Source organism: Streptomyces sp. NPDC039736 (assembly GCF_055596485.1).
In genome coordinates, this window is sequence record NZ_JBVIUQ010000008.1 from 228,465 (window position 1) to 342,217 (window position 113,753).

General features: G+C 72.6%; 104 protein-coding genes, 7 tRNA genes and 1 pseudogene (2 of these 112 cut by a window edge). 84 read left to right on the plus strand and 28 right to left on the minus strand.

The window, feature by feature from the left end:
- From ACZ56L_RS25280 to ACZ56L_RS25305, 6 genes are all read left to right on the plus strand, one after another.
- A protein-coding gene (locus ACZ56L_RS25280; protein ID WP_401761021.1) for a TrmH family RNA methyltransferase crosses the window boundary here: on the plus strand, nt 1-657 show its 3' portion. It extends 183 nt beyond the left edge of the window; only the last 657 of its 840 coding nucleotides appear in the window; its start codon lies beyond the left edge, outside the window; it ends in the stop codon at nt 655-657.
- A 72-nt stretch (nt 658-729) separates the two neighbouring features.
- Complete coding sequence (locus ACZ56L_RS25285; RefSeq protein ID WP_401760807.1) at nt 730-1,830, plus strand: sensor histidine kinase; 1,101 nt, start codon at nt 730-732, stop codon at nt 1,828-1,830.
- 115 nt (nt 1,831-1,945) lie between these two features.
- Nucleotides 1,946-3,076 (plus strand): phenylalanine--tRNA ligase subunit alpha, encoded by a 1,131-nt coding sequence (pheS, locus tag ACZ56L_RS25290; RefSeq protein ID WP_401760806.1) that lies wholly within the window; start codon nt 1,946-1,948, stop codon nt 3,074-3,076.
- On the plus strand, nt 3,076-5,604 hold the full coding sequence (gene pheT, locus ACZ56L_RS25295; protein WP_471066519.1) for a phenylalanine--tRNA ligase subunit beta: 2,529 nt from the start codon (nt 3,076-3,078) through the stop codon (nt 5,602-5,604). The genes pheS and pheT overlap by 1 nt, the downstream gene beginning before the upstream one ends.
- A 396-nt stretch (nt 5,605-6,000) precedes the next feature.
- Complete coding sequence (locus ACZ56L_RS25300) at nt 6,001-7,353, plus strand: transcriptional regulator (protein WP_345224764.1); 1,353 nt, start codon at nt 6,001-6,003, stop codon at nt 7,351-7,353.
- A gap of 98 nt (nt 7,354-7,451) precedes the next feature.
- The gene (locus ACZ56L_RS25305) at nt 7,452-8,012 is read left to right on the plus strand and encodes an NUDIX hydrolase (protein ID WP_401760802.1); all 561 of its coding nucleotides are present in this window, start codon (nt 7,452-7,454) and stop codon (nt 8,010-8,012) included.
- 72 nt (nt 8,013-8,084) lie between these two features.
- Here ACZ56L_RS25305 and ACZ56L_RS25310 read toward each other — a convergent pair whose 3' ends face one another.
- On the minus strand, nt 8,085-8,342 hold the full coding sequence (locus ACZ56L_RS25310; protein ID WP_345224769.1) for a hypothetical protein: 258 nt from the start codon (nt 8,340-8,342) through the stop codon (nt 8,085-8,087).
- A 189-nt stretch (nt 8,343-8,531) separates the two neighbouring features.
- Nucleotides 8,532-9,392, minus strand: a complete 861-nt coding sequence (locus ACZ56L_RS25315; RefSeq protein ID WP_345224771.1) for a 3-hydroxybutyryl-CoA dehydrogenase — start codon at nt 9,390-9,392, stop codon at nt 8,532-8,534.
- Nucleotides 9,393-9,620: 228 nt separating this feature from the next.
- On the opposite strand from ACZ56L_RS25315, the gene ACZ56L_RS25320 reads away from it, so the two are divergent.
- Entirely contained in the window at nt 9,621-10,769 is a 1,149-nt protein-coding gene (locus tag ACZ56L_RS25320) for a glycoside hydrolase family 10-like protein (protein ID WP_471066705.1), read from the plus strand.
- A 30-nt stretch (nt 10,770-10,799) separates the two neighbouring features.
- Here ACZ56L_RS25320 and ACZ56L_RS25325 read toward each other — a convergent pair whose 3' ends face one another.
- On the minus strand, nt 10,800-12,236 hold the full coding sequence (locus tag ACZ56L_RS25325) for an aminotransferase-like domain-containing protein (protein ID WP_471066522.1): 1,437 nt from the start codon (nt 12,234-12,236) through the stop codon (nt 10,800-10,802).
- Between ACZ56L_RS25325 and ACZ56L_RS25330 the strand changes: the two genes are divergently transcribed.
- From ACZ56L_RS25330 to ACZ56L_RS25345, 4 genes are all read left to right on the plus strand, one after another.
- A complete protein-coding gene (locus ACZ56L_RS25330; RefSeq protein WP_471066524.1) occupies nt 12,235-13,215 on the plus strand; it encodes a DMT family transporter in 981 nt (326 codons plus the stop codon). The two genes, ACZ56L_RS25325 and ACZ56L_RS25330, sit on opposite strands and share 2 nt — an antisense overlap.
- Nucleotides 13,216-13,346: 131 nt before the next feature.
- A complete protein-coding gene (locus ACZ56L_RS25335) occupies nt 13,347-14,861 on the plus strand; it encodes a carboxylesterase/lipase family protein (protein ID WP_471066526.1) in 1,515 nt (504 codons plus the stop codon).
- Nucleotides 14,862-15,085: 224 nt separating this feature from the next.
- Complete coding sequence (locus ACZ56L_RS25340; RefSeq protein ID WP_345224779.1) at nt 15,086-15,460, plus strand: nuclear transport factor 2 family protein; 375 nt, start codon at nt 15,086-15,088, stop codon at nt 15,458-15,460.
- A gap of 210 nt (nt 15,461-15,670) precedes the next feature.
- Entirely contained in the window at nt 15,671-17,890 is a 2,220-nt protein-coding gene (locus ACZ56L_RS25345) for an NADP-dependent isocitrate dehydrogenase (protein WP_471066528.1), read from the plus strand.
- Nucleotides 17,891-18,211: 321 nt separating this feature from the next.
- On the opposite strand, the gene ACZ56L_RS25350 is transcribed toward ACZ56L_RS25345, so the two are convergent.
- Nucleotides 18,212-18,811, minus strand: coding sequence for a MauE/DoxX family redox-associated membrane protein (locus tag ACZ56L_RS25350; protein ID WP_471066530.1), 600 nt, complete (start codon nt 18,809-18,811; stop codon nt 18,212-18,214).
- 233 nt (nt 18,812-19,044) lie between these two features.
- Here ACZ56L_RS25350 and ACZ56L_RS25355 point away from each other — a divergent pair, with 233 nt between their 5' ends.
- Nucleotides 19,045-19,854, plus strand: a complete 810-nt coding sequence (locus ACZ56L_RS25355) for a siderophore-interacting protein (RefSeq protein WP_345224787.1) — start codon at nt 19,045-19,047, stop codon at nt 19,852-19,854.
- 12 nt (nt 19,855-19,866) lie between these two features.
- On the opposite strand, the gene ACZ56L_RS25360 is transcribed toward ACZ56L_RS25355, so the two are convergent.
- Nucleotides 19,867-20,664, minus strand: a complete 798-nt coding sequence (locus ACZ56L_RS25360; protein WP_471066532.1) for a hypothetical protein — start codon at nt 20,662-20,664, stop codon at nt 19,867-19,869.
- A 70-nt stretch (nt 20,665-20,734) separates the two neighbouring features.
- On the opposite strand from ACZ56L_RS25360, the gene ACZ56L_RS25365 reads away from it, so the two are divergent.
- The 6 genes from ACZ56L_RS25365 (at nt 20,735) to ACZ56L_RS25390 (ending at nt 26,552) form a co-directional block, all read left to right on the plus strand.
- Nucleotides 20,735-21,505 carry a hypothetical protein gene (locus ACZ56L_RS25365; RefSeq protein ID WP_471066534.1) on the plus strand — a complete coding sequence of 257 codons (771 nt, stop codon included), beginning with the start codon at nt 20,735-20,737 and terminating at the stop codon, nt 21,503-21,505.
- A gap of 93 nt (nt 21,506-21,598) precedes the next feature.
- Nucleotides 21,599-22,627 (plus strand): N-acetyl-gamma-glutamyl-phosphate reductase, encoded by a 1,029-nt coding sequence (gene argC, locus ACZ56L_RS25370; protein WP_471066536.1) that lies wholly within the window; start codon nt 21,599-21,601, stop codon nt 22,625-22,627.
- Nucleotides 22,628-22,715: 88 nt separating this feature from the next.
- Complete coding sequence (gene argJ / locus ACZ56L_RS25375; protein ID WP_468688153.1) at nt 22,716-23,870, plus strand: bifunctional glutamate N-acetyltransferase/amino-acid acetyltransferase ArgJ; 1,155 nt, start codon at nt 22,716-22,718, stop codon at nt 23,868-23,870.
- Nucleotides 23,867-24,802, plus strand: a complete 936-nt coding sequence (gene argB / locus ACZ56L_RS25380; protein WP_345224795.1) for an acetylglutamate kinase — start codon at nt 23,867-23,869, stop codon at nt 24,800-24,802. Before argJ ends, argB begins: the two co-directional genes overlap by 4 nt.
- Entirely contained in the window at nt 24,799-25,995 is a 1,197-nt protein-coding gene (locus ACZ56L_RS25385) for an acetylornithine transaminase (protein WP_345224797.1), read from the plus strand. Before argB ends, ACZ56L_RS25385 begins: the two co-directional genes overlap by 4 nt.
- Nucleotides 25,996-26,000: 5 nt before the next feature.
- Entirely contained in the window at nt 26,001-26,552 is a 552-nt protein-coding gene (locus ACZ56L_RS25390; protein WP_345226648.1) for an arginine repressor, read from the plus strand.
- Here ACZ56L_RS25390 and ACZ56L_RS25395 read toward each other — a convergent pair whose 3' ends face one another.
- From ACZ56L_RS25395 to argH, 4 genes and pseudogenes are all read right to left on the minus strand, one after another.
- Nucleotides 26,553-27,527, minus strand: coding sequence for a bile acid:sodium symporter family protein (locus ACZ56L_RS25395; RefSeq protein ID WP_471066538.1), 975 nt, complete (start codon nt 27,525-27,527; stop codon nt 26,553-26,555).
- A gap of 70 nt (nt 27,528-27,597) precedes the next feature.
- Nucleotides 27,598-28,293, minus strand: coding sequence for a L,D-transpeptidase family protein (locus ACZ56L_RS25400; RefSeq protein ID WP_471066540.1), 696 nt, complete (start codon nt 28,291-28,293; stop codon nt 27,598-27,600).
- Nucleotides 28,294-28,302: 9 nt separating this feature from the next.
- Nucleotides 28,303-28,894 (minus strand): annotated as a pseudogene (locus ACZ56L_RS25405) (pyridoxamine 5'-phosphate oxidase family protein).
- A gap of 175 nt (nt 28,895-29,069) precedes the next feature.
- The gene (argH, locus tag ACZ56L_RS25410) at nt 29,070-30,497 is read right to left on the minus strand and encodes an argininosuccinate lyase (protein ID WP_345224807.1); all 1,428 of its coding nucleotides are present in this window, start codon (nt 30,495-30,497) and stop codon (nt 29,070-29,072) included.
- Between the two features lie 324 nt (nt 30,498-30,821).
- Between argH and ACZ56L_RS25415 the strand changes: the two genes are divergently transcribed.
- From ACZ56L_RS25415 to ACZ56L_RS25425, 3 genes are all read left to right on the plus strand, one after another.
- A complete protein-coding gene (locus ACZ56L_RS25415) occupies nt 30,822-32,180 on the plus strand; it encodes an NAD(P)/FAD-dependent oxidoreductase (RefSeq protein ID WP_471066543.1) in 1,359 nt (452 codons plus the stop codon).
- A 123-nt stretch (nt 32,181-32,303) separates the two neighbouring features.
- On the plus strand, nt 32,304-32,852 hold the full coding sequence (locus tag ACZ56L_RS25420; protein ID WP_401760775.1) for a TetR/AcrR family transcriptional regulator: 549 nt from the start codon (nt 32,304-32,306) through the stop codon (nt 32,850-32,852).
- Nucleotides 32,849-34,399 carry an MFS transporter gene (locus ACZ56L_RS25425; RefSeq protein ID WP_468688141.1) on the plus strand — a complete coding sequence of 517 codons (1,551 nt, stop codon included), beginning with the start codon at nt 32,849-32,851 and terminating at the stop codon, nt 34,397-34,399. Before ACZ56L_RS25420 ends, ACZ56L_RS25425 begins: the two co-directional genes overlap by 4 nt.
- A gap of 80 nt (nt 34,400-34,479) precedes the next feature.
- Here the strand turns inward: ACZ56L_RS25425 and ACZ56L_RS25430 are convergent, their stop codons facing one another.
- Nucleotides 34,480-35,151 (minus strand): lysophospholipid acyltransferase family protein, encoded by a 672-nt coding sequence (locus tag ACZ56L_RS25430; protein WP_189827421.1) that lies wholly within the window; start codon nt 35,149-35,151, stop codon nt 34,480-34,482.
- A 277-nt stretch (nt 35,152-35,428) separates the two neighbouring features.
- Between ACZ56L_RS25430 and ACZ56L_RS25435 the strand changes: the two genes are divergently transcribed.
- The 3 genes from ACZ56L_RS25435 (at nt 35,429) to ACZ56L_RS25445 (ending at nt 37,739) form a co-directional block, all read left to right on the plus strand.
- Nucleotides 35,429-36,592, plus strand: a complete 1,164-nt coding sequence (locus ACZ56L_RS25435) for a glycerophosphodiester phosphodiesterase (RefSeq protein WP_471066545.1) — start codon at nt 35,429-35,431, stop codon at nt 36,590-36,592.
- Nucleotides 36,593-36,683: 91 nt separating this feature from the next.
- On the plus strand, nt 36,684-37,202 hold the full coding sequence (locus ACZ56L_RS25440) for a sigma-70 family RNA polymerase sigma factor (RefSeq protein ID WP_345224821.1): 519 nt from the start codon (nt 36,684-36,686) through the stop codon (nt 37,200-37,202).
- A 36-nt stretch (nt 37,203-37,238) separates the two neighbouring features.
- A complete protein-coding gene (locus ACZ56L_RS25445) occupies nt 37,239-37,739 on the plus strand; it encodes a GNAT family N-acetyltransferase (RefSeq protein WP_345224822.1) in 501 nt (166 codons plus the stop codon).
- Between the two features lie 60 nt (nt 37,740-37,799).
- Here the strand turns inward: ACZ56L_RS25445 and ACZ56L_RS25450 are convergent, their stop codons facing one another.
- Nucleotides 37,800-38,213 (minus strand): hypothetical protein, encoded by a 414-nt coding sequence (locus ACZ56L_RS25450; RefSeq protein ID WP_471066547.1) that lies wholly within the window; start codon nt 38,211-38,213, stop codon nt 37,800-37,802.
- Nucleotide 38,214: 1 nt separating this feature from the next.
- Nucleotides 38,215-38,574, minus strand: a complete 360-nt coding sequence (locus ACZ56L_RS25455; RefSeq protein WP_345224826.1) for a hypothetical protein — start codon at nt 38,572-38,574, stop codon at nt 38,215-38,217.
- 509 nt (nt 38,575-39,083) lie between these two features.
- Between ACZ56L_RS25455 and ACZ56L_RS25460 the strand changes: the two genes are divergently transcribed.
- The 8 genes from ACZ56L_RS25460 (at nt 39,084) to ACZ56L_RS25495 (ending at nt 51,189) form a co-directional block, all read left to right on the plus strand.
- Nucleotides 39,084-40,154 carry a methionine ABC transporter ATP-binding protein gene (locus ACZ56L_RS25460; RefSeq protein ID WP_345224829.1) on the plus strand — a complete coding sequence of 357 codons (1,071 nt, stop codon included), beginning with the start codon at nt 39,084-39,086 and terminating at the stop codon, nt 40,152-40,154.
- A complete protein-coding gene (locus ACZ56L_RS25465; RefSeq protein WP_345224832.1) occupies nt 40,151-40,819 on the plus strand; it encodes a methionine ABC transporter permease in 669 nt (222 codons plus the stop codon). The genes ACZ56L_RS25460 and ACZ56L_RS25465 overlap by 4 nt, the downstream gene beginning before the upstream one ends.
- Nucleotides 40,820-40,893: 74 nt before the next feature.
- Entirely contained in the window at nt 40,894-41,751 is an 858-nt protein-coding gene (locus ACZ56L_RS25470) for a MetQ/NlpA family ABC transporter substrate-binding protein (protein ID WP_401760763.1), read from the plus strand.
- Between the two features lie 239 nt (nt 41,752-41,990).
- Complete coding sequence (locus ACZ56L_RS25475; RefSeq protein WP_345224838.1) at nt 41,991-42,641, plus strand: GNAT family N-acetyltransferase; 651 nt, start codon at nt 41,991-41,993, stop codon at nt 42,639-42,641.
- Between the two features lie 113 nt (nt 42,642-42,754).
- Nucleotides 42,755-43,990, plus strand: coding sequence for a precorrin-6y C5,15-methyltransferase (decarboxylating) subunit CbiE (gene cbiE, locus ACZ56L_RS25480; RefSeq protein WP_345224840.1), 1,236 nt, complete (start codon nt 42,755-42,757; stop codon nt 43,988-43,990).
- 483 nt (nt 43,991-44,473) lie between these two features.
- Nucleotides 44,474-48,670 (plus strand): nicotinate-nucleotide--dimethylbenzimidazole phosphoribosyltransferase, encoded by a 4,197-nt coding sequence (gene cobT, locus ACZ56L_RS25485; protein ID WP_471066551.1) that lies wholly within the window; start codon nt 44,474-44,476, stop codon nt 48,668-48,670.
- 365 nt (nt 48,671-49,035) lie between these two features.
- On the plus strand, nt 49,036-50,310 hold the full coding sequence (cobA, locus tag ACZ56L_RS25490; protein ID WP_380837871.1) for a uroporphyrinogen-III C-methyltransferase: 1,275 nt from the start codon (nt 49,036-49,038) through the stop codon (nt 50,308-50,310).
- Between the two features lie 63 nt (nt 50,311-50,373).
- Nucleotides 50,374-51,189: a TrmH family RNA methyltransferase gene (locus tag ACZ56L_RS25495; protein ID WP_471066554.1), complete on the plus strand. Its 816-nt coding sequence runs from the start codon at nt 50,374-50,376 to the stop codon at nt 51,187-51,189.
- Nucleotides 51,190-51,268: 79 nt separating this feature from the next.
- Here the strand turns inward: ACZ56L_RS25495 and ACZ56L_RS25500 are convergent, their stop codons facing one another.
- Nucleotides 51,269-52,570, minus strand: a complete 1,302-nt coding sequence (locus tag ACZ56L_RS25500) for a serine/threonine-protein kinase (RefSeq protein ID WP_471066556.1) — start codon at nt 52,568-52,570, stop codon at nt 51,269-51,271.
- Between the two features lie 231 nt (nt 52,571-52,801).
- On the opposite strand from ACZ56L_RS25500, the gene ACZ56L_RS25505 reads away from it, so the two are divergent.
- The 4 genes from ACZ56L_RS25505 (at nt 52,802) to ACZ56L_RS25520 (ending at nt 55,118) form a co-directional block, all read left to right on the plus strand.
- Nucleotides 52,802-53,050, plus strand: coding sequence for a hypothetical protein (locus ACZ56L_RS25505; RefSeq protein ID WP_471066558.1), 249 nt, complete (start codon nt 52,802-52,804; stop codon nt 53,048-53,050).
- A gap of 238 nt (nt 53,051-53,288) precedes the next feature.
- A complete protein-coding gene (locus ACZ56L_RS25510; protein WP_345224851.1) occupies nt 53,289-53,510 on the plus strand; it encodes a hypothetical protein in 222 nt (73 codons plus the stop codon).
- 326 nt (nt 53,511-53,836) lie between these two features.
- Nucleotides 53,837-54,733, plus strand: a complete 897-nt coding sequence (locus ACZ56L_RS25515) for a phosphotransferase family protein (RefSeq protein ID WP_471066560.1) — start codon at nt 53,837-53,839, stop codon at nt 54,731-54,733.
- A gap of 82 nt (nt 54,734-54,815) precedes the next feature.
- On the plus strand, nt 54,816-55,118 hold the full coding sequence (locus ACZ56L_RS25520) for a TFIIB-type zinc ribbon-containing protein (protein ID WP_345224853.1): 303 nt from the start codon (nt 54,816-54,818) through the stop codon (nt 55,116-55,118).
- Nucleotides 55,119-55,176: 58 nt separating this feature from the next.
- Here ACZ56L_RS25520 and ACZ56L_RS25525 read toward each other — a convergent pair.
- The 5 genes from ACZ56L_RS25525 to ACZ56L_RS25545 form a co-directional block, all read right to left on the minus strand.
- A tRNA-Val gene (locus ACZ56L_RS25525) sits at nt 55,177-55,248 on the minus strand.
- A gap of 49 nt (nt 55,249-55,297) precedes the next feature.
- A tRNA-Val gene (locus ACZ56L_RS25530) sits at nt 55,298-55,369 on the minus strand.
- Between the two features lie 41 nt (nt 55,370-55,410).
- Nucleotides 55,411-55,482: transfer RNA gene (locus ACZ56L_RS25535), tRNA-Val, on the minus strand.
- Nucleotide 55,483: 1 nt separating this feature from the next.
- Nucleotides 55,484-55,557 (minus strand) — tRNA-Cys (locus tag ACZ56L_RS25540).
- Nucleotides 55,558-55,600: 43 nt separating this feature from the next.
- Nucleotides 55,601-55,673: transfer RNA gene (locus ACZ56L_RS25545), tRNA-Gly, on the minus strand.
- 145 nt (nt 55,674-55,818) lie between these two features.
- Here ACZ56L_RS25545 and ACZ56L_RS25550 point away from each other — a divergent pair.
- From ACZ56L_RS25550 to ACZ56L_RS25560, 3 genes are all read left to right on the plus strand, one after another.
- Nucleotides 55,819-56,868 (plus strand): chorismate-binding protein, encoded by a 1,050-nt coding sequence (locus ACZ56L_RS25550; RefSeq protein ID WP_471066562.1) that lies wholly within the window; start codon nt 55,819-55,821, stop codon nt 56,866-56,868.
- Nucleotides 56,869-56,924: 56 nt separating this feature from the next.
- On the plus strand, nt 56,925-57,746 hold the full coding sequence (locus ACZ56L_RS25555) for an aminotransferase class IV (protein WP_401760750.1): 822 nt from the start codon (nt 56,925-56,927) through the stop codon (nt 57,744-57,746).
- Between the two features lie 63 nt (nt 57,747-57,809).
- Nucleotides 57,810-58,649, plus strand: coding sequence for a GNAT family N-acetyltransferase (locus ACZ56L_RS25560; RefSeq protein WP_471066564.1), 840 nt, complete (start codon nt 57,810-57,812; stop codon nt 58,647-58,649).
- 6 nt (nt 58,650-58,655) lie between these two features.
- Here ACZ56L_RS25560 and ACZ56L_RS25565 read toward each other — a convergent pair whose 3' ends face one another.
- A complete protein-coding gene (locus ACZ56L_RS25565) occupies nt 58,656-59,192 on the minus strand; it encodes a DsbA family protein (protein WP_471066566.1) in 537 nt (178 codons plus the stop codon).
- A 156-nt stretch (nt 59,193-59,348) separates the two neighbouring features.
- Here ACZ56L_RS25565 and ACZ56L_RS25570 point away from each other — a divergent pair, with 156 nt between their 5' ends.
- Together ACZ56L_RS25570 and ACZ56L_RS25575 are read left to right on the plus strand one after the other, a co-directional pair.
- Nucleotides 59,349-59,813 (plus strand): hypothetical protein, encoded by a 465-nt coding sequence (locus ACZ56L_RS25570; RefSeq protein ID WP_401760745.1) that lies wholly within the window; start codon nt 59,349-59,351, stop codon nt 59,811-59,813.
- 127 nt (nt 59,814-59,940) lie between these two features.
- Nucleotides 59,941-60,099, plus strand: a complete 159-nt coding sequence (locus ACZ56L_RS25575; RefSeq protein ID WP_189827397.1) for a hypothetical protein — start codon at nt 59,941-59,943, stop codon at nt 60,097-60,099.
- Nucleotides 60,100-60,126: 27 nt separating this feature from the next.
- On the opposite strand, the gene ACZ56L_RS25580 is transcribed toward ACZ56L_RS25575, so the two are convergent.
- Both ACZ56L_RS25580 and ACZ56L_RS25585 read right to left on the minus strand, forming a co-directional pair.
- Complete coding sequence (locus tag ACZ56L_RS25580; protein WP_345224863.1) at nt 60,127-60,684, minus strand: CGNR zinc finger domain-containing protein; 558 nt, start codon at nt 60,682-60,684, stop codon at nt 60,127-60,129.
- 253 nt (nt 60,685-60,937) lie between these two features.
- Nucleotides 60,938-61,351: an SsgA family sporulation/cell division regulator gene (locus ACZ56L_RS25585; protein WP_003959770.1), complete on the minus strand. Its 414-nt coding sequence runs from the start codon at nt 61,349-61,351 to the stop codon at nt 60,938-60,940.
- A gap of 190 nt (nt 61,352-61,541) precedes the next feature.
- Between ACZ56L_RS25585 and ACZ56L_RS25590 the strand changes: the two genes are divergently transcribed.
- Nucleotides 61,542-61,994, plus strand: a complete 453-nt coding sequence (locus tag ACZ56L_RS25590) for a TIGR02611 family protein (RefSeq protein WP_471066569.1) — start codon at nt 61,542-61,544, stop codon at nt 61,992-61,994.
- A 69-nt stretch (nt 61,995-62,063) separates the two neighbouring features.
- Nucleotides 62,064-62,135, plus strand: a tRNA-Val gene (locus tag ACZ56L_RS25595).
- An 89-nt stretch (nt 62,136-62,224) separates the two neighbouring features.
- Here ACZ56L_RS25595 and ACZ56L_RS25600 read toward each other — a convergent pair.
- On the minus strand, nt 62,225-64,753 hold the full coding sequence (locus ACZ56L_RS25600; protein ID WP_471066571.1) for an SCO7613 C-terminal domain-containing membrane protein: 2,529 nt from the start codon (nt 64,751-64,753) through the stop codon (nt 62,225-62,227).
- A gap of 142 nt (nt 64,754-64,895) precedes the next feature.
- Here ACZ56L_RS25600 and ACZ56L_RS25605 point away from each other — a divergent pair, with 142 nt between their 5' ends.
- The 3 genes from ACZ56L_RS25605 (at nt 64,896) to ACZ56L_RS25615 (ending at nt 65,841) form a co-directional block, all read left to right on the plus strand.
- The gene (locus ACZ56L_RS25605; protein WP_401760741.1) at nt 64,896-65,363 is read left to right on the plus strand and encodes an SRPBCC family protein; all 468 of its coding nucleotides are present in this window, start codon (nt 64,896-64,898) and stop codon (nt 65,361-65,363) included.
- Nucleotides 65,364-65,402: 39 nt separating this feature from the next.
- Nucleotides 65,403-65,474 (plus strand) — tRNA-Val (locus ACZ56L_RS25610).
- 184 nt (nt 65,475-65,658) lie between these two features.
- Nucleotides 65,659-65,841 carry a hypothetical protein gene (locus tag ACZ56L_RS25615; RefSeq protein ID WP_345224871.1) on the plus strand — a complete coding sequence of 61 codons (183 nt, stop codon included), beginning with the start codon at nt 65,659-65,661 and terminating at the stop codon, nt 65,839-65,841.
- A 6-nt stretch (nt 65,842-65,847) separates the two neighbouring features.
- Here the strand turns inward: ACZ56L_RS25615 and ACZ56L_RS25620 are convergent, their stop codons facing one another.
- Nucleotides 65,848-66,576: a 3'-5' exonuclease gene (locus tag ACZ56L_RS25620; RefSeq protein ID WP_345224873.1), complete on the minus strand. Its 729-nt coding sequence runs from the start codon at nt 66,574-66,576 to the stop codon at nt 65,848-65,850.
- Between the two features lie 229 nt (nt 66,577-66,805).
- Between ACZ56L_RS25620 and ACZ56L_RS25625 the strand changes: the two genes are divergently transcribed.
- The 4 genes from ACZ56L_RS25625 (at nt 66,806) to ACZ56L_RS25640 (ending at nt 71,349) form a co-directional block, all read left to right on the plus strand.
- On the plus strand, nt 66,806-67,372 hold the full coding sequence (locus ACZ56L_RS25625; RefSeq protein ID WP_345224874.1) for a DUF4365 domain-containing protein: 567 nt from the start codon (nt 66,806-66,808) through the stop codon (nt 67,370-67,372).
- Nucleotides 67,372-68,604: a hypothetical protein gene (locus tag ACZ56L_RS25630; RefSeq protein ID WP_471066574.1), complete on the plus strand. Its 1,233-nt coding sequence runs from the start codon at nt 67,372-67,374 to the stop codon at nt 68,602-68,604. The genes ACZ56L_RS25625 and ACZ56L_RS25630 overlap by 1 nt, the downstream gene beginning before the upstream one ends.
- 128 nt (nt 68,605-68,732) lie before the next feature.
- Nucleotides 68,733-70,709, plus strand: coding sequence for a threonine--tRNA ligase (thrS, locus tag ACZ56L_RS25635; RefSeq protein WP_401760736.1), 1,977 nt, complete (start codon nt 68,733-68,735; stop codon nt 70,707-70,709).
- An 85-nt stretch (nt 70,710-70,794) separates the two neighbouring features.
- On the plus strand, nt 70,795-71,349 hold the full coding sequence (locus ACZ56L_RS25640) for an HIT family protein (protein ID WP_401760734.1): 555 nt from the start codon (nt 70,795-70,797) through the stop codon (nt 71,347-71,349).
- 3 nt (nt 71,350-71,352) lie between these two features.
- Here the strand turns inward: ACZ56L_RS25640 and ACZ56L_RS25645 are convergent, their stop codons facing one another.
- A complete protein-coding gene (locus ACZ56L_RS25645) occupies nt 71,353-73,023 on the minus strand; it encodes a hypothetical protein (RefSeq protein WP_345224883.1) in 1,671 nt (556 codons plus the stop codon).
- Between the two features lie 196 nt (nt 73,024-73,219).
- A complete protein-coding gene (locus tag ACZ56L_RS25650) occupies nt 73,220-75,424 on the minus strand; it encodes an elongation factor G-like protein EF-G2 (protein WP_471066577.1) in 2,205 nt (734 codons plus the stop codon).
- A 297-nt stretch (nt 75,425-75,721) separates the two neighbouring features.
- On the opposite strand from ACZ56L_RS25650, the gene pgsA reads away from it, so the two are divergent.
- From pgsA to ACZ56L_RS25665, 3 genes are read left to right on the plus strand one after another with little or no spacing between them, the layout of a single operon-like run.
- A complete protein-coding gene (pgsA, locus tag ACZ56L_RS25655) occupies nt 75,722-76,378 on the plus strand; it encodes a phosphatidylinositol phosphate synthase (RefSeq protein WP_345224887.1) in 657 nt (218 codons plus the stop codon).
- Nucleotides 76,375-77,313: a phosphatidylinositol mannoside acyltransferase gene (locus ACZ56L_RS25660; protein WP_345224890.1), complete on the plus strand. Its 939-nt coding sequence runs from the start codon at nt 76,375-76,377 to the stop codon at nt 77,311-77,313. The genes pgsA and ACZ56L_RS25660 overlap by 4 nt, the downstream gene beginning before the upstream one ends.
- Entirely contained in the window at nt 77,310-78,485 is a 1,176-nt protein-coding gene (locus tag ACZ56L_RS25665) for a glycosyltransferase family 4 protein (protein ID WP_401760728.1), read from the plus strand. Before ACZ56L_RS25660 ends, ACZ56L_RS25665 begins: the two co-directional genes overlap by 4 nt.
- Before the next feature lie 45 nt (nt 78,486-78,530).
- Here the strand turns inward: ACZ56L_RS25665 and ACZ56L_RS25670 are convergent, their stop codons facing one another.
- Nucleotides 78,531-79,769, minus strand: coding sequence for a thioesterase domain-containing protein (locus ACZ56L_RS25670; RefSeq protein WP_471066580.1), 1,239 nt, complete (start codon nt 79,767-79,769; stop codon nt 78,531-78,533).
- Nucleotides 79,770-79,986: 217 nt separating this feature from the next.
- Between ACZ56L_RS25670 and ACZ56L_RS25675 the strand changes: the two genes are divergently transcribed.
- From ACZ56L_RS25675 to ACZ56L_RS25730, 12 genes are all read left to right on the plus strand, one after another.
- Nucleotides 79,987-80,529 carry a hypothetical protein gene (locus ACZ56L_RS25675; RefSeq protein ID WP_380837874.1) on the plus strand — a complete coding sequence of 181 codons (543 nt, stop codon included), beginning with the start codon at nt 79,987-79,989 and terminating at the stop codon, nt 80,527-80,529.
- 166 nt (nt 80,530-80,695) lie between these two features.
- Nucleotides 80,696-81,604, plus strand: coding sequence for a pyridoxal 5'-phosphate synthase lyase subunit PdxS (pdxS, locus tag ACZ56L_RS25680; RefSeq protein WP_189827381.1), 909 nt, complete (start codon nt 80,696-80,698; stop codon nt 81,602-81,604).
- A 5-nt stretch (nt 81,605-81,609) separates the two neighbouring features.
- Nucleotides 81,610-82,203 (plus strand): pyridoxal 5'-phosphate synthase glutaminase subunit PdxT, encoded by a 594-nt coding sequence (gene pdxT / locus ACZ56L_RS25685; RefSeq protein ID WP_345224898.1) that lies wholly within the window; start codon nt 81,610-81,612, stop codon nt 82,201-82,203.
- A 76-nt stretch (nt 82,204-82,279) separates the two neighbouring features.
- The gene (locus tag ACZ56L_RS25690; RefSeq protein WP_345224900.1) at nt 82,280-83,035 is read left to right on the plus strand and encodes a YebC/PmpR family DNA-binding transcriptional regulator; all 756 of its coding nucleotides are present in this window, start codon (nt 82,280-82,282) and stop codon (nt 83,033-83,035) included.
- A gap of 125 nt (nt 83,036-83,160) precedes the next feature.
- Complete coding sequence (gene ruvC, locus ACZ56L_RS25695; RefSeq protein ID WP_401760723.1) at nt 83,161-83,727, plus strand: crossover junction endodeoxyribonuclease RuvC; 567 nt, start codon at nt 83,161-83,163, stop codon at nt 83,725-83,727.
- On the plus strand, nt 83,724-84,353 hold the full coding sequence (ruvA, locus tag ACZ56L_RS25700) for a Holliday junction branch migration protein RuvA (protein WP_471066584.1): 630 nt from the start codon (nt 83,724-83,726) through the stop codon (nt 84,351-84,353). Before ruvC ends, ruvA begins: the two co-directional genes overlap by 4 nt.
- A gap of 48 nt (nt 84,354-84,401) precedes the next feature.
- Nucleotides 84,402-85,478: a Holliday junction branch migration DNA helicase RuvB gene (gene ruvB / locus ACZ56L_RS25705; protein WP_345224906.1), complete on the plus strand. Its 1,077-nt coding sequence runs from the start codon at nt 84,402-84,404 to the stop codon at nt 85,476-85,478.
- A 164-nt stretch (nt 85,479-85,642) separates the two neighbouring features.
- A complete protein-coding gene (gene yajC / locus ACZ56L_RS25710) occupies nt 85,643-86,119 on the plus strand; it encodes a preprotein translocase subunit YajC (RefSeq protein ID WP_471066586.1) in 477 nt (158 codons plus the stop codon).
- Nucleotides 86,120-86,266: 147 nt separating this feature from the next.
- On the plus strand, nt 86,267-88,069 hold the full coding sequence (gene secD, locus ACZ56L_RS25715) for a protein translocase subunit SecD (RefSeq protein ID WP_471066588.1): 1,803 nt from the start codon (nt 86,267-86,269) through the stop codon (nt 88,067-88,069).
- A gap of 1 nt (nt 88,070) precedes the next feature.
- Complete coding sequence (gene secF / locus ACZ56L_RS25720) at nt 88,071-89,150, plus strand: protein translocase subunit SecF (RefSeq protein WP_401760719.1); 1,080 nt, start codon at nt 88,071-88,073, stop codon at nt 89,148-89,150.
- Nucleotides 89,147-89,695 carry an adenine phosphoribosyltransferase gene (locus ACZ56L_RS25725; protein ID WP_345224915.1) on the plus strand — a complete coding sequence of 183 codons (549 nt, stop codon included), beginning with the start codon at nt 89,147-89,149 and terminating at the stop codon, nt 89,693-89,695. The genes secF and ACZ56L_RS25725 overlap by 4 nt, the downstream gene beginning before the upstream one ends.
- 219 nt (nt 89,696-89,914) lie before the next feature.
- On the plus strand, nt 89,915-92,389 hold the full coding sequence (locus tag ACZ56L_RS25730; RefSeq protein WP_345224917.1) for a RelA/SpoT family protein: 2,475 nt from the start codon (nt 89,915-89,917) through the stop codon (nt 92,387-92,389).
- Nucleotides 92,390-92,461: 72 nt separating this feature from the next.
- Here the strand turns inward: ACZ56L_RS25730 and ACZ56L_RS25735 are convergent, their stop codons facing one another.
- Together ACZ56L_RS25735 and ACZ56L_RS25740 are read right to left on the minus strand one after the other, a co-directional pair.
- Nucleotides 92,462-93,691, minus strand: coding sequence for a DUF349 domain-containing protein (locus ACZ56L_RS25735; protein WP_345224919.1), 1,230 nt, complete (start codon nt 93,689-93,691; stop codon nt 92,462-92,464).
- Between the two features lie 182 nt (nt 93,692-93,873).
- Entirely contained in the window at nt 93,874-94,674 is an 801-nt protein-coding gene (locus ACZ56L_RS25740) for a peptidylprolyl isomerase (RefSeq protein WP_345224921.1), read from the minus strand.
- A 167-nt stretch (nt 94,675-94,841) separates the two neighbouring features.
- Here ACZ56L_RS25740 and ACZ56L_RS25745 point away from each other — a divergent pair, with 167 nt between their 5' ends.
- The 19 genes from ACZ56L_RS25745 to efp form a co-directional block, all read left to right on the plus strand.
- Nucleotides 94,842-95,537: an MBL fold metallo-hydrolase gene (locus ACZ56L_RS25745; RefSeq protein WP_345224923.1), complete on the plus strand. Its 696-nt coding sequence runs from the start codon at nt 94,842-94,844 to the stop codon at nt 95,535-95,537.
- Nucleotides 95,538-95,547: 10 nt separating this feature from the next.
- Entirely contained in the window at nt 95,548-96,810 is a 1,263-nt protein-coding gene (hisS, locus tag ACZ56L_RS25750) for a histidine--tRNA ligase (protein ID WP_401760714.1), read from the plus strand.
- A gap of 232 nt (nt 96,811-97,042) precedes the next feature.
- Nucleotides 97,043-97,690: a vitamin K epoxide reductase family protein gene (locus tag ACZ56L_RS25755; protein ID WP_345224927.1), complete on the plus strand. Its 648-nt coding sequence runs from the start codon at nt 97,043-97,045 to the stop codon at nt 97,688-97,690.
- Between the two features lie 49 nt (nt 97,691-97,739).
- Complete coding sequence (locus tag ACZ56L_RS25760; RefSeq protein ID WP_345224929.1) at nt 97,740-99,110, plus strand: replication-associated recombination protein A; 1,371 nt, start codon at nt 97,740-97,742, stop codon at nt 99,108-99,110.
- A gap of 43 nt (nt 99,111-99,153) precedes the next feature.
- Nucleotides 99,154-99,837 carry a GmrSD restriction endonuclease domain-containing protein gene (locus tag ACZ56L_RS25765; RefSeq protein ID WP_471066592.1) on the plus strand — a complete coding sequence of 228 codons (684 nt, stop codon included), beginning with the start codon at nt 99,154-99,156 and terminating at the stop codon, nt 99,835-99,837.
- 340 nt (nt 99,838-100,177) lie between these two features.
- Nucleotides 100,178-100,792 carry a 30S ribosomal protein S4 gene (gene rpsD / locus ACZ56L_RS25770; RefSeq protein ID WP_345224933.1) on the plus strand — a complete coding sequence of 205 codons (615 nt, stop codon included), beginning with the start codon at nt 100,178-100,180 and terminating at the stop codon, nt 100,790-100,792.
- Nucleotides 100,793-100,994: 202 nt separating this feature from the next.
- Nucleotides 100,995-101,438: a DUF948 domain-containing protein gene (locus tag ACZ56L_RS25775; RefSeq protein ID WP_345224935.1), complete on the plus strand. Its 444-nt coding sequence runs from the start codon at nt 100,995-100,997 to the stop codon at nt 101,436-101,438.
- 7 nt (nt 101,439-101,445) lie between these two features.
- The gene (locus ACZ56L_RS25780; protein WP_345224937.1) at nt 101,446-101,781 is read left to right on the plus strand and encodes a DUF6167 family protein; all 336 of its coding nucleotides are present in this window, start codon (nt 101,446-101,448) and stop codon (nt 101,779-101,781) included.
- A complete protein-coding gene (gene alaS / locus ACZ56L_RS25785) occupies nt 101,781-104,450 on the plus strand; it encodes an alanine--tRNA ligase (protein ID WP_345224939.1) in 2,670 nt (889 codons plus the stop codon). The genes ACZ56L_RS25780 and alaS overlap by 1 nt, the downstream gene beginning before the upstream one ends.
- Nucleotides 104,450-104,914: a Holliday junction resolvase RuvX gene (ruvX, locus tag ACZ56L_RS25790; protein ID WP_345224941.1), complete on the plus strand. Its 465-nt coding sequence runs from the start codon at nt 104,450-104,452 to the stop codon at nt 104,912-104,914. The genes alaS and ruvX overlap by 1 nt, the downstream gene beginning before the upstream one ends.
- Before the next feature lie 123 nt (nt 104,915-105,037).
- Nucleotides 105,038-106,870 (plus strand): endolytic transglycosylase MltG, encoded by a 1,833-nt coding sequence (mltG, locus tag ACZ56L_RS25795; protein ID WP_471066596.1) that lies wholly within the window; start codon nt 105,038-105,040, stop codon nt 106,868-106,870.
- Entirely contained in the window at nt 106,867-107,697 is an 831-nt protein-coding gene (locus ACZ56L_RS25800; RefSeq protein WP_401760704.1) for a shikimate dehydrogenase, read from the plus strand. Before mltG ends, ACZ56L_RS25800 begins: the two co-directional genes overlap by 4 nt.
- Before the next feature lie 130 nt (nt 107,698-107,827).
- Complete coding sequence (gene aroC, locus ACZ56L_RS25805; protein ID WP_345224947.1) at nt 107,828-109,012, plus strand: chorismate synthase; 1,185 nt, start codon at nt 107,828-107,830, stop codon at nt 109,010-109,012.
- Nucleotides 109,013-109,041: 29 nt separating this feature from the next.
- Complete coding sequence (locus tag ACZ56L_RS25810) at nt 109,042-109,524, plus strand: shikimate kinase (RefSeq protein WP_345226652.1); 483 nt, start codon at nt 109,042-109,044, stop codon at nt 109,522-109,524.
- Nucleotides 109,521-110,621 carry a 3-dehydroquinate synthase gene (gene aroB, locus ACZ56L_RS25815; protein WP_345224949.1) on the plus strand — a complete coding sequence of 367 codons (1,101 nt, stop codon included), beginning with the start codon at nt 109,521-109,523 and terminating at the stop codon, nt 110,619-110,621. The genes ACZ56L_RS25810 and aroB overlap by 4 nt, the downstream gene beginning before the upstream one ends.
- Nucleotides 110,622-110,626: 5 nt before the next feature.
- The gene (gene aroQ / locus ACZ56L_RS25820; RefSeq protein ID WP_471066708.1) at nt 110,627-111,112 is read left to right on the plus strand and encodes a type II 3-dehydroquinate dehydratase; all 486 of its coding nucleotides are present in this window, start codon (nt 110,627-110,629) and stop codon (nt 111,110-111,112) included.
- Nucleotides 111,113-111,307: 195 nt separating this feature from the next.
- On the plus strand, nt 111,308-112,201 hold the full coding sequence (locus ACZ56L_RS25825) for a Pro-rich N-terminal domain-containing protein (RefSeq protein ID WP_471066599.1): 894 nt from the start codon (nt 111,308-111,310) through the stop codon (nt 112,199-112,201).
- A gap of 79 nt (nt 112,202-112,280) precedes the next feature.
- Complete coding sequence (locus ACZ56L_RS25830) at nt 112,281-113,396, plus strand: M24 family metallopeptidase (RefSeq protein ID WP_471066601.1); 1,116 nt, start codon at nt 112,281-112,283, stop codon at nt 113,394-113,396.
- A 49-nt stretch (nt 113,397-113,445) separates the two neighbouring features.
- On the plus strand, nt 113,446-113,753 hold the 5' portion of the coding sequence (efp, locus tag ACZ56L_RS25835; RefSeq protein WP_185030603.1) for an elongation factor P. 259 nt of this gene lie beyond the right edge of the window; the window shows 308 of its 567 coding nt (coding positions 1-308); its start codon is at nt 113,446-113,448; its stop codon lies off the right edge, out of view.

The window sequence follows — 113,753 nt, forward strand, 5'->3', positions numbered from 1 at the left end:
GTGGAGACCGCGGAGCGGTACGCCGACATCGTGGACGCCGCGCACGCCGCCGGGGCCCGGGTGCACCTGGCCGGGGACGAGGTCCTCGCCGAGATCTCGCAGACCATCACCCCGCAGGGCATCGTCGGCGTCTGCCACTTCCTGGACTCGCCGTTCGAGGACATCCTCGCCGCGCGGCCCAAGCTGGTGGCCGTCCTCGCGCACGTCCGCGACCCCGGGAACGCCGGCACGGTGCTGCGCTGCGCGGACGCGGCGGGCGCGGACGCGGTGGTCCTCACCGACGCCTCCGTGGACCTCTACAACCCCAAGTCCGTGCGCGCCTCGGTCGGCTCCCACTTCCACCTGCCGGTGGCCGTCGGGGTCCCCGTCGAGCAGGCCGTCGCCGAACTCCAGGCGGCGGGCGTACGCATCCTGGCCGCCGACGGCGCGGGCGACAACGACCTCGACGACGAGCTGGACGCCGGCACCATGGGCGTCCCCACCGCCTGGGTCTTCGGCAACGAGGCCTGGGGCCTGCCCGAGGAGACCCGGGCGCTCGCCGACGCCGTCGTCCGCGTCCCGATCCATGGCAGGGCCGAGAGCCTGAACCTCGCCACGGCCGCCGCCGTGTGCCTGTACGCATCCGCGCGGGCACAGCGGGTACGCACCACTGCCTGAGGAGCTTTCGGCCGGAGTAGGGTGACGGGCTCGGGGGCCCTGCTGCGCCACTCGGGAAGTGGGGGTACGGGAATGGTCGCGGAGATCACGGAACAGACCGCCGCGGTAAGGGAGTTGGGCGCGTCCGGGATCGGCGCGGACGACCTCCCCGACGGTCTCGTCGTCGCCGACGAGACCGGCCGGGTCGTCTGCTTCAACGCGGCCGCCGCCCGGATCACCGCCGTCCCGGCCCGCCGCGCGCTCGGGCGTCCGCTCGTCGACGTACTCCCGCTCGAAGACCTCAAGGGGCGTCGCTGGTGGACGCTCACCGATCCGTACGACGGGCTCGCCATCCGCGTCGGACAGCCCGAGCGGAACCTGCTGCTGCCGGACGGGCGCGAAGTGCTGGTGTCGGCGCGGTACGTACGGGAGCATCCGCGAGGGCCGGTGCGGCGGGTCGTGGTGTCGCTGCGCGGGACCGAGGCGCGGCGGCGCACCGAGCGCAGCCACGCCGAGCTGATCGCGACCGTCGCCCACGAGCTGCGTTCGCCGCTGACCTCGGTGAAGGGCTTCACCAGGACCCTGCTGAAGAAGTGGGAGCGCTTCACCGACGACCAGAAGCTGATGATGCTGGAGACCGTCGACAACGACGCCGACCGCATCGCCCGCCTGATCGCCGAACTGCTCGACATCGCCCGGATCGACACCGGACGGCTGGAGCTGCGCAGGCAGCCCGTCGACGTCGCCGCCGCCGTCGCCCGGCATGTCCACTCCCTTGTCTCCGCAGGTCAGAGTGCCGACCGCTTTCTCGTACGGATCGCCCACCCGCTGCCCGACCTGTGGGCCGACCCCGACAAGATCGACCAGGTGCTCGGCAACCTGCTGGAAAACGCGGTGCGCCACGGCGACGGAATGGTCACCATTGAGGTGGCGCCCGCCACCGCCAAGGACGACGAGAAGGGAACGGCCGTGACCGTCAGCGACGAGGGACCGGGAATTCCCGAGGAGTCGCTGAGCCGCGTCTTCACCCGCTTCTGGCGGGGCAGCAAGCGCGGCGGCACCGGCCTGGGCCTCTACATCGTCAAGGGCATCGTCTCGGCGCACGGCGGCACGATCACGGTCGGCCGCGGGCCCGGCGGCGGCGCCGAGTTCCGATTTGTTCTGCCCGTCGGGGCCCCGGCCCACCTGGCCTGAGCGCCCCACGGGCTTCTTCGCGTCCCACGGCCCTTTAGACTCGACTTTTGGCACCTTTGCGTCCTCACACGTGTCGAGCGGGGCCGCCCACCAGCCATCGGAAGTACGGGAAGAGATGTCCGCACCCAATAAGTCGTACGACCCTGTCGAGGTCGAGGCGCTGAAACCCGAAGAGATCGAGCGCATGCGCGACGAGGCGCTCGCCGCCTTCGAGGCCGCCGCCGACCTCGACGCGCTGACGCACGCCAAGACCGCGCACACCGGGCCCACCTCGCCGCTGTCGCTGGCCAACCGCGAGATCGGCGCGCTCCCGCCCCAGGCCAAGGCCGAGGCGGGCAAGCGCGTCGGCATGGCGCGCGGCGCGGTGAACAAGGCCCTGGCCGCCCGCCTCGCGGTCCTGGAGGCCGAGCGCGACGAGCGCGTGCTGGTCGAGGAGGCGGTGGACGTCACGCTGCCCCACGACCGCACCCCGGCCGGCGCCCGGCACCCGCTGACCACCTTCATGGAGCGCGTCGCCGACGTCTTCGTGGCGATGGGCTACGAGGTTGCCGAGGGCCCCGAGGTCGAGGCCGAGTGGTTCAACTTCGACGCCCTGAACTTCGTGCCGGACCACCCGGCGCGGCAGATGCAGGACACCTTCTTCGTACAGGGCGAGGACGGCGCGAAGAACGACGAATCCGGTGTCGTGCTGCGCACCCACACCTCCCCGGTGCAGGCCCGCGCGCTCCTCGAGCGCCGCGAGCCGCCGGTGTACGTGGTGTGCCCCGGCCGCGTCTACCGCACCGACGAGCTCGACGCCACGCACACCCCGGTCTTCCACCAGATCGAGCTGCTGGCCGTCGACGAGGGCCTGACGATGGCGGACCTCAAGGGCACCCTGGACCACATGGTCCAGGCGCTCTTCGGCGAGGGCATGAAGACCCGGCTGCGCCCCAACTACTTCCCCTTCACCGAGCCGTCCGCCGAGATGGACATGGTCTGCTACGTCTGCCGCGGCGAGTCCGTCGGCAACCCGGACCGGCCCTGCCGCACCTGCGGCAGCGAGGGCTGGATCGAGCTGGGCGGCTGCGGCATGGTCAACCCGAAGGTCCTGGTGGCCTGCGGCGTCGACCCGGAGAAGTACAGCGGGTTCGCCTTCGGCTTCGGCATCGAGCGGATGCTGATGTTCCGGCACAACGTGGAAGACATGCGAGACATGGTCGAGGGTGACGTGCGTTTCACTCGGCCCTTCGGGATGGAGATCTGATGCGGGTCCCGCTTTCCTGGCTGCGGGAGTACGTCGACCTCCCCGCCACCGAGACCGGCCGTGACGTGCAGGCCAAGCTGGTGTCCGCAGGACTTGAGGTCGAGACGGTCGAGCAGACCGGCGGCGGCATCAAGGGCCCGCTGGTCGTCGGCCAGGTCCTGACCGTCGAGGAGCTGGAGGGCTTCAAGAAGCCGATCCGCTTCTGCACGGTGGACGTCGGCTCCGCCAACGGCACCGGCGAGCCGCAGGAGATCGTCTGCGGCGCACGCAACTTCGCCGTCGGCGACAAGGTCGTCGTGGTCCTCCCGGGCGCCGTGCTGCCCGGCGACTTCGCGATCGCCGCGCGCAAGACGTACGGCAAGACCTCGCACGGCATGATCTGCTCCGGCGACGAGCTGGGCATGGGCGACGACGGCAGCGGCGGCATCATCGTGCTGCCGCCGGAGTACGAGCCGGGCACCGACGCCATCGAGCTGCTGGAGCTCGTGGACGAGGTGCTCGACATCGCGGTCACCCCCGACCGGGGCTACGCCCTGTCGATGCGCGGCATCGCCCGCGAGACCGCCACCGCGTACGGGCTGCCGCTGCGCGACCCGGCGCTGCTCGACGTCCCCGCGCCGAACTCGTACGGCTACCCGGTGAAGATCAGCGACCCGCAGGGCTGCGACCGCTTCACCGCGCGCACCGTCACCGGGCTCGACCCGGAGGCCCGCTCGCCGATCTGGCTGCAGCGCCGCCTCCAGAAGGCGGGCATGCGCCCGCTCTCGCTCGCCGTGGACATCGCCAACTACGTGATGCTGGAGCTGGGCCAGCCCCTGCACACGTACGACCGCTCCCGCATCCAGGGCACCATCGGCGTCCGCCGCGCCGAGCAGGGCGAGAAGTTCACGACGCTCGACGGGGCCCAGCGCGTCCTGGACGCCGAGGACCTCGTCATCACCGACGACCGCGGGCCGATCGGCCTGGCCGGCGTCATGGGCGGGGCCAACACCGAGGTCGCCGACGTCGAGATCGACGCCGAGACCGGCGAGGCCAAGGGGACGACCGAGATCGTCGTCGAGGCGGCGCACTTCGACGCGCTGACCATCGCGCGTGCCTCGCGCCGCCACAAGCTGACCTCCGAGGCCTCCAAGCGCTACGAGCGCGGGGTGGACCCGGAGGCCGGGCCGGCCGCCGCCCAGCGCTGCGTCGACCTGCTCGTGCTGCTCGCGGGCGGCACCGCCGAGGCCGGGGTCACCGAGGTCATCGCGCCCTCCGCGCCCCGCTCCATCGCCATGCGGGCGGACCACCCGGACCGGGTCGCGGGCGTGGCCTACGGCCGCGAGACCGTCGTGCGCCGCCTCCAGGAGGTCGGCTGCGACGTCTACGGCACCGACGAACTCGTCGTGACCGTGCCGTCCTGGCGGCCCGACCTGGCCTTCCCCAACGACCTGGCCGAAGAGGTCATCCGCCTGGAGGGCTACGAGAACCTGCCCTCCACGCTGCCGACCCCGCCGTCCGGCCGCGGCCTCACCGAGCGCCAGCGCCTGCACCGCCGCGTCGGCCGCGCGCTCGCGGGCGCCGGTTACGTCGAGGCGCTGAGCTACCCCTTCGTCGGGGACGCCGTCTTCGACCAGCTCCAACTGGCCGCCGACGACGCGCGCCGCACCACCGTCACGCTGGTCAACCCGCTCGCCGACACGGAGCCCGCGCTCCGTACGACGCTGCTGCCGGGCCTGCTCGGCGCGCTGCGCCGCAACGACGGACGCGGGTCGCACGATCTGGCGCTCTTCGAGACCGGGCTGGTCTTCCGGCCCACCGGCGAGGAGACGAAGGCCGTCCGGCCGCCCGTCGACCGCCGTCCCACCGACGAGGAGATCGCGCAGCTCAACGCCTCGCTGCCCGCCCAGCCCCGGCACGCCGCCGTCGTCCTCGCGGGCGCCCGCGAGCAGGCCGGCTGGTGGGGCAGGGGCCGCCCGGCGACCTGGGCCGACGCGGTCGAGGCCGGCCGTGTGCTGGCCCGCGAGGCCGGCGCCGACCTGGTCGTCGCCGCCGCGGCGAACGCCCCCTGGCACCCGGGCCGCTGCGCCGCGCTGTCGGTCGTCGTCGACGGCGAGGAGCAGGTCATCGGGTACGCGGGTGAGCTGCACCCGCGTGTCATCAAGGCGATGAACCTGCCCGAGCGCACCTGCGCGATGGAGCTGGACCTGGACGTGCTGGAGAAGGCGGGACAGGGCGTGCTGGTCGCGCCCCGGATCTCCACCTTCCCGGTCGCCACCCAGGACGTCGCCCTGGTCGTCGACGCCGCCGTGCCGAACGTCGAGGTCGAGCGGTGGCTGCGTGAGGGCGCGGGTGAACTCCTGGAGGACATCCGCCTGTTCGACGTCTACACCGGCGAGCAGCTCGGCGAGGGAAGCAAGTCCCTGGCGTACGCGCTGCGCTTCCGGGCCGCCGACCGCACGCTGACCGTCGAGGAGGCCTCGGCCGCCCGCGACGCGGCGGTGGCGCTCGCGGCCGAGCACACGGGAGCCGTGCTGCGCGGGGCGTAACACCCTGACGGGGAACCCCCGTCGAAGGGGTTGTCGAGGGGCACATCCGGGACACGGGTGTGCCCCTCACCCATGGGGTGAGCTCTGCGGACGATGTGCGCACAGCGGCACGAACGGCGGACGCGGTCGTTCCGGCCGCGTGACGCCGCCGCCCGCCCCGCCGCGGAGGTGCAGGTCGGCCGGGCGGGGCGGGCGGGGGGTGGGGAACGGGCCGCCGCACTGATGGAGGGGGGAGCCGACGGCCCGGCCGCCTCTTGCGAGGCAGTTCAGTCAACCGAGTTCACGGGGTGGGGCGGGAGTGGGTGAAGGGGGCGGATGCGGGTATTCCGTTCACCCCCCGTGTGAACGCCCCGGTACTACGCTGATGCACGACTGACGTCATCCGGAGGCGCTCCCATGCAGCCCAATGCACTCCTCGACGCCCTGCTCGACGAAGCGGGGATCTCCCAGGCGGGTCTCGCCGCCCATGTCAACCAGGCGGGGAAGAAACGGGGGTTGGCGCTCCGCTACGACCACACGGCGGTGCGCCGGTGGCTCAAGGGGCAGCGGCCGCGCGGCCAGGCCCCCGACCTGATCTGCGAGGTGCTCAGCACCCGCCTGCGCCGCCAGGTCGCGCTCGACGACATCGGCCTCGGCGGCGTGCGGGGCGACGCGACGCCGCCGGACAGCGGATCGCACTCGACCCTCTCGGGGTTCGTGGAGCGCGCCACCGCCCTGTGGCGCTCCGACGAACAGCAGCGCCCGCACGTCCTCGGCGCGCCCGCCGTCACCGGCACCCCGGCCGTGATGCCGGTCTGGGAGTGGGAGAACCCGCCCGAGGACTCCGACGTGTCCCGGTCCGGGCAGACGCATGTGAACCTCGCGGACATCGAGACCCTCAAGGCCGCCCGGGCGCACTACGAGCAGATGTACCGCAAGGCCGGCGGCATCGCCACCCGCACCCGCATCGTCGGCTTCCTCAACTCCGAGACCGCGCCCCTGCTGCGCGGCGGCTACAACGACACGACGGGCCGCCAACTGCACCGCGCCACCGGCGGGCTGGTGGCGATCGCGGGCATCTGCGCGTACGACTCGGACGCTCAGGGGCTCGCCCAGCGGTACTTCCACCAGGCCCTGCGGCTCGCCAAGGCGAGCTGCGACCGGGGGCTCGGCGCGTACGTCATCGCGCTGCTCGTCAACCAGTCGCTGTTCATGCGGGAGTACCGTCAGGCGGTCGCCTTCGCCGAGGCCGCGCTGCGGGCCGCCGGGCGTGAGATCACCCCGGCGCTGGCCGCCGACCTCTACGCGATGCAGGCCAAGTCCTACGCCCACCTCGGGGACGGGACGAGCGCGCTCGCCTGCATCCGGCGGGCCGAGAAGGCCGCCGACCGCATCCGCCCCGGCCGCGAGCCGGACGAGACCGGGTACGTCCAGCCGGGTCTGGTCAATGTGCAGGTGGCGGAGGCGCTGCTCAGCATGGGGGACCTCAGCACCGCGCGGGAGCACGCGGCGGCGGCGGTCGACACCCGCGCACACGACCGCGGCCGGGTGCACCGGCTCGCGATCCTCACCCATGTCGAGCTGCGGCAGGGCGAGGCCGACCGGGCGGTGGCCACCGCGGTCGAGATGGCCGAGCAGGCGCGGGGCATGGAGTCCCAGCGTTTGAGAGACCGGCTGCGGGCCGTGCGTGAACATCTGGCGGCCAGCGGCTGCGCCGAGGCCGACGAGGCGGCCGAAATGATCGACGGGGCGTTGCGCATTCCCCTGTAGGGCCGCTGCGAAGGTCCGTCGAGTGCTGGTTCCCCCAGCGCTGCGCTACTGCGATGTTGCCATCTACGTGCATCTACGTGCCGGAAGGTGGCAGAACTGTGCAGTGGACGAACCTAAACGAACAAACTGTGTATGAGAACCCGTGGTTCCGGGTGAATCTCGCGGACGTCGAACTCCCCAACGGCCGTCATCTGGACCACTTCCTCATCCGCCTGCGCGCCGTGGCCGTCGCGACGGCCGTCAACGAGGCGAACGAGGTGCTGATGCTCTGGCGCCACCGCTTCATCACCGACAGCTGGGGCTGGGAACTGGCCGCGGGCGTCGTCGAGGACGGGGAGGACGTCGAGGCGGCCGCGGCCCGCGAGATGGAGGAGGAGACGGGGTGGCGGCCGGGGCCGCTGCGCCACCTGCTCACCGTCGAGCCGTCCAACGGCCTCACCGACGCCCGGCACCACCTGTACTGGGCGGAGGGCGCCACGTACACCGGCTACCCCGAGGACGACTTCGAGTCCTCGCGCCGCGAGTGGATACCGCTGAGGCTCATCCCGGACATGATCGCCCGGGGTGAGGTCCCGGCCGCCAACATGGCGGCCGGGCTGCTGATGCTGTATCACCTCCGGCTGGGCCAGGGGGAGTTGGCCTCCGGCTCCAACAGGTAGTACGTACGGCCGGGCAGGCGGTACGTACGGTCGGGCAGGCAGTGCGCACGGTCGGGCCGATACGTACGGCGCCTAGCGCCCGATGGCCTGCCACAGGGTGACGGCGAGCGCGCCGAGTGCGGTGAGCGCCGCCACCGAGGGCAGCGGCCAGCGGGTGTGCTCCAGGGCGCTGACGCGGGCGACCAGATCGGCGAGGTCCTTGTCGTTCTGGTCGTCACGCAGCGTCTGCACGGCGAGCCGTCCCTCGATGTGGGCCAGTCCCACGTCGAGGCGGCGGCGCACCTCCGCGAGTTCGTCCACGACCACGCTCTGCTCGGGTTCGGTGGCCACGATGTACCGCTCCTTCACGGGAGAGTCGACTCGAATGGTGTGACGGTGAGTCAACTCCCTTTGCGCGCAGGGCGGGAGCGTGTGTTCGGGGCATATGCGAGCGCACCCCGCACACCGCGCGCGCCTCCGCACACTCCGTGCGAATCAGGAGTGCGGGGGGCGCTGACGTGGCGGGGTGACGCTGCGTGCCTAGCCGTACGGGTAGAAGCCCGAGCCCGTCTTGCGGCCGAGCCGGCCCGCGTCCACCATCCGCTGGAGCAGCGGCGGGGCGGCGTACAGCGGCTCCTTGAACTCGGCGTACATCGAGTCCGCCACCGAGGCGACCGTGTCCAGCCCGATCAGGTCCGCCAGCTTCAGCGGGCCCATCGGGTGGGCGCAGCCCAGCTCCATGCCGTTGTCGATGTCCTCGCGGGACGCGATGCCGGACTCGAACATCCGGATGGCCGAGAGCAGGTACGGGATCAGCAGCGCGTTCACCACGAAGCCGGAGCGGTCCTGGGCGCGGATGGCGTGCTTGCCGAGGATCTTCTCCACCATGGCGTGCGCCCGGCTGATCGTGCCCTCGGACGTGGTGAGCGCCGGGATCAGCTCGACGAGCTTCTGCACGGGTGCCGGGTTGAAGAAGTGGATGCCGATGACGGCGTCCGGGCGGGAGGTGGCGACGGCCAGCTTCACCAGCGGGATGGAGGAGGTGTTGGACGCCAGGATCGCGTCCGGGCGGGTCACCACCTGGTCCAGGACCTGGAAGATCTCCGTCTTGACCTGCTCGTTCTCCACGACGGCCTCGATCACGAGGTCGCGGTCGGCGAACTCGCCGAGGTCGGTGGTGAAGCTCAGGCGCGCCAGCGCCGCGTCGCGCTCCTCCTCGGAGATCTTGCCGCGCTCGGCGGCCTTCGAGAGGGAGTTGTAGAGGCGCGTACGGCCGATCTCCAGGGCCTCGCCCGTGGTCTCGGCGACCTTGACCTCAAGGCCGCTGCGGGCGCACACCTCCGCGATGCCGGCGCCCATCTGGCCGCAGCCCACCACTCCGACGCGTTCGATGTCGGTCACATCGTGCCTTTCGCTCTACGGTCACGCTCTGGGTGACGGGGGCCCTGCCGGTGTCGCCGGGGGCCCGCCGTGAACCCCCGACGTTACTCCGCGCCTGACGCGTTCCGGCCGGGAGGGCGGGCATGCTGTGCCGGACAGTGGGTCCGTACCGGAGCGGTGAGGTGTTGTTTGGTGGGACATGTCGCACGAAGGCGGCTTGTGGCCGCGGCGGTCGGCGCGCTCGGCGCGCTGTCCCTGACACAGAGCGCGGCGGGGCATCCGGCGCCGCGCCGCGAGCGGGAGATGCGGGGCATGTGGCTGGCCTCGGTCGCCAACCGGGACTGGCCGTCCCGCAAGGGCCTCACCGCTGATCAACAACGCGCTGAGCTGCTGGTTCACCTGGACACCGCGGTACGCAGAAAGCTCGGCGCGGTGGTGCTCCAGGTACGGCCGACCGCCGACGCGCTGTGGCCGTCGCCGTACGAGCCCTGGGCGGAGTGCCTCACCGGGAGGCAGGGCGGGGACCCCGGATGGGACCCGCTGGGCACGGCGGTCGAGGAGGCCCACCGCAGGGGGCTGGAACTGCACGCCTGGTTCAACCCGTACCGGGTGGCGAATCACACAGACCCCGGACGTCTCGTCGCGTCCCATCCGGCACGGGTGCACCCGGAGTGGGTGATCCGCTACGGCGGCAAGCTGTACTACCACCCCGGGCTCCCGGAGGTCCGCCGCTTCGTGCAGGACGCGATGCTCGACGCGGTGCGCCGGTACCCGGTGGACGCCGTGCACTTCGACGACTACTTCTACCCGTACCCGGTGGCCGGCGAGGTCTTCGACGACGCGGACGCCTTCGCGCGGTACGGGAGCGGCTTCGCCACGGTGGGGGACTGGCGGCGGCACACGACGGACGCGCTCGTACGGGAAATGGGGGAGCGGATCCGGCGGGTGCGGCCCGGGGTGCGCTTCGGGGTCAGCCCCTTCGGGGTGTGGCGCAACGCCGACAAGGACCCCGAGGGGTCACGGACCAGGGCGGGCGTGGGCACGTACGACGACCTGTACGCGGACACCCGGAAGTGGGTGCGGGAAGGGTGGCTCGACTACATCTGCCCGCAGTTGTACTGGCATGTCGGGTTCGCGGCGGCGGACTACGCGGAGCTGGTGGGGTGGTGGGCGCGGGCGGTGCGGGGGACGGGGGTCGACCTCTACGTCGGGGAGGCGCTGTACAAGGCGGGGGACCCGGCGCAGCCCGCCGCATGGCAGGACCCGGCCGAGCTGTCGCGGCACCTGACGCTGGCCCGGTCCCACCCGGAGGTCCGGGGGCATGTCTTCTTCTCCGGGCGGGAGGTGGCCGAGGACCGGATCGGGGCGATGCGCCGGGTGGTGGCGGACCACTACTGATCCGGGGGCCTCTCCGCGGCGCGGGACGCCTCAGCCGATCGCGTCGCAGGCCGTACGCAGTCTCCGCACGCCCTCCCCGAGTTCCGCGGTGCTCGCCACCGCCGCGAAGCTCAGCCTGAGGTGCGCCGCCGGCGGCTCCGCGCTGAAGTAGGGGCGGCCCGGCGCGACCGCCACGCCCGCGCGCAGGGCGGCGGAGACCACGGCCGGCTCGTCCACGCCGTCCGGCAGGCGCAGCCACAGGTGGTAGCCGCCCGAGGGCACGTGGGGGAGGGCCAGTTCCGGGAGGCGCAGGCGCAGGGCGGAGACCAGGGCGTCCCGGCGCTCGCGCAGCTCCGCCGAGACCGTGCGCAGGTGGCGCGGCCAGGCGGGGGAGCCGACCAGCTCGACCGCCGCCTCCTGGAGGGGCCGCGGCACGAAGAAGTTCTCCACCACCTGGATGGCGCGCAGCCGCTCCAGGACCGGCCCGCGCGCCGCCAGCGCGCACACCCGGAAGCTGGGGGAGGTGGCCTTGGTGAGCGAGCAGACGTGCACGACGACGCCCTCCTGGTCGTCCGCCGCCAGCGGCCGGGGCAGCGGCCCCGCGTCCGAGTGCACCAGGCGCCGCACGAAGTCGTCCTCGACCAGGAAGGCCCCCGCCGCCCGCGTGATGCGCAGGACCTCCGGGCGGCGCGCGGCCGAGAGCACCGCGCCGGTCGGGTTCTGGAAGAGGGGCTGGCAGATGAAGACCCGGGCCCCGGTCGCCCGGAAGGCGGCCTCCAGCAGGTCGGGACGCACCCCGTCCGCGTCCACCGGCACCGGCACCGGCCGCAGTCCCGCCGCCCGTGCGACGGCGAGCAGGCCGGGGTACGTCGGCGACTCGACCAGCACGGCCGAGCCGGGCGGCGCGAGGGCGCGCAGCGTCGTGGTCAGCGCGCTCTGGCCGCCCGCGGCGATCAGTACGTCGGCGGCGGTGATCGCCCCGCCGATGCCCCGCGCGAACCAGGCACGCAGCTCGTCGATGCCCTCCACGGGCGGCCTGCCCCAGGCCCCCGGCCGCCGTCCGGCCCGGCCGAGGGCGGCGGCCATCGCCTGCTCCGGCTGGAGGGAGGCGTGCAGATAACCGCCGTTGAACTCGATCACCCCGGTGGCGGGCGCGGACAGGGTGACCAGCACGCCCGTCGCGTCGACCGCGCGCGGCACCTGGTCGGTGGCCCCCTCGGCGCTGAGCGCGACCTCCTGCCAGGAGGTGTCACCGGCCGCACGCGCCTGCGTACGCCGGTCCGCGCACCGGAACGCCCCGGCGCCGGGCCGCGTCTCCACGAGTCCCTCGGCGGCGAGCCGGGCGAGCGCCCGGGAGACGGTGACGGGACTGACCCGGTACTGCTCGACGAGGGCCCGGCTGGACGGCAGCTTTCCACCGGGGGAGTAGCGGTGGAGATCCTCCCGGAGGGCTGATGCCAGCTCGGAGACGCTGCTACGCTCATGCATGAACGCACACAATAGCGCTACTGCCCACAACGCGATAGCAGTTGACGGCTCACCGAAGCACCCGGAGAGCTCGCCGGGAACTCCCGTCGCCGCGCCGCGCGCCCAGGCCCCGGACGCCGGGCGGGCCCGCCGGGGGACCGTGTTCGCCGCGTTCGGGGTGGTCGCCTTCTCGCTCACCTTTCCCGCCACCGCCTGGGGCCTCGACGGCTTCGGACCGTGGACGCTGGTGTCCGTACGGAGCGTCCTGGCCGCCCTCGTCGCGGGCGGCGCGCTGCTCGCCCTGCGGGTCCCCGTGCCCGGGCGGCGGCACTGGGGCGGTCTGGCCGTCGTCGGCGTCGGCGTCGTCCTCGGCTTCCCGATGCTGACCACCCTGGCCCTTCAGAGCTCGACCACCGCCCACGCGGCCGTGGTGGTCGGCCTGCTGCCGCTGACCACCGCCGTCCTCTCGGCCGTACGCACCGGCCACCGGCCCTCCCGGGCCTTCTGGGCGGCGGCACTGGCCGGGGCGGCCGTCGTGATCGCCTTCACCGTGCAGCAGAGCGGGGGCGCCCTGTCCGGCGCGGACCTCTACCTCTTCGGGGCGCTGCTGGTGTGCGCGGCCGGATACACCGAGGGCGGACGGCTGGCCCGGGTGATGCCGGGCTGGCAGGTCATCGGGTGGGCGCTGGTGATGTGCCTGCCGGTGGCGGCGCCGGCCGCGGCGGTCGCCCTGGCCGTGGAACCGGTGCACCTGACGGGGAAGGCGGTGGCCGGACTGCTGTGGGTGGCGGTCGGCTCGCAGTTCCTGGGCCTGGTGGTCTGGTACCGGGGGATGGCCGAGATCGGCGTCGCCCGCGCCAGCCAACTCCAGTTGGCGCAGCCGCTGCTGACGCTGGTGTGGTCGGTGCTGCTGCTGGGCGAGGTGCTGCCGGTGGCGGCGCCGGTCGCGGCGGTGGCGGTGCTGGTGTGCATCGCGGTCACCCAGCGGGTGCGGGCCTGAAGGCCGCACCGGGAGGCGGTGACCCGCCCCTCCCGCCGCCCCCGCCGGGCCGGAAAATCCCGTGATCGCGGCGCGCCCGCCCGTTACCGTGACCCCCTCCGCCCACCCTTCCCGTCGGGAGCCCTCTGCGCATGCGGCAGTCCGCCCAGCCCCTTCCTGCTCCGATCCGCGTACGGGAGGGACTCGTCCGGGGCGCCGAGGCAGCCCCCGGCGTCCTCCGCCACCTCGGAATCCCCTACGCCGCACCGCCGTTCGGGCCGAACCGCTTCCGGGCCCCGCAGCCGCCCCTGCCCTGGGACGGCGTGCGCGACTGCACCGCCCACGGGCCCGTCGCCCCGCAGTCGGCCGAACTGCCCGGCGCGCCCTCCTGGTCGCCCGGGGACGAGGACGTCCTCACCCTCAACGTCTGGTCCCCGCGGGGCGGTTCGGGACTGCCGGTCCTCGTCTGGCTGCACGGCGGCGCGTACACCTTCGGCTCCGGCGCCCAGCCCGACTTCGACGGCACGGTCCTGGCCCGGGCCGGTCTGGTGGTCGTCACCCTCAACTACCGCCTGGGCTTCGAGGGGTTCGGGCACGTCCCGGGCGGCGGGGCGGAATTCCCCGCGAACCGGGGACTGCTCGACCAGGTCACCGCGCTGCGCTGGGTCGCCGCGAACATCGCGGCCCTCGGCGGCGACCCCGGGCGCGTCACCGTCGCCGGCCAGTCCGCCGGGGCCACCTCCGCGGTGAGCCTGCTGCTGCGCGAGGAGGCGCGCGGGCTGTTCGGCCGGGTCATCGCGCACAGCCCCGTCGGGCCCTGCTTCTCGGGCGAGTTGGCCGAGGAGGTCACCCGCACGGTGGCGGCGCAGGCCGGTGTCGTGCCCACCGCCGACGGCCTGCTCGGGGCGTCCCCGGCGGCGCTGGTGGCCGCGTCCGATCAGGTGGCGGCGGCCTGGCGGCAGGACGCGGGAATCGGGCGCAGGCGCTACGATCCCGTTCTGTACGGTCCGGTCGCCGACGGCACGGACCTGCCCGCCGACCCTCTCGCCGCGCACGCCGCCGCCCGGCTCGCCGGAGTGGACCTGCTGGTCTGCCACACCACCGAGGAGAGCCGGCTCTTCGACGCCGTCGGCAGCACCGCCCCGGTGGAGACGGAGGCCGAACTCGCCCGCTTCTGCGCCGACTTCGGACTTCCCGCCGCCCTGCCCGCCGCCTACCGGGACCGGATGCCCGGCGCGTCCGTCCCCGACGTCCACCTCGCGCTCCTGGGCGACCGGGCCTTCGCCGAGTACAGCCACCGCGTCGCCAACGCCCACGTCCGCGCCGGGGGCCGCGCCTACCTGTCCCGCTTCGCCCGGCGGCGCACCGCAGCCGACGGAACGCCCCTCGTGCGGGCCTGGCACTGCGCGGACGTCCCCTTCGCCTTCGGCAACCACCACGATCCCGCGCTGGAGTTCCTCATCGGCGGGCCGCCCCTGGCCGGGGACGACGAGCTGTCCGCCGCCCTCGTGCGCGCCTGGGCCGAGTTCGCGGCGACCGGGAACCCGGGCTGGCAGCCGTACGAAGCCGGGGAGGGCGGTCCCGTACGGATCTGGGGCGCGGCCACCGCCGACGGCCCGCCGCGCGAGGCATGGCGGGAAGTGGACTTCGGCCCCGAACGGCCCTGACCGGGGCCGGCCACCGGCCCCTTACCCGCGGAGTAATCGACGCCCGGCCGCGGTGGGGAGACCGTGGGGATGCCGCCGGGGAAACACACCGGCGGCGCACCCGAATCCGTACGGCGGACACCCGTACGGCAGGTATCCGCACGGCACACGTCCGCGCGGCACATCCCCGTACGGCAGACATCCGTACGGCAGACTCCCGTTCGCGGGACCCAGAGGAGACCGTCATGAGCGCCGACTTCCGCACCGCCCTGCAGAGCTACTTCGCCGCCTGGAACGCCACCACCGGGCCCGACGACCTCGCCAAGGCCGTCGCGGCCGCCTTCACCGAGGACGCCGCCTACACCGACCCGGTCGCCGACGTGCGCGGGCACGCGGAGGTGACGGAGATGATCGCCGGGGCGCACGCCCAGTTCCCCGGCTTCGAGTTCCGGCTCGTGGGCGAGCCCGACGGGCACCACGACATCGTCCGGTTCACCTGGGAGCTGGTCTCCCCGGCGGACGGCTCCGCGCCCGTCGCGGGCTTCGACGTGGCCACGGTCGCGGCGGACGGCCGGGTGTCCTCCGTGAAGGGCTTCCTGGACCGGCTGCCGGGAGCCTGAGACGAGCGGCCCGGCCCCGCGCGGGCCGCGGCGGGGGCACCCGGGACGGCCCCGTCCAGGTCACCGGGACGGACCTGCCCAGGTCACCGGGAAGGGCCCGCCCAGGTCACCCGGGGCGGGCCCGTCCCGCCCGCCCCCACGTCACCCCCATCCCCGCTCACGAGATATCTTGACGTCAAGCAATGTTGCAGACGTGGAGCGGAGTACCCGGTGACTGACTCGACCATCATCTATACGCACACCGACGAGGCCCCGGCCCTCGCGACGTATTCGTTCCTGCCCGTCGTGGAGGCCTACGCCTCCACGGCCGGTGTCACGGTCGAGAGCCGTGACATCTCCCTCGCGGGTCGCATCATCGCGAGCTTCCCCGAGCGCCTGAAGGAGGAGCAGCGGATCGACGACGCCCTCGCCGAGCTCGGCGAGCTGGCCAAGACGCCCGGCGCCAACATCATCAAGCTGCCCAACATCTCGGCCTCGATCCCGCAGCTCAAGGCCGCGATCGCCGAGCTCCAGGCGCAGGGCTACGCACTTCCGGACTACCCGGACGACCCGAAGTCCGACGAGGACAAGGACGTCCGCGCCCGGTACGACAAGGTCAAGGGCTCCGCCGTCAACCCGGTCCTGCGCGAGGGCAACTCCGACCGCCGCGCCCCCGCCTCGGTCAAGAACTACGCCAAGGCCCACCCCCACCGCATGGGCAAGTGGACCCCGGAGTCCAAGACCAACGTCGCCACCATGGGCGCCGACGACTTCCGCTCCACCGAGAAGTCCGCCGTGATCGCCGACGCGGGCTCCCTCCGCATCGAGCTGGCCGGCGACGACGGCACCATCACCGTCCTGCGCGAGTCCGTCCCCGTCCTCGCCGGTGAGGTCGTCGACGCCTCGGTGATGCGCGTCGCCGCCCTGCGCGAGTTCTTCACCGCGCAGCTCGCCCGCGCCAAGTCCGAGGGCGTCCTGTTCTCCGTGCACCTCAAGGCCACGATGATGAAGGTCTCCGACCCGATCATCTTCGGCCACGTGGTCCGCGCCTTCTTCCCCAAGACCTTCGCCCAGTACGGCGACGTCCTGGCCACCGCGGGCCTGACCCCGAACGACGGCCTCGGCGGCATCTACAAGGGCCTGGAGTCGCACCCGCAGGGCGCCGAGATCAAGGCGTCCTTCGACGCCGAGCTCGCCGAGGGCCCCGAGCTGGCCATGGTCGACTCCGACAAGGGCATCTCCAACCTGCACGTGCCGTCCGACGTCATCGTCGACGCCTCGATGCCCGCGATGATCCGCACCTCCGGCCACATGTGGGGCCCGGACGGCAACGAGGCCGACACCCTCGCGGTCCTCCCGGACTCCTCGTACGCGGGCATCTACCAGGTCGTCATCGACGACTGCCGCGCCCACGGCGCCTACGACCCGGCCACCATGGGCTCCGTCCCGAACGTCGGCCTGATGGCGCAGAAGGCCGAGGAGTACGGCTCCCACGACAAGACCTTCGAGATCCAGACCTCGGGCACGGTCCGCGTCGTCGACGCCGCCGGGAACGCGGTCCTGGAGCAGGCCGTCGGCGCCGGCGACATCTTCCGCATGTGCCAGACCAAGGACCTCCCGATCCAGGACTGGGTCAAGCTGGCCGTCACCCGCGCCCGCGCCACCGGCGTCCCGGCCGTGTTCTGGCTGGACGAGGAGCGCGCCCACGACGCGCAGCTCATCACCAAGGTCAAGAAGTACCTCGGCGACCACGACACCGACGGTCTCACCATCGAGATCATGTCGCCGGTCAAGGCCATCGCGTACTCCCTGGAGCGCATCCGCCGCGGCGAGGACACCATCTCGGTGACCGGCAACGTCCTCCGCGACTACCTGACGGACCTCTTCCCGATCCTGGAGCTGGGCACCAGCGCCAAGATGCTCTCCGTGGTCCCGCTGATGAACGGCGGCGGCCTCTTCGAGACGGGCGCCGGCGGCTCCGCCCCCAAGCACGTCCAGCAGCTCGTCAAGGAGAACTACCTCCGCTGGGACTCCCTCGGCGAGTTCCTGGCGCTGGCCGTCTCCTTCGAGCACCTCGCCACCACCACGGGCAACGCGCGCGCCCAGGTGCTCGCCGACACCCTGGACCGCGCCACGGGCACCTTCCTCAACGAGGACAAGTCCCCGAGCCGCAAGCTGGGCGGCATCGACAACCGCGGCAGCCACTTCTACCTGGCCCTGTACTGGGCCCAGGAACTGGCGAAGCAGACCGACGACGCCGCGCTCGCCGAGGCGTTCGGCTCGCTGGCCGCGAAGCTGGCCGAGCAGGAGGAGACCATCGTCTCCGAGCTGATCGCCGTGCAGGGCTCGCCGGTCGACATCGGCGGCTACTACCAGCCGGACGCGAAGAAGGCCTCGGCCGTCATGCGCCCGTCGAAGACGCTGAACGAGGCGCTGGCGACCCTCGCCTGATCCTCTGACGCCACGTCAACAGGACTGCCCCGGCCGGTACTTCACCGGCCGGGGCGGTTCCGTGTCGGGGGCCGCGCGGGGACGGTTCTCAAGGCGGAGCCGGGAGAGGCGAGTCCCGGATGGGCGGGGCCGCGCCGCCCGGCGTACGGACCGCCGTCACCCGCGTCGGCGCGGGCCGTACCAGCCGGGCCGGGGCCGTCGTCCCCCGCGCCGTACCGCCTCGGCGGCGGGGTGTCCCGTACGGGCGAGGACCGGGCCCTGCAACCGAGGCGGCCCGTCAACCCCTGCCCCCGCGCGCCCGGCGCTCGCGCGGTGCGTCCGTCAGCGGCGGCCGTCCGCCCCGGTTCCGGCCGCCCTCGGCGGTCCGGGAGTCCCCGTGTCCCCGGTGGCCCCGGCGGACCCCTTCGTGAAGAGCTCCGCCAGACTGTCCGTCGACAGCACCAGCGCCGCCCCGACCACCCCGGCGACGGAGGCCGCCACCACGCCCGCCCAGTGCGTTCCGCCCTCCCAGGGGGCCTGGCAGAGCAGCCCGGCCGCCACCACCGCCAGCAACGCCGCGTTGCGCACCACGTGCCGGGGCCCGATCGGCGCGGTGGTGGACCCGAAGCAGTTGCAGGACTGGTCCTTGCCCCGCAGGAGCACGCCCGCGATCCCCGCCGTGAACGCCACGAGCAGCACTCCCGCCACGACGAAACCGGCCGTTCCCCCCGGCCACAGCACCAGCAGCGCCGCCGCGCCGAGCTCTCCCGCCACCACGCACACCGCGACGGCGGGGGCGAGCACGCCGGGCACCGCCATGTCCCGCGTCGCCGTCACGAACGACCGGAACGAGGCGGCCGAGAGCAGCTTGCTCGCCGCGGAGGCCACGAACACCATCGCGACGAGCACGCGGCACGCCAGCACGACGTAACCCACATCCACGGGCCGACCTCACTTCTCCCGGTACCTCGGCAGCCGCCATCTAACCTCACCCGCCCCAGGGGCAACAGGTGCGATTCCGTCAACGCGGCACCCGCCGGGCCCCGTTGACCGACCGGCCCGGCGTCCTTCCGGCACCCTTGCGCGCCCCCGCGGCACCGCGCCGTCCGACGGTACCCACCAGCCCGAGCCGGTGTTAGGTTAGCCTCACCTAACTTAGTTGAGGGGTGAACGGCATGGCCAAGGACGGCAAGCATCGAAAGCCCGAGCGGCGGGAGTTCCTCGTCCTGCGCGTGGTGGCGCGCGAGCGGATCAGCCCGGGCTTCGTCCGCGTCACCCTGGGCGGCGAGGCCCTGAACCGCTTCGTGCCCATGGGGTACGACCAGTGGTTCCGGGTCTTCCTGCCCACGGCCGAGGGCGTGCTCCGCCTCCCGAAGCGCACCAGCGGGCTCTGGGCCGCGGAGTACCTGCTCATGTCCAAGGACACCCGCCCCATCGGCCGCAACTACACCGTCCGCGACCACCGCGCCGAGGGCCGCCACGGCGAAGGCGCCGAACTCGACGTCGACTTCGTCCTCCACGAGGACGCCGACGGCAGGCTCGGCCCCGCCTCGCAGTGGGCCCACGACGCGACGCCCGGCGACGAGATCGGCATCTTCGACGAGGGCATCACCTTCCTGCCCCCGGAGCGCACCGCCTGGCATCTGCTCGTCGGCGACGAGAGCGCGCTCCCCGCGATCCTCGGCATCCTCGGCTCGACCCCGTCCGACGTTCCCACCGAGGTCTACGTCGAACTCCCGGACGCCGACGACGCCCAGCCCGTCGCCACGCGCCCCGGCACCACCCTCCACTGGCTGACCCGGCCGCCCGGCACCCCCGTCGGCGACACGGCTCTCGCGGCCGTCCGCGCCGCCGCCTTCCCCCCGGGTCCCGGATACGCCTGGACCGCGGGCGGCCGGCACCTCGCCACCGGAGTCCGCCGCCACCTGGTCACCGAGCGGGGCTTCCCCAAGGACGCGGTGACCTTCACCGGTTACTGGCGCTGAGGCCGCCGGGATTCACAGGGCGAGCACGGGCCGTACCCGGAAGTCGTCCCAGGCGTCCTCCCCCTCCTCCCCGTACACGAACCGGGCCGTTCCCGGATTGCGGTGGGCGGTGGCCAGCGGCAGCCAGGCGAGCAGGTTCCCGTACCCGCCGCACACCGACTCGCCGCCGTCCCCGCCGTGCACCGATGCGGGATCAGCGCTCAACTCCGCGTGGTAGGTGTCGTATGCGATGCGCAGCCCGAAGGCGTTCGGCTCCCGGTGCGGACCGGTCCTGCTCCCGTACGGATCACAGTCGAGCGGGCATGCGTCACCCCACCGGAACAGGGTCTCCGCGCCCGCCCCGCACGCGTGCTCCCACTCGTCCGCGCTCGGCAGCCGCAGCCCCCGCGCAGCGAGGGCTTCCGACGCCTCCCCGGGAGGCCCGTCCAACTCCTCCGCCTCGACGGCCATCAGCACCGTCGGCAGCAGCGTCCTGCGCCGGGGGCTGAGCACCTGCGCGAGATGGGCCCGCAGATCCGGCCCCGGCGCGAGCCCCTGCGCCGCACTCGCCGCGAAGTCCGCCTCCTGCGCGGGCGTCGGCCGCCAAGCCCCCAGGTCGACCCCGAGTACCACCGCCCCGCCGGGTATCAGCGCGAACTCCCGCCCGTCACGCGCGATCCGAGCCCGGTGCAGCACCCCGCCGAGATGCGCGACGGTCTCCACGGAGACCACCCGGCCCCCCACCCGTCGTGCGGCCTCCTCGGCGGCACGCCGGGCGGCGGCCGGGGCAAGGGCCCGCCAGTCTTCGAAAGTCAGCTCGACCAGGTTCATGTGACGCAGTGTGACACTTGGGTCTGACAGCGCCCCACGACGGGCGGCAGGCAGCCGACGGAGGACGGCCATGACACCTGAGCCCGAGCCGCCCCCCGCCGTGCCCGAGCCGCACCCCGCCGTGCCCGAGCCGCACCCCCTCACACCCTCCAGCCCCCTGTCCACCCGCGCCCTGACCCGCGAGTCCGCCCGCGTCCGCCGCCTCCTGGCCACCGGGGCCTGGTGCCCCTCCGCCGCCGGCGCCCACGCGGCGGCAGCCGTCCTGGCCCGCCTCACCGCTCCGCTCCCGTCCCGGCGGGCAGCATCCGTACGCACGATCGTCACCGACCGCGACCGGCGGCTTCAGCGCGTCCTGCGCACCACCCTCCACCACCTCGACGCCCACGCGGTCGACCCGCCCGTCACCGCCCTCCTGGCAGCCGTCGCCCGAGCCCTCCTGCCGTGGCACGCCGCCCCGAAACCACCGGCCGCCGCCGCGGCGCCGAGATACGGGGAGCTGTCCGCCGCCCCGCCCACGGCGGCGGGTGAGGCCCTGCTCCCCGCGCTGAGCGCCCTGTTCACCGAGCTGGTCGCGCCGCACCCGCCCACCAGCACCCCGCGCCCACCCGCGACCGCCCCCTGGCAAGCCCACCACCCGGGCCGTTTCCGCCACTACGGCAGGCCTGCCCCGGGCGTGTGGACGGCCCGTACCTTCGCCTGTCCGGCCTGCGGCGACACGGACGGCCCGTGGACCGTGATCAGCGACTGGCGCCTGACCTCCCTGCGCTGCCCGTGCGGCGTGACCACTCACGACCACGGCCTCGCCCTCTCCGAGATCTGGCTCCTCCTGCCCGACGAGTGAGAGGGGCGGCCCGACCTCCCTCCCCGGCGAAAAACGAGCTTTGCATAAACCTGCACTCATACGTATAGTCATGCCATCGACAAGGAGGGTCCGATGGTGGTCAGGGCGGCAGTGGCGGGTGCGAGCGGATACGCGGGCGGGGAACTGCTGCGTTTCCTCCTCGTGCACCCCGGGGTGGAGATCGGAGCCCTCACGGGCCACTCCAACGCAGGTCAGACGCTCGGCAGCGTCCAGCCGCACCTCGCGCCGCTGGCGGACCGCGTCCTGGAGCCGACCACCGCCGAGGTGCTGTCCGGGCATGACGTCGTCTTCCTCGCACTGCCGCACGGCCAGTCGGCTGCGGTGGCCGAGCAGCTCGGCGACGAGGTCCTCGTCGTCGACATGGGGGCCGACTTCCGGCTCGCCGACGCCGCCGACTGGGAGAAGTTCTACGGCTCCCCGCACGCCGGCACCTGGCCCTACGGCCTGCCCGAACTGCCGGGCGCCCGTGCCGCGCTGAAGGGGTCCAAGCGCATCGCGGTGCCCGGTTGCTACCCGACGGCCGTCTCGCTGGCCCTCGTGCCGGTGTACGCCGCCGGACTTGCCGAGCCCGAGGCGGTGATCGTCGCCGCGTCCGGCACCTCGGGCGCCGGGAAGGCCGCGAAGCCGCACCTGCTCGGGTCCGAGGTCATGGGCTCCATGTCCCCGTACGGCGTGGGCGGCGGCCACCGGCACACCCCCGAGATGATCCAGAACCTGAGCGCGGCCGCGGGGGAGCGGGTCACCGTCTCCTTCACGCCGACGCTGGCCCCGATGCCGCGCGGCATCCTCGCCACCAGCAGCGCGAAGGCCCGGCCCGGGGTGACGTACGCGGACGTGCGCGCCGCCTATGAGAAGGCGTACGCCGACGAGTCGTTCGTCCGGCTCCTTCCCGAGGGGCAGTGGCCGGCCACCGCGTCCGTGTACGGCTCCAACGCCGCACAGATCCAGGTCGCGTACGACGAGGCGGCCCACCGGATCGTCGTCGTCAGCGCCATCGACAACCTCGCCAAGGGCACCGCCGGCGGCGCGGTGCAGAGCATGAACATCGCCCTCGGGCTCGACGAGTCCACCGGCCTTTCCCCGATCGGAGTGGCACCGTGAGCGTCGCACGCGCAGCCGCCGGGCCGCACTCGATCAGAAATCCCGCGCCGCTGCGCTGCGTGGGCGGAGAAGCGAACAAGGAGATGCAGTGAGCGTCACGGCAGCACAGGGATTCACGGCGGCGGGCATCGCCGCCGGGATCAAGGCGAACGGCAACCCGGACCTGGCCCTCGTGGTCAACACCGGACCGCGCCGGGCCGCCGCGGGCGTCTTCACCTCCAACCGCGTCAAGGCCGCCCCGGTCCTGTGGTCCGAGCAGGTTGTCAAGGGCGGTGAGATCGCGGCCGTCGTCCTCAACTCCGGCGGCGCCAACGCCTGCACCGGCCCCCGGGGCTTCCAGGACACCCACGCCACCGCCGAGAAGGCCGCCGACGTGCTGGGCGTCGGTGCGGGCGAGGTCGCCGTCGCGTCGACCGGGCTGATCGGCGTGCTCCTGCCCATGGACAAGCTGCTCCCCGGCATCGACAAGGCCGCCGCCGAGCTCTCCGTCCACGGCGGCGAGAAGGCCGCCATCGCCATCAAGACCACCGACACCGTGCACAAGACGTCCGTGCACACCAGCGAGGCGGGCTGGACGGTCGGCGGCATGGCCAAGGGCGCGGGCATGCTCGCCCCGGGACTGGCCACCATGCTGGTCGTCCTCACCACCGACGCCGACCTCGAAGCCCCCGTGCTCGACGCGGCGCTGCGCGACGCCACCCGGCAGACCTTCGACCGGGTCGACTCCGACGGCTGCATGTCCACCAACGACACCGTGCTGCTGCTCGCCTCGGGCGCGTCCGGGGTCGCCCCCGGCCAGGCCGAGTTCGCGGCGGCCGTGCGCACCGTCTGCGACGACCTCGCCCGCCAGCTCATCGGCGACGCCGAAGGGGCCAGCAAGGACATCCGCATCGAGGTGATCAACGCGGCCACCGAGGACGACGCCGTCGAGGTCGGCCGCTCCATCGCCCGCAACAACCTCCTCAAGTGCGCCCTGCACGGCGAGGACCCCAACTGGGGCCGGGTGCTGTCCGCCATCGGCACCACGAAGGCCGCCTTCGACCCGAACGAGCTCAACGTCGCCATCAACGGCGTCTGGGTCTGCAAGAAGGGCTCCGTCGGCGACGACCGCGACCTGGTCGACATGCGCTACCGGGAGATCAAGATCACCGCCGATCTCGCCGAGGGCTCCGAGTCCGCCGTGATCTGGGCGAACGACCTCACCGCCGACTACGTCCACGAGAACAGCGCGTACTCCTCATGAGCGGCCCCCAGAAGACCACGGCCCGCAAGCACACCGCCCTCCCCAAGGCGCAGATCCTCATCGAGGCCCTGCCCTGGCTCACCCGCCACCGGGGCAAGACCGTCGTCATCAAGTTCGGCGGCAACGCCATGGTCGACGAGGACCTGAAGGCGGCCTTCGCCCAGGACGTCGTCTTCCTGCACCACGCGGGCCTGAAGCCCGTCGTCGTGCACGGCGGCGGCCCGCAGATCAGCAGGCAACTGGACGCGGCGGGCATCGTCAGCGAGTTCAAGGCGGGCCTGCGGGTCACCAGCCCCGAAGCCATGGACGTCGTACGGATGGTCCTGGCGGGCCAGGTCCAGCGCGAGCTGGTCGGCCTGCTCAACCAGCACGGCCCCCTCGCCGTCGGCATCACCGGCGAGGACGCGCACACCATCACCGCCACCCAGCACTTCCCGCAGATCGACGGCGTGGCCGTCGACATCGGCCGGGTCGGCGAGATCACCGCGATCGACACGGGTGCCGTCGAGGCGCTCCTGGCGGACGGCCGCATCCCGGTCGTCTCCTCGATCGCCCGCTCCCAGGACGCCTCCGAGGGGGGACGTGTCTACAACGTCAATGCTGATACGGCGGCTGCGGCACTCGCTGCGGCGCTGGACGCCGAAACGCTGATGGTCCTGACCGACGTCGAGGGCCTCTACGAGGACTGGCCCCACAGCGACGACGTCATCAGCCGCCTCACCGCCACCGAACTGGAGAAGCTCCTCCCCGAGCTGGCCAGCGGCATGGTGCCCAAGATGCAGGGCTGCCTGCACGCCGTGCGCAACGGCGTGAACACCGCCCGCGTGATCGACGGGCGGGTCCAGCACTCGATCCTGCTGGAGATCTTCACGGACGAAGGAATCGGCACGATGGTCGTGCCCGACGAGCAGCTCACCCAGGGGGAATCATGAGCAACGCCGACCTCACCGGGCGGTGGCGGCACGCCCTCACCGACAACTACGGCACCCCGGAGCTGGCCCTCGTGCACGGTGCGGGCTCCACCCTCCGGGACGCCGACGGCAAGGAGTACGCCGATTTCGTCGGCGGTATCGCGGTCAACGCCCTCGGCCACGCCCACCCGGCGGTCGTCGAGGCCGTCTCCCGGCAGGTCGCCGCCCTGGGCCACGTCTCCAACCTCTACGTCGCCGAACCCCCCGTCGCGCTCGCCGAACGCCTCATCGAGCTCTCGGGGCGCCCCGGCAAGGTCTACTTCAGCAACTCGGGCGCCGAGGCCAACGAGGCCGCCTTCAAGATCGGCCGGCTCACCGGCCGCACCCACGTGGTCGCCACGACCGGCGGCTTCCACGGCCGCACCATGGGCGCGCTCGCCCTCACCGGCCAGGAGGGCAAGCGGACGCCGTTCCTCCCGCTCCCCGGCGAGGTCACCCACGTACCGTACGGAGACGTGGCGGCCCTGCGCGAGGCCGTCACCGAGGACACCGCACTGCTGGTCGTCGAGCCCATCCAGGGCGAACTCGGCGTCGTCGTGCCCCCGCCCGGCTACCTGCGGGCCGCCCGCGAGATCACCCGGGCCACCGGCACCCTGCTGGTTCTGGACGAGGTCCAGACCGGAACGGGCCGCACCGGCCACTTCCTCGCCCACCAGGCCGAGGAGGGCGTCGACCCCGACATCGTGACCCTCGCCAAGGCCCTGGGCGGCGGTCTTCCGCTGGGAGCCACGATCGCGTACGGAGCCTCCGCCGACCTCCTGCGGCCCGGCCACCACGGCTCCACCTTCGGCGGCAATCCGATCGCCTGCGCCGCCGGACTCGCCGTCCTGGACACGCTCGCCGCCGACGGGCTCCTCGACGCGGCCAAGCGCAAGGGCGAGAAGCTGCGCAACGGAATCCAGTCACTCGGACACCCGCTGGTGTCCCACGTCAGGGGGGCGGGCCTGCTCCTGGGTATCGTCTTGTCGGAGTCCCGCGCCCCCCAGGTGGCGCAGGCGGCTCAGGACGCCGGTTTCCTGGTGAACGCGCCCGCCCCGGATGTCGTACGGCTCATGCCCGCCCTGACCATCGGCGACGACATCCTGGACGCGTTCCTCCAAGCACTCCCCGGTGTTCTCGACACGGCACACGGGGACCGACGATCCGGAGAATGACGCAGATGACCGAGGCGCAGGCGCGGGACAACGACCACGGCGGCAACGGCGGCCCCGCCGTCCCCCAGACCCGGACCGCCCGCCACCGCCGGATCGTGGACATCCTCAACCGGCAGCCGGTGCGCTCGCAGAGCCAGCTCGCCAAGCTCCTCAGCGACGACGGGCTGAGCGTCACCCAGGCGACGCTCAGCCGCGACCTGGACGAGCTGGGCGCGGTGAAGATCCGCAACACCGGCGGCGAGCTGATCTACGCGGTGCCCAGCGAGGGCGGCTTCCGCACCCCGCAGGCGCCGCTGGGGGAGTCCGCCAAGGAGGAGCGGATGCGCCGCCTCTCCGCCGAGCTGCTGATCTCGGCGGAGGCCTCGGCCAACCTGGTCGTGCTGCGCACCCCGCCCGGGGCCGCCCAGTTCCTGGCCTCGGCCATCGACCAGGCGGAGCTGCGGGCGATCCTCGGCACGATCGCGGGCGACGACACGCTGATGCTGATCAGCCGCGACCCGGCGGGCGGCCAGGCCCTCGCCGACCACCTGCTGCGCCTCGCGCAGAAGGAGCGCTAGTCACTCCCCGCTCTTCCTGCTGCGGTACGACATCCAGGCGGCCACCAGCGCGCCCGACACGTTGTGCCACACCGAGAAGACCGCTGCGGGCAGCGCGGCCAGCGGGCTGAAGTGGGCGGTGGCCAGGGAGGCGGCGAGCCCGGAGTTCTGCATGCCGACCTCGAAGGCCATCGCCCGGCTCGCCGGCTTCCCGAGCCCGCCGAGTTTCCCGGCCCCGTAACCGAGGGCCAGCCCCAGCCCGTTGTGCAGCACCACGGCGACGAGGACGAGCAGCGCCGCCGACCTGATCGCGGCGGCACTGCCCGCCACCACCACGGCCACGATGACCGCGATCGTCCCGGCCGACAGCCACGGCAGCGCACCGAGCACCCGGTCCAGACGCCGCCCGGCCGCCAGCCGCACGACGAGCCCCGCCACCACCGGCAGCAGCACGGTCTTCAGGATGTCCCCGACCATCGCGCCCGCGTCGACCGACAGGTACTCCCCGGCCAGCAGCAGCGTCAGCGGCGGCGTGACCAGCGGGGCCAGCATGGTGGACACGGTCGCGACGGACACCGACAGCGCCACGTCTCCACGGGCCAGGTACGTCACCACGTTCGACGCGGTCCCGCTCGGCGCGCAGCCCACCAGGACGACGCCGGCGGCGAGCTGCGGCGGCAGGCTCAGCACGTGGGCGATGAGCCAGCCCAGCCCCGGCGTGATCACGTAGTGCGCGACCAGCCCGAGCAGCACCGCCCACGGCCGCTGCGCGACCCCCTGGAAGTCCACCGGCGTCATCGTCAGCCCCATGCAGAACATGACGACGCCCAGCAGGTACGGCACGGCGGCCCTCCCGTCGGCGAAGGCGCCCGGGGTCAGCAGCCCCAGCGCGCCGGCGGCGAGGACCAGGACCGGGAAGACGGTGACGGCCCGTCTGGCCGTCCGGTCCGCGTCGTCCCGGCTGTTCACAGCGGGTGTCTCGGAATCGGTGCGCACGGCGTGATGCAACGCCCGCGGGGCCCACCCGCGCAACACCGTCTCGATATGTGGTCGCTACACGTACGTGTCAGTAGCGGGTGATCGCCGTCCGCCCGCCCGTCGTCCCGATGGCGATGTGCGGCCCGCGTCCCGGATCGGCCCAGCGCAGGATCCGCCGCATGGCCTCCTTCGGCACGGACACACAACCGGCCGTCGCCCCGGCCCCGTCGACGTGCAGGAAGACGCCCGCGCCGCGCCCGCGCACGGGCCGGTCGTAGTTGAACGCGACCACGAGGGCGTGCGCGTACTGCGCCCCGTACGCGTCCAGCTTCTCGGACTCGCCCGCCCGGCAGTCCTTCGGCAACCCCTCCACCCACCGGTTGTACGACCGGGAGAGGTTGTCCTGGCACCACCAGGAATCCGGCCCGACCCGCCGGTACGCGACGTCGGTCCCCCTCGGCGCGGCCTCGGTCCCGAAGCCGTACGGCAGCGCGTACAGCCCGGTCGGCGTCGTGTTCGTGCCCTGCACGCGCGTGGCCCCCTCGGTGAGCCCCTTCGCCCCGAACCGCGCCGGAGCGCTCCCGGCCTCGACCCACCGGGCGCCCTGCCGCTCCCACCAGGTGACGGTCCCGGTGGTGGCGTGCGGGTCGTCGGCGACGGCGGTGACGAGCTGCCGCCCGCCGCCGGTGTCGGTCATCCGCTCGGGCAGCGGGGCCTCGGGGGCGCCGGGCCCGAGCAGACAGGACACCAGGACGGCACAGCCGGCGACGCGCGTGAGGATCATCCCCCGACGTTACGGAGCCTTCAGCGGCGGAAGCGGCAACGGCACTCCGGGAAGCCCGTCGATGCTGGTCGCCATGTCGTCCTTCCCCTCGAAGTACGCCGACAGCGACGCGTCGTCCTCCCGTGCGAACCGTGAGGTGTGGAGCGTGCGGTCCTCGTCGTACGTCATGAACGGGACGGCGTAGCCGCAGGTGTCCCGGACCTTCTCGGCCGTGACGACGACGACGGCCCGCAGCCCGTTCCGCGTGACGTCGTACCCGCCGAACCGTTCCAGCAGCTCCGGGAACCGGGGATCGTCCCGGAAGACCGGCTCACCGCGCCCGTGCACGCGCACGATGTTCGGCGGTCCCTCGAAGGCGCACCACATGAGGGTGATCCGCCCGTTTTCCCGCAGGTGCGCCACGGTCTCGGCGTTGGACCCCGCGAAGTCCAGGTAGGCGACGGTGTGTTCGTCGAGCACCACCCAGGAACCCTTGAGGCCCTTGGGGGGAGAGGTTGATGGTCCCGTCGCCCGCGAGGGGCGCGGTGGCGGTGAAGAAGACCGGCTGCGCCTCGATGAAGGCGCGCAGCCGCCCAGATATGTCGTCGTATGACTTTCCCATGGGGTCCATTCTTCGGCTCAAGTACTCTGCGGGACGCAGTGTTTCACCAGGTGGACGGGCGGCCGACGGCCGTCGGCCGGGACGGCCGCGCCACCGCGCGACGCGTCGGGCGCGGCACGGACGGAGGGGCCCGGACGCACCGCGTCCGGGCCCCTCCGTCCGTGCGTGGCGGGTGCTACTTCTTGGCCTCGGCCCACGCGTGCTGGGTCGCCAGGTCCGCCTTCACCTCGGCGAGCTGGACGGCGACCGCCGACGGGGCCGTGCCGCCGCGCCCGCTGCGGGAGGCCAGGGCGCCCGGGACGTTCAGCACCGTGCGCACCTCGGGCGTCAAGTGCTCGGAGATCTTGGCGAACTGCTCGTCCGTGAGCTGGTCGAGCTCGATGCCCTCCGCCTCGCACACCTGCACGCACCCGCCCGCCACCTCATGCGCCACCCGGAACGGCACCCCCTGCTTGACCAGCCACTCCGCGATGTCCGTGGCGAGCGAGAAGCCCGCCGGGGCCAGCTCCTCCATCCGCTCGCGGTGGACGGTGAGGGTGGCCATCATGCCGGTGAAGGCGGGCAGCAGGACTTCGAGCGTCTCGCAGGAGTCGAAGACCGGCTCCTTGTCCTCCTGGAGGTCCCGGTTGTACGCGAGGGGCAGGGCCTTGAGCGTGGCCATCAGGCCGGTCAGGTTGCCGATGAGGCGGCCCGACTTCCCCCGGGCCAGCTCGGCGATGTCGGGGTTCTTCTTCTGCGGCATGATCGAGGAGCCGGTGGAGAAGGCGTCGTGGAGGGTGACGAAGGAGAACTCCTTCGTGTTCCAGATGATGATCTCCTCGGCGATCCGGGAGAGGTTCACGCCGATCATCGCGGTGACGAACGCGAACTCGGCGACGAAGTCCCGGGAGGCCGTTCCGTCGATGGAGTTGCCGGCCGACCCGCGCTCGAAACCGAGGTCGGCGGCGACCGCCTCGGGGTCCAGGCCCAGCGAGGAGCCCGCCAGGGCCCCCGAGCCGTACGGGGACACGGCGGTACGGGTGTCCCACTGCCGCAGGCGCTCGGCGTCCCGGGACAGCGACTGCACGTGCGCGAGGACGTGGTGGGCGAAGAGCACGGGCTGGGCGTGCTGGAGGTGGGTGCGGCCCGGCATCGCCACGTCCGGGTGCGCCTCGGCCAGCCCGACCAGCGCGTCCTGGAGTTCGGCGAGCAGGCCGCCGATGATCCGGGCGTGGTCGCGCAGGTACATCCGGAACAGGGTGGCGACCTGGTCGTTGCGGGAGCGGCCGGCCCGGAGCTTGCCGCCGAGGTCGGCGCCGAGGCGCTCGATGAGACCCCGCTCCAGCGCCGAGTGGACGTCCTCGTCGGCGATGGTGCCGGTGAAGTCGCCCGAGGCGACGTCCGCCTCGAGCAGGTCGAGCCCGGCCAGCATGCGGGTCAGCTCGTCGGCGGTGAGCAGTCCGGCCCTGGCGAGGACGCGGGCGTGGGCGCGGGACCCGGCGATGTCGTACGGCGCGAGCACCCAGTCGAAGTGGACGGACGCGGACAGCTTGGCCAGGGCCTCGGCCGGACCGTCGGCGAACCGGCCGCCCCAGAGCCGGCCTTCACCGGTGTTGCTGCTCACAGCTGGAACTCCTCAAGAGGTGTCGATGGGCGGTCCCCTCCCCGCGCGGAGGTACGGGGAGGAAACACGTCGTGGGCGTAACGAGTGACCGTCGGACGAGGTCGCTCCGGGCCGCGGCACCCCGACGTCGGTAGGCATAACTATGCGGAGGTCTGTATGTTTTGTCAAAGTGTTCACGGCGGGCGCACCGGGGCCGGGCGGAGTTCCGGACGATCTCCCCCGGATGCTTCGCGAATCCCCCGCCAACGAGCGGGCAGGCGCAAGAACGCCGATGCTGGAGACGATTTCCGCGATTCCCGCCGGAGCGAAGGAGCAGTGGACACGATGACGCGACCGAGGATTGTGGTGGTCGGCGCAGGATTCGTAGGAGTCGAGTGCCTGCACCGCCTGGAACGCAAGCTCTCCCCGCGCGACGCCGAACTGATCCTGATCTCCCCCCAGGACTACCAGCTCTACCTCCCCCTGCTCCCTCATGTGGCCGCCGGGGTGCTGACCCCCCAGTCCGTCGCGGTCTCGCTGCGCCGCCGCCTGCGCCGCACGAAGATCGTGCCGGGCGTGGCCATCGGCATCGACGCCGAGGCGAAGGTGTGCATCGTCCGCAAGACGACGGGCGAGATCACCGCCAAGCCGTACGACCACCTGGTCATCGCCGCCGGGTCCACGACCCGCACCTTCGACATCCCGGGCCTCACCGACCACGCGCTGGGCGTCAAGACGCTCGGGCAGGGCGCGTACATCCGCGACCACGTCATCGAGCAGCTCGACCTCGCGGCGGCGGCCGTGGACGAGGAGGAGCGCCGGGCGCGCCTGCAGTTCGTGGTGGTGGGCGGCGGTTACGCGGGCGTGGAGACGGCCGCCTGCCTGCAGCGCCTGACCACCAACGCGCTCAAGCGCTACTCCCGGCTGGACCCCTCCCTGGTCCGCTGGCACCTGGTCGACGTGGCCCCGCGGCTGCTGCCCGAACTGGGCGAACGGCTCGGCGTCAAGGCGATGGCGATGCTGCGCGAACGCGGCATCGAGTTCTCGCTGGGCACGTCGGTGGCCTCGGTCGACGACACCTGCGTCAAGCTGACGGACGGCCGCTCCCTCCCCTCGCGCACGCTCATCTGGACGGCGGGCGTCGCCGCGTCCCCGCTGGTCACCACGCTCGGCGCGGAGACGGTCCGGGGCCGGATCATCTCCTCCGACCAGTTGAAGGTGCCGGGTTACGACGGTCTGTACGCGGCCGGCGACGTGGCGGCGGTGCCGGACGTGGCCAAGGGCGGCGACGCGATCTGCCCGCCGACCGCCCAGCACGCGCAGCGGCAGGGCAAGGTGCTGGCCGACAACATCGTCGCGAGCATGACCGGCGCGCCCCTGAAGCCGTACATCCACAAGGACCTGGGCCTGGTGGTGGACCTGGGCGGCGCCGACGCGGTCTCCAAGCCGCTGGGCGTCGAACTGCACGGGCTGCCCGCGCAGGTGGTGGCGCGCGGCTACCACGTGATGGCCCTCCCCACGCTCACCGCGCGGGCACGCGTGCTCGTCAACTGGGGGCTTAACGCGGTGGCGGGCGACGACTTCGTCCGTACCGGGTTCCAGGACAACAAGCCGAAGACGCTGCAGGACTTCGAGCGGACGAAGTCGTACCTGTCGCCGGAGGAGGTCAAGGCGTACGGGGCCGAGGTCCGCGCCCAGGCCTGACCGCCCGCACGGACAGGTCTCCCTCGCCCCGCCCCGGGCCCGGACGCGGTTCCCACCGCCCTCCGGACCCGGGGCGGTCGCGTGCTTGAGACGTTTCCGTCTCACCCGGGCTACTCTTGTCTCATGACAGTCGACCGCGACCGTGTCCTCCGCTCCGCCGCCGCCCTCCTCACCCGCAAAGCCACCGCGACCATGGACGAGGTCGCCAGGGCCGCCGGCATCGGACGGGCCACCCTGCACCGGCACTTCGCCGGGCGGGACGCCCTCATCAAGGCCCTCGAAGAGCTCGGGCTGCGCGAGCTGGACGCCGCGCTCGACGCCGCCCGGCTCGACGAGGACACCGCGACCGAGGCGCTGCGCCGCCTCATCGCCGAATCCGAGTCCGCCGCCGGGCTGTTCGCCTTCCTCATCACCGAGAACCAGCTCTTCGAGGACCAGCAGAACGAGGGCTGGGACCGCGTCGACGCCCGCATCGCCGCCCTCTTCCGGCGCGGCCAGGAAAGCGGCGAGTTCCGCATCGACCTCGGCCCGGCGTGGCTCACCGACGCCCTGTACGGGCTCGTCACCTCGGCCGCCTGGTCCATCCAGGACGGCCGGACCGCCGGCAACGACTACCAGCACATGATCGTCGAGTTGCTGCTCGGCGGTGTACGACGGAGCGTGGAGAAATGACAAGCACCGAACAGCGGAACGCGGGAGCGCCGAAGTCCGCGGGCGCGGCCGGGCCGGGCCGCTGGCTCGCGCTGGCCGTCCTCGTGTTCGCCGTACTGCTGGTGGCCGTCGACGCCACCGTCCTCGGCCTCGCGACGCCGTTCCTGAGCGAGGACCTCAAGCCCTCCGGGACGCAACTGCTGTGGATCGGTGACGTCTACTCGTTCGTCATCGCGGGCCTGCTCGTGTCGATGGGCAGCCTCGGCGACCGGATCGGACGCAAGAAGCTCCTGCTCACCGGTGCCGTCGCGTTCGGCGCGGTGTCCGTGCTCAACGCGTACGCCACCAGCCCCGAGATGATGATCGTCGCCCGCGCCCTGCTCGGCGTCGCCGGTGCGACCCTCATGCCGTCCACCCTCGCGCTGATCCGCAACATCTTCCACGACCCCAAGGAACGCAGCCTCGCCGTCGGCATCTGGGGCGCGGCGGCCTCCGCGGGCGCCGCGGTGGGGCCCGTCGTCGGCGGGTTCCTCCTGGAGAACTTCTGGTGGGGCTCGGTCTTCCTCATCAACCTCCCCGTCATGGCCGTCCTGGTCGTCGTCGGCATCAAGCTGCTGCCCGAGTCCAAGGACCCCTCGCCCGGTCCCTGGGACCTGCTCAGCGTGCTGCTCTCGCTGGTCGGCATGGTCGCCGTCGTGTACGCCGTCAAAGAAGCGGCCGTACACGGCTTCCGCTGGGACATCGCGGTCGCCGCGGTCGTCGGAATCGGCGCGCTCCACTGGTTCGTACGCCGTCAGCGCACCCTCCCGTCCCCGCTGCTGGACATGCGCCTCTTCCAGCACCGCGGCTTCTCCGGCGCCGTCCTCGCCGACCTGCTGACCATCCTCGGCCTCTCCGGGCTGGTCTTCTTCCTCTCCCAGTTCCTGCAACTGGTCCAGGAGCGCTCCCCGTTGCAGGCCGGGCTCATCGAACTCCCGGCCGCGGTGGGCGCCGTGGGCGCGGGCCTGGCCGCCGGGTTCCTGGCCCGGCGCACCTCGGTGCGCCTCGCGGTGTCGGGCGGACTCACCGCCGTCGGGCTCGCGCTCGCCGCCTGCACCCTGCTCACCGCCGACACCGGCGTCGTGGCGCTCGGCTGCGCACTGTTCCTCGGCGGCCTCGGTGCCGGCCTCGCCTTCACCGTCACCGCCGACGTGATCCTCTCCAGCGTCCCCAAGGAGCAGGCGGGCGCCGCCTCCGCCGTCTCCGAGACCGCCTACGAGCTCGGCGCCGCCCTCGGCATCGCCCTGCTCGGCTCCATCGTCACCGGCATCTACCGGGGCTTCCCGGTGCCGGACGGGGTGCCCGCCGACGTGTCGGCGGCCGCGCACGACTCGCTGGGCGGGGCCGTGGAGTCCTCCGCCGTGCTGCCCCAGGACCAGGCCGCCGTCCTCCTGGCGTCCGCCCGGGACTCCTTCACCGACGGCTTCCAGACCGCCGCCCTGGTCGGTGCGCTGGTGCTGTTCGCGACGGCCTGCGCCGCCTGGTTCATGCTGCGCGGCCAGAAGCTCGAAGAGGGCGTCGAGCACTGACGTACACGTGAGACACGCCCACGGGAGAGGGCCCGCCGGAAACATCCGGCGGGCCCTCTCCCGTGGCGAACCGGCCGCGGTCAGGCGGCCTTGGCCTTCGTGGCGTACATGTCCACGTACTCCTGGCCCGAGAGCTGCATGACCTCCGACATCACCGAGTCGGTCACCGCGCGCAGCACGTAGCGGTCGCGGTCCATGCCCTCGTAGCGCGAGAACTCCATCGGCTTGCCGAAGCGCACCGTCACCTTGCCCGGCCGGGGCAGGCCCGCGCCGCCGGGCTGGATCTTGTCGGTGCCGATCATCGCGAACGGGACGACCGGCGCGCCCGTCATCAGGGTCAGACGCGCGATGCCGGTGCGGCCCCGGTAGAGGCGGCCGTCGGGGGAGCGGGTGCCCTCGGGGTAGATCGAGAACATCTTGCCCTCCTCCAGCACCCGGCGGCCGGTCATCAGCGCCGCGACACCGCCGCGCCCGCCGTCCCGGTCGACCGGGATCATGCCGCAGCTCGTGAAGAACCACGCCATCAGGCGGCCCTTGAGGCCCTTGCCCGTGACGTACTCGTCCTTGCCGATGTAGTGGACCTGACGCTCCAGGCAGATCGGCATGATCATCGAGTCGATGAACGTGAGGTGATTGCCGGCGAGGATCACCGGACCCGTCCCCGGGATGTTCTCAGCGCCCTCCACCTGGGGGCGGAACATCAGACGCAAGATCGGTCCGAGCACTGCCTTGATGAGCCCGAGACGGGACAACGGTTCCTCCGAAGTCGTGGATTCCGGCGAACGGAATCAGGTTTACGCGGGACGGCGCAGGTGAGGACGATACTCGCGGGTCACCACTGATCGCACATCGGGTTCACCGATCGGATACACAGTGTTGACCTGTGTTTGCGGTGCGTTCCGTCCAGTGTCTCCCCTCCGTCATGCGTACGCGTCTACGATCGGGCCCCCATCGGGGCACGGGCCGGTCAAGCGCGGGTCAAGAACGCGCCGGCCCATCTGAAGATCGACAGGACACCGAGGAGCTTTCATGACACAAGGCGCGGAATTCGGCCCGGGGCGGCGGACACTGCTCGGTGCGGCGGTCCTCGGCGCGTCCGGCGCCGCCCTCGGGATCTCCGGCACGGCACAGGCCGCGGAATCCGCGAGACGCGGCGACGGCCACGGCACCCCCGCCTACCGGCGGCTGCCGTCGCCCACCGTCGTCGCCCACCGCGGAGCCAGCGGCTACCGCCCCGAGCACACCCTCGGCTCCTACCAGCTCGCCCTGGACATGGGCGCGCACGTGATCGAGCAGGACCTCGTCCCCACCAAGGACGGCCACCTGGTCTGCCGCCACGAGAACGACATCACCGGCACCACCGACGTCGCCGACCGCCCCGAGTTCGCCGCCCGCCGCACGACCAAGTCGGTCGACGGCGTGAAGCTCACCGGCTGGTTCACCGAGGACTTCACCCTCGCCGAGCTGAAGACCCTGCGGGCCAAGGAGCGCATTCCGGCCGTCCGCCAGCGCAACACGGTCTACGACGGCCGCTGGACGATACCCACCTTCGAGGAGGTGCTGCGCTGGGCCGAGAAGGAGGGCCGCAGGCGCGACCGCCCGGTGTGGCTGCACGTGGAGACCAAGCACCCCACCTACTTCCGGGACCTCGGCCTGGGCCTCGAGGAGCCCCTCGCCCGCCTCCTGCGCAGGTACGGCCGCCACCAGGCGAACTCCCCGACCTTCCTGCAGTCCTTCGAGCCCGGCAGCATGCAGCGCATGGCGAAGCTGGTCGCCGCCCCCCGCGTCGTCCTGCTGGGTGCGGCCGGCGACCGCCCCTGGGACTTCGTGCGGTCCGGCGACCCGCGCACGGTGGCGGACCTGGTCACCCCCCAGGGCCTGAAGTGGATCTCCTCGTACGCCCAGGGCATCGGGCCCACCCTCGACCTGGTCATTCCGCGCGACGCCGCCGGCAAGCTCGGCAAGCCCACCACCCTGGTCCGCGACGCCCACGCCAGGGGCCTGGTCCTGCACCCGTACACGGCCCGCAACGAGAACGCCTTCCTGCCCGCCGACTTCCGCAGGGGCGCCGACCCGGCCGCCCACGGCGACGTCTTCAAGGCGCTGCGCACCTACTTCGCCACCGGCATCGACGGCATCTTCTCGGACCACCCGGACACGGCCCTCCTCGCGGCGGCCGACCACCGTCCCTGACCCGCCCCCTCCGTCGTCGACGCGTTACCCGTACGGGTGAGTCGCGCCCGGACCGGCAACCGCGCCGGCTCCGGGCCGCGTCCCGCCGGGCATGGATCTACAGCCACACGAGGTGCAGGCGCTGACCCCCCTCCTCGCCGCCGAGGCCGCGGCGGAGGCGCTGGGCGCCGGGGTCGACGCCGCCGACCTCGAACAGGCCGTCTGGGTTCGGCTGCTGGAGCACCCCGGCACGGCCCTGCCGCCCCAGCCCGCGGGCCTGCTGCGCGGCGCGGTCCGCGCGGAGGCCCGGCTCGCCCGCCGCCGGGTCAGGCGGGAGGCCCCGTACGCCGCCGAACCCGCGACGGCGTACGACGCGGGTCCCGAACCGGAGGCACTCGCCGCCGAACGCCGCCGCGCGTTGCGGGCGGCGGTCCGCCGCCTCCCGGCCCGCTGCCGTCCGCTGCTCTCCCTCCTGCTGTCGCCCGCAGACCCCACCTACCGGGAAATCGCAGGGGAGTTGGGAATGTCACAAGGGAGTTTGGGGCCGATGCGTTCCCGTTGCCTGGGATGCCTGCGCAGAATGCTCGCGGCGGAGGTTGCGCCCCCTGCGCGCAGGGGAATGGAGCCGTAGAACCGGCCGGTGGAGCGGGCGAGCAGGAGGCAGCACATGGGCACGAGCGTGATCATCTCTGCGGTGGCGGACGAACGGGACGCCGAGCAGATCCTCAAACTCCAGTACCTCTGCTACCAGAGCGAGGCTGAGCTGTACGACGACTACACGATCGAACCCCTCACCCAGTCCCTGGCGGACCTGACGGCCGAACTCGGCCGGGGCCACGCGCTGGTGGCCCGCCTGGGCGACGAGGTGGTCGGCTCGGTCCGGGCGACGGTCGACGAGAACGGCACGGCGCACATCGGAAAGCTCATCGTGCACCCGCGCATGCGCCGCCACGGCCTGGGCGGCCGCCTGCTCACCGCGGTGGAGACGCACCTCGCCGCCTCCCTGGACGCGAAGCGCTTCCGCCTCTTCACCGGACACCGCAACGAGACCAACCTCCGCCTCTACCGCAGCAGGGGCTACGCGACGGTCTCGAAGGAGCAGTCCACCCCGAAGCTGACCCTGATCACGCTGGAGAAGGAAGCCGAGGACTACGCCACCAGCGCCTGACCTCTTCTCAGGGGCCCGGGGGCGAAGCTCCCGGGCCCGCGCCGCACCCCCTGCGCGGCCCTATGCGGCCCGGCGCGTCCGCAACCACCACAACCCGGTCACCGGCAGGATCACCGGAATCAGCAGGTAACCCAGCCCGAACTTCGACCACACGGTCGCGTCCGGGAACGACCCCGGCGACACCAGCGTCCACGTCCCGACCACCAGCACCCCCGCCAGCTCCACCGCACAGCACCCGAGCGCGACTTTCCGCGCCGTCTCCCCGCCCCGTACCAGCGTGTACGTGATGAACGCGTACACCACGGCCGCCACCGCGGACAGCGTGTACGCCAGCGGCGCCCGGTCGAACTCCGTCGCGATCTGGTAGGCCGACCGCGACACGGCCCCCACCGACATCACCCCGTACAGCCACACGAGCAGCAGCCCGGGCCCCTTCACGAGCCTCTTGCGCCCGGGGGCGGTCTCCGTGCTCATCTCAGCCACTCCAGATGTCGTACAGCCGTACTTCCAGCACGGCGAGCACGACCGCGCCCGCCGCCACCGTGATCGACCCCCACTTGGTCCGCTCCGCGAGCGACATGAACCCCGCGGCGGGGACGGCGGCGAACGAGCCGATCAGGTACGACACGAAGATCACGTTCCCCTCCGCCGGCTTCTCGCCCCGCGCCAGCATCACGATGCCGACCACCAGTTGGGCGAGGGCGAGGACGGTCACCACGGCCATGCCGATGAAGTGCCAGTCCTTGGTGGGCTGGTCGCGGTAGGCGGCGTAGCCGCACCACGCGGCGAGGGCGAGCGCGGCCACGGCGACCGCGACCGTCAGGGCGTCAAGCATGAGAGGGAGCGTACTGGGCGCTTCCGGACGCTTTCCCCGCAGCCCCCGCCCCCGCGCCCGGCGTGGCGTTGGCCACACACGCGCCCGCGCGCCCCTTGTCAGCACCGGGCGGCCGGTCCCGCGGGTGTCCACCCCTGGACACACTCTGTCCGCTATACGGACAGAAGTCCTCCGTCCGCACGCCCGTCTGGTTTACTCGTTCCCATGACCACGACGAGCAGCCGCACCCTTGCGACCGAGGCGATGATGACGCCCGGTGCTCGTTGTATGTGTCGAATGTGCGACTTCTGAGGGCCCCCGCCTGAGCCTCGCGCCCCGAAGCGAGACCCGGTCCCGGCCGCATCGCGTACGTGCCGTCACCCGGCCCGTGCGCGACCGCGCCGCCCGCCCCGCGCGCCCTCGGCCTCCCGGAACACCCCGAGCCGAGCTGAGCCGCGCCCCCGGACACCTGCCCCGTGCGTCCGGCGGACACGAACCGCCGCGCACTCGACGACAGTGATGGAAACCCTGTGATCACCACTACTGGCCTGACCAAGGTCTACGCCTCGCGCGGCCGTGAGGTCACCGCCCTCGACGGCGTCGACCTGCACGTCCGCGAGGGCGAGGTGTTCGGCGTGATCGGTCAGAGCGGCGCCGGCAAGTCCTCGCTCATCCGCTGCGTCAACCTGCTGGAGCGCCCCACCTCCGGCACCGTGACCGTCGACGGCGTCGACCTCACCGCACTCGCCGGACGCGGCCCGCGCGCCGGCAAGGAACTGCGTGCCGCCCGCTCCCGCATCGGCATGGTCTTCCAGCACTTCAACCTGCTGTCCTCGCGCACCGTGCAGGGCAACATCGAGCTGCCGCTGGAGATCCTCGGCGTCTCCGGCAGGGAACGCAGCCGCAAGGCGCTGGAACTGCTGGACCTGGTCGGCCTCGCCGACAAGGCCAAGGCGTACCCCGGCCAGCTCTCCGGTGGCCAGAAGCAGCGCGTCGGCATCGCCCGCGCCCTCGCCGGCGACCCCAAGGTGCTGCTCTCCGACGAGGCCACCAGCGCCCTCGACCCCGAGACCACCCGCTCGATCCTCCAGCTCCTGCGCGACCTCAACCAGCAGCTCGGACTGACCGTCCTGCTCATCACGCACGAGATGGACGTTGTCAAGACGATCTGCGACTCGGCCGCCCTGATGAAGCGCGGACGCGTCGTGGAGACCGGAACCGTCGCCGAACTGCTCGCCACCCCCGGCTCCGAGCTGGCCGCCGAGCTGTTCCCGGTGACCGGCCGGGCGACCGGCCCCGGCGGCACCGTCATCGACGTCACCTTCCAGGGCGAGGCCGCCGGCCGGCCCGTCATCTCCCAGTTGTCCCGGACGTACAACATCGACATCTCGATCCTCGGCGCCGCGATGGACACCGTCGGCGGCAGGCAGATCGGCCGGATGCGCATCGAGCTGCCGGGCCCGTACGAGGAGAACGTCGTCCCGATCGGCTTCCTGCGCGAGCAGGGCCTCCAGGTCGACCACGTCGAGTACGCCGACGAAGCCGAGCCCGCCGACGCACCGGCGCAGACCCCCGCCCTGGTCAAGGAGAGTGCCAAGTGACCTGGTCCGACATGCAGCCACTGCTCTCGCAGGGCATCATCGACACGCTCTACATGGTCCTGTGGGCCACGGTCGTCTCCGTCCTCGGCGGACTTCCGCTGGGCCTGCTCCTGGTCCTCACCGACAAGGGCGGCCTGCTCCAGAACACGGTCGTCAACAAGGTCGTCGGCGTGATCGTGAACATCGGCCGCTCGCTGCCCTTCATCGTGCTGCTCATCGCGCTGATCCCCTTCACGACCCTGGTGGTCGGTACGTTCATCGGCCCCAGCGCCATGGTCGTACCGCTCGCCATCGGCGCCATCCCCTTCTTCGCGCGTCTGGTCGAGACGGCCGTCCGCGAGGTCGACCACGGGCTCGTCGAGGCCGCCCAGGCGATGGGCGGGGGAGTGCCGACGGTCGTCTTCAAGGTGCTGCTCCCGCAGGCCCTGCCGACCCTGGTCTCCGCCGTCACCACCACGGTGATCGTCCTCGTCGGCTACTCGGCGATGGCCGGAGCGGTCGGCGGCGGCGGCCTGGGCAGCGTCGCCGTCAACTACGGCTACAACCGCTTCGAGACCAACTTCATGCTGATCACCGTCGCGGTGCTGATCGTCCTGGTGACGGTCGTCCAGCTGATCGGCGACGGCGCCGTGCGCCTGCTCGCCCGCCGGGGCCGCACCTCCTGAACCCTCCTCCCCCCCTGAGCCCGCACTCCTTGTCCGGGCGAACTCTCCACAAGATCAAGAAAGAGGCACTTTTCGTGCGCAAGAACATCAAGATCTCCGTCGCCGCCGCCGCTGTCACCGCGCTCGCCCTGGGCGTCTCCGCCTGCGGCACGGCCTCCGACCCGGGCGCCAAGACCGACGGCGCCAAGGCCGACACGACCAAGCCGCTGACCGTGGCCGCGTCGCCGACGCCGCACGCCGACATCCTCAACTTCGTGAAGACGAAGCTGGCCGACAAGGCGGGACTCAAGCTGGAGGTGCGGGAGTTCTCGGACTACGTCCTGCCGAACACCGCCACCCAGTCCGGCGAGGTCGACGCCAACTTCTTCCAGCACAAGCCCTACCTGGACGACTTCAACAAGAAGCGCGGCACGTCCATCGTCCCGGTCGTCAACGTCGAGCTGGAGCCCCTCGCGCTCTACTCCAAGAAGGTCGAGGACCTCAAGGGCCTCAAGGCCGGCCAGACCGTCGCCGTCCCCAACGACACCACCAACGAGGGCCGCGCCCTGCACCTGCTCGCCGACAACGGCGTGATCGTGCTCAAGGACGGCGTGGGCGTCGACGCCAAGCTGTCCGACATCAAGGACAAGAAGGGCCTGGAGTTCAAGGAGCTGGAGGCCGCCTCGGTGCCCCGCGCCCTGGACCAGGTCGACGCCGCCGTCATCAACGGCAACTACGCCATCCAGGCCAAGCTGAAGCCCTCCGAGGACGCCCTCGCCACCGAGAAGGCCGACGGCAACCCGTACGCCAACTTCCTCGCGGTCAAGAAGGGCAACGAGAAGGACCCGCGCGTCGAGAAGCTCGCCGAGCTCCTCAACTCCGACGAGGTCAAGAAGTTCATCGAGGACAAGTACACCGGCCTGGTCGTCCCGTCCTTCGGCGCCGTCAAGTAGGTCCCCGCACGCCGCCTCCCACGCCAAGTGCCGTCACCCGTACGGCACTTGGCGACCGAGCCCCGTACTCCCGCGCGGAGTGCGGGGCTTCGGGCCGCTGACCGGCCGTCACCTGCGCCGCCGACCCGGCCATGCGCGGCGCCCGAGCCGTGCGGCATGCTGTGCCTTCACGCCCGTACGACCGCGGAATCGTTTCCCGCAACGATCCGGCCCGACGCCTCTTCGGTATGGAGCAGCGCATGACAACCACCTTCCCGGACGTCTCCATCAGCACGGACCGGCTGGTGCTGCGCCCCTACGAGGAGGCGGACATCCCGGCGCACATCGAGATGATGAACGACGAGGCGGTGACCGCCTGGACGAGCGCCCCGCACCCCTACACCGCGCGCGACGCCGAACGCTGGGTGCGCCGCATCGCGCCCACCGAGCGCACCCAGGGCCGCGGCATCGTCTTCGCCGTCACCGAGTTCCTCACCCACCGGCTCGTCGGCCTCATCCACCTCTCCCGCACCGACTGGCACATCCGGGCAGCCGAGATCGGTTACGTCACGGCCCCCTGGGCCCGCGGCGAGGGCTACGCCACCGAAGCCGTCCTCGCGACCACCCAGTGGCTCTTCCGCGACCAGCGCTTCGAGCGCGTCGAACTGCGCACCCCGGCCGACAACACCGCCGCCCAGCAGGTCGCCCAGCGCGTCGGCTGCATCAGCGAGGGCGTCCTGCGCAACGCCTGGATAGCGCGTACCCGCACCGAGAACGGCACCGCCGAAGGCTGGACGGACATCCGCACCGACCTCATCGTGTGGAGCCTGCTGCCCGAGGACCTGGAGGGCGTCTCCGACCGGATGGCCGACGCGGGCGGCTACGCGTCGGCGTACACCGACTGGAACTGAGAACCCCGGCCGCGAGAGCGCCGCAGGTGGTCTGGACCAGGTACTCTCAGCCTGCCCCGCACAGCGCCCCCAAGCACCACCCTCCAGCCCTACCCCTCAGGAGACAAACCACGATGGCCGACCGCGTCACGGTGATCGGCTGGGACGGCTCGCCTCTCACCGCCGCGGCCACCTCCGCCCTCGCGGCCGCCACCCTCGTCGCCGGCGCCCCGCACCACCTGGACCTCCCCGAGGTCCCCGCGGGCGCCGAACGCATCCGGCTCGGCAGCGTCGACCTCGCCGCCCGCCGGATCGCGGGCCACCGGGGCACCGCCGTCGTCATGGCGGACGGCGACCCCGGCTTCTTCGGCGTCGTCCGCACCCTGCGCGCCCCCGAACACGGCCTGGAGGTCGAGGTCGTACCGGCCGTCTCCTCCGTCGCCACCGCGTTCGCCCGCGCCGGAATGCCCTGGGACGACGCCCAGGTCGTCGTCGCCCACCGCCGCACCCTGCGCCGGGCCGTCAACGTCGTCCGCGCCCACACCAAGGTCGCCGTCCTCACCTCCCCCGGCGCGGGCCCGGCCGAACTCGCGCTGCTCCTCGACGGAATCCACCGCACCTTCGTCATCTGCGAGGAACTGGGCACCGACCGCGAGCGCATCACCGTCCTCACCTCCGAGAAGGCCGCCGACCACGCCTGGCGCGACCCCAACGTCGTCATCGCCGTCGGCGGCACCGCGCCGCCCGCCGAGGGCGGCGGCTGGCTGCTCGGCCAGGACGGCTCCCAGCCGCGCGAACCGCGCGGCTGGGCCCTGAACTCCGAGGAGTACGGAGAGGACCTGGCCGACGGCGAGACCCCCGGCCTGCGCGCCGCCCAGCTCGCCCGGCTCGGCCCGCGCACCGGCGACCTCGTCTGGGACATCGGCTCGGGCTGCGGCGCGTTCGCCGTGGAGGCCACCCGGTTCGGCGCGGCCGTCATCGCCGTCGACGAGAGCGCGGACGCGTGCGTGCGCGCGACGGCCGCCGCCCGCCGCTTCGGCGTCCAGCTCCAGATGGTGCGCGGCACGGCCCCGCACGTCCTGGAGGACCTTCCCGAACCCGACGTGGTACGCATCGGGGGCGGCGGGGTCCCCGTCGTCCAGGCCTGCGTCGACCGCCGCCCCGAACGCATCGTCACCCACGCCCAGACCCGGGACGCCGCCGAGGAGATCGGCCGCACGCTGGAGGAGGGCGGCTACGCCGTCGAGTGCACCCTCTTCCAGACCGTCGACCTGCACGCGGCGGGCCAGTGGGAGGAGCGCCGGCGCTCCGTCGTCTTCCTGCTGACCGGCCGCCGCCAGGAGCGCGTCACCCGCGACCCGCGCGTCTGACGCCGCCTCCCCGCCGCCCCGTGCGCCCGGTCCCGGCCGGTTCGGGACGGTCGTACCCGATCCGGCGGGACCATGTCCCCCTCTTCGCGCGGATGTTCTACGGATCGCTCCCCAGGGCGAGTGCTGTCGGTGGCGCGGGGTAGGCTGGCCGATCGTTGTACCGCAGATGGGCGCTTGGCGGAACGTTCGCCAATGTCCTGAAACGGGGCCCGCTTTGGGGCACCCCGTGGTACGGCGGACCCGGGACGCGCGCGACGTGGCGCAGCCCACAGCGGGCCGTGGCGGATCTCCCTGCCCCGGCCTGCCCAGGGCCGCGACAATGCTGGGTGTCCGCGGAACCTTTCGTGCCGCACGACACCTCCGCTCGTTCAACCAGGAACGGGCGGGGCCGTGTCGGGCGGCCGTTCCGGGCGACGGGGCCCTGCCGGCGGAAGGCGGCGCGGCCGAAGAAGCGTTGGCGGCACAGATGAGCGAGGGGTACGCATGACTGACACCGGCCAGGTCCCGGGCGAGGGACTGCCGGAGAACGCAGGCATGGTGGAGCAGCCGGGCGTCCCCGCCCCGGGTGCCTACACCTTCCTCGACCCCTCCGACCCCGCCGCCCAGCACTCCGGGGACACCGGCGACGCCGGGATGGACGACGACGACGTCCTCCTGATGCCGGCCGCGCAGGGTGCGTGGAGCGACCCGCAGGTGGTCCCCGCGCAGCCCCCGCTCCCGCCCCAGCCCGAGACGGGCGCGCACGAGGCCGGCGGCCGGGACTCCGGTTCGGTGGACCTCTCCGGTGTGCGGATGCCCCCGCCGCCCGTGTCGATGACACCGCCCCCCGCCCGGCGCCCCCTCCACCTGGGCCCGCCCGTGCCGGACACCTCCGGCGGGGTCGTGCGCTCCCTGGCCGACCGGGGCCCCGCCGCCGCGACGCAGAGCCCGCAGACCACGACACAGGCCGCCGCGCCCGTACCGGGGCAGGCCCCGGCTCCGGCCGCCGCGCCCGCTCCGGGCCGGCTCGCGGCCCCGGCCACCGCCGCGCAGGCGCGGCACGCGGGACCGCCGACTGCGCGCCCCGAGTACCTGGACATCCCGGGCGAGGAGGCCGCGCTGCTGCCCGGCCCGCAGCTCGGTGTGATCCCCTCGCAGGGGCCGACGCCGTGGGCGCAGCCGCAGCCGCAGGCCGCGCAGCCCGGGACGCAGCAGGTGCAGACGGCTTCCGTGCCCGTGCCCGCGCAGGGTGTCCCGGCGGACGGTGCCGCCGTCGCGGCCGACGTGCCCGCGCAGGCAGAGGAGGCGCGCACGCACGTCCAGGTGCCGGAGACCGCGGCTCCCGTCCAGGACGTTGCCGGGGCGGAGACGGCCGAAGCCCAGCCGTACCAGGAGCCTCAGGGGGGCGCAGCAGAAACGGTCGTCCCGGAACAGAGCGCTCCGGAAACGGTGGTTCCCGAAGCCCCCGAGACCTCCGAGGTCCCCGCGACCACCGAGGCCCCCGCGCTTGCGGCCCCGACTCCCGCCGTGGCTGCTCCCGCCGCTCCTGCTCCCGCTGCCGTTCCCGCCGAGGAGCTTCCGGCCCCCGAGGCCGCCGCCGATGCCCCGAGCCCGGTGGTCGAGCCCGGCCCCGAGCAGGCCATGCCCACGGCCCCGGTGCCGGCCCAGGGTGTGCCGCAGGGTGAGTTCGTCCAGGCCGAGGGTTCGGTGCCGGACGGCACCCACCTGGCCCCGACGCCGTCGGCCGCACCGGTCGTCGTTGCGGCGGCGGAGGCCCCGGCTCCGGACGTCCCGGTGGGGGAGACCCCGGCCGAGGCCGTGCCCGTACAGGAGACCCCGGCCGTCGTGCAGGAGACTCCGGCGCAGGTCGCTCCGACCCCGGATGTCCAGACGGACGCGACGCCCGAGGAGGGCACACCGGCGAACGGCACGCTCGTGGACGGGACGCCCGCCGCCCCCGAGCAGACAGTGACCCCCGAGCAGCCCGTGGCTCCGGAGCAGACGCAGGCCGCCGTGCCGGTGGAGCCCCCGGCGGACGCGCCCCCGCAGCACGCTCCGGAGCCGCCGAGCGCTCCCGCGGCGGAGGCGGGGACCGAGCCCGTGGCCGTACCGCAGGAAGCGGAGTTGTCCGCGGAGGCCGAAGTGCCGACCCCGGCCGACCAGCCCGTCGTCGTACCGGCCGAGCAGCCCGGCGAGGCACCGGCACCCCTCGCCGTCGTACCGGCCGAGCAGCCCGACGACGTACCGGCCCAGCCCGGTGACGTACCGGCCGAGCAGCCCGGCGAAGCGTCGGCCCAGCTCGCCGACGCACCGGCCGAGCAGTCCGCCGACGTATCCACCGAGCAGCCCGCCGCCACCCCGGCCGAGCACCCCGCGGACGCCCCGGCCCAGCCCGCCGACGTGTCCGCCGAGCAGTCCGTGACCGTGCCCGCGCCGCGCGACGGTGGCCCGGTCGCCCAGTCGGCCGCGCAGTCCGTCCCGGCGGACACTGAGGTCCTGGCTGCGGGCGACGCCCAGCCGCAGCCGGTCCCGGCCGAGCAGGCGCTGTCCGTGGCCGACGAGCCCGTGGCGGCGCAGCCGCAGTCCGTTCCGGCCGAGCCGACCGGGACGACGCCCGAGCCCGTCCCCGCCGAGGGGCGGCCCGAGCCCGCTCCGCAGCCCGAGGTCGCGGCGCCGGCGGCCGATGCCGTTCAGGCCGTCCCGTCCGTACCGCAGGAAGTCCCGTCCGTACCGCAGGAATCCGTACCGCCCCGGCCCGTCCCGCAGCCGGAACCCGTACAGCCCGCGCAGTCGATACAGGAGGAATCCGTGCTGTCCGTGCAGCCGGAGCCCACCGCCCACGCCGGGCCCGAAGCACCGCAGACCCCGCAGGCGCCCGCGCAGGAAGCCGCACCCGCAGCCGACGTGCCCGAAGGCCCGCAGGTCATCGAGACGGCCGAGGTCCCCGAGCCCGCCGCGGCCCCGGCGACGCCCCCCGCCCCCGGTTACGACGACGCCGAGCGCGAGGCGGTCCTGCGCGTGATGCGCGAGCGCCGCGACATCCGCAACGGCTTCCGCAGCGACCCCATCCCGCACGAGGTCCTCCTCCGCGTCCTGGAGGCCGCGCACACGGCCCCGAGCGTCGGCCACTCCCAGCCCTGGGACTTCGTCGTCATCCGCTCCGCCGAGACGCGCCGCGCGATGCACGAACTGGCCTCCCGCCAGCGCGACGCCTACGCGAAGTCGCTGCCCAAGGCCCGGGCGAAGCAGTTCAAGGAACTGAAGATCGAGGCGATCCTCGACACCCCGGTCAACATCGTCGTCACCGCCGACCCGACCCGCGGCGGCCGCCACACCCTCGGCCGCCACACGCAGCCGCAGATGGCCCCGTACTCCTCGGCGCTCGCCGTCGAGAACCTCTGGCTCGCCGCGCGCGCCGAGGGCCTGGGCGTCGGCTGGGTCAGCTTCTTCGACGAGCGCGAGATGGTCCGGGCCCTCGGTCTTCCCGAGCACCTGGAGGTCGTGGCCTACCTGTGCGTCGGTTACGTCGACGAGTTCCCGGAGGAGCCCGAGCTGCTCCAGGCGGGCTGGTCCAAGCGCCGCCCGCTGTCCTGGGTCGTCCACGAGGAGACGTACGGCCGCCGGGCCCTGCCCGGTGAGGAGCCGCACGACCTGCTCCAGGAGACGGTCTCCAACATCCGCCCGCTGGACGCGAAGGCGCTCGGCGAGGCGTGGGAGCGGCAGAAGCGGATGACCAAGCCGGCCGGGGCGCTCGGCATGCTGGAGATCATCTCCGCCCAGCTCAGCGGGCTGGCCCGGGTCTGCCCGCCGCCCATCCCGGAACCGGCCGCCGTCGCGATCTTCGCGGGCGACCACGGGGTGCACGCCCAGGGCGTCACGGCCTGGCCGCAGGAGGTCACCTCCCAGATGGTGGCCAACTTCCTCGGCGGGGGAGCGGTCTGCAACGCGTTCGCCAACCAGGTCGGCGCGGAGGTCTGCGTGATCGACGTGGGCGTCGCGGGCGACCTCCCGGCCACCCCCGGCCTGCTGCCGCGCAAGGTCCGCGCGGGCACGGCCGACTTCACGACCGGTCCCGCGCTCTCCCGCGAGGACGTGCTGGCCGCGATCGAGGTGGGCATCGAGACGGCCCGCGACCTGGTGGCGGCGGGCAACAAGGCCCTGCTCACCGGTGAGATGGGCATCGCGAACACGACGGTCTCGGCCGCCCTGATCTGCGTCTACACCGGCCAGGACCCGGCCGAGGTCACGGGCCGGGGCACCGGCATCAACGACGAGATGCACGCCCGCAAGGTGGACGTGGTCCGCCGCGCCCTGGACCTCCACAAGCCGGAGCCCGCGGACCCCGTCGGCGTCCTCTCGGCCGTCGGCGGCCTGGAGCACGCGGCGCTGGTCGGGTTCATCCTGGGCGGCGCGTCCCTGCGCGTCCCGGTCCTGCTGGACGGCGTGAGCGCGGGCGCGGCGGCCCTGGTGGCGCGCGCGGTCGCCCCGGAGGCCCTGGCGGCGTGCATCGCGGGCCACCGCAGCGCGGAGCCGGGCCACGTGGCCGCGCTGAACAAGCTGGGCCTGCGCCCGCTGGTCGACCTGGACCTGCGCCTGGGTGAGGGCACGGGCGCGCTGCTGGCGCTGCCGGTGGTGCAGAGCGCGGCGCGGGCGATGCACGAGGTGGCGACGTTCGACTCGGCGGGGGTCACGGAGAAGTAGCCCGCGGGGGCGTACCAGTCCGTCCGGCGTTCGAGGACGCGCGGCGGAGCCGGGCAGGGGGCGAGGGGCGCGGCCCGTCGTGAACAGCGCCCTCCACCGAGCCCCGCGGGTTCAGGTGAGGGGACGGGGCCGCGGGCGACCGGAGTGCCGGGCGCGGGGCGCAGCACGGTCGCGCCGCGCCCCGCCCCGCCCGCCCCTCCGGGGCCCGAAGCGACCCCCCACCCCCCGCCCCGTAAAGTAAGCCCCGCACCTGCCGAACCCCTCCCCACCAGCGCCGCTCCACCGCCGCAGCGGCTCACCCGGCCCCGGCACCCCCTCCCCAGGCGGGGGCCCGCCAAGCCCCACCCTCCCGAGGAGCCGCACCCATGACCGCGCACGCCGCAGGCGACCCGCACCAGGCCGGAGCGACGCGGGGAGCCGAACCGCCCGCCTACCCCGTGGGCCTCCGCCTCTCCGGCCGCCGCACGATCGTCCTGGGCGGCGGCCAGGTGGCCCAGCGCCGCCTGCCCGCCCTCATAGCGGCCGGCGCGGACATCACCCTGATCTCGCCCTCCGCCACCCCCTCCGTCGAGGCCATGGCCGAAGCCGGCGAGATCACCTGGCAGCAGCGCCGCTACCAGGAGGGCGACCTCGCCGACGCCTGGTACGTCCTGATCTCCTCCAGCGACCCCGAGGCCAACGCCACCGCCTCCGCCGAGGCCGAACGCAACCGCACCTGGTGCGTCCGCTCCGACGACGCGGAGGCCGCCACCGCCTGGACCCCCGCCACCGGCCGTTGCGACGACGTCACCGTCGCCGTCCTCACCGGCCACGACCCGCGCCGCTCCGCCGCCCTGCGCGACGTGATCGTGGAGGGCCTGCGCGAGGGCACCCTCGCCGCCCCGCACCACCGCCCCCGCACCGCCGACGACGCCCCCCGCGTCCACCTGGTCGGCGGCGGACCCGGCGACCCCGACCTGATCACCGTCCGGGGCCGCCGCCTCCTCGCCGAGGCCGACGTCGTCATCGCCGACCGCCTCGGCCCCCGCGACCTCCTGGACGAACTCCCGCCGCACGTCGAGGTCATCGACGCCGCGAAGATCCCGTACGGCCGCTTCATGGCCCAGGAAGCGATCAACCAGGCCCTGATCGACCACGCCAAGCAGGGCAGGACGGTGGTGCGCCTCAAGGGCGGCGACCCCTTCGTCTTCGGCCGGGGCATGGAAGAGGCGCAGGCCCTCGCCGCCGAAGGCATCCCCTGCACGGTCGTCCCCGGCATCTCCTCCACCATCAGCGTCCCCGGCGCGGCCGGCATCCCGGTCACCCACCGGGGCGTGGCCCACGAGTTCACGGTGGTCAGCGGCCACGTCGCCCCCGACGACCCGCGCTCCCTGGTCGACTGGGAGGCCCTGGCCCGCCTGCGTGGCACGCTCGTACTCCTGATGGCCGTCGAGCGCATCGGCGCGATCGCCGACGCCCTGGTCGCGTACGGCCGCTCGCCCGAAACCCCGGTGGCGATCATCCAGGAGGGCACCATGGCGACCCAGCGCCGCGTCGACGCGACCCTGGCCACGGTCGGCACGACGGCCAAGGCCGAGAACGTCCGACCGCCCGCGGTCATCGTCATCGGCGACGTAGTCTCGGTGAACCCCCCGCAGTAACCGGGGGTAACGACCGCTTCCGCCCCCTTGGGCACCGCACCCACGACAAGGCAGTATCACCCTGTGGCCGATCTCCTCACCATCGACGACCCCGACGACCCGCGCCTGCGCGACTACACGGGCCTGACCGACGTCGAGCTGCGGCGCCGCCGCGAGCCCGCCGAGGGCCTGTTCATCGCGGAGGGCGAGAAGGTCATCCGCAGGGCCCGCCAGGCGGGTTACGAGATGCGCTCGATGCTGCTCTCCGCCAAGTGGGTCGACGTCATGCGCGACGTCATCGACGAGGTCCCGGCCCCGGTGTACGCGGTCAGCCCGGACCTCGCCGAGCAGGTCACCGGCTACCACGTGCACCGCGGCGCGCTCGCCTCCATGCAGCGCAAGCCGCTGCCCGGCGCGGCCGAACTCCTCACCACCGCCCGCCGCGTGGTCGTCATGGAGTCGGTCAACGACCACACCAACATCGGCGCGATCTTCCGCAGCTCCGCCGCCCTGGGCATGGACGCCGTCCTGCTCTCCCCGGACTGCGCCGACCCGCTCTACCGGCGCTCCGTCAAGGTCTCGATGGGCGCGGTCTTCTCCGTACCGTACGCACGCCTGGAGTCCTGGCCCGGCGACCTGGAGACGGTCCGCGAGGCGGGCTTCACGCTCCTCGCCCTGACCCCCGCCGACAAGGCCCGCTCCCTGGACGACGTCGCCCCGCACACCATGGACCGGGTCGCCCTCATGCTCGGCGCGGAGGGCGACGGCCTGTCCCGCCGGGCCCTGGTCGCCGCCGACGAGTGGGTCCGCATCCCGATGGCCCACGGCGTGGACTCCCTGAACGTGGGCGCGGCCGCCGCCGTCTCCTTCTACGCGGTGACGACGGGCCGTCCCGCCTAGCCGGGCGCCGTACGGCAAGGCCGTACGACGACGACGCTCCGCCGTGCGGCGGAGCGTCGTCGTCACGCGTGCTTCGGCCCTACGCGGGGCACTCGTCCACCGTCGGCGGACACCCGGTGCCGGCCGTGCCCGACACCACGATGCCCGCGCCCTTCGACTCCTTCGGCCCCTGACACCCCTGGGCCGCCGCGATGCCGAGTGCGACCAGCAGCGTCACCACCACGAACACGACCAGCCGCTGCCGCAGCAGCCGCGGATTCGCGGGACGCAGCTTCCCGCCCGAGGTGGGCCGGGCTCCCGGCCGCGTTCCCTTGCGGGCGGTCCCGGAGCGGGTGGTGTTCCGCGCGGCGCCCTGCTTGCCGGGCCCGGACGGCCGTCCGGTGCGACGCGGTCCTGACCCGCCCCGCGAGGGCGACTGGGCCGGGGGAGCGGAGGACCCGCGCGACGCCTGGCCGCCACCGCCCTCCGTCCGCTGCTGCGTGCTCCGCTGCGTGCGCTGGTCGGCGTACGCCTCCCGGTCGGCCCCGCGCTGTACGGGCGGACGCTTGTCGGAGCCCCCCTGCGCCTCCCGGGCCGCGATCTCCTTCAGCCGCATCGAGAGCTGGAGGGTGCTGGGACGTTCCTCCTGCTCCTTCGCCAGACAGGCCCGCACCAACGGAGCCAGGGCGTCCGGCACGCCGTCCAGCAGGGGCTCCTCGTGCACCACCCGGTACAGCATGACCTCGGAACTGCCCTGCCCGAACGGCGAATCGGCGGTCGCCGCGTACGCCAGCGTCGCCCCCAGCGCGAAGACGTCCGTCGCGGGTGTCACCGCGGCCCCGCGCACCTGTTCCGGGGCGAGGAACCCGGGCGAACCCACCGCCGTCCCCACATGCGTCAACGTGCTCGCGCCCGTCGCCCATGCGATGCCGAAGTCGATGATCCGGGGCCCCTTGGGCGACAGCAGGATGTTCGACGGCTTGAGGTCGCGGTGGACGACCCCGGCCTCGTGCACGGCCACCAGCCCCTCCGCGAGCGCCGCCCCGATCGCCGCGACCTCGGCGGCGACCAGCGAGCCCTCCTCGGCCACCCGGTCGTGCAGCGAGGGCCCGGGAACGTACTGGGTCGCGAACCACGGCCGGTCGGCGTCCAGATCGGCCGCCACCAGCCGGGCCGTGCAGCCGCCCCTGATCCTCCGCGCGGCGGACACCTCACGCGCGAAACGCGACCTGAATTCCTGATCCTCCGCCAGGTCCGGCCGGATCACCTTCAGCGCGACCCGCTGGCCGCGCCGGTCCGAGCCCAGGTAGACCACACCCATGCCGCCCGCGCCGAGCCGCCGGTGAATCCGGAACGAGCCGACGACACGCGGGTCCTCGCGCCGGAGCCGCATCATCGCCATGTCCGTCCCCTACCTCCGGTGGGGCCTCCCCCACCCCACTTCCGACCGGTCCGTTCGACGTGGCACAGCTTACGTATCCCTGGCGCGGTGTGCTCATAGGCCACACCCGCCCGCACCGATCGATTGTCAGTGCCGGGTGCGAGACTTGAGGAGTGGTCAGGGAACGTGTGTTCCCATCTTCCTGACCCCTGCTCCTTCCCAACGGGCAACAGCAGAAGGGGGATTGGATCCATGAAGGGCGATCGAGTCGAGATAGTGGTGGACGCCGGAGACACCACCCGGACGTACGAAATGGTGGCCAGCAGGGCCGGCCGCAGGGTCGAGACGGCGGTCCGCAGGGGGGTGGTGGAAGTGAGTGAAGTCACCCGCAACGGCAGCGTCGTGCGCACGGCACGCTTCATGGCCACCCGCGTCCTGGCCCTGGTCGAACAGCCGGTGCCGAGGGAAGACGCCTCGGAGCGGCCCGACACAGCGGGCTGAGCCCGGGGGAGACCCCCGCGCGACCCCTCGGGGATGACCCCGAGACCTCCACCTGCCTCTCCACCCAGGGGAGTACGCCGTCACCCGGCGGCTCATCCTCCGGGAGGCCGTTCAATCGGTACGAGGGCATGACGACCCGGTGGGCGCCCGCCCCTAATCTTGAACTCAAGCGGTGGGTGCAGCACTCGTCCCCCGAGGTCAGACGCCCGCCGCTTACCAAGACGACAGGGAGAGGACCATGGCGGACACGGCATCGAGGACGATGATTCGCTCGCACGCGATCCGCGTCCGCGGACGCCGTGCCCTCGCCGCCTCCGGCGGCCGCCCCACCGGCCCGCGCCACCCCCTGGTGGCAACGGCCATGGTCCTTCCCCTGGCGGCCCTGCTCCTCTTCCTCTTCGGAGGCTGGGAAGCGGTGGCCACACAAGCGTCGTCCGTGGGCATGTTGCTGGGGCGCTGAGCGGCGCCCCCGACCCGGAAGAGCGGTCCGGGTCGGGACAACACCAAGCCCATCAGCCCCGTGGGGACGGGGGTGCGGCGGACGGCTGAGTTTGCCCGGACAGCTGGGGAGCTGTCCGGGCAAACGCGTTTCCAACGCGGGGCGCGGGTGGGTCGAGGCGTTGGTACGTGCGGGTGCGTCGTGGCTGGTCGCGCAGTTCCCCGCGCCCCTGACGGCATGTCCTCCGGGCCGCCGTCCCCGCCCCCTTGGGGGAGGGCGGGCAAGGGAGGGCGGCCCCTCCCGCTTCCGGCCCGCCCGGACGCCCCCGGCCTAGGCTTCGTAGGACCATGTCCCTACACGCCCCCGCCCCCGAACCCCTCGCCGACCGCCCCGACGGCACCGTCGTCCGCCACGGCCCCCTCGTCCTCAAGACCCACGCCCCCGACTCCGACCCCACCGCCCTCGCCACCCGCATCGGCATCGCCGCCCACCCCCTCCTCTCCGGCATTCTGCTGCCCCCGCTCCCCACCCCCGACGGAGCCGCCCCCGCCCACCCCGGCCGGCCCCTCTCCGCCTGGCCCTACGGCACCCCCGTCGCCCCGGATGCCCCCGACGCCGCCCCCTGGGCGGAGACCGCAGCTCTCCTCGCCCGCCTGCACCGCACCGACCCCGCGGCCCTCCCCGCCGGCCTCCCGCCCATGCGCGGCCCCGCCAAGGCCGCCCGCGCCGTCGCCCGCATGCGTGCCGCCGCCCCCGACGCCCCCCGCGCCGTCCTCCAGGCCTGGCACGGCCTCCCCGCCTGGGCCCGCGACGAACCCGGCCCGGCCCGCCCCCGCACCGCCCTCTGCCACGGCGACCTCCACCTCGGCCAGCTCGTCCGGCACCCCGCACCCGACGGCCCCTGGCACCTCATCGACGTCGACGACCTCGGTCTCGGCGACCCCGCCTGGGACCTGGCCCGCCCCGCCGCCTGGTACGCGGCGGGCCTCCTGCATCCCGACGACTGGCAGCGCTTCCTCGCCGCCTACCGCGCTGCGGGCGGCCCCGCCGTGCGCCCCGAGGGCGACCCCTGGCCCGAACTCGACGTCGCCGCCCGCGCCCTGACGGTCCAGACGGCCGCCCTCGCCCTCGCCAAGTCCGCTGCCGAGGCCCGCCCCCTCGACGAGGTCGAGCAGCTCATGATCGACTCCTGCGCCCGGATCGCCTCGCTCCCGCCGGAGGAGGACGCGGCCCCTCCGCCATAGGGTGAATCCGGCCCCACCGGGCATGCATCCCGGCGGCGCGGGAGACCCGTACCGGACGACCGACAACCGAGGAGCGAACCCCATGCACTGTCCCAAGTGCCACGCCCCCATGCACACCTTCAACCGCAACGGCGTCCAGATCGAGCAGTGCGCCAACTGCCGCGGCATCTTCCTGGACTACGGCGAGCTGGAGTCCCTGACCCGCCTGGAGGCCCAGTGGTCCCAGCAGGCCCCGCCGCCCGCCGGCCCGCCCCCGCAGGGCTACCCCGCCGCCCCCGCCCCCGCCTGGGGAGCCCCCCAGCACGGCGCGCCCTACGGCGGCCAGCACGGTCACCACGGCCACCACCGCCAGAAGGGCTTCGGCCGGATGCTCTTCTCCTCCTGACCCGGCCAGGCACACGAAGAAGCCCCCGGCCGAGAACGGCCGGGGGCTTCAACTGCTGTGCGCGATACTGGGATTGAACCAGTGACCTCTTCCGTGTCAGGGAAGCGCTCTCCCGCTGAGCTAATCGCGCGGGACGGTCCTCGCGGACCTGATCGTGCAACGTACTGCCTGGTGCTGCGTGCGCGATACTGGGATTGAACCAGTGACCTCTTCCGTGTCAGGGAAGCGCTCTCCCGCTGAGCTAATCGCGCGGGACGGTCCGAGCGGACCGTAACTGTTCAGTTGTGCTGCGTGCGCGATACTGGGATTGAACCAGTGACCTCTTCCGTGTCAGGGAAGCGCTCTCCCGCTGAGCTAATCGCGCTTGGAGGTGGAGACGGGATTTGAACCCGTGTAGACGGCTTTGCAGGCCGTTGCCTCGCCTCTCGGCCACTCCACCAGGAGTGCTAGTAAAGGGTATCGGGATGATTCCCCCACTATAGAGCGGACGACGAGACTCGAACTCGCGACATCCACCTTGGCAAGGTGGTGCTCTACCAACTGAGCTACGTCCGCTTGTCTGCTGCCGTTCCACTGGCGTGTCCCGGCGACGTGTTGAACTCTAGCGGATTCCCGGGCCAGCACAAAAACGCGTTTGTGCAGCGTGCTGCGGGTCCTCGCCGCCAGGAGAGGCGCGCACCCCCGCCCTAGACTCGACGACGTGTCCGACCTCCCCTCTTTGGCCCGCTTCGGCGGCCTCGTCGCCACCGATCTGCGCGACGTGACCAGCGATCCGGCCGCCCTCGACTCCTCCGGCTTCTGGGCCGTCGCGGCCGACTTCGAAGGCCGTCTCGTCTGCGCCCGCTTCGGCGACGTCCGCACCGAACCGGTCCCCGCCCCGGTGCCCGGCGCCTGGCGCGGCCCCGCCGCCACCGCATGGACGTCCTCCCTGGACCGCGCCGCCTACACCGCGGGCGTCCGCCGCATCCGCGAGCACATCGCGAAGGGGGAGGTCTACCAGGCCAACCTGTGCCGCGTGCTGAGCGCGCCGGTGGACCCGGCGGCGGACGTCGACGCCCTCACCGCCCTCCTCGCGCGGGGCAACCCCGCTCCGTACGCAGGAACGATTCGGCTGCCCGCGCACGGGGTGGAGATCGCCACCGCGTCCCCCGAGCTCTACCTGCGCCGCGAGGGCCGCACGGTGGAGTCCGGGCCGATCAAGGGCACCGGGAAGACCGAGGCGGACCTCCTGGCGAAGGACCACGCCGAGAACGTGATGATCGTCGACCTGGTCCGCAACGACCTGGGGCGCGTCGCCGTCACCGGCTCCGTCACCGTCCCGCGGCTCTGCGAGGTCGAGCCGCACCCCGGCCTCGTCCACCTCGTCTCGACCGTACGGGCCGAACTGGCCGAGGAGCAGGGCTGGGGCGGACTGCTGCGCGCCACCTTCCCGCCCGGTTCCGTCACCGGCGCGCCCAAGGCCAGCGCACTGGAGATCATCCGGGCCCTGGAGTCCTCCCCGCGCGGCCCCTACTGCGGCGGCATCGGCTGGGTCGACGCCGACCGGGGGCTCGGGGAACTGGCCGTCGGCATCCGTACGTTCTGGATCGACCGCACCGCCCCCGGCGGACCGCTGCTGCGCTTCGGCACCGGAGCCGGCATCACCTGGGGCTCCGACCCCGAGCGGGAGTGGGCGGAGACCGAGCTGAAGGCGTCCCGGCTGCTCGCGGTAGCGTCGGGTGCCTACGAGGTCACCGCCCGTACGGGATGAGCGTCCGCGCCACGGACCGCGCGGGCACGACGAACAGCGAGAGGGAAGGCCGCGTCATGCAGATCTGGGTCAACGGGGGACTGGTCGACGCCGACTCGGCCCGCGTCTCCGTCCTCGACCACGGAATGACCGTGGGCGACGGCGTCTTCGAGACCATGAAGGCGGCCGACGGCACGGCCTTCGCCCTCACCCGCCACCTGGACCGGCTCACCGCCTCCGCCCGGGGCCTGGGCCTGCCCGACCCCGACCACGACGAGGTCCGCCGCGCCTGCGCCGCCGTCCTCGAGGCCAACCCGATGCCGCTGGGCCGGCTCCGGGTCACCTTCACGGCGGGCGTCTCGCCGCTCGGCTCCGACCGGGGCGAGCACGCACCCACGCTGGTCGTCGCGCTCGGCGAGTCCACGCGACGCCCCGACACCACCGCCGTGGTCACCGTCCCCTGGACGCGCAACGAGCGCAGCGCGCTGACCGGGCTCAAGACCACCTCGTACGCCGAGAACGTCGTCGCTCTCGCCAGGGCGCGCCGCGCCGGGGCCTCGGAGGCACTGTTCGCGAACACGGTCGGGCAGCTCTGCGAGGGGACGGGGTCGAACGTCTTCGTCGTCCTGGACGGACAGCTCCTCACCCCGCCCGTCGCCTCCGGCTGCCTGGCCGGCATCACCCGCGCCCTCACCGTCGAGTGGACCGGCGCGCAGGAGGCCGACCTGCCCCTCGACGTGCTGGCACACGCCGACGAGGTCTTCCTGACCTCCACCCTGCGCGACGTGCAGGCCGTCCACCGCGTCGACGGACGCGACCTGCCGACGGCCCCCGGCCCGGTGACCGCCAAGGCGATGCGGGTCTTCGCGGAGCGCGCCGGGGACGACCTCGACCCGTAAGTCCGCCAAGTCCCGCCGCGAAACGTGATGACGGGCGGCCCCGGCAGGGGTACAACTCCGGTGATGACGACGACCCTGCGGCCGACCGGGCCGCTTCGGACCAGCGCCGACGGCGCGCGCTCGCGCCCCTACGAGGTGTGCGTGAACAGCCGCCCCGTCGGCACCGCCCGCATCGAGACCGTGCCCGAGTTCGGCCGCGCGGTCGGCCGGATCGCCTCGCTGCACATCGAGGCGGCGGACCGCCGCCGAGGCCGCGGCACGGTCGCCGCGCTTGCCGCCGAGGAAGTCCTGCGCGGCTGGGGCTGCGACCAGGTGATGATCACCGTCCCGGCGGAGGCGACGGAGGCCGCGCGCATGGCGGCCGCGCTCGGCTATGTCGAGCGCGGCCGCACCATGCTCAAGGACCTCCCCGCCGGCCCCCCGCCGCTGCCCGCCGACGTGACCTTCCGCCCGGTCACGCGGGAGGAGTACGACGCCTGGCGCGTCAAGGACGCGGCGGACTTCGCCCGGAGCTGGACCGACCGCGGCCTGAGCCCCGAACAGGCGCGCGCCAAGGCCGAGGACAGCGAGCGCCGGTTCCTCCCGCAGGGACCGGCCACCCCGCACACCTGGATCAGCCGCCTGGTCCGCGACGGCGAGCCGATCGGACTGCTCTGGCTCGGCCGTCACGAGGTGGAGCCGGGCGAGCACAGCGCCTTCGTGTACGCGGTCGAGGTCGACGAGGACCAGCGCGGCCGGGGGTACGGGCGGGCCCTGATGGCCATGGCCGAGCGGATCGCGCTGCGGGCGGGCGAGCGACGCATCGGACTGCACGTCTTCGCGGGAAACACCCCGGCCCTGCGCCTGTACGAGTCCCTCGGCTACCGCACGACGGCCGTGAGCAGCTCCAAGCGGCTGCTCTAGGACGGCTCAGGCCCGCTGTCCGGCGAGCAGCCCGTCCGCGATCTCCTCGATGCGCTCCCGCAGGCCGCTCTGGTCCTTGCTGCCGTCGAGGAGCTGCCCGCCGATCTCGTACGTCGGCGTGCCCTTCGCCTTGATCGCCTTGCCCTCCGCCTGGTCGGCGTCCACGATCAGCGTGTGCCGTCCGTCGATCAGCGCGGTGTCGAACTCCTCGGTGTCCAGGCCCAGTTCGCCCGCCACCTCGATCAGCACCGGCTTCCCGCGCCTGCCCAGCTCCTGGGTGCGGGCCAGCAGCGCCGTCACGTACTCCCAGCCCCTGCCCTGCTCGAAGGCCTCCTCGGCGGCCTGCGCCGCGTCGTACGCGTGGGCGTTCTTCTCCAGCGGGAAGTGCCGCAGCCGGACGTCCAGCCGGTCGCCGTAGCGGGCCCGCAGCGCGGCGAGGTCCGTGAGGGCGGTGTGGCAGTCGGGGCACTGCAGGTCGCACCAGACGTCGAGGACGACGGGGGAGTCGGGGGCGGCGGCGTCGAGGGGAGGTGTGTGGCTCATGGGGTCAGTCTCCCAGTCGTACGACCGCCTCCCCGACCGGGACCTGGGGAGGAGCCGCGCCCCGGAGATCTCCCTGAGACCGCCGCCGGGGATGGCCGCACCCGTGCGGCGCGGTGCAGGATGGAAGCGACCGTACTTTCCACCGCTGGAGGACCGATGCTGCTGGTTGAGACCGTCTGTTCCGCGGTGTCCGCCGCAGGCCTGGGCATCGCCGCGATCACGGCGTACCGGAAGCGCTTCCTCACCGCGACCCGGCTGGCCGCCTACTCGCTGGTGCCGGTCGGCCTGGTGATGATCGGAGCGGTGGGCTGGCTCTCCGACATCGTCTTCAAGCCGGTCGTCTGGGCGGGCCTCGGCGTGCTCGGCCTGGCCTGGCTGCTCTTCGTCACCACCCGCTTCGTCGAACGGCGCGGTGGCGGCACCCGCAAGGAGCGCAAGGCGGCCAGGGCGGCCCGGGGCGACGCCGTCGCCCCGGCGGCCAACGCCCCCTCGCTCGGTGCGGGACGCCCCGCGGGTGCGCCCGCCGCTGCCCCGGCACCGGCGCCCGCGCAGGCCAAGGGCAAGAAGGCCGACGACGACTTCTCCGACATCGAGGCGATCCTGAAGAAGCACGGGATCTGACCCCGTCCCGGGGAGTGCGCGGGGCGGTCGAACGCACACACCACGACCGCCCGATACGGTGAACTGCCGCCGATCGGGGGCGTGATGGTCATCCCGTAGCACCGGGCTGCGTCATCATCAGCCCGAGATGCTCCAGACCTCCCCCGACGAGACCCCGGCACCCGCGCCCGCCGAAGAGGCGCGCGGGTGCCTCTTCGCGCTCTCCCAGCCGCCGCTGATGATCTTCCTCGCGTTCATCGGCACGCTCCTGCTGATGGGAGCGGTCCATGACCTGTTCCTGGACTGAACCCGGGCGGGCCGCCGCCCGCAGCCGTCAGCCGGCCGCTTCCTTGCGCCGGGCCCGGTACGCCGCGACGTGCAGCCGGTTCCCGCAGGTGCGGCTGTCGCAGTAGCGCCGGGAGCGGTTGCGCGAGAGGTCCACGAACGCGTGCCGGCAGTCCGGCGCCTCGCAGCGCCGCAGCCGCTCCAGCTCCCCGGACACCAGGATGAACGACAGGGCCATCCCGCAGTCCGCCGCCAGGTGGTCCGCGATCGAGGCGCCGGGCGCGAAGTAGTGCACGTGCCAGTGGTAGCCGTCGTGGTCGGTGAGCCGGGGCGTGGTCCCGGCCGCGGCGACCAGCCGGTTGATGAGCTCGGCGGCCGCCCTGGGGTCGGACGCCCCGAAGACGTCCGCGAAGCGGGCCCGTACCTCCCGGACGGCACGGACGTCGTCCTCGGTGAGCTCGCCGACGTCGCTGACGTCGTGGCGCCGTGCGAAGTCGTGCAGCGCCTCGACGTCGGTGAGACGGTCCGTGGGTTCGCTCTCCGGCGCGGTGTTCACGAGGCCGACGACGACGTCGAGGGCTCGCCGGGTGTCGTGGGGAATCAGCACGCTTCGCTCCCTGGCCTGCGCGGGCCGTTGCCCGCCGATGCTCGCCGACTCTAGCCGCTCGTGCCCAGAACGCTACGGACAGTGCCCCGTGCGCGGTGCCGCCCGGGAGGGGGACGGATGCGGCTGCGCCGCCGCCGCGGTGGGTTCCGCGACGACGGCGCAGCCGGCAGGGCTTATGAAGTTGTCCCTATGTGGTTGTCCGCTCCGCGCCGTCGCCCCGAGTCGGACGGCGAGGAGCGACTCTCGACCTGGCTCAGCTTTCGGCCAGGATGTGAGAGAGCTCCGTGTCGAGGTCGAAGTGCCGGTGTTCGGTGCCAGGTGGCACCGCGGCGTCCGTCCTCTTCAGGAACGACTCAAGCGCCCGCGCCGGGGCTTCGAGCAGGGCCTCGCCCTCCGGTGAGCTCAGGGCGATGCAGACGACGCCCTGACCGTGGCTCCGGGACGGCCAGACTCGGACGTCGCCGGTTCCGGTGGGCCGGTGCAGGCCCTCGGCGAGGAGATCACGGGCGAAGACCCACTCGACCGTCTCCTCGGCTCCGGTGTGGAAGGTGGCATGCACGGCATAGGGATCGGCCGTGTCGTACCGCAGGCCCGCGGGTACAGGCAGTGATGACTCGCTCGACACAACGAGGCGCAGGTGCAGCTCGCAGCTGACCGTGGTGTTCATAAGCGCCAGGGCCTTTCGCTCAGTGTGCGCTCGGGGATTCGCACGTCGGCGAAATCGACATGCCACCTCCAGGGCCGTTGTAAACCCTTATGAGTGTTTTGAGTCTCTTGACGTCGCTCGTACGGCCGAGTCCGGGCTTGACTCGTACGGCCATTCCGGTGAGGGCGGCCGGTCCGGTAAGTTGGCCCTCATGAACGCGGAGAGTGACGAGCGGGACGGGGGCGTCGCCGCGGCGACGACCGGTCCCGAAACGGGGGGCACCACCGACGGGCGCGAGCTCGGATCGCGTGCGCCGCAGTACATCCAGGAACGCAGGACGCTCCACCTCAGCTGGCAGGTCGGGGTCTTCGTCGTCGGCCTCGCGGTCGTGATCGCGGGCATCATCATGCTTCCGCTGCCCGGACCCGGCTGGGTGGTGATCTTCGGCGGCATGGCGATCTGGGCGACCGAGTTCGTCTGGGCGCAGCTCGTGATGCGCTGGACCAAGCGCAAGCTCACCGAGGCGGCCCAGAAGGCGCTCGACCCGAAGGTGCGCCGGCGGAACATCATCCTGACCACGATCGGCCTGGTGATCATCGCCGTGCTGGTCGGGATCTACGTGTGGAAGTTCGGCCTGGTGATGCCGTGGAAGATCAACGAGTGACGACCGGCCGACCGGCCGGAAAGTGGTCGGGGGCACGCGCTGACATGCGGTAATGTTCTGTCTGTGCCCGGGCGATTAGCTCAGTGGGAGAGCACTTCGTTCACACCGAAGGGGTCACTGGTTCGAACCCAGTATCGCCCACCCGGGGCCAGAGGCCCGAGAGACCGTACAGCGTCTCTCGGGCCTCTGGCGTTCCCCGGGCCCCTCCCGCGCGGGCCCGGGACACGTGCCTACGTGAGGCGGCCGATCCGCTCGCGCAGCCGACGGGCCTCGCGCAGCCGCTGCTCGTACGTCGCTCCCACCGCCAGCAGCAGCATCCCGGCCAGTGCCGGGGGCAGCCAGCGCGGCAGGACGCCGACCACCTGGACCGCGTACGGAGCCAGCTCGTGCAGCGAGACCAGGCTCAGCACGACCGCGCCGAGCAGCAGCGGGGCCCCGAGCCGGTACCGGGCGCCCAGCAGGGTCACCACCAGCGCGGCCACCCCCAGCAGCAGCGGGCGCTGCCAGTGCGCGTCCGCCCAGGCGGCGACCAGGCTCGGCACCAGGGTCATGGACAGGCCCGGGCCGTACGCGAGCCAGGAGGACGCCCGGGGGTCGCGGCGACGCCGCAGCACCCCCACCGCCAGCGCCAGGACGCTCGCGGGAACCGTGTACGCCTCCGGGGCGGCGATCTCCGAGGCCGCCAGCCGCGACCAGGTCGCCGCGACGAACAGGCCGCCGGCCGCCCAGCCCACCGCCCGGCGCTCCTCCCGCACCGCCGTGCCGGCCGCGACCGCCCCGCACAGCGCCAGCACCAGGGACAGCGTCGGCAGGTGCCCGGCGGCCAGGACCAGGGGTACCAGCGCCGACACCGCGCCCGCGATCTCCATCGGCACGCTGCGCACCCGTACCGCGAGCAGCGCCACCAGGGCGGGCACCGCGAGGGCCAGGAGCGCCGTGTGCCGGGCGGGGAGGCCCAGGGCCGCCCCCGAGGCGCAGGCCAGGGCCGTCGCGTGCACGACGCAGGCGACGGCGCTCACGGACCGCACCGCGGGAGCCGTGGCGCGCAGGGCCGTGGCGAGCCACAGCAGGAGCAGCGCGCCGAGGGCGGCGAAGGTGGCGCCGCGGCCCGCCAGCGCCAGGAGGGCGCTCGCGACGGAGACCACCGCGCCGGTCGCCAGCGCCGCGTGCGAGGCGGCGGCGGAGGAGGAGAACACCGCCGACGCGAGGGCGGCGGCCGTCACGACGACGAACAGGGCGAGCCCGGCGGCGTACGGCAGGTCCAGGGCGACCGGGACGAGCAGGAGCGCGCCGGCGGCCAGCAGGACGGCGCCGACGGCGGACGCGGGACGCGGGCGGCGGCGGTGGAACAGGGCCAGGGCGGCGGCCGAGGCCAGCAGGATCAGCGGGGCGGTCGACATCGCCTGCCAGGGCAGGTCCCACGCGTCGCCGCCGGCCGGGACCGCGCGGAAGCCCGCGGGCAGGCCCCGCCACGGGGCGGCCGGCCGGGACAGCGGGCCCGACAGCAGCGTCAGGGTCAGCGCGGGCAGCGTCGTCAGGACGGCGCCCGAGGTGACGGCGGCCGAGGACAGGGCCAGGCCGTGCCGTACCGGACGGGGCAGGCGTACGGATCGGGCGGCCACGGCCGGCAGCGCGAGGGCGCAGGCCAGGTACAGCGGGGCCGTCCAGGCGGGCGGCAGGGCCGGCCGCAGGAGACCACCGGCGGCGGCGACCGCGGCCAGACCCGCGGCCACGGCGGACGCGGCCTGCGGGCGGCGCAGCGAGGCCGCCAGCGCGAGGACCCCGCCCGCGAGGAGCAGGGCGCAGGAGGGCGCCGCGTCGGCGGGCGAACCGGCGAGCGACGACAGGGACAGCGCGCCCAGCAGGGCGGCCGCGCCGGTCACCCAGGCGAGCCCGGCCGCCAGGACGCCGACAGCGCCGACGGGACCCGGCGCCCCGACGGGGGCGGAGCCGGCGGTGCCCGGCCCCGCGGAGGGGGCTCCGGGGGCGGGGTGCGCGGGTGTGCCGCCCGCCGGGGCGGGGGTCTGGGGGGACGCCGGGGTGCCGGGGCGTGAGGGGGCGCTGGGGGCCGGGCTCCGTGAGAGGTGGCGGAGGGCGAGCGGGGTGTTCAGGGCGGCGGTCGCCAGGAGGGCCCACAGGACGGGAAGCGCGGTGGCCGACTGGGACAGGGCCCAGAGCGGGAGCGGGAGTTGGGCGACCAGGAGGGCGGCGGGGAGCGGGGTGCGCAGGCGCGGCAGGAACACGCCGTACGCTCCCCACACCAGCGCGAGGACGGCGGAGGCCGCCGCCGTGTACGCCGTGCCGTCCGCGTCCGCGAAGGCCACCTGGCGCAGCGCGTACACGTCCAGCGTCGTCAGGACGAGACCGAGCACCGCCACCGCCTCCGCCGTCGCCACCAGGCCCCGGCGCACCAGCAGCGCCGGGACGGCGAGCGCCGCCGCCGTCACCAGACCCAGCGCCGCGGACCGCCCGGCGATCCCCAACTGGCCCCAGCCGATCAGCGTGAACGCCAGCGCGGCGACCGCCAGCAGGACGCCGCCCAGGGCGAGCAGCACGTTCTGCGCGCTCGGACCGGGCTGCGTCGTCGCGACCGGCCCGGGCACGCCGGGTGCGGGCGGCGGTGCGGCCGGGGTGGCGAGGAGGTGCAGAAGCCAGGCCCGGCGGTGCAGCAACTGGGCGCGGCGCGCGTCGAGCCGCAGCAGCTCCTGGTCGAGCCGGCGCAGCTCCTCGGCCGGCGGGGGCGGCGGAACATTCGTCATGACGCGAGTGTGGAGCGCCCCGGGCGGCCCGTCATGGGTGCGGATACTCACGCACGTACTCAGGAGCCCGCGCGACACGGGCCCGCGTGCACGGAGCGGGAAGCGCAGGCATGCCGCAGGGCAGACGGAGCAGACTGAGGCCATGGACTGGAGTCACTACCGCTTCTGCAGCATCTGGAAGGTGCCCGCCCCGCCCGCCGCCGTCTACGCCGTGCTGGAGAACGCCGAGGCCTATCCGCGCTGGTGGCCCCAGGTGCGCGAGGTGGACCGGGTCGACGAGCACAGCGGCACCGCCCGCTTCCGGTCCCTCCTCCCGTACGACCTGCTCGTCGGCGTGCACGAGGGGCGCGGCGGACTGGACGCCGGGCTCCTGGAGGTGCGCATGACCGGCGACCTGGAGGGCTGGATGCGCTGGACACTGCGCCCGCACGGCACGGGCACCGTCGTGCGGTACGAGCAGGAGGTCGACGTGAACAAACCGCTGCTGCGGCGACTCGCCGTCCTCGGACGCCCCTTCTTCCTCGCCAACCACGCCCTGATGATGCGGTCCGGAAGACGCGGACTCGCCGCCGAGGCGACGGCCCGGCAGGCGGACGGGGACGCGGTTTGAACCGAACGCGGGAAGCGCTGTATGGTTCAACCCGTTCCCGGGCGATTAGCTCAGTGGGAGAGCACTTCGTTCACACCGAAGGGGTCACTGGTTCGAACCCAGTATCGCCCACCCGGGAAGAGCCGGTCCGTCACAGACGGACCGGCTTTCTTGTGTGCCGGCGCGGCGAGGGCGCCCGCCGGGGTGGTGCTGGCACCACCAGCGGTCCGGGGGCAGAAGCCCTGTTCCGCGCCGGGCGGACTTCCTAGCGTTGCCGGTACAGCAACCGCCGGACCGACAGCAGGAGATAGACCCGATGAACACCACCATGACCAAGACGATGCTCTGGATGCTGCTCGCGATCGCCGTCGCCGCGAACGCGTTCTTCAACTACCGGATGAACGGCACCCCGCAGATCCTGTGCAGCGTGGGCGCCGGGATTGTCGCCCTCGCCTCCATCGCCGGGCTGGTCGCCGTCAGGCGGGCCTCCTCCGACTGAGGCCGGTCAGGCCGCCTGGGCGCGTGCCTCGGGGCGCAGCGGCCACGCCGGGTCGACCGCCTCGTCCGAGCCGTTGCGGGCGAACCAGGCCTGGAGGCCGCGCGCCTGCGCCGCGTGCCACACCGCCTGGAGGCTGTGCAGCTCGGCGGGGGACAGGCGCTCCAGACGGGCGGCGAAACGCCGGCCCACGGCCCGTACCAGCTCCAGCGACGCCGTCGCGTCGGCCACCGCGTCGTGCGCCCCGGCCAGCTCCACACCGTAGTGCCCGCACAGGTCGGTGAGGGTGCGGCGGCCCTTGCGGTAGCGGTCCAGGTGCTTGTCCAGGACCCGGGGGTCCAGGACGTACAGCGGCCGCGCCTCCAGGTAGCGGCTCAGCGACGACGCCCGGTGCCGCCGCAACTCCCGGTCCAGCATGGTCAGATCGAACGGTGCGTTCATGATGACCAGCGGACGGCCCGCCGCACACTGCTCGGCCAGCGCCCGCGCCATCTCCTCCATCACGGGCGCGGGCCACCGGCCGTTGCGCTGGAGGTGCTCGTCGGTCAGCCCGTGGATCTCGGTCGCCCCCACGGGCACCGGAACACCCGGGTTCACCAGCCACTTGGTGGCCCGGACGCGCGCGCCCGCCGCGTCCTGCACGACGAGGGCGGCCGAGACTATCCGGTCACCCTCCACGTCCACGCCCGTGGTCTCCGTGTCGAAGGCCGCCAGCGGCCCCTCGTACCAGCACGTCATGTCCCCAACTCCTCATGCTCCAACGGCAGACGGCCGACTCGCGGATCGGACCCCGGTGCGCTTTCTGCCCGAAGCGGTGATACCCGGGCCGTTTACGCCATAAGCCGTACGGAGACAACACAGGTGACGGGCGGCGAAGTTGCCGCCCCCCTCCCGAACGCGCCTCTCCCGTGGGGGAGTTGCGCATCCGAGCAAGAGATCGGCACGGCCCGGAAGGCACACGTCAGCCATGGCGCTCACGCAGCCCGAACCGGGCGGGCTGCTGCCCGAGCGGACCACCCCGCTCAGAGGCGCGCTCGCCACCACCGCCTGCATGGAGACACTCCAGGTGGGCTATCTGCACGCCGTCGCGGCAGCCGCGGGGTGCTCGCTCTCCCAGCCGTTCCCGGACAACGGGATCGACTGGCACGTCAGCCACGGATCGCCCGTGCACACCGTCGACGACGAAGTGACCATCAAGGTCCAGCTCAAGTGCACCTACCAGATCGCCCCGCGCCCGCCGGGCGCCGCGTTCTCCTTCACCCTCGACAACGACCACCTGGTGAAGCTGGCGCGCACCCCCGTCTCGGTGCACAAGATCCTGGTCGTGATGCTCGTGCCGCGCAGCCGCGACGACTGGCTGAGCGCCGCGCACGACCGGCTCGACCTGCGGCACTGCTGCTACTGGATCAACCTGGCCGGACACCCGGTGACCGGCCGCCACCGGACCAACGTGCGGGTCCCCACCGCGCGGATATTCGACGACCGAGCCCTCTGCGAGATCATGAGCCGCGTCGGGGCGGGAGGGAGACCCTGATGCACCGCTACCGGCCCATCGACGACTCCGGACGACCACACCCCGGCGACCCCGGTGAATCCGCGGGAAGCTGGGACGGCGGAGGACCCGAGCCCGCCCAGGTCGACCCCGCCGTCCTCGGCGCCCTCCTGGTCCGGCACGGCTGGCGGCGGCGCGGGGGCGCCGCCGGCCGTTACGCGCGCTGGACACCGCCCGGGCCCTCCGCCGGGGGTGCGAGTCTGCTCGTACCGGAATCGAGGGCGTTCCCCGACAGCGAGGACCTGCTCGCGGAGGCGCTGTACGCCCTCCAGCGCTGCCCCGAGCCGTCCGCGCGCGAGGTGCTGGTGCAGCTCGCGGTGCCCAGCGACGAGATCCGCTGGCTGCGGGACGTGCCCGAGGACGTGACGGGGGCGGCGGCCTGGCCCGCGCAGGAGAAGCTGCGCTCGGCGGCCCGGCAGATGCTGCTCGCCGGGGCGCTCGCGGCGCGCGGGCGGGCCGGGTACTACGGGGCGCGGCACCGCAGGCAGGCCCAGGCATCACTGGAGGGCGTGCTGGTCGGGGCGGGGACGGGCGGACGCGCGCTGACGGCGTTCGTGCCGGTCGCGGGCGGGCGGAGCACGGTCGTCCGCCTGCACCACGCGCTGCACGCGGCGCGCGAGGCCACGGACTACCAGCGGGCCACCGGCGGGATGGAGGCGTTCGACGCGGCCGTCGAGGCGGGCGTCAGCCACGAACTGACCGAGGCCGTGGTCGCGTTGGTGCAGGGCGCCGAGGGCGCGCGGATCGCGCTCGACTGGGCGCCCGCGGCCGGGCCGCCGCCCGGCTGCGCGGCGCGGCCCGAGGCGGTGGAGTTCTCGCCGGGAGACCTGCCGGCGCTCCGGTCGGCGGGGGCGCGCTACCTGCGGGACGAACCCTCGGTGCCGGTGCGGATCACCGGGGCGGTGGTACGGATGCGCAGGTCGGACCCGCGGGGCGGCGGAACGGTGCGGCTGCGGGTGCTGGCCGGGGCCGAGGTGCCGCACGTACGGCTCGTCCTGGACGAGGAGGCGTACCGGATCGCCGGGCACGCGCACCTGGTGGGGCTGCCGATCCAGGTCGGCGGGCGGCTGGAGCGCAGGGGCGGGTTCCGGCGGCTGACGGGGGCGGCCGGGGTGGCGCCCGTCCAGGTGGAGGAGGCGGAACGGGACCGTTTGATGAAGGCGCTGCACGAGAACCTGGACTTCTTCGAGGGGGCGTGCAGCGGGGAGGAGTGAGGGGGTGGCTCCGGCGAGGGGGCCGGGGGCGGTTAACCGTTTCGCTTGTGACCCCACCGGCTCGGTAACATCTTCTACTGCACGCGCAATAGAAAGCGGCGTGCACCCCCCTCAGTCAGGAGAGACCGGTGTCAGACGTCCGTGTGATCATCCAACGCGATTCCGAGCGGGAAGAGCGCGTGGTGACGACGGGCACTACGGCAGCCGAGCTCTTCGCCGGCGAGCGCTCGATCGTCGCCGCCCGGGTCGCCGGTGAGCTGAAGGACCTCAGCTACGCGGTGCAGGACGGCGAGGAGGTCGAGCCCGTCGAGATCAGCTCCGAGGACGGCCTCAACATCCTGCGCCACTCCACCGCGCACGTCATGGCGCAGGCCGTGCAGGAGCTCTTCCCCGAGGCCAAGCTGGGCATCGGCCCGCCGGTCAAGGACGGGTTCTACTACGACTTCGACGTCGAGAAGCCCTTCACCCCGGAGGACCTCAAGGCGATCGAGAAGAAGATGCAGGAGATCCAGAAGCGGGGGCAGAAGTTCGCCCGTCGCGTGGTCTCCGACGAGGCGGCCCGCGAGGAGCTCGCCGACGAGCCGTACAAGCTGGAGCTCATCGGCATCAAGGGCTCCGCGTCCAGTGACGACGGCGCGGACGTGGAGGTGGGCGGCGGCGAGCTGACCATCTACGACAACCTCGACGCCAAGACCGGCGACCTGTGCTGGAAGGACCTCTGCCGGGGCCCGCACCTGCCGTCGACCCGCAACATCCCCGCCTTCAAGCTGATGCGCAACGCCGCCGCGTACTGGCGCGGCAGCGAGAAGAACCCGATGCTCCAGCGCATCTACGGCACCGCGTGGCCCTCGAAGGACGAGCTGAAGGCGTACCTGGAGTTCCTCGCCGAGGCCGAGAAGCGCGACCACCGCAAGCTCGGCAGCGAGCTGGACCTGTTCTCCATCCCGGAGCAGATCGGCTCCGGCCTCGCGGTCTTCCACCCCAAGGGCGGCATCATCCGCCGGGTCATGGAGGACTACTCGCGCCGCCGGCACGAGGAGGAGGGCTACGAGTTCGTCTACACCCCGCACGCGACGAAGGGGAAGCTCTTCGAGCAGTCGGGCCACCTGGACTGGTACGCCGACGGCATGTACCCGCCCATGCAGCTCGACGAGGGCACGGACTACTACCTCAAGCCCATGAACTGCCCGATGCACAACCTGATCTTCGACGCCCGGGGGCGTTCGTACCGCGAACTCCCGCTGCGGCTCTTCGAGTTCGGCACCGTGTACCGGTACGAGAAGTCGGGTGTCGTGCACGGTCTGACCCGTGCCCGGGGCTTCACCCAGGACGACGCGCACATCTACTGCACCAAGGAGCAGATGGCGGAGGAGCTCGACAAGACGCTCACCTTCGTCCTCGGGCTGCTGCGCGACTACGGTCTGACCGACTTCTACCTGGAGCTGTCCACCAAGGACCCGGAGAAGTTCGTCGGCTCGGACGAGATCTGGGAGGAGGCCACCGCGACGCTCCAGCAGGTCGCCGAGAAGCAGGGGCTGCCCCTGGTCCCGGACCCGGGCGGCGCGGCCTTCTACGGGCCGAAGATCTCCGTGCAGTGCAAGGACGCCATCGGCCGGACCTGGCAGATGTCGACCGTGCAGCTCGACTTCAACCTGCCGGAGCGCTTCAACTTGGAGTACACCGGCCCGGACGGGTCCAAGCAGCGCCCGGTCATGATCCACCGCGCGCTGTTCGGCTCGATCGAGCGGTTCTTCGCGGTGCTGCTGGAGCACTACGCGGGTGCGTTCCCGGCGTGGCTGGCGCCCGTGCAGGCGGTCGGTATCCCGATCGGCGACGCGCACATCCCGTACCTCCAGGAGTTCGCCGCCGAGGCGAAGAAGAAGGGGCTGCGGGTCGAGGTGGACGCCTCGTCCGACCGGATGCAGAAGAAGATCCGCAACCAGCAGAAGCAGAAGGTCCCGTTCATGATCATCGTCGGTGACGAGGACATGGCGGCCGGTACGGTCTCCTTCCGCCACCGCGACGGCTCGCAGGAGAACGGCATCCCGAAGGCCGACGCCCTCGCGAAGCTGCTCGACGTGGTGGAGCGCCGCGTCCAGGTCTGAGCGCGGGAGTGACGGATGAGGGCGGTTCCCTTCGGGGGGCCGCCCTCTCTGCCGTCTCCCCAGGTCGTACGCCTATGCTTTCCGCATGACGAGTGAGCCGGAGCAGCAGAGTGGACCGGTGGGTGAGCCGGACGGGTTCGGGCGGCTGTGGACGCCCCACCGGATCGCGTACATCCAGGGTGAGAACAAGCCGACCGGGCCCGGGTCCGACGACGGCTGCCCCTTCTGCGAGGCGCCCAGGCACAGCGACGAGGACTCGCTGATCGTGGCGCGCGGCACCACCGTCTTCGCGATCATGAACCTGTATCCGTACAACGGCGGACACCTCATGGTCATGCCCTACCGGCACGTCGCCGACTACACGGAGCTGGACGACGCCGAGACCGCCGAGCTGGCGCTGTTCACCAAGAAGGCGATGACCGCGCTGCGCAAGGCGTCCGGGGCGCACGGGTTCAACATCGGGCTCAACCAGGGCTCCGCCGCCGGTGCCGGAATCGCCGCCCACCTGCACCAGCACGTGGTGCCCCGCTGGGGCGGGGACACCAACTTCATGCCGGTCGTCGGGCACACCAAGGTGCTGCCGCAGCTCCTCGCGGACACCCGCAAGATGCTCGCCGACGTGTGGCCGGAGAGCGTGTAGCGCTCAGGCGTCGTACAGGTCGGCCTTGCGCGGGGCCGGGTCCTGGACCAGGCCGCTGAGCATGGACGAGCGCCCGTTGAAGCGTTCGGTGTCGACTCCGTGGTCCTCCAGGACCTTGATCGCGGCCGTGTGCACGACCCGCAGGACGGGGGTCGCCGCGCGCATCGCGTCGTCCGCCATGAAGCGGTGCCGCCAGGGCTTCTCCGCCCACACGTGCCGCAGGCCGAACGGCTCGGGCAGCGTGAGTTTGCCGCCGAGGAAGTCCAGGACGTTGGGGAACCAGGTGAACGGGGCCCGCACGCTGAGCCGCACCACGTCGTTGGTCCCCATCAGCGGGAGCTGGCGGGTCTTGGTCTCCCAGAACTTGACCGTCTTGCCGACCGTGACCGTCTTGGCGGCGGGCTTCGTGGTGAACAGGGGGTGCACCGGGCCCAGCGCGTGACCGGTGACCTCGATGCGCAGGGTGTGGTGCAGGACGGTCACCGTGATGAGCATGGTGATGACCAACTGGCCGTCCCACAGCGTGAACTGGACGCCCAGGTAGTGCCGGTTGCCGGCGCCGAACTGCTGCTCGTTGCAGATGCGCTGTATCTCGTGGGTCTTGATCAGGTACTGGTCGACGTCCTGCCCGTCGGGGCGGCTGACCTCGCCGGCGTTCTCGCCGACCGGGGCGACGATCCAGTGCTTGACCGAGGGGGTGGGGAAGCCGCCGGTGTGCAGCGGGCCGCGCTCCAGCATGCGGAGCTGGTCGTGGATGGCGCGGATCACGTCCCAGCTCCGGAAGCCGTGGATCTCCTTGGTGGGGTCCGCGCTGTGGAGTTCCTCGGCGAGCTGCCAGCTTCCCCAGCGGGTGCCCATGCCGAGTATGCCCTTGGGGCCCGCGTAGAAGACCGAGTTGGACTGCTGCTCGGCGGTGAGCCGGGCGAGTCCCTGGCGGAGTTCCTCGGCCTGGCTCTGGCCGGGGTCGCGGGGGACCGCCTCGGGGATCTTGGGTCCGACGCCGCCGCCTCCGGACAGGAGGGAGGCCCAGCGTTCGCGCAGGTCCTTGGCGGTGGTCTCGCAGACCTGCTTGGCCCAGAGCCAGCCGATCACCGGGGCGACCACCATGGCGCGCAGGTAGATGCCGAGGAGGCCGTCGAAGGGCAGCTTGATCAGGAAGATCACCACGAGGCCGCCGACCGCCACGAGGAGGGCCGTGCCGAGTGCGCCGGACTTCTTGTCCTTGGCGCCCGCGATGGTGCGGCGCAGTTGGAAGACCGCGAGCCAGAGGAGGAGGCCGGGCAGGAAGAGCAGGCCGAAGACGGCCATGATGACGGTGAGCTTGGTGTCGCGGGCCTTGCGGATGTTGGTGGCGGCGAGGCAGTGCTCCACGACGGTCTGCGGCTCGGTGCCGAAGGACTGGATGAGGGCCTTGCGGGCGCCGCCGAGCATCCGTACCCGTACCGCGCGCGAGAACGCCTCGCCGAGGTCGGGTTCGAAGAGGGAGAGCCTGCCCTTGCTGACGCCGGACTTGTGCCACTCGTTGTTCGCGTCCAGCAGGACGGTCACCGAGCTGTCCCGGTACGCGGCCGAGGCGAGCGCGTTGGTCGCCGCGGTCTGTCCGGCCGCACCCTGGAGCGGCACCTGTGCACCGGGTGAGAAGTCGAATCCCGAGTCCGCCACTACCGCCCCCATCGACCGTCCGCGTCCGTGGAGCCCTGTGCTCTCCACGCCGTTCCCGCACTGCGGCGTTGTTCCCAACGGCCGCCCCCCGCACACCTGCTGAGCTGGGGTCACAGCGTATCGACGCGAGGTCCCTCTCGTCATGGGAGCGCGGAATGCCGCCCACCGCAAGGGAATTGGGTGGGCAGCATTGCCGCAAAACGGTCAACTAGCCGCCTTTTTGGTCCTGTTCGCGGAATTTGCCCGCGATCTGAGATGGCATGGGTTCGTGTCGTGCGTACGTGCGGTGGAAGCTCCCGGTGCCGTGGGAGAGGGACCTGAGGTCGACGGCGTACCGGCCGATCTCGATCTCGGGCACCTCGGCCCGCACCAGGGTGCGGCCGCGGCCCGCCTGTTCGGTGCCGACGACCCGGCCGCGCCTGCCGGACAGGTCGCTCATCACCGGGCCCACGTAGCCGTCGGGGACCAGGATGGTCACGGCGGCGACCGGTTCCAGGAGGTCGATGCGGGCGCCGGCGGCGGCCTCCCGCAGGGCGAGGGCGCCCGCGGTCTGGAAGGCGGCGTCGGAGGAGTCCACGGAGTGGGCCCTGCCGTCCCGCAGCGTGATCCGTACGTCGACGAGCGGACAGCCGCTTGCCAGGCCCCGGGCGGCCTGGGCGCGTACCCCCTTCTCGACGGAGGGGATGAACTGGCGGGGCACCGCGCCGCCGACCACCTTGTCGACGAACTCGACGCCGGTGCCGGGCGGCAGCGGCTCCACCTCGATCTCGCAGATGGCGTACTGGCCGTGGCCGCCGGACTGCTTGACGTGCCGCCCGCGCCCGGTGGTCCGCTCGCCGAAGGTCTCGCGCAGGGACACCTTGTGCCCCACGGCGTCGACCCGGACGCCGTACCGGGTGCGCAGCCGTTCCAGGGCGACGTCGCGGTGGGCCTCGCCCAGGCACCACAGGACGAGCTGGCGGGTGGCCCGGTTCTGCTCCAGGCGCATGGTCGGGTCCTCGGCGACCAGGCGGGCCAGGCCCTGCGAGAGCCGGTCCTCGTCGGCCTTGCTGTGCGCCTGGACGGCGAGCGGGAGCAGCGGGTCCGGTAGCTGCCACGCCTCCATGAGCAGCGGGTTGTCCCTGGCGGAGAGGGTGTCGCCGGTCTCGGCGCGGGTGAGCTTGGCCACGCAGACCAGGTCGCCGGCGACGGCGTGGGTCAGGGGGCGCTGCTGTTTGCCGAAGGGGGAGGAGAGCGCGCCGACGCGTTCGTCGACGTCGTGGTCGGGGTGGCCCCGGTCGGCGAGGCCGTGCCCGGAGACGTGGACGGTCTCGTCGGGGCGCAGCGTGCCGGAGAAGACCCGGACCAGGGAGATCCGGCCGACGTAGGGGTCGGAGGCGGTCTTGACCACCTCGGCGACCAGCGGGCCCGCCGGGTCGCAGGCCAGCGGGGGCGCGGGGGCGCCCTGCGGGGTGGTGACGGCGGGCAGCTCGTGTTCGGCGGGGGTCGGGAAGCCGCCGGTGACCAGCTCCAGGATCTCGACCGTGCCCAGGCCCTGGCGGCTGCCCTCGGGGGCGGGCGCGGCGGCCAGGACGGGGTGGAAGGCGCCGCGGGCGACGGCCCGTTCGAGGTCGTCGACCAGGGTCTTGCGTTCGATGTCCTCGCCGCCGAGGTAGCGGTCCATCAGGGACTCGTCCTCGCTCTCGGCGATGATGCCCTCGATCAGCCGGTTGCGGGCCGCTTCGATGCGGGGGAGCTGGGCGGGGTCGGGGGCCAGCTCCTCGCGCCGGCCCGAGGAGTAGTCGTAGATCCGCTGCGAGAGCAGTCCCAGGAGTCCGGCGACGGGGGCGTGTCCGTCCGGTCCGTGGTCGCCGTACAGGGGCAGGTACAGCGGGAGCACGGCGTCGGGGTCGTCGTCGCCGAAGGCCGCGGCGCAGAGGTCGGTCATGGACTCGAAGTCGGCGCGGGCGGCCTCCAGATGGGTCACCACGATGGCGCGCGGCATGCCGACGGCGGCGCACTCCTCCCACACCGCGCGGGTCGCGCCGTCCACGCCGTCGGACGCCGAGACGACGAAGAGGGCCGCGTCCGCCGCCCGCAGACCGGCCCGCAGCTCCCCGACGAAGTCGGCGTAGCCGGGGGTGTCGATCAGGTTGACCTTGATGCCGTCCCATTCCACGGGGACGACGGAGAGCTGTACGGAACGCTGCCTGCGGTGCTCCATCTCGTCGTGGTCGGAGACGGTGGTCCCGTCCTCGACGCGGCCCGCCCGGTTCACCGCCCCCGCGGCGAGGGCCAGGGCCTCCACCAGGGTGGTCTTGCCCGATCCGCTGTGGCCGACCAGCACCACGTTCCGTACGGACGCGGGGTGGTCGGCCGTCGGAGCCCTGCCGGCGGCTCCGGGGTGTGCGCTCGTGTGAGTCCTGTCGCCCATGGTGTCCGGCCTCCCGAGGAGAAGTGCACGGTGAAGGGCGCGGGCAGGGGGCGGCCGCAGTGGCGTGGCGGCACCGGTGACGCCCGCGGTCATTCGAGCTTTCCACTCGGGTCACCGGGCGTCCATACCCCGGTCCGGTGCGCGTCGGCCGCCGCCCGGGGAGCCGGGGGTGCGGCCATCTGTCGTAGGGACACGGCGGTCGGCGGGTGCCCGGCGGTGCGGCCGGGCGGTCGTGGCTACGATGGGCCAGCCGGTGGCCATAGGGGCCGCTCGGCGATCCGACCCCTCGGGAAGGCCATGCTGAACAAGTACGCGCGTGCATTCTTCACGCGTGTCCTCACACCGTTCGCCGCATTTCTGCTCCGCCGCGGAGTCAGTCCGGATGCGGTCACCCTCGTCGGCACTGCCGGGGTGATGGCGGGTGCGCTGGTCTTCTTCCCCCGCGGGGAGTTCTTCTGGGGCACCATCGTCATCACCCTCTTCGTCTTCTCCGACCTCGTCGACGGCAACATGGCCCGGCAGGCCGGGGTGTCCAGCCGGTGGGGCGCGTTCCTCGACTCCACGCTGGACCGGGTGGCCGACGCCGGCATCTTCGGCGGGCTCGCCCTCTGGTACGCGGGCGGCGGCGACGACAACGTGCTGTGCGCGGTGGCCATCTTCTGCCTGGCGAGCGGCCAGGTCGTGTCGTACACGAAGGCCCGCGGCGAGGCGATCGGCCTTCCGGTCGCCGTCAACGGGCTCGTCGAGCGGGCGGAACGGCTGGTCATCACGCTGGTCGCCGCCGGTGTGGCGGGGCTGCACGCGTTCGGGCTGCCCGGCGTGGACGTCCTGCTGCCGATCGCGCTGTGGGTCGTCGCCGTGGGCTCCCTGGTGACGCTGGGGCAGCGGGTGGTGACGGTGCGCCGGGAGTCCGCCGAGGCGGACGCGGCGACGGGCAACGGGGCGGCCTCGTGAGCGCCCCGGAACGCGTGACGCCCAAGGACCGGCTGGTCGACGGGTTGTACGGGCTCGGCTGGGCCGGGGTGAAGAAGCTCCCCGAGCCGGTCGCCGTGCGGCTCGGCCGCACCATCGCCGACCAGGCCTGGAAGCGCCGCGGCAAGAGCGTGCTGCGCCTGGAGTCCAACCTGGCCCGGGTCGTCCCCGACGCGAGCGCGGCCCGGCTGCGGGCGCTGTCCCGGGCGGGCATGCGCTCGTACATGCGCTACTGGATGGAGTCCTTCCGGCTGCCCTCCTGGACGCCGGAGCGGATCGCCGCCCAGGTGCGCATCGAGGACGCGCACCGCATCACCGACGCCCTGGAGAGCGGCCGGGGCGTGGTGCTCGCGCTGCCGCACATGGGGAACTGGGACCTGGCCGGGGTCTGGGTGACCAGTCATCTCGGCCAGCCGTTCACGACGGTGGCCGAGCGGCTGAAACCGGAGTCGCTGTACGACAGGTTCGTGGCGTACCGCGAGAGCCTGGGCATGGAGGTCGTCCCGCACACCGGCGGCTCCGCCTTCGGGAGGCTGGCCCGCAGGCTGCGCGGCGGGGGTCTGGTCTGCCTGGTCGCCGACCGGGACCTCTCCGCCTCGGGCGTCGAGGTCAAGTACTTCGGCGAGACCGCGAAGATGCCGGCCGGGCCCGCGATACTCGCGCAGCAGACGGGGGCGCTGCTGCTGCCGGCGACGCTCTGGTACGACGGGCCGAAGACGATGCGGGGGCGGGTGCACCCGCCGGTCGACGTGCCCGAGACGGGTACGCGGAGCGAGAAGACGTCCGCGATGACCCAGGCGCTGGCCGACGCCTTCGCCACCGGGATCGCCGAGCACCCGGAGGACTGGCACATGCTGCAGCGGCTGTGGACCGCGGATCTGGAGCCCCGGGAGACCGGGCGGGAGGGCCAGGAGTGAAGGTCGGGATCGTCTGCCCGTACTCGTGGGACGTGCCGGGCGGCGTCCAGTTCCACATCCGGGACCTCGCCGAGCATCTGATCGGGCTGGGGCACGAGATCTCCGTGCTGGCCCCGGCGGACGACGACACCCCGCTGCCGCCGTACGTGGTCTCGGCGGGGCGGGCGGTTCCGGTTCCGTACAACGGATCGGTGGCGCGGCTGAGTTTCGGGTTCCTGTCGGCGGCGCGGGTGCGCAAGTGGCTGCACGACGGGGCTTTCGACGTGGTGCACATCCACGAGCCGGCCGCGCCGTCGCTGGGGCTGCTGACCTGCTGGGCGGCGCAGGGGCCGATCGTGGCGACCTTCCACACGTCGACGGCGCGCTCGCGGGTCATGCTCGCCGCGTACCCGATCCTCCAGCCCGCGCTGGAGAAGATCAGCGCGCGGATCGCGGTGAGCGAGTACGCGCGGCGGACGCTGGTGGAGCACCTGGGGGGCGACGCGGTCACCATCCCCAACGGGGTCGACGTCGACTTCTTCGCCGAGGCGGAGCCCAAGGCGGAGTGGCAGGGCGGGACGCTCGGCTTCATCGGGCGGATCGACGAGCCGCGCAAGGGGCTGCCGGTGCTGATGCGGGCGCTGCCCCGGATCCTCGCGGAGCGGCCCGGCACCCGGCTGCTGGTCGCGGGGCGCGGGGACGAGAAGGAGGCGGTGGCCTCGCTGCCCGAGGAGATGCGCTCGCGGGTGGAGTTCCTCGGCATGGTCAGCGACGAGGACAAGGCGCGGCTGCTGCGCAGCGTCGACGTGTACGTCGCGCCCAACACCGGCGGCGAGAGCTTCGGGATCATCCTGGTCGAGGCGATGTCGGCCGGGGCGCCGGTGCTGGCCAGCGACCTGGACGCGTTCGCGCAGGTCCTCGACCAGGGGACGGCCGGCGACCTGTTCGCCAACGAGGACGCGGACGCGCTCGCGGACGCGGCGGTGCGGCTGCTGGGGGACGCCTCGCGGCGGGCCGGGCTGAGCGAGCGGGGGGCGGCGCACGTGCGGCGCTTCGACTGGTCGACGGTGGCGGCGGACATCCTGTCCGTGTACGAGACGGTCACGGACGGCGCGAACGCGGTGGCGGCGGACGACGCGGCGGAACGGGGCGGCCTGCGGGCCCGCGCCCGCGCCCGCATGGCCCGGGACTAGACGGGCGGCGGGGCAGGGGCTGCGCCTCCCCTGCCCCGCGGCGGTTCACGGCGCGAGGTGGGGCCACACGTCCCGGTCCGCGGTCCCGCTCCACACGGGGTCCGCGTGTCCGTGGCCGGGGACGACCCGGAAGGTCACCCGCCGGTTGCCCCCGGCGCGGATCAGCTCCGCGCCGTGCGGCTCGTCGCCGCGGCCCAGGGCCGCGTTCACCCAGACGACCTCGGTGCGGATGCCGGACCAGTCGAAGGGGTACGTCGTGGTGTCCCCCGCCCAGATCGCCGCGAGGTCGCGCAGCAGCGCGTGGGGGACCAGGCCGCTGCCGAGGGCCTGCGTGGCCGCGCCCCAGGTGGTGAGCGGGGTGTGGGTGAGGGAGAAGCGGTCGTCGAGCGGCGTCGCGCCGAAGGCGAAGGCGCCCGCGCTGTGACCCTGCCGGTAGATCCAGTCGGTGTCGCCAGGTAGCGAACTGGTGCGCGTCAGCGCGAAGTGGGCGAGGGCGGCGTTGGTGAAGCGGGTGGCCGGGTCCGGCGGCCGGGGGACGGACGAGGCGCCGTCCGGATCGGTCAGGGCGCGCGAGACCAGCCCCTGCAACCCGGTGTCCCCGTACAGGACCCCCGCGTCGATCCGGGCCTGGATCACGTCCCGCGTCCGTGCCGCGCGGGCCTGCCGCTCCCCGGTGTACGGGCCCGTCGTGTCGATCGCCACCACCCTGCGCAGCCGCGCCGAACCGTCCGTCGAGGCCAGGTCCAGGGCGAGGGCGGCGCCCGCCGAGTGGCCGACGAGCCGGTACGGCAGGCGCAGGGCGCCGTCGACGGCGGCGATCACCGCGGCCGCGTCGGCCTTGTGCGCTGCCTGGCCCCAGGAGGCCGTGAGGTCGGCCGGCTGCGCGAGGTCCTCGCGGGGGCTGATGCCGACGACCAGGAGGTCCTGGGCGCGGAGGTGGTGGGCGAGGTTGCGGGCGCGGGGGGTGAAGAAGTTCGCGGCGAAGTTGAGGCCGCCGCCGGGGAGGAGGTGGGCGACGCCCCGCGGGGGCCGGCGGGTGTCCGCGAGGACGTCGACGCCGAGGGGGACGGGGGCGCCGGGGAGGGTGAGGCGGAGGTGCGTCCAGCCGTCGCCGTGGGAGGCGCGGGCGGGGTCGGCGCCCAGGGCGCGGGCGACGCGGTGTGCGGGGGTGTCGGCAGCGGCGGCGGCAGCGGCGGCAGGCAGTACGGCGCGGGCGGTGGCGGCGGACAGGGCGCTCGCCGCCACCGCGGCCGCGCCCGTCGTCAGCAGGGTCCGTCGGTCCATTGGGCGGTTCCCTCCGGAAGTCCTCGTGCGTGCCGCGCCCGTGCGACGCGGCGGAACCGCAGTCTCGCGGAAGGGGGGAGGGGTTCCAAGGGGGTGCGGGGCCGGACGCGTCCGGTACCGGGTGCGTCCGGCCCCGGCCGGACCGGGCAGGGGGCCCGGGTCCTTCCGGGAGTCGCGCGTCCGGCCTCCGGGCCGTTCGCCGGTAGCCTTGCGGGCCGTGACCACCCTCATCTGGATCGTCGTCGCCCTGTTCGCGATCGGCCTCTACCTCAGTTGGACCGCCGGGCGGCTGGACCGCCTGCACGCCCGTATCGACGCCTCCCGCGCCGCCCTCGACGCCCAGCTCCTGCGGCGGGCCTCCGTGGCGCAGGAACTGGCCACCTCCGGGGTGCTCGACCCCGCCTCGTCGATCGTCCTGTACCAGGCCGCGCACGACGCCCGGCAGGCCGAGGAGGAGCACCGGGAGGTCGCCGAGAGCGAGCTCAGCCAGGCGCTGCGGGCCGTGTTCGGGGAGACCGAGCAGGTGGAGGCGCTGAAGCTGGCCCCGGGCGGGGAGGAGGCCGCCGGGGAGCTGGCGGCCGCCGTGCGCCGGGTGCCGATGGCCAGGCGGTTCCACAACGACTCCGTACGAGCGGCCCGCGCGCTGCGGCGGCACCGGACGGTGCGGTGGTTCCGGCTGGCCGGGCACGCCCCGTTCCCCCTGGCCTTCGAAATGGACGACGAGGCTCCGGTGGCCCTGGCCGACCGCCCCGGAACGTAGCGCCGAATCCACTCCGTACGGCGAAAACGATCCACCGCCTCCCCATTGGCCCTTGCAGTGGACTGGTCGCAGGGCGTTTCCTTCGGCTGTGCGGGCAGCGTGCGGCACCCGACGGCCCGCCCGCACCGCAGAAGCGTCTGTCTTTCGTCATCGAGCGAGGTCGAACATGTCCAGCACCCCCACCCCCCAGTCCCCGGCCACCGGCACCGACCGCGTCAAGCGCGGCATGGCCGAGCAGCTCAAGGGCGGCGTGATCATGGACGTCGTCAACGCCGAGCAGGCGAAGATCGCCGAGGACGCGGGCGCCGTCGCCGTCATGGCGCTGGAGCGGGTCCCGGCCGACATCCGCAAGGACGGCGGCGTGGCCCGGATGTCCGACCCGAACATGATCGAGGAGATCATCGAGGCCGTGTCCATCCCGGTCATGGCGAAGTCGCGGATCGGCCACTTCGTCGAGGCCCAGGTCCTCCAGTCGCTCGGCGTCGACTACATCGACGAGTCCGAGGTCCTCACCCCGGCCGACGAGGTCAACCACTCCGACAAGTGGGCCTTCACGACCCCCTTCGTGTGCGGCGCCACCAACCTCGGCGAGGCCCTGCGCCGCATCGCCGAGGGCGCGGCCATGATCCGCTCCAAGGGCGAGGCGGGCACCGGCAACGTCGTCGAGGCCGTCCGTCACCTGCGCCAGATCAAGAACGAGATCGCCAAGCTGCGCGGCTTCGACAACAACGAGCTGTTCGCCGCCGCCAAGGAGCTCCGCGCCCCGTACGAGCTGGTCAAGGAGGTCGCCGAGCTCGGCAAGCTCCCCGTGGTGCTGTTCTCCGCCGGCGGTGTGGCCACCCCCGCCGACGCCGCGCTGATGCGCCAGCTCGGCGCCGAGGGCGTCTTCGTCGGCTCCGGCATCTTCAAGTCCGGCGACCCGGCCAAGCGTGCCGCCGCCATCGTCCGCGCCACCACCTTCTTCGACGACCCGAAGATCATCGCGGACGCCTCCCGCAACCTCGGCGAGGCCATGGTCGGCATCAACTGCGACACCCTTCCCGAGTCCGAGCGCTACGCCAACCGGGGCTGGTAACAGCCATGACCAGCAACCCCGTTGTCGGCGTCCTGGCCCTCCAGGGCGACGTACGGGAGCACCTGATCGCCCTGGCCGTGGCCGACGCCACGGCCCGGGAGGTCCGGCGCCCCGAGGAACTGGCCGAGGTCGACGGGCTGGTGATCCCGGGCGGCGAGTCCACCACCATCTCCAAACTGGCGTCCCTCTTCGGACTCCTGGAGCCGCTGCGGGAGCGCATCGCCGCCGGGATGCCCGTGTACGGCACCTGCGCGGGGATGATCCTGCTCGCGGACAAGATCCTCGACCCGAGGTCGGGCCAGGAGACGCTCGGCGGCATCGACATGATCGTGCGCCGCAACGCCTTCGGCCGGCAGAACGAGTCCTTCGAGACCACCGTCGACGTCACCGGCGTCGAAGGCGGCCCGGTCGAGGGCGTCTTCATCCGCGCGCCGTGGGTGGAGTCGGTCGGCGCGCAGGTCGAGGTGCTCGCCGAGCACGGCGACCACATCGTGGCCGTACGGCAGGACAACGCGCTCGCGACGTCCTTCCACCCGGAGCTCACCGGCGACCACCGGATGCACGCGATGTTCGTCGAGATGGTGCGCGCTGCCGCCTGAGCGCGGTCATCGGCGGGGATCCCGGTAGGATCTCTGCCGAACGCAGCAGAATTGGTTACGCGAAGGAGACAGGCAGATGTCCGGCCACTCTAAATGGGCTACGACGAAGCACAAGAAGGCCGTGATTGACGCCAAGCGCGGCAAGCTCTTCGCGAAGATGATCAAGAACATCGAGGTCGCGGCGCGCACCGGCGGCGCCGACCCGGCGGGCAACCCGACCCTCTTCGACGCCATCCAGAAGGCCAAGAAGAGCTCGGTTCCCAACAAGAACATCGACTCCGCCGTCAAGCGCGGCGCCGGCCTCGAAGCCGGTGGCGCCGACTACGAGACGATCATGTACGAGGGCTACGGCCCGAACGGTGTCGCGGTGCTCATCGAGTGCCTCACCGACAACCGCAACCGCGCCGCGTCCGACGTGCGTGTTGCCATGACCCGCAACGGCGGCTCCATGGCCGACCCGGGCTCCGTGTCGTACCTCTTCCACCGCAAGGGCGTCGTCATCGTCCCCAAGGGCGAGCTCACCGAGGACGACGTGCTGGGCGCGGTCCTGGACGCCGGCGCCGAGGAGGTCAACGACCTCGGCGACACCTTCGAGGTGCTCAGCGAGGCCACCGACCTGGTCGCGGTCCGCACTGCGCTCCAGGAGGCGGGCGTCGACTACGACTCCGCCGACGCCACCTTCGTCCCGACCATGCAGGTCGAGCTGGAGGAGGAGGGCGCGCGCAAGATCTTCAAGCTGATCGACGCGCTGGAGGACAGCGACGACGTGCAGAACGTCTTCGCCAACTTCGACGTCAGCGACAAGGTCATGGCGGCGATCGACGGCGAGTAGCCGCCAGTTGCCGGTACGACGACGGGCCGACGGGAGAGCTTCCCGTCGGCCCGTCGCGTTGCCGGGCCTGATTGTCAGTGCGAGCCGATAGCCTGCACAAACAGGTGAGCGAAGGAGGGGGCGTTGTGCGCGTACTGGGCGTGGACCCGGGGCTGACCCGGTGCGGTGTCGGTGTCGTCGAAGGCGTCGCCGGCCGTCCGCTGACCATGTGCGGAGTGGGCGTCGTGCGCACGCCCCCCGAGGCCGAACTGGGGCTGCGGCTGGTCGCCATCGAGCAGGGCATCGAGCAGTGGCTCGACGACTACCGCCCCGAAGTCCTCGCCGTGGAACGCGTCTTCAGCCAGCACAATGTCAGTACGGTCATGGGCACCGCCCAGGCGAGCGCCGTGGCCATGCTGTGCGCCTCCCGGCGCGGCATCCCCGTCGCCCTGCACACCCCCAGCGAGGTCAAGGCCGCCGTCAGCGGCAGCGGCCGGGCCGACAAGGCGCAGGTCGGAGCCATGGTGACCCGGCTGCTGCGGCTCGACGCGCCCCCGAAGCCCGCCGACGCGGCCGACGCCCTCGCCCTCGCCATCTGCCACATCTGGCGGGCCCCCGCCCAGAACCGGCTCCAGCAGGCCATGGCCGCGCACCGGACCCGCACCGCTCCCGCCCGTACCCCAAGCGCCGTCAGGAAAGGCCGCACCTCATGATCGCCTTCGTCAGTGGCCCGGTGGCCGCCCTCGCCCCCACCACCGCGGTGATCGAGGTCGGCGGCGTCGGCATGGCCGTCCAGTGCACCCCCGACACCCTGTCCACCCTGCGCATCGGACAGGACGCCAAGCTCGCCACCTCCCTCGTCGTGCGCGAGGACTCCCTCACCCTCTACGGCTTCGCCGACGACGACGAACGCCAGGTCTTCGAGCTCCTCCAGACCGCCAGCGGCGTCGGCCCCCGCCTCGCCCAGGCCATGCTCGCCGTGCACCGCCCCGACGCGCTGCGCCTCGCCGTGACCACCGGCGACGAGAAGGCGCTCACCGCCGTCCCCGGCATCGGGAAGAAGGGCGCGCAGAAGCTCCTGCTGGAACTGAAGGACCGGCTCGGCGAACCGCTCGGCACCGGCGGGCACCTCGGCGCCCAGCGCGTCGCCTCGGGCCCCGCCCCCTGGACCGAGCAGCTCAGCGCCGCCCTCATCGGCCTGGGCTACGCCTCCCGGGAGGCCGAGGAAGCGGTCGCCGCCGTCACCCCGCAGGCCGAGGCCGCCCTCGCCGAGGGCGCCCAGCCGCCCGTGCCGCAGCTGCTGCGGGCCGCCCTGCAGACCCTCAACCGCGCCCGCTGACCCGCACGGTCCCCTCCGTACCGCACCCGACCCGAGAGCGATCCGCACATGAACTGGGACGAGACCGGACCCGACACCGCCGCCGACCCGAGGCTGGTCGACTCCGCGGCCGACGGCGAGGACCAGGCGGTCGAGGCCGCGCTGCGGCCCAAGGACCTGGAGGAGTTCGTCGGCCAGGAGAAGGTGCGCGAGCAGCTCGACCTGGTGCTGCGCGCGGCCCGCGCCCGCGGCGCCACCGCCGACCACGTCCTGCTCTCCGGCGCCCCCGGCCTCGGCAAGACCACCCTCTCGATGATCATCGCCGCCGAGATGGGCGCCCCGATCCGCATCACCAGCGGGCCCGCCATCCAGCACGCGGGCGACCTCGCCGCGATCCTCTCCTCCCTCCAGGAGGGCGAGGTCCTCTTCCTCGACGAGATCCACCGGATGTCCCGCCCGGCGGAGGAGATGCTCTACATGGCGATGGAGGACTTCCGGGTCGACGTCATCGTCGGCAAGGGCCCGGGCGCCACCGCCATCCCCCTGGAGCTGCCGCCCTTCACCCTGGTCGGCGCGACCACCAGGGCCGGGCTGCTGCCGCCGCCGCTGCGCGACCGCTTCGGCTTCACCGGGCACATGGAGTTCTACGAGCCCGCCGAGCTGGAGCGCGTCATCCACCGCTCGGCCCGCCTGCTCGACGTCGAGATCGCCGCCGACGGAGCCGCCGAGATCGCCGGCCGTTCCCGCGGCACCCCCCGCATCGCCAACCGCCTGCTGCGCCGGGTCCGTGACTACGCGCAGGTCAAGACCGACGGCGGGATCATCGGCAAGGACATCGCGAACGCCGCCCTGAAGGTGTACGAAGTGGACCCGCGCGGCCTGGACCGGCTCGACCGCGCCGTCCTCGGCGCACTCCTCAAGCTCTTCGGCGGCGGCCCCGTCGGCCTGTCCACCCTGGCCGTCGCCGTGGGGGAGGAGCGCGAGACCGTCGAGGAGGTGGCCGAGCCGTTCCTCGTACGGGAGGGTCTGCTGGCCAGAACACCGCGCGGACGGGTGGCCACGCCCGCCGCCTGGGCACACCTGGGACTGGTGCCGCCGCAGCAGGCCGGCGGGAAAGGCGGACAACCGGGTCTCTTCGGGGCGTGACGGCGCGGAAGCTCGCACGCCCAGGAACCCCGGTGCGATGCTGGACGTTGTTCCGGGTACGCGGACTCGCTTAGACTCCGCCGATGCCGACCTTCCCGTCGGCATGCCCACCCCCGTATATACAGGCCGCTCTCGACGCGGTCGTGCGAAGGAAGTTCCGTCCCGTGAGTCTCATGACCTTCCTCCCCTTCATCGTGCTCATCGGGGCCATGTTCCTGATGACGCGGTCCGCCAAGAAGAAGCAGCAGGCCGCTGCGCAGATGCGCAACGAAATGCAGCCCGGCACCGGCGTGCGCACCATCGGCGGCATGTACGCCACGGTCAAGGAGGTTCACGACGACACGGTCCTTCTTGAGGTCGCCCCGGGCGTCCACGCCGTCTACGCGAAGAACGCCATCGGCGCCGTCCTCGCGGACGACGAGTACAACCGCATCGTGCACGGCGAGCAGGCCGCGGCCGACCTCACGTCCGACGCGCCCGTCGTTCCGGACGACGCCTCGTCGCTGACCGGTGCCGACGACGACGCCGACGTGGCGCGCATCGACCTCGGCAAGAAGCCCGAGTCCGCCGAGGAGGCCACGTCGGCCGCCGACGCCGAGCCGAAGAGCAAGAAGACCGACGGCGAGGGCGACGCGAAGTAGCCACCTCCGCGGACAGCGGCGTACCCCACCGGGCGCGTCGCGGTCCGCGGATCGTGCATACCTCTGCGGGGGCAGGCCCCCACAACACTTCGTGGCCGCATCGACGCACATCCCGGCGCGTGCGGTTGGACAGGGAGAAACGAGAAGGTGGCAGCACCGAAGAAGGGCCGCAAGGTCTCGGGGGCCCCGGGCAGGCCGGGGCGCGCCCTGGCTCTGATGACGATCGTCATCCTCGCCCTCGTGGGCGGGATGTTCGCGTCCGGGCACACCACCCCCCGCCTGGGCATCGACCTTGCCGGCGGTACGAGCATCACGCTCAAGGCGCAGAACGAGCCGGGCCAGCCCAACGCGATCAACAAGACGAACATGGACACCGCCGTCGCCATCATGGAGCGGCGCGTGAACGGCATGGGTGTCTCCGAGTCCGAGGTGCAGACCCAGGGCACGGACAACATCATCGTCAACATCCCCAAGGGCACGAACTCCAAGCAGGCCCGCGAGCAGGTCGGCACCACCGCCAAGCTCTACTTCCGGCCCGTGCTGGCGGTCACCAACGGCACGCCGCTGCCCGACCCGGGGAAGACGCCCAAGCCGGACCCGACGTCCACGGGCAAGCCGGACCAGGCGAAGGACCCCAAGGACAAGGGCGCGGACAAGGACGGCAAGGACGGCAAGACCGCCACGCCGACCCCCGACCCGACCAAGACCGCGCAGGGCCGTGCCGTCACCGACGCGCTGAAGGCCCCGACGCCGACTCCCACCCCGACCGGCGGCGCGACCAAGAGCCCGGACCCCCAGAAGACCCCGCCCGCGCCGGACCCGGCCACCGCGAAGCTGGAGAAGGCGTTCGCCGCCCTCGACTGCACCAAGCCCGACCAGCGTGAGAAGGCCGGCGACGGCTTCAAGCCGAACGAGGCGACGATCGGCTGCGGCAAGGCCATCACCGGCAAGGTCTGGGACGGCAAGAGCTGGGAGAAGTACCTCCTGGGCCCGGCCGAGCTGGAGGGCACCGACGTCAAGAAGGCGGCCGGCACCTTCGACACCCAGCGCGCGCTGTGGAAGGTCGACATGGAGTTCACCAAGGGTGGCTCCGACAAGTTCGCCAAGACCACCGGCAAGCTGATGAAGCAGCAGGACCCGATGAACCGGTTCGGCATCGTCCTGGACGGCAACGTCGTCTCGGCGCCCTCGGTCTCCACGGTCCTCAGCGGCAACGCCGAGATCACCGGCAGCTTCACCCAGGAGTCCGCGCAGGAGCTCGGCAACATCCTCTCCTACGGCTCCCTGCCGCTGACCTTCAAGGAAGAGACCGTCACCACGGTCACCCCGGCGCTCGGCAGCGACCAGCTGGAGGCCGGCCTCATCGCCGGCGCCATCGGTCTGGCCCTCGTCGTCGTCTACCTGGTGCTGTACTACCGCGGCCTGTCCTTCGTCGCGCTCCTCAGCCTCCTGGTCTCCGGCATCCTGACCTACACGATCATGGCCCTGCTCGGCCCGGCCATCGGCTTCGCGCTGAACCTGCCCGCCGTCTGCGGCGCCATCGTCGCCATCGGCATCACCGCCGACTCGTTCATCGTGTACTTCGAACGCATCCGGGACGAGATCCGCGACGGCCGCACCCTGCGCCCCGCCGTCGAGCGGGCCTGGCCGCGCGCCCGGCGCACCATCCTGGTGTCCGACTTCGTGTCGCTGCTGTCCGCCGTGGTGCTCTACATCGTCACCGTCGGCAAGGTGCAGGGCTTCGCGTTCACGCTGGGCCTGACCACCCTGCTCGACGTCGTCGTGGTGTTCCTCTTCACCAAGCCGCTGATGACGCTGCTCGCCGCCAAGACGCAGTTCTTCGGCAACGGCCACAAGTGGTCCGGTCTCGACCCGAAGCGGCTCGGCGTACAGCCCCCGCTGCGCCGCACGCGCCGTCCCGTCGTTCCCACCGAACCGAAGGAGGCGTGAGATGTCGCGACTCGGCAGCATCGGCGCCCGGCTGTACCGCGGCGAGGTCGGTTACGACTTCGTCGGGAAGCGGATGATCTGGTACGGGATCTCCGTACTGATCACCATCGTCGCCATCGCGGGGCTCGCCATCAAGGGCCTCAACATGGGCATCGAGTTCCAGGGCGGCGCGCTCTTCACCACGCCCCCCACCTCGGTCTCCGTCGAGCGGGCGAAGGAGGACGCCGAGAAGGCGTCCGGCCACGACGCCATCGTGCAGAAGCTCGGCAACGACACCCTGCGCATCCAGGTCGGCGGCCTCGACACCAAGACCGCGGCCCCGGTCACCGAGAAGCTCGCGCAGGACCTCGGCGTCCCCAGCGAGAAGATCAACACCGAGCTGGTCGGCCCCAGTTGGGGCGAGCAGATCGCCAACAAGGCCTGGACCGGCCTCGGGGTCTTCATGATCCTGGTGGTGATCTACCTGGCCATCGCCTTCGAGTGGCGGATGGCCGTCGCCGCCCTCATCGCCCTGGTCCACGACCTCACGATCACCGTGGGCATCTACGCCCTGGTGGGCTTCGAGGTCACCCCGGGCACCGTGATCGGTCTGCTGACCATCCTCGGTTACTCCCTCTACGACACCGTCGTCGTCTTCGACGGTCTCAAGGAGGGCGCGAAGGACATCACCAAGCAGTCCCGCTTCACCTACAGCGAGATCGCCAACCGCAGCCTCAACGGCACCCTGGTGCGTTCCATCAACACCACGGTCGTCGCGCTGCTGCCGGTCGCCGGCCTGCTGTTCATCGGCGGCGGCGTGCTGGGCGCGGGCATGCTCAACGACATCTCGCTGTCGCTGTTCGTCGGCCTCGCGGCCGGTGCGTACTCCTCCATCTTCATCGCCACTCCGCTGGTCGCCGACCTGAAGGAGCGCGACCCGCAGATGAAGGCCCTGAAGAAGCGCATCCTCGCCAAGCGGGCCTCCGAGGCCAAGAACGGGACCGCGGACGACGAGACGCAGGACGCCGTCCCGGCCGGGGCCGCGCCCGTGGTCGCCCCCCGGCCCGGCCGTGGCCGCCCCGCCTCGGGGAAGCGCCGATGACGGACCTCGACACCACCCGCGAGCTGCTGCTCAGCCGCATCCGGGACGTACGGGACTACCCGAAGCCCGGCGTTGTCTTCAAGGACATCACGCCGCTGCTCGCCGACCCGGAGGCCTTCTCGGCCCTCACCGAAGCCCTCGCGGAACTGTGCGCGCGGCACGGCGCCACGAAGATCGTCGGCCTGGAGGCGCGCGGCTTCATCCTGGCCGCCCCGGTCGCCGTCCGCGCGGGACTGGGCTTCGTCCCGGTCCGCAAGGCCGGCAAGCTGCCCGGCGCGACGCTCTCGCAGACGTACGAGCTGGAGTACGGCAGCGCCGAGATAGAGGTGCACGCCGAGGACCTGGCGGCCGGCGACCGCGTCATGGTCATCGACGACGTGCTGGCCACCGGCGGCACCGCCGGGGCCGCGCTGGAGCTGATCCGGCGGGCCGGGGCCGAGGTGGCCGGTGTCGCCGTCCTGATGGAGATCGGCTTCCTGGGCGGCCGTGCCCGGCTGGAGCCCGAGCTGCACGGGGCGCCGCTGGACGCCCTGATCGCGATCTGAGCACACCCCGCACGCGATGAGGCGGGCCCCCCTCGACCGGGGGCCCGCCTTTCTCCGTACCGCCCTGCCCGTCCTGCCCGCTGTTCGACTCCCCGCCCAGGAGGAACGGGGGCCCGAGGGTCGATACCATGGGCCTTCCGGACCCGACCGGGAGAGAACCCGAACCGGGCCGCCCCACCCGGGGGAGCCCCGGAGCCCAGGCCCGTACGAGGAGCGCCCTTGCCTGACGAGGCCCAGCCAGTCGCCACCCCGCAGCCGGACGAGGCCGCGGCGGGCGCCACGCCCCCGACGCCGCCGGCCGACAGGCCCCAGCCGCCCGTCGCCCCCGGGAGCGCCGACGGCCCCGCCCCCGCACCGGCCCCGGCCGTGCGCCCCGCGGCCCCCGCCGGCCCCACGGCCCGCACCGGAGGCTCCTCCAACCGCGTACGCGCCCGCCTGGCCCGCCTCGGCGTCCAGCGCCAGTCCCCGTACAACCCGGTCCTGGAGCCGCTGCTGCGGATAGTGCGCAGCAACGACCCCAAGATCGAGACGGCGACGCTGCGCACCATCGAGCGCGCCTACCAGGTCGCCGAGCGCTGGCACCGCGGCCAGAAGCGCAAGAGCGGCGATCCGTACATCACGCACCCGCTCGCCGTGACGACGATCCTCGCCGAGCTGGGCATGGACCCGGCGACCCTGATGGCCGGGCTGCTGCACGACACCGTCGAGGACACCGAGTACGGCCTGGACACCCTGCGCCGCGACTTCGGCGACCAGGTGGCGCTGCTGGTCGACGGCGTCACCAAGCTGGACAAGGTCAAGTTCGGGGAGGCCGCGCAGGCCGAGACCGTGCGCAAGATGGTCGTCGCCATGGCCAAGGACCCCCGTGTCCTGGTCATCAAGCTCGCCGACCGCCTGCACAACATGCGCACCATGCGCTACCTCAAGCGCGAGAAGCAGGAGAAGAAGGCGCGCGAGACCCTGGAGATCTACGCGCCGCTCGCCCACCGGCTGGGCATGAACACCATCAAGTGGGAGCTGGAGGACCTCGCCTTCGCGATCCTCTACCCCAAGATGTACGACGAGATCGTGCGCCTGGTCGCCGAGCGCGCCCCCAAGCGCGACGAGTACCTCGCCATAGTGACCGACGAGGTGCAGTCCGACCTGCGGGCCGCGCGCATCAAGGCGACCGTCACCGGGCGGCCCAAGCACTACTACAGCGTCTACCAGAAGATGATCGTGCGGGGCCGGGACTTCGCCGAGATCTACGACCTGGTGGGCATCCGCGTACTGGTCGACACGGTGCGGGACTGCTACGCGGCCCTGGGCACCGTGCACGCGCGCTGGAACCCGGTTCCGGGGCGCTTCAAGGACTACATCGCGATGCCCAAGTTCAACATGTACCAGTCGTTGCACACGACGGTCATCGGGCCCAACGGCAAGCCGGTCGAGCTCCAGATCCGCACCTTCGACATGCACCGCCGCGCCGAGTACGGCATCGCCGCGCACTGGAAGTACAAGCAGGAGGCCGTCGCCGGGGCCTCCAAGGTCCGCACCGACGTGCCCCGGCACAAGGACGACGCCGTCAACGACATGGCGTGGCTGCGGCAGTTGCTGGACTGGCAGAAGGAGACCGAGGACCCCAGCGAGTTCCTGGAGTCCCTGCGCTTCGACCTGTCCCGCAACGAGGTCTTCGTCTTCACGCCCAAGGGCGACGTCATCGCGCTCCCGGCGGGCGCCACCCCCGTCGACTTCTCGTACGCGGTGCACACCGAGGTCGGGCACCGGACGATAGGGGCGCGGGTCAACGGGCGGCTGGTCCCGCTCGAATCGACCCTGGACAACGGCGACCTGGTCGAGGTCTTCACCTCCAAGGCCGACGGGGCGGGCCCCTCGCGGGACTGGCTGGGCTTCGTCAAGTCGCCGCGCGCCCGCAACAAGATCCGGGCATGGTTCTCCAAGGAGCGCCGGGACGAGGCCATCGAGCAGGGCAAGGACGCCATCGCGCGCGCCATGCGCAAGCAGAACCTGCCGATCCAGCGCATCCTGACCGGCGACTCGCTGGTCACCCTCGCGCACGAGATGCGCTACCCGGACATCTCCTCCCTCTACGCGGCGATCGGCGAGAGCCACGTCACCGCGCAGTCCGTCGTGCAGAAGCTCGTGCAGTCGCTCGGCGGCGAGGACGCGGCCAACGAGGACATCGCGGAGAGCTCACCGCCCTCGCAGAGCCGCAGCAAGCGCCGCGCCAACGCCGACCCGGGCGTCGTCGTCAAGGGCACGGACGACGTGTGGGTCAAGCTGGCCCGCTGCTGCACGCCGGTGCCCGGCGATCCGATCATCGGCTTCGTGACGCGCGGCAGCGGGGTCTCCGTGCACCGCGCCGACTGCGTGAACGTCGACTCGTTGTCGCAGCAGCCCGAGCGGATCCTCGAAGTGGAGTGGGCGCCCACCCAGTCCTCGGTCTTCCTGGTCGCCATCCAGGTCGAGGCCCTGGACCGGTCCCGGCTGCTCTCGGACGTCACCCGGGTCCTGTCCGACCAGCACGTCAACATCCTCTCCGCGGCCGTCCAGACCTCCCGCGACCGGGTGGCCACCTCCCGCTTCACCTTCGAGATGGGCGACCCGAAGCACCTCGGACACGTCCTGAAGGCGGTCAGGGGAGTGGAGGGCGTGTACGACGTGTACCGCGTGACCTCGGCACGCAGGCCGTAAGCACCGCGAGACGCGGCAGGGGCCCCCGGCGCGATGCCGGGGGCCCCTGCCGCGTACGGACTGCGGGACGGCTCAGCCGCCGAACTCCTCCAGGCCCTTCATGGCCTGGTCGAGCAGGGCCTGACGGCCCTCCAGCTCACGCGCCAGCTTGTCGGCCTTGGCGTTGTTGCCGGCGGAGCGCGCCGTGTCGATCTGCTTCTGGAGCTTCTCGACCGCGTCCTGGAGCTGGCCGGTCAGACCCGCGGCACGCGCACGCGCCTCCGGGTTGGTCCGCTTCCACTCGTTCTCCTCCTGCTCCTGGAGGGCGCGCTCGACGGCCTGCATCCGGCCCTCGACCTTCGGACGGGCGTCACGCGGTACGTGGCCGATGGCCTCCCAGCGCTCGTTCAGGGCCCGGAACGCGGCGCGCGCGCTCTTGAGGTCCTTGACCGGCACCAGCTTCTCGGCCTCGGCGGCGAGCTCCTCCTTGAGCTTGAGGTTCTCGCCCTGCTCCGCGTCCCGCTCGGCGAAGGTCTCGCCGCGGGCGGCGAAGAAGACGTCCTGGGCGCCGCGGAAGCGGTTCCACAGGTCGTCCTCGAACTCGCGCTGGGCGCGGCCCGCCGCCTTCCACTCCGTCATCAGGTCGCGGTAGCGCGCCGCCGTGCCGGCCCAGTCGGTCGACTTCGACAGCGACTCGGCCTCGGCGACCAGCTTCTCCTTGGCCTTGCGGGCCTCCTCGCGCTGCGCGTCCAGCGAGGCGAAGTGCGCCTTGCGGCGCTTGGAGAACGCCGAGCGGGCGTGCGAGAAGCGGTGCCACAGCTCGTCGTCCGCCTTGCGGTCCAGGCGGGGCAGGCCCTTCCAGATGTCCACCAGGGCGCGCAGCCGCTCACCGGCCGACCGCCACTGGTCGCTCTGCGCCAGCTCCTCGGCCTCGGCGACCAGCTTCTCCTTGGCGCCCTTGGCCTCGTCGGCCTGCTTGGCCTTCTCCGCCCTGCGCTCCTCGCGGCGCTTCTCGACCGTCGTGACCAGTGCGTCCAGGCGCTTGGTCAGCGCCGCCAGGTCGCCGACCGCGTGATGCTCGTCGACCTGCGTGCGCAGATGGTCGATCGCGGTCTGGGCGTCCTTGGCCGACAGGTCGGTGGTCTTCACCCGGCGCTCAAGAAGCCCGATCTCGACGACCAGGCCCTCGTACTTGCGCTCGAAGTAGGCCAGCGCCTCCTCGGGAGAGCCCGCCTGCCAGGAACCGACGACCTTCTCACCGTCGGCCGTACGCACGTACACGGTGCCCGTCTCGTCGACACGGCCCCACGGGTCGCTGCTCACAGCGCCTCCTCCACATGATGCCCGCCGAGGCTCGTGAGCCCCCGGGCATCGTCCACACGTTTTTCAACGTCCACAGTCTGATCAGTCTGCTCGCCGGGCCGAAAGACGCCCTGCACACCGCCAACATAGGCGACGTGCGGGGCGGCTGTCCGCATCCCGCCCATCTGGGTTTGCCGACGGGTCTACTTGGTCACGGTCGCCCTGTCGACGACCACGGTGGCGTTCGGGGCCCCGTCGCCGGTACCGGCCGACTCACCCGCACCAGCGATCTTCTCCAGCACGTCCCGGCCCGCCCTGACGGTGCCGAAGGGGGTGTAGTTCGGCGCCAGCTCGCTGTCCTTGTAGACCAGGAAGAACTGGCTGCCGCCGGTGCCGGGGCCCTTGTTGGCCATCGCGACCGTGCCCGCCGGGTAGGTGCCGCCCTTGATCCTCGGGTCCTTCAGGTTCTCGTCGGGCAGCTTGTAGCCGGGGGTGCCGGTGCCCGCCGCGGTCGGGTCGCCGCACTGCAGGACATAGACGCCCCGGGTGGTCAGGCGGTGGCACCTGGTGTGGTCGAAGTAGCCCTTGTCCGCCAGGAACTTGAAGGAGTTCACCGTGCGCGGGGCGTTCTTCGCGTCCAGGTCCAGCTCGATGTCGCCGCACGTGGTGGTGAGCTTCATCCGGTACGCCGCCGACGTGTCGACGTCGAGCTCCGGCTCCTTGGGGAAGGAGAGCTTCGCCGGTTCGCCCGGGGCGGGCTTGGCGCACGGGTCGGGCTTCTTCCCGGGGGCCGGGGCGTCGGCGACGTCGGCCCCGCCCTTGTCCTCGCCGTCGAAGAGACCCGTGGCGAACGCCGTCGCCCCGGCCGCCACCACCACGGCCACCGCCGCGGCGACGACAGCGGTGCGCCGCCGGGCCCTGCGCCGTCTCTCGGCACGCCGCTGCTGCTGGCGCTCGAACTTCTCCCTGGCGAGCTGCCGCCGCCGCTGATCGCTGCTGACCACCGGGTCTTCTCCTCGTACGTGTCGACTGACGCCGGACATGAGTCCGGCCGGGCCCGAGCCAGCCCGTACCGTATACGGGTTGCCTGTGGGACGAGGAGCGCCGGTAGGCTCTTTGTCTGTTGCGTGCGCAATAGACGAAGCGTTGGACGACCACGAAGAGGACCATCGTGCTGATTGCCGGGTTCCCCGCCGGAGCCTGGGGGACCAACTGCTACCTGGTCGCCCCCGCCGCGGGCGAGGAGTGCGTCATCGTCGACCCCGGCCACCAGGCCGCCCAGGGGGTCGAGGAGACGCTGAGGAAGCATCGGCTGAAGCCCGTCGCCGTCGTGCTCACCCACGGCCACATCGACCACGTCGCCTCCGTCGTCCCCGTGTGCGGCGCGAAGAACGTGCCCGCCTGGATCCACCCCGAGGACCGCTTCATGATGAGCGACCCGGAGAAGGCCCTCGGCCGCTCCCTGGGCGCCCAGCTGATGGGCGAGCTGACCGTGGGGGAGCCGGACGACGTCAGGGAGCTGCACGACGGCACCGAGCTGAAGCTCGCCGGTCTGGACCTGACCGTGTCGCACGCGCCCGGCCATACGAAGGGGTCGGTGACCTTCGGGCTGCCCGAGGCGGCGGACATCCCGCCGATCCTCTTCTCGGGCGACCTGCTGTTCGCCGGCTCCGTCGGACGCACCGACTTTCCCGGCGGCTCCCACGCCGATCTCCTGAAGTCGCTGGCCCGCGTGTGCCTGCCGCTTGAGGACTCGACCGTGGTGCTGTCCGGGCACGGCCCCCAGACGACCATCGGCCAGGAGCGCGCGACCAACCCGTACCTGCGGGGACTGGACGACGCGCCCGCCCCTCGACGAGGAATGTGAACCCCCTCCCGTGAGCACCTTCAAGGCCCCCAAGGGCACGTACGACCTGCTTCCGCCCGTCTCCGCGACCTACCTCGCGGTGCGCGAGGCCATCGCCGCGCCGCTGAGGAACTCCGGCTACGGCTACATCGAGACCCCCGGCTTCGAGAACGTCGAGCTGTTCGCGCGCGGTGTCGGCGAGTCCACCGACATCGTCACCAAGGAGATGTACACCCTCACCACCAAGGGCGGCGACGAGCTCGCCCTGCGCCCCGAGGGCACCGCCTCCGTGCTGCGCGCCGCCCTGGAGGCCAACCTCCACAAGGTCGGCAACCTGCCCGTCAAGCTCTGGTACTCCGGCTCGTACTACCGCTACGAGCGCCCGCAGAAGGGCCGCTACCGCCACTTCTCGCAGGTCGGCGCGGAGGCCATCGGCGCCGAGGACCCCGCCCTCGACGCCGAGATGATCATCCTGGCCGACCAGGCGTACCGCACGCTCGGGCTCCGGAACTTCCGCATCCTGCTCAACTCGCTCGGCGACAAGGAGTGCCGCCCCGTCTACCGGGAGGCCCTCCAGTCCTTCCTGCGCGGCCTCGACCTCGACGAGGACACGGTCCGCCGCGCCGAGATCAACCCGCTGCGCGTCCTCGACGACAAGCGCCCGGACGTGCAGCGGCAGCTCGTCGGCGCCCCGGTGCTGCGCGACTACCTGTGCGACGCGTGCAAGGCGTACCACGAGGAGGTCCGCGCCCTGGTCACGGCGGCGGGCGTCGCCTTCGAGGACGACGAGAAGCTGGTCCGCGGCCTGGACTACTACACCCGCACCACCTTCGAGTTCGTCCACGACGGCCTCGGCTCGCAGTCCGCGGTGGGCGGCGGCGGCCGCTACGACGGCCTGTCCGAGATGATCGGCGGCCCGGCGCTCCCCTCCGTCGGCTGGGCGCTCGGCGTCGACCGCACGGTCCTCGCCCTGGAGGCCGAGGGCATCGTCCTCGACATCCCCGCCGCGACCTCGGTGTACGCGGTGCCGCTCGGCGAGGAGGCCCGCCGGGTGCTCTTCGCCAAGGTCGTCGAGCTGCGGAAGGCGGGGGTCGCGACCGACTTCTCCTTCACCGGGCGCGGACTGAAGTCGGCCATGAAGAACGCCCACCGCAGCGGCGCCCGCTACGTCGTCGTCGCCGGGGAGCGCGACCTCGCCGAGGGCCAGGTCCAGGTCAAGGACATGGAGTCCGGCGAGCAGGAGCCGGTCGCGCTGGACGCGGTCGTCGCGGAGCTCCGCCGCCGCCTGGGCTGACCGCTGCAGGAAGGGCCCGGAATTCACTGATTCCGGGCCCTTTCCCGTACGCGCCCCGGCCGCCCCGGCCGCCCGTCGGGCGTACGTCCGAACCGACGCCCGCAGCCTGCCCCTGTCGGCCGTGCCCCAGGGCCCCTTATCTCCTTCCGACAGCCTCCGCCCCCGCCCGTGCGGCAGAATGAGCGGGACCCACGGGGCCTGCGCGGGCCCCGGCAGCGACGGAACGGCGATCATGACGACGACAGCGGTTGACGACGTGTCAGAGGGCGCGTCTGCGGAGACGGACGAGCGCGACGGGGCCGGCCGCATCGGCGCGGGACGGGCCTTCGCCTGGATGCTGGTCATCACGGGAGCGGCCGGGCTGCTCGCCGCCTGGGTGATCACGATCGACAAGATCAAGCTGCTGGAGGACCCGGACTTCGTCCCCGGGTGCAGCCTGAACCCCGTCGTCGCCTGCGGCAACATCATGAAGAGCGACCAGGCCGCCTTCTTCGGGTTCCCCAACCCGATGCTCGGCCTCGTCACCTACGGCATGGTCGTCGCCATCGGCGTCGCCCTGCTCGCCGGGGCCCGCTTCAAGCGCTGGTACTGGCTCGGCCTGAACGCCGGAACCCTTTTCGGCGTCGCCTTCTGCACGTACCTCCAGTACCAGTCGCTCTACACCATCCGCTCGCTGTGCCTGTGGTGCTGCCTGGCCTGGGTCGCGACGATCTTCATGTTCTGCTACGTCACCGTGCACAACCTGAAGCACCGGATCCTCCCGGCCCCGCGCGCCCTGCGCAACGGGCTCGTGGAGTTCCACTGGGTCGTGCCGGTGCTGTGGATCGGGGTCATCGGAATCCTGATCCTCACGAACTGGTGGAGCTTCTGGACCAGCTGAGTCCCCTCCGCCGGGGGCGCTGTCAGTGGTCTCGCCTAGGCTTCTGGGCGTGGAGCCCGATCTTTTCACCGCAGCCGCGGAAGAACGCCAGGCGAGCGACCCGTCCGCCAGCCCCCTGGCCGTACGGATGCGCCCGCGCACCCTCGACGAGGTCTTCGGGCAGAAGCACCTGCTCAAGCCGGGCTCCCCGCTGCGCCGCCTGGTGGGGGAGGGCAGCGGCGGACCCGCCGGGGCGTCGTCGGTGATCCTCTGGGGGCCGCCCGGCATCGGCAAGACGACACTGGCGTACGTGGTGAGCCAGGCGACCCAGAAGCGCTTCGTCGAACTGTCCGCGATCACGGCGGGGGTCAAGGAGGTGCGGGCCGTCATCGAGGGCGCCCGGCGCGCCTCCGGCGGGTACGGCAAGGAGACCGTCCTCTTCCTCGACGAGATCCACCGCTTCAGCAAGGCCCAGCAGGACTCCCTGCTGCCCGCCGTGGAGAACCGCTGGGTCACCCTGATCGCGGCGACCACCGAGAACCCGTACTTCTCGATCATCTCGCCGCTGCTCTCCCGCTCCCTGCTCCTCACCCTCGAATCCCTCACCGACGACGACCTGCGCGGCCTGCTGCACCGGGCGCTCACCGAGGAGCGCGGACTCGGCGGCGCGGTCACCCTGCCCCAGGACGCCGAGGACCACATCCTGCGGATCTCCGGCGGTGACGCCCGACGCGCCCTGACCGCCCTGGAGGCGGCCGCCGGGGCGGCGATCGCCAAGGGCGAGCAGGAGATCACCCTGGAGACGGTCGAGGAGGCCGTCGACCGGGCGGCCGTGCGCTACGACCGCGACGGCGACCAGCACTACGACGTCGCCAGCGCCCTCATCAAGTCCATCCGGGGCTCCGACGTCGACGCCGCCCTGCACTACCTGGCACGGATGATCGAGGCGGGGGAGGACCCCCGCTTCATCGCCCGCCGGCTCATGATCTCCGCCAGTGAGGACATCGGCCTCGCCGACCCCACCGCCCTGCCCACCGCGGTCGCCGCCGCCCAGGCCGTCGCCATGATCGGTTTCCCCGAGGCCGCCCTCACCCTCAGCCACGCCACCATCGCGCTCGCGCTCGCCCCCAAGTCCAACGCCGCCACCCTCGCCATCCAGGCCGCCCGGGCGGACGTGCGCAACGGCCTCGCCGGAGCCGTCCCCGCGCACCTGCGCGACGGGCACTACAAGGGCGCCGCCGAACTCGGACACGCCCAGGGGTACGTCTACCCGCACGACGTCCCCGGCGGCATCGCCGCCCAGCAGTACGCCCCGGACGAGGTCAAGGACAAGGAGTACTACCGGCCCACCCGCTACGGCGCCGAGGCCCGGTACGCGGACGTGGTCGAGAAGGTGCGCGAGCGGCTCCACGGCCCGGAGCGGCCCCCCGCCAAGGGGTGAGCACGACGGGCGGGAGCGTGTCCGCGCGGTTACGCTGCGAAGCATGGCCCGACGAACGGCGGTACTCCTCGTCAGCCTGGCGGTGGCCACCTCCTGCCACCGGGCCGAGACCCCTCCCGAGCGGCCCTCGCCCGTACCGCTCATCCGCCACGGCTTCCCGCCGGACGCCGACCGCGCCCGCCGCCAGCTCGACGGGCTCACCGTCGCCCGGGCCGGGGACGGGGAGGCGTACCAGCGGGTCGCCTTCGGCGAGACCTGGACGGACGAGACCGACGCCCCCGGCGGGCGCAACGGCTGCGACACCCGGGACGACGTCCTGCACCGGGACCTCGCCGCCGCCGAGCCGGGCGGCCCCGAGGACTGCGTCCCCCGCTCCGGGGTGCTCCACGACCCGTACACCGGCAGGGTGCTCCCGTACTCCCCCCGCACGGCCTCCCGGATCGAGACCGACCACGTCGTCGCGCTCGGGGCCGCCTGGCGGGCCGGGGCCTGGGCCTGGACGCCGGAACAGCGGCTCACGTACGCCAACGACCTCGACGTCCTGCTCGCGGTCGACGGGCAGGCGAACCACGACAAGAGCAGCAGGACCCCCGACCAGTGGAAGCCCCGCCGCGCCTACTGGTGCGAGTACGGCCGCCGCTGGACCGGCATCAAGAGCAAGTACGCGCTGACGGTGACCCCGTCCGAGAAGGCCGCGCTGCGCGAGATGCTGGGCACGTGCCCCTGAGGGGGCCGGTCCGCACCATCGCGCCCGACCCCGTACAATCGACCGGAGCGCTGCGTCCCGTGTCCGGTCCCGTACCGGCATCACCAGAACGGGACATGCAGCCGGAGCCCCCTTCGGGGGTGTTCCAGGAGCGTCGCGCACCGTTGATGGTGTCGCGGGCAGCCCACCACCCCAAGGGCCTCGGGGCCCCGGCCGGTAGGTGGGCCACTCGCGTGCTGCACATAGTGCCCAGACCAGGGAGCGGCTGCCCGTCCGGCGACGGAGGGGTTTCCCAGGCTGCGGATGCGACCTCCCTTAACCCTGGTGAAGCCGTATTCCACACAGATAGAGAGGTTGGTTCGTGCCGAACCAGTCCCGCCCCAAGGTCAAGAAGAGCCGTGCGCTCGGCATCGCGCTGACGCCGAAGGCCGTCAAGTACTTCGAGTCGCGCCCCTACCCGCCGGGCGAGCACGGCCGTGGCCGCAAGCAGAACTCGGACTACAAGGTCCGTCTGCTGGAGAAGCAGCGTCTGCGCGCCCAGTACGACATCAGCGAGCGCCAGATGGCGCGCGCCTACGACCGCGCCAAGAAGGCCGAGGGCAAGACGGGCGAGGCGCTGGTCGTCGAGCTCGAGCGTCGCCTCGACGCCCTGGTCCTGCGTTCGGGCATCGCCCGCACCATCTACCAGGCCCGCCAGATGGTCGTCCACGGCCACATCGAGGTCAACGGCGGCAAGGTCGACAAGCCGTCGTTCCGCGTCCGTCCCGACGATGTCGTGATGGTCCGCGAGCGCAGCCGCGAGAAGGTCCCCTTCCAGGTCGCCCGCGAGGGTGGCTACGACACCGAGGGTGAGACCCCGCGCTACCTCCAGGTGAACCTGAAGGCCCTGGCCTTCCGCCTGGACCGCGACCCGAACCGCAAGGAAATCCCGGTCATCTGCGACGAGCAGCTGGTCGTCGAGTACTACGCCCGCTGATTTCGGCGTCGTCCTCCCGCACACGCGTGCACTGCCCGTCGTCTTCCCGCTCCCTCACCGGAGCGGGGAGCGGCGGGTTTGCGCGTTGTGGGGGCCGCCCGGCGGGGCACGGGTTATCCGGTGCGGAGCCGTGGCCCCGGCGCGATAGGCTCGCGGGACGACCTTTCACAACCACAATCTCTTGACCAACAGGGAGCGCATCGTGTCCGGTGGAGAGGTGGCCGGGATCCTGGTGGCCGTCTTCTGGGCGATCCTCGTCTCCTTCCTGGCCCTGGTGCTGGTGAGGCTGGCGCAGACGCTCAAGGCGACGACCCGGATGGTGGCCGACGTGACGGACCAGGCGGTCCCGCTGCTGGCCGACGCCTCCGCGACCGTCCGCTCGGCGCAGACACAGCTGGACCGGGTCGACGCGATCGCCTCCGACGTCCAGGAAGTCACCTCGAACGCCTCGGCGCTCTCCACCACCGTCGCCTCCACCTTCGGCGGCCCCCTGGTCAAGGTCGCCGCCTTCGGGTACGGCGTCCGCCGGGCGATCGGCCTCCGCAAGTCGCCGGAGCCGCCGGCTCCGGAACGCACCGTGATCGTCGGCCGGACGCTGCCGACAGCGCGCCGCCGGGCCCGGGGATCGCGCGGAAACAAGAACTGAGGCCGCGATGTTCCGCCGTACATTCTGGTTCACCGCAGGCGCCGCAGCCGGCGTGTGGGCCACCCAGAAGGTCAACCGCAAGATCAAGGCGCTGAGCCCCGAGAGCCTCGCCGCGCAGGCCGCCGACAAGGCGGTCGAGGCGGGCCACCGGCTCAAGGACTTCGCGCTCGACGTCCGGGCCGGGATGGTCCAGCGCGAGGCCGAACTGGGCGACGCGCTCGGTCTCGACGCGGCGCCCGAGGACGCGCGAGAGCTTCCCCCGCAGCGGTATGCCGTTGCCCTCGACAACCCCAGGACCCCGTATCCCCACGGGAGTTCGCACAACCGGAATGAGGACCACTGATGGAGTCGGCAGAAATTCGTCGCCGCTGGCTGAGCTTCTTCGAGGAGCGCGGTCACACCGTTGTCCCTTCGGCGTCGCTCATCGCGGACGACCCGACTCTGCTCCTGGTCCCGGCGGGCATGGTGCCCTTCAAGCCGTACTTCCTGGGTGAGGTCAAGGCCCCCTGGGACCGCGCCACCAGCGTCCAGAAGTGCGTCCGCACCCCGGACATCGAAGAGGTCGGCAAGACCACCCGGCACGGCACGTTCTTCCAGATGTGCGGCAACTTCTCCTTCGGGGACTACTTCAAGGAAGGGGCCATCCGCTTCGCCTGGGAGATCCTGACGAAGTCCGTCGACGACGGCGGCTACGGCCTCGACCCCGAGCGCCTGTGGATCACCGTCTACCTGGACGACGACGAGGCCGAGGAGATCTGGCGGGAGAAGATCGGCGTCCCCGCCGAGCGCATCCAGCGCCTGGGCAAGAAGGACAACTACTGGTCGATGGGCGTCCCCGGACCCTGCGGCCCGTGCTCGGAGATCAACTACGACCGCGGTCCCGAGTTCGGCGTCGAGGGCGGCCCCGCCGTCAACGACGAGCGCTACGTGGAGATCTGGAACCTGGTCTTCATGCAGTACGAGCGCGGCGCCGGCACCGGCAAGGAGGACTTCGAGATCCTCGGCGAGCTGCCGTCCAAGAACATCGACACGGGTCTGGGTCTTGAGCGTCTTGCCATGATCCTCCAGGGCGTGCAGAACATGTACGAGACCGACACCCTGCGCGTCGTCATGGACAAGGCCACCGAGCTGACCGGCGTCCGCTACGGCGCCGCTCCCGCCAGCGACGTCTCGATGCGCGTGGTCGCCGACCACATGCGCACCTCCGTCATGCTCATCGGCGACGGCGTCACCCCCGGCAACGAGGGCCGCGGCTACGTGCTGCGCCGCATCATGCGCCGCGCCATCCGCAACATGCGTCTCATGGGAGCCACCGGCGCCGTCGTCCAGCAGCTCGTGGACACGGTCGTCGACACGATGGGCCAGCAGTACCCCGAGCTCATCACCGACCGCCAGCGCATCCTGGGCGTCGCCCTCGCCGAGGAGGCCGCCTTCCTCAAGGCCCTCAAGGGCGGCACCAACATCCTGGACACCGCCGTCACCGAGACCAAGGCCGCCGGCGGCCAGGTCCTCTCCGGTGACAAGGCGTTCCTGCTCCACGACACCTGGGGCTTCCCGATCGACCTCACCCTGGAGATGGCCGCCGAGCAGGGCCTCTCGGTGGACGAGGACGGCTTCCGCCGCCTGATGAAGGAGCAGCGGGACCGGGCCAAGGCCGACGCCCAGGCCAAGAAGCACGGCCACGCCGACATGTCCGGCTACCGCGAGATCGCGGACGCCTCCGGCGAGACCGACTTCATCGGCTACACCGCCACCTCCGGCGAGTCCCGCGTCGTCGGCATCCTCGTCGACGGCGTGCCCTCGCCGGTCGCCACCGAGGGCGACGACGTCGAGATCGTCCTGGACCGCACCCCCTTCTACGCCGAGGGCGGCGGCCAGATCGGCGACACCGGCCGCATCAAGGTGGACAGCGGCGCGATCATCGAGGTCCGCGACTGCCAGAAGCCGGTCCCCGGCGTGTACGTCCACAAGGGCGTCGTCCAGGTCGGCGAGGTCACCGTCGGCGCCCAGGCGCAGGCCACCATCGACGTGCACCGCCGCAACGCCATCGCCCGCGCCCACTCCGCCACCCACCTCACCCACCAGGCGCTGCGCGACGCGCTCGGCCCCACGGCCGCCCAGGCCGGCTCGGAGAACCAGCCCGGCCGCTTCCGCTTCGACTTCGGCTCCCCGGCCGCGGTGCCCGGCAACGTCCTCGTCGACGTCGAGCAGCGCATCAACGAGGTCCTCTCGCACGAGATGGACGTCCGCGCCGAGGTCATGTCGATCGACGAGGCCAAGAAGCAGGGGGCCATCGCCGAGTTCGGCGAGAAGTACGGCGAGCGGGTCCGCGTGGTGACCATCGGCGACTTCTCCAAGGAGCTGTGCGGCGGCACGCACGTCCACAACACCGCCCAGCTCGGCCTGGTGAAGCTGCTCGGCGAGTCGTCCATCGGTTCCGGTGTGCGCCGCATCGAGGCCCTGGTCGGCGTCGACGCGTACAAGTTCCTGGCCCGTGAGCACACGGTCGTCGCCCAGCTCCAGGAGCTGGTCAAGGGCCGTCCCGAGGAGCTTCCGGAGAAGGTCTCCGCCATGCTCGGCAAGCTGAAGGACGCCGAGAAGGAGATCGAGAAGTTCCGTGCGGAGAAGGTCCTCCAGGCCGCCGCCGGACTCGTCCAGGGCGCCAAGGACATCAAGGGCGTCGCCCTGGTCACCGGTCAGGTGCCCGACGGCACCTCCGCCGACGACCTGCGCAGGCTGGTCCTCGACGTGCGCGGCCGCATCCAGGGCGACCGGGCCGCCGTCGTGGCCCTGTTCACCACGGCCAACGGCCGCCCGCTGACCGTCATCGCCACCAACGAGACGGCCCGTCAGCGCGGCCTGAAGGCGGGCGACTTGGTGCGCACCGCCGCCAAGACCCTCGGCGGGGGCGGCGGCGGCAAGCCGGACGTCGCCCAGGGCGGCGGCACCAGCGTCACCGCCATCGGCGACGCCATCGACGCCGTCGAGCGCATGGTCGGGGAAACGGCCTGATGCGACGCGGACGCCGTCTCGCGATCGACGTCGGGGACGCCCGGATCGGGGTCGCCTCGTGCGACCCCGACGGGGTCCTCGCCACGCCGGTGGAGACCGTGCCGGGACGCGACGTCCCGGCCGCCCACCGGCGGCTGCGCCAACTGGTCGAGGAGTACGAACCCCTCGAAGTCGTCGTCGGACTCCCTCGCTCCCTCAACGGGGGCGAGGGCCCGGCCGCGGCGAAGGTCAGGAAGTTCGCCCAGGAACTCGCCCGGGGCATCGCCCCGACCGGTGTCCGGCTGGTCGACGAGCGGATGACCACGGTGACCGCCACCCAGGGACTGCGCGCTTCGGGAGTGAAGTCGAAGAAGGGACGGTCCGTCATCGACCAGGCCGCCGCGATTGTCATTCTTCAGAACGCGCTTGAGGCCGAACGGGTGTCTGGGGACCTCCCTGGCGAAGCCGTCGAAGTGGTTGTCTGATCGCGGTACGGTAACGTTCCGCGCCGTGGCGGCGTTCGAACAGCTGCCGCACAGGAACTGAGGCGGGACGGATGCCGTGCCCCACGCGCGCCACACCCGCCGCCTCGCGGCTCTAGGGGACCGATGACTGAGTATGGCCGGGGTCAAGGCTCCGAACCGTGGCACCCGCAGGCCCCCGGTGAGCAGCAGTACGGGGACCAGGGCGGCCAGGCTTGGGTCGGACAGCAGGCCGGAGACGGCTCGGTTCCCCACGACGGGGCGTACGACGGCCGGCAGCAGTACGCGCCGCAGGGCCCGCCCCCGCAGCCGTACTACGACAACGGCCAGTACCAGCAGACCCCGCAGCACAACGGCCAGTACGTCCAGGGGCACGACGGCGGCCAGTACCCGCAGGCGCAGCAGCACACCGAGCAGTACGGCCACGGCCACGACACCGGCCATGACGCCGGCCAGTACTCCCCGGCGTACGACAGCGGGCAGTACGCGCAGGTCTCCCAGCAGAGCGGGCAGTACCCGCAGCAGCAGGGACACGGACAGCAGCAGAGCGACTGGGACACCGGCCGGGGCCAGGCGATCCCGTACGGAATGAACGCGGCCGACCCCTACAGCGGCCAGCAGCCCGGCTACGACACGGGGCAGGACCACTACGGCACCCCCGAGGCGTACCCGCCGCCGCAGCCACCCGGCCAGCGGCAGTCGCCGCCCGAACCGGTGATCGACTGGGACGAGGAGGCCCGGCAGAAGGAGGAGCACCCCTTCTTCACCGGCGCCCCCGACAGCCGCGGCGCGCGGGACGGCGAGGACGGGTACGACGACGAGCCCGCCTCCCGCCGGGGCAAGGGCGGCGGCAAGGGCAAGAAGAAGGGCCGCAACGGCATCGCGTGCCTGGTGGTCTCGGTGGTCCTGCTCGGGGGGCTCGGCGGGGTCGGGTACATCGGCTACTCGTTCTGGAAGGACCGTTTCGGCCCGGTGGAGGATTTCGAGGGCGAGGGCACGGACCCCGTCCAGATCGAGGTCAAGAGGGGCGCCGACGGAAACGAGATTGCCAACACGCTGAAGAAGGCCGGCGTCGTCAAGAGCGTCTCCGCCTTCACCGCGGAGCTGGCGAAGGACCAGAAGAAGGGCAACGCCCTGCAGACGGGCGTCTACGTCCTGAAGAAGGAGATGTCCGCCAAGGCCGCGCTGGAACTCATGCTCAGTCCGGCCAGCCGGAACAACTACATCCTCCCGCCGGGCACCCGCAACGCCCAGGTCTACGAAGCCCTCGACAAGCGCCTCGAGCTCAAGCCCGGCACCACGAAGGACATCGCGAAGGCGCAGGCCGACAAGCTCGGACTCCCCTCGTGGGTGCCGAAGAAGCCGGACATGATGGACCGTCTGGAGGGCTTCCTGTACCCGGGCACCTACCCGGTCGCCCAGGGGGCGAAGCCCGAGGACGTGCTGCGCAAGATGGTCGCGCAGGCCACCGAGAACTACGCCAAGCAGGACCTCGCGGGCCAGGCCGAGAAGCTGGGCCTGGAGTCGCCGTTCGACGTGATCACCGTGGCGAGCCTGGTGCAGAAGGAAGGCAAGTACAAGCGCGACTTCGACAAGGTCGCACGCGTCGTCTACAACCGGCTGCAGCCCAACCAGACCGAGACCCACGGCCGCCTCCAGTTCGACTCCACGGTCAACTACCTCAAGTCGACGAGCACGCTGGACATCGGGAACACGGACGACCTCGCCAAGTTCAAGCACCCCTACAACACGTACTACCTGAACCAGAAGGGCCTGCCGCCCGGCCCGATCAGCAACCCGGGGGACGAGGCCCTGCACTCGGCGCTGAACCCGACGCCCGGACCGTGGTTCTACTTCATCTCGATGACCTCGGAGAACACCATCTTCACGAACACCTACGAGGAGCACCAGCGGCTCGTGAAGCAGTACAACGAGGAACGGAAGAAGTCGAAGCAGTGAGCAGTCGCCGCAGCCGGGCCGCCGTGCTCGGCAAGCCCATCGCCCACTCCCTCTCCCCGGTCCTGCACCGCGCCGCGTACGCGGAGCTCGGGCTCGACGGCTGGTCGTACGACCGCTTCGAGGTGAACGAGGAACAACTCCCCGCCTTCGTGGGGGAGTTGGGCGCGGAGTGGGCGGGCCTCTCGCTGACCATGCCGCTCAAGCGGGCGATCATCCCGCTGCTCGACGAGGTCAGCGAGACGGCGGCCTCGGTGGAGGCGGTGAACACCGTCGTCCTCACCGAGGACGGGCGCAGGCTCGGCGACAACACCGACATCCCCGGCATGGTCTCCGCCCTGCGCGAGCGCGGGGTCGACAAGGCCGAGTCGGCGGCCGTCCTCGGCGCCGGGGCCACCGCCTCCTCCGCGCTCGCCGCGCTCGGCCGGATCTGCACCGGCCCGGTCACCGCGTACGTGCGCAGCGCGGCCCGCGCCACCGAGATGCGGACCTGGGGCGAGCGCCTGGGCGTCGACGTGCGCACCGCAGACTGGAGCGACGCCCGCGAGGCCTTCGCGGCACCGCTGGTGATCGCGACCACACCCGCTGGAACGACGGACGCCCTGGTCACGGACGTGCCGGAGGCCGTCGGGACGCTTTTCGACGTGCTGTACGAGCCGTGGCCGACGCCGCTGGCGAGTGCCTGGGCGGCGCGTGGGGGAGCGGTGGTCGGCGGGCTCGACCTGCTCGTGCACCAGGCCGTGCTGCAGGTCGAGCAGATGACGGGCGTCCCCGTCGCACCGCTCGCCGCGATGCGGGCCGCGGGCGAGCGGGCGCTGTCCGAAAGGTGATCATCCGGTCCGAGTGCTGGACCGGGGGCAGGACCGTGCCGCCGGACATGGGAGGATCGGGAGCGGCGGGTCCGGGCCGCGCATCCGGGCTGCGTCATTGCAGTTCCAGGCGCGAGCATGAGGAGCACCGTTGAGCAGGTTGCGCTGGCTGACCGCGGGAGAATCCCACGGACCCGCACTCGTCGCGACGCTGGAGGGACTTCCCGCCGGCGTGCCGATCACCACGGAGATGGTGGCGGACGCTCTGGCCAGGCGGCGGCTGGGCTATGGGCGCGGCGCCCGGATGAAGTTCGAGCAGGACGAGGTCACCTTCCTCGGCGGCGTACGGCACGGCCTCACCATGGGCGGCCCCGTCGCGATCATGGTGGGCAACACCGAGTGGCCCAAGTGGGAGAAGGTCATGTCGGCCGACCCGGTGGACCCCGAGGAGCTGGCCACGATGGCGCGCAACGCGCCGCTGACCCGCCCCCGCCCCGGTCACGCCGACCTCGCGGGCATGCAGAAGTACGCCCTGGACGAGGCCCGTCCGGTCCTGGAGCGCGCGAGCGCCCGGGAGACCGCGGCGCGGGTGGCGCTGGGCACGGTGGCCCGTTCGTACCTGAAGGAGACGACCGGCATCGAGATCGTCTCGCACGTGGTGGAGCTGGCGGCGGCGAAGGCCCCGTACGGTGTGCTGCCCGTGCCCGCCGACGAGGCGAGGCTGGACGAGGACCCGGTGCGCTGCCTGGACGCGGACGCGTCGAAGGCGATGGTCGCGGAGATCGACCAGGCCCACAAGGACGGCGATACCCTGGGCGGTGTGGTCGAGGTGCTGGCGTACGGCGTGCCGGTGGGCCTCGGTTCGTTCACGCACTGGGACCGGCGGCTGGACTCCCGGCTGGCGGGTGCGCTCATGGGCATCCAGGCCATCAAGGGCGTCGAGGTCGGCGACGGCTTCGACCTGGCGCGGGTGCCGGGCTCCAAGGCGCACGACGAGATCGTGCCGACGGCCGACGGCGTGAAGCGCACGACCGGGCGCGCGGGCGGCACCGAGGGCGGCATGTCCACGGGCGAGCTGCTGCGGGTGCGGGCCGCGATGAAGCCGATCGCGACGGTGCCGCGCGCGCTGGCCACGATCGACGTGGCGACCGGCGAGGTCGCCGCCGCCCACCACCAGCGCTCCGACGTGTGCGCGGTTCCGGCGGCGGGCATCGTGGCCGAGGCCATGGTGGCGTTGGTCCTGGCGGACGCGGTCGCCGAGAAGTTCGGCGGGGACAGCGTGGGCGAGACGCGGCGCAACGTGCGGTCGTACCTCGACAACCTCCAGATCCGGTGAGCGGCCCCGAGGTCGTGCTCGTCGGGCCGATGGGGGTCGGCAAGACCACCGTCGGCGCGCTGCTCGCCGAGCGGCTGGGGCTTCCGCACCGGGACACCGACGCGGACATCGTCGCAGCTCAGGGCCGTGAGATCGCCGACATCTTCGTCGACGAGGGCGAGGAGTACTTCCGTGAGCTGGAGCGGGAGGCCGTCCGCGCGGCCGTCGCCGAGCACACGGGCGTGCTCGCGCTCGGCGGCGGGGCGGTCCTCGACGCGTCGACCCGGGAGCTGCTCTCCGCGTACCCGGTCGTCTATCTGTCGATGGACGTGGAAGAAGCGGTGCGGCGCACCGGGCTGGGCCAGGCCCGGCCGCTGCTCGCCGTGAACCCGCGCAAGCAGTGGCGTGAGCTGATGGAGGCCCGCCGCACCCTGTACACCGAAGTCGCCCGGGTGGTCGTGGCCACCGACGGGCGCACCCCCGAAGAGGTCGCCCAGGCGGTCCTGGACGCACTGGAGTTGAAGGACGCATGAGCGAGCAGGCTGGAGCACCGACGCGGATCACGGTCGGTGGCACGGACGGCACCGAGGCGTACGAGGTGCTGGTGGGGCGGCAGTTGCTGGGCGAGCTGCCCGCTCTGATCGGCAAGCAGGCCAAGCGGGTCGCCGTACTGCACCCCGAAGCCCTCGCCGAGACCGGTGAGGCGCTGCGGGCGGACCTCGCGGACCAGGGCTACGAGGTCATCGCGATCCAGTTGCCGAACGCTGAGGAGTCCAAGACCGTCGAGGTCGCGGCGTACTGCTGGAAGGCGCTCGGGCAGACCAACTTCACCCGCACCGACGTGATCGTCGGCGTCGGGGGAGGGGCCACCACGGACCTCGCGGGCTTCGTCGCGGCGACCTGGCTGCGCGGGGTGCGCTGGATCGCCGTACCGACGACCGTGCTCGGCATGGTCGACGCGGCTGTCGGCGGCAAGACCGGCATCAACACCGCCGAGGGCAAGAACCTGGTGGGGGCCTTCCACCCGCCGGCCGGGGTGCTGTGCGACCTCGCGGCGCTGGACTCGCTGCCGGTCAACGACTACGTGTCCGGGCTCGCGGAGGTCATCAAGGCCGGGTTCATCGTGGACCCGGTGATCCTGGACCTGATCGAGGAGGACCCGCAGGCGGCGCGCACCCCTGCGGGCCCGCACACCGCCGAGCTGATCGAGCGGTCCATCCGGGTCAAGGCAGAGGTGGTGTCCGGGGACCTCAAGGAGGCCGGACGCCGCGAGATCCTCAACTACGGGCACACCCTCGGGCACGCCATCGAGAAGAACGAGCGGTACAACTGGCGGCACGGCGCGGCCGTGTCGGTCGGCATGGTCTTCGCCGCCGAACTCGGCCGGATCGCGGGCCGGCTGGACGACGCGACGGCCGACCGGCACCGGTCGGTCCTGGAGGCGGTCGGGCTGCCGCTCACCTACCGGGGCGACCAGTGGCCCAAGCTGGTGGAGAACATGAAGGTCGACAAGAAGTCCCGCGGCGACCGGCTGCGCTTCATCGTCCTGGACGGACTGGGCAAGCCCGTCGTGCTGGAGGCCCCGGACCCGGCGATGCTGCTCGCGGCACACGCCGAGATCGCGGCGTGAGCGGCGTGGGCGGCGTGGGCGGCGTCAGCGGCACGGGTGACGCGAACGACGGGAACCGCCGGGTGTTCGTGCTCAACGGACCCAACCTCGGCCGCCTCGGCTCGCGGGAGCCCGACGTGTACGGGGCGACGTCGTACGCCGGTCTCGTGGCGGCCTGTCAGGGGCTCGGCAAGGAGCTCGGCTTCGAGGTCGAGGTGCGGGAGACCAACGACGAGGGCGAGCTGATCCGCTGGCTGCACGAGGCGGCGGACGGCTCTGTTCCGGTCGTCCTCAACCCGGGGGCCTTCACCCACTACTCGTACGGGATGCGGGACGCGGCCGCCCAGCGCACCGCCCCGCTGATCGAGGTGCACATCTCGAACCCGTACGCCCGTGAGGAGTTCCGGCACACCTCGGTCGTCGCGGCCGTCGCCAGCGGCACGGTCGCGGGCTTCGGCATCGGGTCCTACCGGCTCGCACTGCGGGCGCTCGCCGAGGAACTCGACGGCTGACTCCGCCGTCTGACAGGACAGGGCAGCCAAGGACCGCCCCCGTCGTTCACCTGGTGAACTACGGGGGCGGTACCGTTCGAGGGTTCGACCCGGTCTTTTCGGGTCAGCATCACAACGGTTTCGACGCACCGATACGGTTTCGATTCCACCGATCAGCCCGGCAACAGTCGCCTGTACGAGATGGAGTGGCACCGGATGCAGCACGTAGTGGGGGCGCCGCTGCCACCGCCGCACGGTTCTGGCCAGAGCTGGGCGGGCGCGGCCCCGCACCCGCCCGTCGGCCCGCCGGCTCCCCAGGGCCCGCCATTGCCGCCGCACACCCCGCCGCAGGGGCCCCCGCCCGGGGCCACGGCGCACGGCGCGGGACACGGCCACGGCCCCGGCGCGCCACAGCAGGGCCCCGGGCCCGGCCCGCAGAACGCCCCCGTGCCGTCCGGGGCGCGGGACACCACCGGGCACATCCAGTTGCCGCCGGGCGGCCCCGTGCCGCTGCCGCAGCCGCCGGGGGCGCCCGGGCACGCCGGCACGGGCCATACCACGCTCGCCGTGCTGCTGATAGGCCCCGCGGGAGCGGGCAAGACCACCGTGGCCAAGTACTGGGCGCAGAGCCGCCGGGTGCCGACGGCGCACATCAGCCTGGACGACGTACGGGAATGGGTGTGCTCCGGCTTCGCCGACCCGCAGTCGGGGTGGAACGACCACTCCGAGGCGCAGTACCGGCTGGCCCGGCGGACCTGCGGGTTCGCGGCGCGCAACTTCCTGGCCAACAACATCTCCTGCATCGTGGACGACGCCGTCTTCCCCGACTGGCCGGTGGTGGGACTCGGCGGCTGGAAGCGGCACGTGGGGCCGGGACTGCTGCCGGTGGTGCTGCTGCCCGGGCTGGAGGTCGTCCTGGAGCGCAACGCCAAGCGGAGCGGCAACCGGCGGCTGAGCGACGAGGAAGTCGCGCGGATCCACGGGCGGATGGCCGGGTGGTACGGGTCGGGGCTGCCCATCATCGACAACTCACGGTTCGACGTGCCGACGACGGCGCGGCTGCTGGACGAGACGCTGGCGCGGGCGGTCGCGAGTCCGCCGACCTGGTAGGTGGGTCACCCCCGGAGGGCGCTCCTCGGTCGGACGCGCTCAGACGGCGGGGCGGGGCGGGCGTACCTACGTTGAGGGCATGTCCGATGCCCATGGAATTCGCCGTGGGCGGCTGCGCGACCGTGCGGCCGCCGCGGGCAGCGAGGCGGCGCTCGTCTCCCGGCCCGCCAACGTCCGCTACCTCGCCGGGAGCGCCCCGCCCGGGGCCGTGCTGCTCATCGGACCGGGGGACCCGGGGAGCGACGTGCTGCTGTGTCCCCGCACGTCGGAAGGGACCCTGGTGGAAGGGCGGCCCGACGAGGCGCTCAGGGTCAGCGTGCTGCCCGTGCCCGGCGCGGACGCCGCGGTCGCCGCGGCCGGGTTCGCGGCGGCGGCCGGGGCCGGGACGCTGGCCGTGGAGGAGCACCACCTGACGGTGGCCAGGTACCGGGCGCTCGGCTCGGTCGCCCCGCGGGTACGGCTCACGGAGCTGGGGTCCGCCGTCGAGCAGCAGCGGGTCGTGAAGGACCAGGAGGAGCTCGCCTGCCTGCGGACGGCCGCCGAGATCGCCGACCAGGCCCTGGGGGAACTGCTGGAGTCCATCCTCGTCGGGCGGACCGAACGGCATCTCGCCCTGGAGCTGGAGCGGCGGCTCGTCGATCACGGGGCCGACTCACCGGCCTTCGCCACCTCCGTCGGGTCCGGCCCGCACGCGGGCCGCGGCGGGCACCGGCCGACCGACCGCCGGGTCGAGGAGGGCGATTTCCTGTCGGTGTGCCTGGGGGCGAACTTCCGTGGGTACCGGTGCGAGATCGGCCGCACCTTCGTGATCGGGACCGCCCCGGCGGACTGGCAGGTCGACCTGTACGACCTGGTCTTCGCCGCCCAGCGGGCGGGCCGGGAGGCCCTCGCGCCCGGTGCAGAGTACCGCGAAGTGGACCGCGCGGCCCGGCAGCCGCTGGAGGCGGCGGGGTACGGCGACGTGCTTCCGGCGGCCACCGGACACGGTGTGGGGCTCGAAATCGTGGAGGACCCGCAGTTGGCACCGTCGGCCATGGGTAAACTGGACGCTTGTGTGCCGGTCACCGTCGAACCGGGGGTTCACCTCCCTGGCCGGGGCGGAGTCCGGATCGATGACACTCTCGTCGTGCGCCCCGAGGCGGACGGCGGACCCGAGCTACTCACCATTACGACCAAGGAACTCCTCGCGCTCTAGCCGCGGGCGTTCCGACGGTCGTTCCACCAGTCCAGGAGATTCCGCAACCGTGGCTTCCACGAACGACCTCAAGAACGGCATGGTGCTCAAGCTCGACGGAGGCCAGCTCTGGTCCGTCGTCGAGTTCCAGCACGTCAAGCCCGGCAAGGGCCCGGCCTTCGTGCGCACCAAGCTCAAGAGCGTGATGTCCGGCAAGGTCGTCGACAAGACGTTCAACGCCGGCACCAAGGTCGAGACGGCCACCATCGACCGCCGCGACATGCAGTTCTCGTACATGGACGGCGACTACTTCGTCTTCATGGACATGGACACCTACGACCAGCTCATGGTCGACCGCAAGGCCGTCGGCAACACCGC

Bases quoted from the DNA above. Each gene is read 5' to 3' on its own strand.
- ACZ56L_RS25285 (WP_401760807.1), top strand. From the start codon at position 730: ATGGTCGCGGAGATCACGGAACAGACCGCCGCGGTAAGGGAGTTGGGC.
- pheS (WP_401760806.1), top strand. From the start codon at position 1,946: ATGTCCGCACCCAATAAGTCGTACGACCCTGTCGAGGTCGAGGCGCTG.
- pheT (WP_471066519.1), top strand. From the start codon at position 3,076: ATGCGGGTCCCGCTTTCCTGGCTGCGGGAGTACGTCGACCTCCCCGCC.
- ACZ56L_RS25300 (WP_345224764.1), top strand. From the start codon at position 6,001: ATGCAGCCCAATGCACTCCTCGACGCCCTGCTCGACGAAGCGGGGATC.
- ACZ56L_RS25330 (WP_471066524.1), top strand. From the start codon at position 12,235: ATGAACGCACACAATAGCGCTACTGCCCACAACGCGATAGCAGTTGAC.
- ACZ56L_RS25325 (WP_471066522.1), bottom strand. From the start codon at position 12,236: ATGCATGAGCGTAGCAGCGTCTCCGAGCTGGCATCAGCCCTCCGGGAG.
- ACZ56L_RS25335 (WP_471066526.1), top strand. From the start codon at position 13,347: ATGCGGCAGTCCGCCCAGCCCCTTCCTGCTCCGATCCGCGTACGGGAG.
- ACZ56L_RS25340 (WP_345224779.1), top strand. From the start codon at position 15,086: ATGAGCGCCGACTTCCGCACCGCCCTGCAGAGCTACTTCGCCGCCTGG.
- ACZ56L_RS25355 (WP_345224787.1), top strand. From the start codon at position 19,045: ATGGCCAAGGACGGCAAGCATCGAAAGCCCGAGCGGCGGGAGTTCCTC.
- ACZ56L_RS25360 (WP_471066532.1), bottom strand. From the start codon at position 20,664: ATGAACCTGGTCGAGCTGACTTTCGAAGACTGGCGGGCCCTTGCCCCG.
- ACZ56L_RS25365 (WP_471066534.1), top strand. From the start codon at position 20,735: ATGACACCTGAGCCCGAGCCGCCCCCCGCCGTGCCCGAGCCGCACCCC.
- argC (WP_471066536.1), top strand. From the start codon at position 21,599: ATGGTGGTCAGGGCGGCAGTGGCGGGTGCGAGCGGATACGCGGGCGGG.
- argB (WP_345224795.1), top strand. From the start codon at position 23,867: ATGAGCGGCCCCCAGAAGACCACGGCCCGCAAGCACACCGCCCTCCCC.
- ACZ56L_RS25385 (WP_345224797.1), top strand. From the start codon at position 24,799: ATGAGCAACGCCGACCTCACCGGGCGGTGGCGGCACGCCCTCACCGAC.
- ACZ56L_RS25390 (WP_345226648.1), top strand. From the start codon at position 26,001: ATGACCGAGGCGCAGGCGCGGGACAACGACCACGGCGGCAACGGCGGC.
- ACZ56L_RS25400 (WP_471066540.1), bottom strand. From the start codon at position 28,293: ATGATCCTCACGCGCGTCGCCGGCTGTGCCGTCCTGGTGTCCTGTCTG.
- ACZ56L_RS25415 (WP_471066543.1), top strand. From the start codon at position 30,822: ATGACGCGACCGAGGATTGTGGTGGTCGGCGCAGGATTCGTAGGAGTC.
- ACZ56L_RS25420 (WP_401760775.1), top strand. From the start codon at position 32,304: ATGACAGTCGACCGCGACCGTGTCCTCCGCTCCGCCGCCGCCCTCCTC.
- ACZ56L_RS25425 (WP_468688141.1), top strand. From the start codon at position 32,849: ATGACAAGCACCGAACAGCGGAACGCGGGAGCGCCGAAGTCCGCGGGC.
- ACZ56L_RS25435 (WP_471066545.1), top strand. From the start codon at position 35,429: ATGACACAAGGCGCGGAATTCGGCCCGGGGCGGCGGACACTGCTCGGT.
- ACZ56L_RS25440 (WP_345224821.1), top strand. From the start codon at position 36,684: ATGGATCTACAGCCACACGAGGTGCAGGCGCTGACCCCCCTCCTCGCC.
- ACZ56L_RS25445 (WP_345224822.1), top strand. From the start codon at position 37,239: ATGGGCACGAGCGTGATCATCTCTGCGGTGGCGGACGAACGGGACGCC.
- ACZ56L_RS25450 (WP_471066547.1), bottom strand. From the start codon at position 38,213: ATGAGCACGGAGACCGCCCCCGGGCGCAAGAGGCTCGTGAAGGGGCCC.
- ACZ56L_RS25455 (WP_345224826.1), bottom strand. From the start codon at position 38,574: ATGCTTGACGCCCTGACGGTCGCGGTCGCCGTGGCCGCGCTCGCCCTC.
- ACZ56L_RS25475 (WP_345224838.1), top strand. From the start codon at position 41,991: ATGACAACCACCTTCCCGGACGTCTCCATCAGCACGGACCGGCTGGTG.
- cbiE (WP_345224840.1), top strand. From the start codon at position 42,755: ATGGCCGACCGCGTCACGGTGATCGGCTGGGACGGCTCGCCTCTCACC.
- cobT (WP_471066551.1), top strand. From the start codon at position 44,474: ATGACTGACACCGGCCAGGTCCCGGGCGAGGGACTGCCGGAGAACGCA.
- cobA (WP_380837871.1), top strand. From the start codon at position 49,036: ATGACCGCGCACGCCGCAGGCGACCCGCACCAGGCCGGAGCGACGCGG.
- ACZ56L_RS25500 (WP_471066556.1), bottom strand. From the start codon at position 52,570: ATGGCGATGATGCGGCTCCGGCGCGAGGACCCGCGTGTCGTCGGCTCG.
- ACZ56L_RS25505 (WP_471066558.1), top strand. From the start codon at position 52,802: ATGAAGGGCGATCGAGTCGAGATAGTGGTGGACGCCGGAGACACCACC.
- ACZ56L_RS25510 (WP_345224851.1), top strand. From the start codon at position 53,289: ATGGCGGACACGGCATCGAGGACGATGATTCGCTCGCACGCGATCCGC.
- ACZ56L_RS25515 (WP_471066560.1), top strand. From the start codon at position 53,837: ATGTCCCTACACGCCCCCGCCCCCGAACCCCTCGCCGACCGCCCCGAC.
- ACZ56L_RS25520 (WP_345224853.1), top strand. From the start codon at position 54,816: ATGCACTGTCCCAAGTGCCACGCCCCCATGCACACCTTCAACCGCAAC.
- ACZ56L_RS25555 (WP_401760750.1), top strand. From the start codon at position 56,925: ATGCAGATCTGGGTCAACGGGGGACTGGTCGACGCCGACTCGGCCCGC.
- ACZ56L_RS25560 (WP_471066564.1), top strand. From the start codon at position 57,810: ATGACGACGACCCTGCGGCCGACCGGGCCGCTTCGGACCAGCGCCGAC.
- ACZ56L_RS25565 (WP_471066566.1), bottom strand. From the start codon at position 59,192: ATGAGCCACACACCTCCCCTCGACGCCGCCGCCCCCGACTCCCCCGTC.
- ACZ56L_RS25570 (WP_401760745.1), top strand. From the start codon at position 59,349: ATGCTGCTGGTTGAGACCGTCTGTTCCGCGGTGTCCGCCGCAGGCCTG.
- ACZ56L_RS25575 (WP_189827397.1), top strand. From the start codon at position 59,941: ATGCTCCAGACCTCCCCCGACGAGACCCCGGCACCCGCGCCCGCCGAA.
- ACZ56L_RS25585 (WP_003959770.1), bottom strand. From the start codon at position 61,351: ATGAACACCACGGTCAGCTGCGAGCTGCACCTGCGCCTCGTTGTGTCG.
- ACZ56L_RS25590 (WP_471066569.1), top strand. From the start codon at position 61,542: ATGAACGCGGAGAGTGACGAGCGGGACGGGGGCGTCGCCGCGGCGACG.
- ACZ56L_RS25600 (WP_471066571.1), bottom strand. From the start codon at position 64,753: ATGACGAATGTTCCGCCGCCCCCGCCGGCCGAGGAGCTGCGCCGGCTC.
- ACZ56L_RS25605 (WP_401760741.1), top strand. From the start codon at position 64,896: ATGGACTGGAGTCACTACCGCTTCTGCAGCATCTGGAAGGTGCCCGCC.
- ACZ56L_RS25615 (WP_345224871.1), top strand. From the start codon at position 65,659: ATGAACACCACCATGACCAAGACGATGCTCTGGATGCTGCTCGCGATC.
- ACZ56L_RS25620 (WP_345224873.1), bottom strand. From the start codon at position 66,576: ATGACGTGCTGGTACGAGGGGCCGCTGGCGGCCTTCGACACGGAGACC.
- ACZ56L_RS25625 (WP_345224874.1), top strand. From the start codon at position 66,806: ATGGCGCTCACGCAGCCCGAACCGGGCGGGCTGCTGCCCGAGCGGACC.
- ACZ56L_RS25630 (WP_471066574.1), top strand. From the start codon at position 67,372: ATGCACCGCTACCGGCCCATCGACGACTCCGGACGACCACACCCCGGC.
- ACZ56L_RS25640 (WP_401760734.1), top strand. From the start codon at position 70,795: ATGACGAGTGAGCCGGAGCAGCAGAGTGGACCGGTGGGTGAGCCGGAC.
- ACZ56L_RS25645 (WP_345224883.1), bottom strand. From the start codon at position 73,023: ATGGGGGCGGTAGTGGCGGACTCGGGATTCGACTTCTCACCCGGTGCA.
- ACZ56L_RS25650 (WP_471066577.1), bottom strand. From the start codon at position 75,424: ATGGGCGACAGGACTCACACGAGCGCACACCCCGGAGCCGCCGGCAGG.
- pgsA (WP_345224887.1), top strand. From the start codon at position 75,722: ATGCTGAACAAGTACGCGCGTGCATTCTTCACGCGTGTCCTCACACCG.
- ACZ56L_RS25670 (WP_471066580.1), bottom strand. From the start codon at position 79,769: ATGGACCGACGGACCCTGCTGACGACGGGCGCGGCCGCGGTGGCGGCG.
- pdxS (WP_189827381.1), top strand. From the start codon at position 80,696: ATGTCCAGCACCCCCACCCCCCAGTCCCCGGCCACCGGCACCGACCGC.
- pdxT (WP_345224898.1), top strand. From the start codon at position 81,610: ATGACCAGCAACCCCGTTGTCGGCGTCCTGGCCCTCCAGGGCGACGTA.
- ACZ56L_RS25690 (WP_345224900.1), top strand. From the start codon at position 82,280: ATGTCCGGCCACTCTAAATGGGCTACGACGAAGCACAAGAAGGCCGTG.
- ruvA (WP_471066584.1), top strand. From the start codon at position 83,724: ATGATCGCCTTCGTCAGTGGCCCGGTGGCCGCCCTCGCCCCCACCACC.
- ruvB (WP_345224906.1), top strand. From the start codon at position 84,402: ATGAACTGGGACGAGACCGGACCCGACACCGCCGCCGACCCGAGGCTG.
- secF (WP_401760719.1), top strand. From the start codon at position 88,071: ATGTCGCGACTCGGCAGCATCGGCGCCCGGCTGTACCGCGGCGAGGTC.
- ACZ56L_RS25725 (WP_345224915.1), top strand. From the start codon at position 89,147: ATGACGGACCTCGACACCACCCGCGAGCTGCTGCTCAGCCGCATCCGG.
- ACZ56L_RS25755 (WP_345224927.1), top strand. From the start codon at position 97,043: ATGACGACGACAGCGGTTGACGACGTGTCAGAGGGCGCGTCTGCGGAG.
- ACZ56L_RS25765 (WP_471066592.1), top strand. From the start codon at position 99,154: ATGGCCCGACGAACGGCGGTACTCCTCGTCAGCCTGGCGGTGGCCACC.
- ACZ56L_RS25780 (WP_345224937.1), top strand. From the start codon at position 101,446: ATGTTCCGCCGTACATTCTGGTTCACCGCAGGCGCCGCAGCCGGCGTG.
- alaS (WP_345224939.1), top strand. From the start codon at position 101,781: ATGGAGTCGGCAGAAATTCGTCGCCGCTGGCTGAGCTTCTTCGAGGAG.
- ruvX (WP_345224941.1), top strand. From the start codon at position 104,450: ATGCGACGCGGACGCCGTCTCGCGATCGACGTCGGGGACGCCCGGATC.
- mltG (WP_471066596.1), top strand. From the start codon at position 105,038: ATGACTGAGTATGGCCGGGGTCAAGGCTCCGAACCGTGGCACCCGCAG.
- ACZ56L_RS25810 (WP_345226652.1), top strand. From the start codon at position 109,042: ATGGGGGTCGGCAAGACCACCGTCGGCGCGCTGCTCGCCGAGCGGCTG.
- aroB (WP_345224949.1), top strand. From the start codon at position 109,521: ATGAGCGAGCAGGCTGGAGCACCGACGCGGATCACGGTCGGTGGCACG.
- ACZ56L_RS25825 (WP_471066599.1), top strand. From the start codon at position 111,308: ATGCAGCACGTAGTGGGGGCGCCGCTGCCACCGCCGCACGGTTCTGGC.
- ACZ56L_RS25830 (WP_471066601.1), top strand. From the start codon at position 112,281: ATGTCCGATGCCCATGGAATTCGCCGTGGGCGGCTGCGCGACCGTGCG.